88 protein-coding genes, 1 tRNA gene and 1 pseudogene (1 of these 90 running past the window's edge) are annotated in these 115,343 nt (G+C 42.2%); 33 read left to right on the top strand and 57 right to left on the bottom strand.

Going from position 1 to position 115,343, the window contains the following annotated elements; all coding sequences use genetic code 11:
* A protein-coding gene (gene minE / locus H2245_RS08275) for a cell division topological specificity factor MinE (RefSeq protein WP_182406933.1) crosses the window boundary here: on the top strand, window positions 1-85 show its final stretch. Its footprint begins 203 nt before the window's first position; only the last 85 of its 288 coding nucleotides appear in the window; its start codon lies beyond the left edge, outside the window; its stop codon occupies window positions 83-85.
* Window positions 86-200: 115 nt separating this feature from the next.
* On the opposite strand, the gene H2245_RS08270 is transcribed toward minE, so the two are convergent.
* The 7 genes and pseudogenes from H2245_RS08270 to pilG form a co-directional block, all read right to left on the bottom strand.
* Window positions 201-728, bottom strand: coding sequence for a cytochrome b (locus H2245_RS08270; protein ID WP_182406932.1), 528 nt, complete (start codon window positions 726-728; stop codon window positions 201-203).
* A 159-nt stretch (window positions 729-887) separates the two neighbouring features.
* Window positions 888-1,415, bottom strand: a complete 528-nt coding sequence (locus H2245_RS08265) for a hypothetical protein (protein WP_182406931.1) — start codon at window positions 1,413-1,415, stop codon at window positions 888-890.
* 153 nt (window positions 1,416-1,568) lie between these two features.
* Window positions 1,569-8,648: an Hpt domain-containing protein gene (locus H2245_RS08260; protein WP_182406930.1), complete on the bottom strand. Its 7,080-nt coding sequence runs from the start codon at window positions 8,646-8,648 to the stop codon at window positions 1,569-1,571.
* Window positions 8,649-8,848: 200 nt separating this feature from the next.
* A pseudogene (locus H2245_RS08255) lies at window positions 8,849-9,904 on the bottom strand (methyl-accepting chemotaxis protein); the annotation flags it as partial.
* Between the two features lie 549 nt (window positions 9,905-10,453).
* Entirely contained in the window at window positions 10,454-10,984 is a 531-nt protein-coding gene (locus tag H2245_RS08250; RefSeq protein ID WP_182406928.1) for a chemotaxis protein CheW, read from the bottom strand.
* 3 nt (window positions 10,985-10,987) lie between these two features.
* Entirely contained in the window at window positions 10,988-11,350 is a 363-nt protein-coding gene (locus H2245_RS08245; protein WP_182406927.1) for a PleD family two-component system response regulator, read from the bottom strand.
* Window positions 11,351-11,557: 207 nt separating this feature from the next.
* The gene (gene pilG, locus H2245_RS08240; protein WP_182406926.1) at window positions 11,558-11,938 is read right to left on the bottom strand and encodes a twitching motility response regulator PilG; all 381 of its coding nucleotides are present in this window, start codon (window positions 11,936-11,938) and stop codon (window positions 11,558-11,560) included.
* 865 nt (window positions 11,939-12,803) lie between these two features.
* Between pilG and H2245_RS08235 the strand changes: the two genes are divergently transcribed.
* From H2245_RS08235 to H2245_RS08205, 7 genes are all read left to right on the top strand, one after another.
* Entirely contained in the window at window positions 12,804-13,847 is a 1,044-nt protein-coding gene (locus tag H2245_RS08235) for an efflux RND transporter periplasmic adaptor subunit (RefSeq protein WP_259365143.1), read from the top strand.
* A gap of 271 nt (window positions 13,848-14,118) precedes the next feature.
* Window positions 14,119-14,841 (top strand): response regulator transcription factor, encoded by a 723-nt coding sequence (locus H2245_RS08230; protein WP_182406924.1) that lies wholly within the window; start codon window positions 14,119-14,121, stop codon window positions 14,839-14,841.
* Window positions 14,842-15,054: 213 nt separating this feature from the next.
* Window positions 15,055-17,130 carry a sensor histidine kinase gene (locus H2245_RS08225; protein WP_182406923.1) on the top strand — a complete coding sequence of 692 codons (2,076 nt, stop codon included), beginning with the start codon at window positions 15,055-15,057 and terminating at the stop codon, window positions 17,128-17,130.
* Between the two features lie 303 nt (window positions 17,131-17,433).
* Window positions 17,434-18,204 (top strand): methionine ABC transporter ATP-binding protein, encoded by a 771-nt coding sequence (locus H2245_RS08220; RefSeq protein WP_182406922.1) that lies wholly within the window; start codon window positions 17,434-17,436, stop codon window positions 18,202-18,204.
* A gap of 19 nt (window positions 18,205-18,223) precedes the next feature.
* The gene (locus tag H2245_RS08215; protein ID WP_182406921.1) at window positions 18,224-18,910 is read left to right on the top strand and encodes a methionine ABC transporter permease; all 687 of its coding nucleotides are present in this window, start codon (window positions 18,224-18,226) and stop codon (window positions 18,908-18,910) included.
* A gap of 187 nt (window positions 18,911-19,097) precedes the next feature.
* Window positions 19,098-20,072 carry a MetQ/NlpA family ABC transporter substrate-binding protein gene (locus tag H2245_RS08210; RefSeq protein ID WP_182406920.1) on the top strand — a complete coding sequence of 325 codons (975 nt, stop codon included), beginning with the start codon at window positions 19,098-19,100 and terminating at the stop codon, window positions 20,070-20,072.
* Window positions 20,073-20,309: 237 nt separating this feature from the next.
* Entirely contained in the window at window positions 20,310-21,158 is an 849-nt protein-coding gene (locus H2245_RS08205; RefSeq protein WP_182406919.1) for an aldo/keto reductase, read from the top strand.
* Window positions 21,159-21,306: 148 nt separating this feature from the next.
* On the opposite strand, the gene ccmE is transcribed toward H2245_RS08205, so the two are convergent.
* From ccmE to ccmA, 5 genes are all read right to left on the bottom strand, one after another.
* Window positions 21,307-21,822 carry a cytochrome c maturation protein CcmE gene (gene ccmE, locus H2245_RS08200; RefSeq protein ID WP_182406918.1) on the bottom strand — a complete coding sequence of 172 codons (516 nt, stop codon included), beginning with the start codon at window positions 21,820-21,822 and terminating at the stop codon, window positions 21,307-21,309.
* A 220-nt stretch (window positions 21,823-22,042) separates the two neighbouring features.
* Window positions 22,043-22,255 carry a heme exporter protein CcmD gene (ccmD, locus tag H2245_RS08195; protein WP_182406917.1) on the bottom strand — a complete coding sequence of 71 codons (213 nt, stop codon included), beginning with the start codon at window positions 22,253-22,255 and terminating at the stop codon, window positions 22,043-22,045.
* 40 nt (window positions 22,256-22,295) lie between these two features.
* Window positions 22,296-23,084, bottom strand: a complete 789-nt coding sequence (gene ccmC, locus H2245_RS08190; protein WP_182406916.1) for a heme ABC transporter permease CcmC — start codon at window positions 23,082-23,084, stop codon at window positions 22,296-22,298.
* A 245-nt stretch (window positions 23,085-23,329) separates the two neighbouring features.
* Complete coding sequence (locus tag H2245_RS08185; protein WP_404944670.1) at window positions 23,330-24,067, bottom strand: heme exporter protein CcmB; 738 nt, start codon at window positions 24,065-24,067, stop codon at window positions 23,330-23,332.
* 10 nt (window positions 24,068-24,077) lie between these two features.
* Window positions 24,078-24,710, bottom strand: a complete 633-nt coding sequence (gene ccmA, locus H2245_RS08180; protein ID WP_182407106.1) for a heme ABC exporter ATP-binding protein CcmA — start codon at window positions 24,708-24,710, stop codon at window positions 24,078-24,080.
* A 155-nt stretch (window positions 24,711-24,865) separates the two neighbouring features.
* Here ccmA and H2245_RS08175 point away from each other — a divergent pair, with 155 nt between their 5' ends.
* The 3 genes from H2245_RS08175 (at window position 24,866) to H2245_RS08165 (ending at window position 28,046) form a co-directional block, all read left to right on the top strand.
* Window positions 24,866-26,002: a hypothetical protein gene (locus H2245_RS08175; protein ID WP_182406915.1), complete on the top strand. Its 1,137-nt coding sequence runs from the start codon at window positions 24,866-24,868 to the stop codon at window positions 26,000-26,002.
* Window positions 26,003-26,069: 67 nt separating this feature from the next.
* Window positions 26,070-27,023, top strand: a complete 954-nt coding sequence (locus tag H2245_RS08170) for a YbjN domain-containing protein (RefSeq protein ID WP_182406914.1) — start codon at window positions 26,070-26,072, stop codon at window positions 27,021-27,023.
* Window positions 27,024-27,137: 114 nt separating this feature from the next.
* The gene (locus H2245_RS08165; RefSeq protein ID WP_182406913.1) at window positions 27,138-28,046 is read left to right on the top strand and encodes a histone deacetylase; all 909 of its coding nucleotides are present in this window, start codon (window positions 27,138-27,140) and stop codon (window positions 28,044-28,046) included.
* A gap of 56 nt (window positions 28,047-28,102) precedes the next feature.
* On the opposite strand, the gene H2245_RS08160 is transcribed toward H2245_RS08165, so the two are convergent.
* Both H2245_RS08160 and coaBC read right to left on the bottom strand, forming a co-directional pair.
* Window positions 28,103-28,876, bottom strand: coding sequence for a sulfite exporter TauE/SafE family protein (locus tag H2245_RS08160; RefSeq protein ID WP_182406912.1), 774 nt, complete (start codon window positions 28,874-28,876; stop codon window positions 28,103-28,105).
* A gap of 68 nt (window positions 28,877-28,944) precedes the next feature.
* Window positions 28,945-30,318: a bifunctional phosphopantothenoylcysteine decarboxylase/phosphopantothenate--cysteine ligase CoaBC gene (coaBC, locus tag H2245_RS08155; RefSeq protein WP_182406911.1), complete on the bottom strand. Its 1,374-nt coding sequence runs from the start codon at window positions 30,316-30,318 to the stop codon at window positions 28,945-28,947.
* 178 nt (window positions 30,319-30,496) lie between these two features.
* Between coaBC and radC the strand changes: the two genes are divergently transcribed.
* The 3 genes from radC to H2245_RS08140 all read left to right on the top strand — a co-directional run bounded on the left by radC (window position 30,497) and on the right by H2245_RS08140 (window position 36,185).
* Complete coding sequence (radC, locus tag H2245_RS08150) at window positions 30,497-31,180, top strand: DNA repair protein RadC (RefSeq protein ID WP_182406910.1); 684 nt, start codon at window positions 30,497-30,499, stop codon at window positions 31,178-31,180.
* Window positions 31,181-31,515: 335 nt separating this feature from the next.
* Window positions 31,516-34,407 carry an acyl-CoA dehydrogenase gene (locus H2245_RS08145; protein ID WP_182406909.1) on the top strand — a complete coding sequence of 964 codons (2,892 nt, stop codon included), beginning with the start codon at window positions 31,516-31,518 and terminating at the stop codon, window positions 34,405-34,407.
* 404 nt (window positions 34,408-34,811) lie between these two features.
* Complete coding sequence (locus tag H2245_RS08140) at window positions 34,812-36,185, top strand: dicarboxylate/amino acid:cation symporter (RefSeq protein WP_182406908.1); 1,374 nt, start codon at window positions 34,812-34,814, stop codon at window positions 36,183-36,185.
* A 148-nt stretch (window positions 36,186-36,333) separates the two neighbouring features.
* Here H2245_RS08140 and H2245_RS08135 read toward each other — a convergent pair whose 3' ends face one another.
* Window positions 36,334-37,089 carry a TSUP family transporter gene (locus tag H2245_RS08135; protein ID WP_182406907.1) on the bottom strand — a complete coding sequence of 252 codons (756 nt, stop codon included), beginning with the start codon at window positions 37,087-37,089 and terminating at the stop codon, window positions 36,334-36,336.
* Window positions 37,090-37,650: 561 nt separating this feature from the next.
* Here H2245_RS08135 and nhaA point away from each other — a divergent pair.
* Complete coding sequence (gene nhaA, locus H2245_RS08130; RefSeq protein WP_182406906.1) at window positions 37,651-38,850, top strand: Na+/H+ antiporter NhaA; 1,200 nt, start codon at window positions 37,651-37,653, stop codon at window positions 38,848-38,850.
* A 106-nt stretch (window positions 38,851-38,956) separates the two neighbouring features.
* On the top strand, window positions 38,957-40,270 hold the full coding sequence (locus tag H2245_RS08125; RefSeq protein WP_182406905.1) for an oxygenase MpaB family protein: 1,314 nt from the start codon (window positions 38,957-38,959) through the stop codon (window positions 40,268-40,270).
* 89 nt (window positions 40,271-40,359) lie between these two features.
* Here H2245_RS08125 and H2245_RS08120 read toward each other — a convergent pair whose 3' ends face one another.
* Complete coding sequence (locus H2245_RS08120; protein ID WP_182406904.1) at window positions 40,360-41,130, bottom strand: CoA pyrophosphatase; 771 nt, start codon at window positions 41,128-41,130, stop codon at window positions 40,360-40,362.
* A gap of 403 nt (window positions 41,131-41,533) precedes the next feature.
* Here H2245_RS08120 and H2245_RS08115 point away from each other — a divergent pair, with 403 nt between their 5' ends.
* Together H2245_RS08115 and H2245_RS08110 are read left to right on the top strand one after the other, a co-directional pair.
* Window positions 41,534-42,097 (top strand): NUDIX hydrolase, encoded by a 564-nt coding sequence (locus tag H2245_RS08115; protein WP_182406903.1) that lies wholly within the window; start codon window positions 41,534-41,536, stop codon window positions 42,095-42,097.
* Window positions 42,098-42,278: 181 nt separating this feature from the next.
* A complete protein-coding gene (locus tag H2245_RS08110; RefSeq protein WP_182406902.1) occupies window positions 42,279-43,598 on the top strand; it encodes a serine hydrolase in 1,320 nt (439 codons plus the stop codon).
* Window positions 43,599-43,716: 118 nt separating this feature from the next.
* Here the strand turns inward: H2245_RS08110 and H2245_RS08105 are convergent, their stop codons facing one another.
* On the bottom strand, window positions 43,717-46,782 hold the full coding sequence (locus H2245_RS08105) for an insulinase family protein (protein ID WP_182406901.1): 3,066 nt from the start codon (window positions 46,780-46,782) through the stop codon (window positions 43,717-43,719).
* Window positions 46,783-47,138: 356 nt separating this feature from the next.
* Between H2245_RS08105 and H2245_RS08100 the strand changes: the two genes are divergently transcribed.
* Complete coding sequence (locus H2245_RS08100; protein ID WP_182406900.1) at window positions 47,139-47,600, top strand: universal stress protein; 462 nt, start codon at window positions 47,139-47,141, stop codon at window positions 47,598-47,600.
* 148 nt (window positions 47,601-47,748) lie between these two features.
* On the opposite strand, the gene H2245_RS08095 is transcribed toward H2245_RS08100, so the two are convergent.
* Entirely contained in the window at window positions 47,749-48,684 is a 936-nt protein-coding gene (locus tag H2245_RS08095; RefSeq protein WP_182406899.1) for a LysR substrate-binding domain-containing protein, read from the bottom strand.
* 270 nt (window positions 48,685-48,954) lie between these two features.
* Here H2245_RS08095 and H2245_RS08090 point away from each other — a divergent pair, with 270 nt between their 5' ends.
* Window positions 48,955-50,037, top strand: a complete 1,083-nt coding sequence (locus H2245_RS08090; RefSeq protein ID WP_182406898.1) for a YeiH family protein — start codon at window positions 48,955-48,957, stop codon at window positions 50,035-50,037.
* A gap of 251 nt (window positions 50,038-50,288) precedes the next feature.
* Here the strand turns inward: H2245_RS08090 and H2245_RS08085 are convergent, their stop codons facing one another.
* Together H2245_RS08085 and H2245_RS08080 are read right to left on the bottom strand one after the other, a co-directional pair.
* Window positions 50,289-50,498: a cold-shock protein gene (locus H2245_RS08085; RefSeq protein ID WP_062533834.1), complete on the bottom strand. Its 210-nt coding sequence runs from the start codon at window positions 50,496-50,498 to the stop codon at window positions 50,289-50,291.
* A gap of 302 nt (window positions 50,499-50,800) precedes the next feature.
* Complete coding sequence (locus H2245_RS08080) at window positions 50,801-51,223, bottom strand: YbaN family protein (RefSeq protein ID WP_182406897.1); 423 nt, start codon at window positions 51,221-51,223, stop codon at window positions 50,801-50,803.
* 302 nt (window positions 51,224-51,525) lie between these two features.
* Between H2245_RS08080 and H2245_RS08075 the strand changes: the two genes are divergently transcribed.
* On the top strand, window positions 51,526-52,365 hold the full coding sequence (locus tag H2245_RS08075; RefSeq protein ID WP_182406896.1) for a hypothetical protein: 840 nt from the start codon (window positions 51,526-51,528) through the stop codon (window positions 52,363-52,365).
* 98 nt (window positions 52,366-52,463) lie between these two features.
* Here H2245_RS08075 and H2245_RS08070 read toward each other — a convergent pair whose 3' ends face one another.
* The 5 genes from H2245_RS08070 to H2245_RS08050 form a co-directional block, all read right to left on the bottom strand.
* On the bottom strand, window positions 52,464-52,955 hold the full coding sequence (locus tag H2245_RS08070) for a hypothetical protein (protein ID WP_182406895.1): 492 nt from the start codon (window positions 52,953-52,955) through the stop codon (window positions 52,464-52,466).
* Between the two features lie 403 nt (window positions 52,956-53,358).
* The gene (locus H2245_RS08065; protein ID WP_182406894.1) at window positions 53,359-53,769 is read right to left on the bottom strand and encodes a hypothetical protein; all 411 of its coding nucleotides are present in this window, start codon (window positions 53,767-53,769) and stop codon (window positions 53,359-53,361) included.
* A 16-nt stretch (window positions 53,770-53,785) separates the two neighbouring features.
* Window positions 53,786-55,093: a VWA domain-containing protein gene (locus H2245_RS08060; protein ID WP_182406893.1), complete on the bottom strand. Its 1,308-nt coding sequence runs from the start codon at window positions 55,091-55,093 to the stop codon at window positions 53,786-53,788.
* A gap of 8 nt (window positions 55,094-55,101) precedes the next feature.
* Window positions 55,102-57,003: a hypothetical protein gene (locus H2245_RS08055; protein ID WP_182406892.1), complete on the bottom strand. Its 1,902-nt coding sequence runs from the start codon at window positions 57,001-57,003 to the stop codon at window positions 55,102-55,104.
* A 150-nt stretch (window positions 57,004-57,153) separates the two neighbouring features.
* Complete coding sequence (locus H2245_RS08050; RefSeq protein ID WP_182406891.1) at window positions 57,154-60,108, bottom strand: valine--tRNA ligase; 2,955 nt, start codon at window positions 60,106-60,108, stop codon at window positions 57,154-57,156.
* Window positions 60,109-60,398: 290 nt separating this feature from the next.
* On the opposite strand from H2245_RS08050, the gene H2245_RS08045 reads away from it, so the two are divergent.
* Entirely contained in the window at window positions 60,399-61,445 is a 1,047-nt protein-coding gene (locus H2245_RS08045; protein ID WP_310734125.1) for a formate/nitrite transporter family protein, read from the top strand.
* Between the two features lie 51 nt (window positions 61,446-61,496).
* Here H2245_RS08045 and H2245_RS08040 read toward each other — a convergent pair whose 3' ends face one another.
* The 5 genes from H2245_RS08040 to H2245_RS08020 form a co-directional block, all read right to left on the bottom strand.
* Window positions 61,497-61,970: a YbjQ family protein gene (locus tag H2245_RS08040; RefSeq protein ID WP_182406889.1), complete on the bottom strand. Its 474-nt coding sequence runs from the start codon at window positions 61,968-61,970 to the stop codon at window positions 61,497-61,499.
* Between the two features lie 64 nt (window positions 61,971-62,034).
* Window positions 62,035-62,484 carry a YbjQ family protein gene (locus H2245_RS08035; protein ID WP_182406888.1) on the bottom strand — a complete coding sequence of 150 codons (450 nt, stop codon included), beginning with the start codon at window positions 62,482-62,484 and terminating at the stop codon, window positions 62,035-62,037.
* 51 nt (window positions 62,485-62,535) lie between these two features.
* The gene (locus H2245_RS08030) at window positions 62,536-63,093 is read right to left on the bottom strand and encodes a UPF0149 family protein (protein WP_182406887.1); all 558 of its coding nucleotides are present in this window, start codon (window positions 63,091-63,093) and stop codon (window positions 62,536-62,538) included.
* A gap of 213 nt (window positions 63,094-63,306) precedes the next feature.
* The gene (locus H2245_RS08025) at window positions 63,307-63,543 is read right to left on the bottom strand and encodes a PA3496 family putative envelope integrity protein (RefSeq protein WP_182406886.1); all 237 of its coding nucleotides are present in this window, start codon (window positions 63,541-63,543) and stop codon (window positions 63,307-63,309) included.
* A 212-nt stretch (window positions 63,544-63,755) separates the two neighbouring features.
* Window positions 63,756-65,117 (bottom strand): hypothetical protein, encoded by a 1,362-nt coding sequence (locus H2245_RS08020; RefSeq protein ID WP_182406885.1) that lies wholly within the window; start codon window positions 65,115-65,117, stop codon window positions 63,756-63,758.
* Between the two features lie 442 nt (window positions 65,118-65,559).
* Between H2245_RS08020 and serB the strand changes: the two genes are divergently transcribed.
* The 6 genes from serB to hemJ all read left to right on the top strand — a co-directional run bounded on the left by serB (window position 65,560) and on the right by hemJ (window position 71,342).
* A complete protein-coding gene (serB, locus tag H2245_RS08015; protein ID WP_182406884.1) occupies window positions 65,560-66,801 on the top strand; it encodes a phosphoserine phosphatase SerB in 1,242 nt (413 codons plus the stop codon).
* Between the two features lie 197 nt (window positions 66,802-66,998).
* Entirely contained in the window at window positions 66,999-68,003 is a 1,005-nt protein-coding gene (locus tag H2245_RS08010) for a DUF368 domain-containing protein (RefSeq protein ID WP_182406883.1), read from the top strand.
* Between the two features lie 174 nt (window positions 68,004-68,177).
* Window positions 68,178-68,663, top strand: a complete 486-nt coding sequence (locus H2245_RS08005; protein WP_182406882.1) for a hypothetical protein — start codon at window positions 68,178-68,180, stop codon at window positions 68,661-68,663.
* Between the two features lie 257 nt (window positions 68,664-68,920).
* Window positions 68,921-69,427, top strand: coding sequence for a hypothetical protein (locus H2245_RS08000; RefSeq protein WP_182406881.1), 507 nt, complete (start codon window positions 68,921-68,923; stop codon window positions 69,425-69,427).
* Between the two features lie 308 nt (window positions 69,428-69,735).
* Window positions 69,736-70,785 carry a biotin synthase BioB gene (gene bioB, locus H2245_RS07995; RefSeq protein ID WP_182407104.1) on the top strand — a complete coding sequence of 350 codons (1,050 nt, stop codon included), beginning with the start codon at window positions 69,736-69,738 and terminating at the stop codon, window positions 70,783-70,785.
* A gap of 122 nt (window positions 70,786-70,907) precedes the next feature.
* The gene (hemJ, locus tag H2245_RS07990; RefSeq protein ID WP_182406880.1) at window positions 70,908-71,342 is read left to right on the top strand and encodes a protoporphyrinogen oxidase HemJ; all 435 of its coding nucleotides are present in this window, start codon (window positions 70,908-70,910) and stop codon (window positions 71,340-71,342) included.
* Window positions 71,343-71,454: 112 nt separating this feature from the next.
* On the opposite strand, the gene H2245_RS07985 is transcribed toward hemJ, so the two are convergent.
* The 6 genes from H2245_RS07985 to H2245_RS07960 all read right to left on the bottom strand — a co-directional run bounded on the left by H2245_RS07985 (window position 71,455) and on the right by H2245_RS07960 (window position 79,768).
* Entirely contained in the window at window positions 71,455-72,342 is an 888-nt protein-coding gene (locus H2245_RS07985; RefSeq protein WP_259365142.1) for a hypothetical protein, read from the bottom strand.
* A gap of 188 nt (window positions 72,343-72,530) precedes the next feature.
* Window positions 72,531-73,022: a hypothetical protein gene (locus tag H2245_RS07980; protein WP_182406879.1), complete on the bottom strand. Its 492-nt coding sequence runs from the start codon at window positions 73,020-73,022 to the stop codon at window positions 72,531-72,533.
* A gap of 6 nt (window positions 73,023-73,028) precedes the next feature.
* Entirely contained in the window at window positions 73,029-73,745 is a 717-nt protein-coding gene (gene rph / locus H2245_RS07975) for a ribonuclease PH (RefSeq protein WP_182406878.1), read from the bottom strand.
* Window positions 73,746-74,012: 267 nt separating this feature from the next.
* Window positions 74,013-75,851 carry an AMP-binding protein gene (locus H2245_RS07970; RefSeq protein ID WP_404944669.1) on the bottom strand — a complete coding sequence of 613 codons (1,839 nt, stop codon included), beginning with the start codon at window positions 75,849-75,851 and terminating at the stop codon, window positions 74,013-74,015.
* A 271-nt stretch (window positions 75,852-76,122) separates the two neighbouring features.
* On the bottom strand, window positions 76,123-77,856 hold the full coding sequence (locus H2245_RS07965; protein ID WP_182406877.1) for an AMP-binding protein: 1,734 nt from the start codon (window positions 77,854-77,856) through the stop codon (window positions 76,123-76,125).
* A gap of 142 nt (window positions 77,857-77,998) precedes the next feature.
* Entirely contained in the window at window positions 77,999-79,768 is a 1,770-nt protein-coding gene (locus H2245_RS07960) for a von Willebrand factor type A domain-containing protein (protein ID WP_182406876.1), read from the bottom strand.
* Between the two features lie 257 nt (window positions 79,769-80,025).
* Here H2245_RS07960 and parC point away from each other — a divergent pair, with 257 nt between their 5' ends.
* The 3 genes from parC to H2245_RS07945 are packed head-to-tail and all read left to right on the top strand — an operon-like array spanning window position 80,026 to window position 83,886.
* Entirely contained in the window at window positions 80,026-82,335 is a 2,310-nt protein-coding gene (gene parC, locus H2245_RS07955) for a DNA topoisomerase IV subunit A (protein WP_182406875.1), read from the top strand.
* 6 nt (window positions 82,336-82,341) lie between these two features.
* Window positions 82,342-83,004: a hypothetical protein gene (locus H2245_RS07950; RefSeq protein ID WP_182406874.1), complete on the top strand. Its 663-nt coding sequence runs from the start codon at window positions 82,342-82,344 to the stop codon at window positions 83,002-83,004.
* Window positions 83,005-83,061: 57 nt separating this feature from the next.
* Window positions 83,062-83,886, top strand: a complete 825-nt coding sequence (locus tag H2245_RS07945; protein ID WP_182406873.1) for an HAD family hydrolase — start codon at window positions 83,062-83,064, stop codon at window positions 83,884-83,886.
* 94 nt (window positions 83,887-83,980) lie between these two features.
* Here the strand turns inward: H2245_RS07945 and H2245_RS07940 are convergent, their stop codons facing one another.
* The 3 genes from H2245_RS07940 to H2245_RS07930 all read right to left on the bottom strand — a co-directional run bounded on the left by H2245_RS07940 (window position 83,981) and on the right by H2245_RS07930 (window position 87,113).
* Complete coding sequence (locus tag H2245_RS07940; protein ID WP_182406872.1) at window positions 83,981-85,600, bottom strand: AbgT family transporter; 1,620 nt, start codon at window positions 85,598-85,600, stop codon at window positions 83,981-83,983.
* A gap of 269 nt (window positions 85,601-85,869) precedes the next feature.
* The gene (locus tag H2245_RS07935) at window positions 85,870-86,133 is read right to left on the bottom strand and encodes a hypothetical protein (protein WP_182406871.1); all 264 of its coding nucleotides are present in this window, start codon (window positions 86,131-86,133) and stop codon (window positions 85,870-85,872) included.
* 182 nt (window positions 86,134-86,315) lie between these two features.
* Window positions 86,316-87,113: a 3-oxoacyl-ACP reductase gene (locus H2245_RS07930; RefSeq protein ID WP_182406870.1), complete on the bottom strand. Its 798-nt coding sequence runs from the start codon at window positions 87,111-87,113 to the stop codon at window positions 86,316-86,318.
* Window positions 87,114-87,376: 263 nt separating this feature from the next.
* Between H2245_RS07930 and H2245_RS07925 the strand changes: the two genes are divergently transcribed.
* On the top strand, window positions 87,377-88,510 hold the full coding sequence (locus tag H2245_RS07925; protein WP_182406869.1) for a PotD/PotF family extracellular solute-binding protein: 1,134 nt from the start codon (window positions 87,377-87,379) through the stop codon (window positions 88,508-88,510).
* A 117-nt stretch (window positions 88,511-88,627) separates the two neighbouring features.
* Here the strand turns inward: H2245_RS07925 and H2245_RS07920 are convergent, their stop codons facing one another.
* The 9 genes from H2245_RS07920 to H2245_RS07880 all read right to left on the bottom strand — a co-directional run bounded on the left by H2245_RS07920 (window position 88,628) and on the right by H2245_RS07880 (window position 98,780).
* On the bottom strand, window positions 88,628-89,902 hold the full coding sequence (locus tag H2245_RS07920; protein WP_182406868.1) for an FUSC family protein: 1,275 nt from the start codon (window positions 89,900-89,902) through the stop codon (window positions 88,628-88,630).
* 219 nt (window positions 89,903-90,121) lie between these two features.
* Window positions 90,122-91,141 (bottom strand): hypothetical protein, encoded by a 1,020-nt coding sequence (locus tag H2245_RS07915; RefSeq protein WP_259365141.1) that lies wholly within the window; start codon window positions 91,139-91,141, stop codon window positions 90,122-90,124.
* A 117-nt stretch (window positions 91,142-91,258) separates the two neighbouring features.
* Window positions 91,259-92,365, bottom strand: a complete 1,107-nt coding sequence (aroB, locus tag H2245_RS07910) for a 3-dehydroquinate synthase (protein WP_182406867.1) — start codon at window positions 92,363-92,365, stop codon at window positions 91,259-91,261.
* 41 nt (window positions 92,366-92,406) lie between these two features.
* On the bottom strand, window positions 92,407-93,027 hold the full coding sequence (gene aroK / locus H2245_RS07905) for a shikimate kinase AroK (protein WP_182407101.1): 621 nt from the start codon (window positions 93,025-93,027) through the stop codon (window positions 92,407-92,409).
* Window positions 93,028-93,218: 191 nt separating this feature from the next.
* Complete coding sequence (gene pilQ / locus H2245_RS07900; RefSeq protein ID WP_182406866.1) at window positions 93,219-95,744, bottom strand: type IV pilus secretin PilQ; 2,526 nt, start codon at window positions 95,742-95,744, stop codon at window positions 93,219-93,221.
* Window positions 95,745-95,771: 27 nt separating this feature from the next.
* Complete coding sequence (locus H2245_RS07895) at window positions 95,772-96,320, bottom strand: pilus assembly protein PilP (RefSeq protein WP_182406865.1); 549 nt, start codon at window positions 96,318-96,320, stop codon at window positions 95,772-95,774.
* Window positions 96,320-97,051 carry a type 4a pilus biogenesis protein PilO gene (locus tag H2245_RS07890; RefSeq protein ID WP_182406864.1) on the bottom strand — a complete coding sequence of 244 codons (732 nt, stop codon included), beginning with the start codon at window positions 97,049-97,051 and terminating at the stop codon, window positions 96,320-96,322. The genes H2245_RS07895 and H2245_RS07890 overlap by 1 nt, the downstream gene beginning before the upstream one ends.
* Window positions 97,048-97,725, bottom strand: coding sequence for a PilN domain-containing protein (locus H2245_RS07885; RefSeq protein WP_182406863.1), 678 nt, complete (start codon window positions 97,723-97,725; stop codon window positions 97,048-97,050). The genes H2245_RS07890 and H2245_RS07885 overlap by 4 nt, the downstream gene beginning before the upstream one ends.
* Window positions 97,725-98,780: a pilus assembly protein PilM gene (locus H2245_RS07880; RefSeq protein ID WP_182406862.1), complete on the bottom strand. Its 1,056-nt coding sequence runs from the start codon at window positions 98,778-98,780 to the stop codon at window positions 97,725-97,727. Before H2245_RS07880 ends, H2245_RS07885 begins: the two co-directional genes overlap by 1 nt.
* Before the next feature lie 195 nt (window positions 98,781-98,975).
* On the opposite strand from H2245_RS07880, the gene H2245_RS07875 reads away from it, so the two are divergent.
* Complete coding sequence (locus H2245_RS07875) at window positions 98,976-101,657, top strand: penicillin-binding protein 1A (protein ID WP_182406861.1); 2,682 nt, start codon at window positions 98,976-98,978, stop codon at window positions 101,655-101,657.
* A gap of 412 nt (window positions 101,658-102,069) precedes the next feature.
* Here the strand turns inward: H2245_RS07875 and rpoC are convergent, their stop codons facing one another.
* The 9 genes from rpoC to H2245_RS07830 form a co-directional block, all read right to left on the bottom strand.
* Window positions 102,070-106,299: a DNA-directed RNA polymerase subunit beta' gene (rpoC, locus tag H2245_RS07870; RefSeq protein WP_182406860.1), complete on the bottom strand. Its 4,230-nt coding sequence runs from the start codon at window positions 106,297-106,299 to the stop codon at window positions 102,070-102,072.
* Window positions 106,300-106,470: 171 nt separating this feature from the next.
* Window positions 106,471-110,589: a DNA-directed RNA polymerase subunit beta gene (gene rpoB, locus H2245_RS07865; protein ID WP_182406859.1), complete on the bottom strand. Its 4,119-nt coding sequence runs from the start codon at window positions 110,587-110,589 to the stop codon at window positions 106,471-106,473.
* Between the two features lie 563 nt (window positions 110,590-111,152).
* Window positions 111,153-111,524 (bottom strand): 50S ribosomal protein L7/L12, encoded by a 372-nt coding sequence (gene rplL / locus H2245_RS07860; protein WP_182406858.1) that lies wholly within the window; start codon window positions 111,522-111,524, stop codon window positions 111,153-111,155.
* A 126-nt stretch (window positions 111,525-111,650) separates the two neighbouring features.
* Window positions 111,651-112,178, bottom strand: a complete 528-nt coding sequence (gene rplJ, locus H2245_RS07855) for a 50S ribosomal protein L10 (RefSeq protein ID WP_182406857.1) — start codon at window positions 112,176-112,178, stop codon at window positions 111,651-111,653.
* Window positions 112,179-112,633: 455 nt separating this feature from the next.
* Window positions 112,634-113,335 carry a 50S ribosomal protein L1 gene (gene rplA / locus H2245_RS07850; RefSeq protein ID WP_182406856.1) on the bottom strand — a complete coding sequence of 234 codons (702 nt, stop codon included), beginning with the start codon at window positions 113,333-113,335 and terminating at the stop codon, window positions 112,634-112,636.
* The gene (gene rplK, locus H2245_RS07845) at window positions 113,335-113,766 is read right to left on the bottom strand and encodes a 50S ribosomal protein L11 (RefSeq protein ID WP_182406855.1); all 432 of its coding nucleotides are present in this window, start codon (window positions 113,764-113,766) and stop codon (window positions 113,335-113,337) included. The genes rplA and rplK overlap by 1 nt, the downstream gene beginning before the upstream one ends.
* A gap of 78 nt (window positions 113,767-113,844) precedes the next feature.
* Window positions 113,845-114,375: a transcription termination/antitermination protein NusG gene (gene nusG / locus H2245_RS07840; RefSeq protein ID WP_182406854.1), complete on the bottom strand. Its 531-nt coding sequence runs from the start codon at window positions 114,373-114,375 to the stop codon at window positions 113,845-113,847.
* A gap of 128 nt (window positions 114,376-114,503) precedes the next feature.
* The gene (gene secE / locus H2245_RS07835) at window positions 114,504-114,989 is read right to left on the bottom strand and encodes a preprotein translocase subunit SecE (protein WP_182406853.1); all 486 of its coding nucleotides are present in this window, start codon (window positions 114,987-114,989) and stop codon (window positions 114,504-114,506) included.
* Window positions 114,990-115,039: 50 nt separating this feature from the next.
* Window positions 115,040-115,115: transfer RNA gene (locus H2245_RS07830), tRNA-Trp, on the bottom strand.
* Between the last annotated feature and the right edge of the window lie 228 nt (window positions 115,116-115,343).

Here is a 115,343-nt window from a genome sequence, read left to right as displayed (position 1 = left end):
TGATGACGTTAATATTAATCACCGCCATGAAGACACTCTTGATGTGCTAGAAATGAATATTAGCTTACCTGAGCACAAGAAATAAGCTTAAAAAATAAGCGTATTTTCATTGCATGATACGACTAAAAAGCCCTACATATAATATGTAGGGCTTTTTTTGGCTAAAAATTATCTATAACAATCGTAGACTTTAATGACCTCTATTTCATTCGATCAATTAATTTGTCTTTCTTTACCCACTGATGAAAAAATGCAGCACCAATATGAGCAAGAGTAAAGACGATAATCATCGGCCAGAGGATATCGGCATGAACATCATTATAAAAACGCGCAGCAGTACGGTTGGGCGTGACAAATACAGGGATTTCAAATAAACCGAACATATCAACCGGTCTGCCGCCATACACAGACATCAGTAATCCGGCAATCGGCATAGCAATCAATAACGCATATAGGATGAAATGGGTCAACTGCGATACGATAACCTGTATTTTCGGCATTGGTAAAGGGGGCGGCGCTTTAGTAAATAATCGATTAATCACCCGCGCAATCATCCAAAATAAGACACTCATGCCAAAGGCTTTATGTAGACCGATATAGACTTTACTTTCATTATAACCATAAGCCAGCATAAGCAGCCACGTCACTAATAATAAGACGGCACTGACCCAATGAAATATTCTACTACTGGCTGACCACTTTTGAACGTTTTCATGATCTATTTGCATAATTAATCTTCTTAACCGTACCTATTTTGACAGTCTATTGTAGCTTAATATTGTCAATCGGTGCCGTAGCATTAGTTAAATTATTTAACTACCAAGGCAAGTTTTAATAATGCAATGTATTATTATTCATTAATGAGGATAGAAATGAGTCTAGCTGTCTCAATCTACCAGTTGGTGGGCAATTTTGTCTAAATCAGGCACTAAGTAAGGCACGTTATCAATAGTTACGGTTTGGAACAGATAGGAAGATATAACGTCTTCATGAAAACGTGCGCTGCTTAGAGTCTGTTCGTTAGATTCATCTTTGGCAGTATCGGGTTGATGCTCAGATATCTGAGCATATTGTTCTGGCAGCTCCGTATCTTTAACATCAGAGATACGCACTTTAAGTTGCCGTAGCTCACCTACCGTTTGTAGTGCTAACCGATGAACAGTCGTATTCCCTTCAAGCACAATCAGTTTATCTGGTGTTTGCTCATGGGGTAACAGATGAAATACAGCAACTTCTTGCTGCTGCCACATATACGTCCAAATCCGCTCTACATAATCATCGACACTTAATATCAGCTCAGTTGGAATAATCCAATCAGGTTGATTTTCGGCAGGCACGATGGTGATATCAAGTATGCCATTACTAGCGGTTAGCAGGCTAATTGCCTCAAACGTATGTTTGCGGATTTGGTTCATAGCTTATCCATTATAAAGTAAAAACATATAATAAAAGATAATGACTGATATTATCTCTACGTACCTTCTCAATTGAAAGGAACAATGACTTTGTCTCGTTCTTAATGATAATTTCTTAGTTATAACGTCTTAATCATCATTAGGAAATTCTGCCTATCCATCGTGAGTAACTATCGTTTTAATGTCGAGCAGGTTTTTGATATTACTCAGCAGCTCCTTTTCTTGGAAAGGTTTGCCCATATAACCATTGACACCAATCTCAAAGGCGCGCGTGCGGTGCTTCTCACCTGTTCTTGAGGTAATCATAATAATGGGAATATTGCGTAAGCGCTGATTAAAACGCACTTGCATTGCCACCTCGAAGCCATCCATTCTTGGCATTTCAATATCAAGCAAGATAAGATCAGGGGTCAGTTCTTGTAAAATCTCAATGGCATCAATACCGTCTTTAGCAACAACTGCGGTGATACCTTGGCGCTCTAAAAAGCGCGAGGTAACTTTACGAACGGTGACCGAGTCATCAACCACTAATACAATTGGCTGCTGGCGCTGCACGGTATTGCTCAGCCCTTTTACACTTGTGGCTGGATGAGCATCCTTAATAGCTGGTGCGTTACGCAATAAAGCAATCAAGTCAAGTATCATCATCACCGAACCATCACCCATGATGGTTGCTGCCGAAATACCTGCGACATGCGACAGCTGTTTACCCAGCGGCTTTACCACCACTTCAATACGCGATCCGGCAATTTGATCGACTTGTAGTGCTAGTTTTTGTCCGCTACGGTTTTTAATAATAATCACTGGCAAGCTTGAGTTGTTATTAATTACTAATTCATTAAACTTATTGCCGGTTAAAATCTCGTTGAGATAACGAATCCGGTAGTCCATTTCCTCAATACGCATGGTGGTGGCGTCCGACTGATAATAGTCGTACAGCTTTTCTGGGTTAACACGCACGACACGTTCAATTTGCACCAATGGAATAGCATAATAGCGATCTGCTGCTCGCACTACTAACGCATCCGACACGGCAACGGTCAGCGGTACACGCATGGTAAAGCACGACCCTTGGCCTGGATTGGAGGTGACAGAAACCACGCCTCCCAACTGTCGAACTTCGCTAATAACCACGTTCATGCCCACGCCTCGACCTGAGATTTGGGTAATTTTATTGGTCGTGGTCAAGCCGGCGTTAAAAATATACTGCATCACATCAAGATCAGACAAGGTATCATCATTTACATCAATCAAGCCTTGCGCAATCGCCTTCTCACGCACCGCAGCGACGCTAATGCCGCGACCATCGTCGCTTAAATTGATCACCACTTCACTGCCTTCACGCAGCACTTCTAAAGTGATATGTCCGCTACGATCTTTACCCGAATTTAGGCGAATTTGCGGACTCTCTATACCATGATCCACAGCGTTACGCAGCATGTGCTCAAGCGGCGAAGTAATGCGCTCAAGGATGGTTCGATCCATCTCATCATCCGCATTAATAATAGTCAGCTCAACTGATTTATTCAGCTCATTAGCAGTCTGGCGTACAATACGTTCTAAGCGCGGAGTTAAGCGCGCAAACGGTACCATACGTGAATTCATCAGCCCGTCTTGTAGCTCAGTTTGGGTACGTGATAATTGTAAAAGCAGATTTTCACTATCACGGGTTTTTTCAAGTAAGGTACTGTTAATATCAATCAAATCGGAAGCAGATTCAGATAACGACTTTGACAACTGATTTAGGGATGAATATTGATCCATTTCCAGCGGATCAAAACCTTCATTAGCAATCAAGTCGGCATCATCAATTTGCGATAAAATCTGTTGCTCAAGCTCGCTTTCCATCCGGCGCAATTGGTCTGCTAAACGTTGTACCGTTGTGCCCATCTCTTCAATACTTAGGGTTAAGCTACTCATACCCATATCGATACGCGCACGGTTAATGGCTGATTCGCCAGACAGATTAATCATTCGTTCAATCAGATTGCCTGAGATACGTATCATCTCATTGCTGTTGCTAACTTGGTCTTCCTCGGTGAAATTACCAGTCATTGGCGGCATTAGCGCAATATTGTCGACCCCACGTATCAATTCACGTTTGGTTTTTGCAGCAAAAATAGCGCCTAGCTGAGCTTGTAACGATTCAACAGGTACAGATTTTAGGCTGTCAGGGTTTTTGCTAAATTGCTGTAAAGCACTAACTAAGGCACGAGGATTGGGCGGATTAACGTGGTTTTTTAGCACAAATACAGCATCCGCAAGCCAATCATGGCATGCTGTTAACAGCTGCGAAATCATTTTGGTTGCTGGGCGACGTCGCACTGCAAGCTCTTCGTAAACCGTTTCCATCTCATGGGCTAAGTCGGCAATACCATTTGCGGCCACCATACGGGCACCACCTTTAATGGTATGCAAATCGCGCTGCAAAGTCTGTAATGCCACCACATCACTGATGTTATTTAAAAACAGCTGCAAGTACTTATTACTGTTGGTAACCAGTTCATCTGCTTCTTCTAAATACACCTCTAAAATATCAAGATCAGGCATGCCCTCTAGCCACGATTGAGAAATAAGGGTATCTAGGGTATTTCTCTCATCTACCTCTTCTAAAAAAGCGCCAAAGCGATTATCGTTGTTACTGCCATTAGCATTCAGATGGTTTTGTAAGGCTGGTAATATTAAGGTAAGTGTAACGGGAAGCTCAGCGCCCGCTTCTAGTTGTTTTAGCTGTTCTATCAGCTGCTTGGCAAAAAAGGACTCTCTGTACCGTCCTACATAATCAATCTGCAACGATAAAATATCTTGCACCACTTGCATGACCATAAGCCATTGCAAGGTTGGCTGAATACGTGCTTCCACAAAAGCACTATAAAGCGTTTCGGCTTGGTCAGTCAGGTTACCAATACTGGCAATACCTGCCATCCGAGCACCACCTTTAATAGTATGTAGATAGCGCTGCAATACTTTGAGCGTGGCGACATCATGAATATCAGTGCGCCACTTACTGAATGTTTGTGCTATCGCGCTATCAATATCTTGCGCTTCTTCTAAGAAGATTTCTAACAGCTCAATATCTGTCTCTACTTCTTCGAGCTGTAACACATCCGCCTGCCTACTATCAACCGATCTTAAAAGCACAGACGGTGCAGAGTCGATTCGTGTTACGGTCAAACCCTCTGTATGGCTTTCACTAGGTGACACAGAGCTAGCAGCGATATCGCTATCCGTGGGAATTTTTTCGTTAAAAACATCAATAACTTGATGGGCATCTGCCACATCAGAGATCGCTAATGCCTGTAAATCAACAATAACTTGTGCGTTGATTTTTAAGGACATACTGCCTGCTAATGAATCGAATAAACCGAGCAACTGAGCATGTCCAGCAACCAAAAGCGCCTGTATATCTTCATCCTGAGCGCTATGAGGATGAAGATATAAGTAATGATAAGCACTGTCTAACGCACCAAGTATCAAAGAAAACTTAGGCGACTTTTTAGTATGCGCTGCCAAGCGTGCAATTTGATCACGTTGTAAATCAATATACGCCTTTATTTGCGCCTCATCCGAATGACTTAATACTTGCACTAAGGTAACGTCTGCATCTAATAATTCATCAATATCAATGTCAAGTAGCGAGTTAATTCTGATTTGACTGTTGATACCTTTTGGCATACTCTGCAGCTTACCGAGCATAGCTTGTAATGCGCTCAGTTCTTGCTGATTTCTTATATCATTATCGGTATCAAAATCATTGTTATCACTAAAAGGTTTATTTTGCTCGAAAATGCATTGCTCGTATGAGAATAAATAACTTTCTATTAATGCTGTAGATTGAGCCAATGCTTGCAGGTGCTCAGCATTCATCATGATTTCTTGCTGCTGTAACTGCTCAAGACTTTGCTCTATTGCAGCGCTAACATCACTGATAGCAACCAGTGCCTTCGAGCCAGAAGCGGCACGCAAGGTATGAAAAGCACGCACAATCTCATCACTCACCTCAATTTCCAACTGCTCCTTATTATCATTAATAAATTGATTGATAGTCTTTAATAACGTTTTGGCTTCATCGACGAAAATATGACAGAAATATTGTTCTTCTGTGCTGTCGATGTTCAGTACTATCGGTGCCTCAGCAATCATCTCATTTACTGAGTGAAAAATTTGGAGCATATGATCGACAGGCTCATCGTGATTTAGGTCTGTCTCATTATTAAGAGAAGCGGATGCTGCTAACGTTAATGGATGCTGACTTAAACTGCTCTCAATGTCAGATTGCTTTGAATATTGGTGAGACAGCTCTGCATAACTGAACGTATCACCAAGTTGTTGACTATAAGCGCGCGCGCACGCTACCCATAATGGCAGGGCAGACGGATAACTTTTCTTGTTATCAATGCCATCTTTATCTACTGCAAACGTGTGAATTAATTCAGGATAAGTGACTAAGACTTCACTTATTAGCTGAAAAATATCAGCCGAGACTTCAATCGTACCCTCTAATAGCCGATTGAGCATCTCTTCTATTGTCCATGCAAGCTCAGCAGTATAGAGCGCACCAACCATTCGTCCAGAGCCTTTTAAGGTATGAAAACCTCGGCGAATATCAGCTAAATGTGTCAAATCATTTGGGGATTGCTGCCATAGGTCATATAAAGGTGTAATCTCTGCTAATACCTCTCCTGCTTCTTCGATAAATATCTCTTTAATATCAGCATCAGTATCTCGAGTGTCTGCCGGTAAATCCTGCGCCGCCTCTATAAATGGCAACAAAGCGCTTGGGATAGATAAATGAGAACTTACTGAACTTGCACTATTTAAAGAGAATTCTCTTTGATTGCTGTCACCCTGTTCTATTGATTCAACTACGACCTCATTTTCATTATTACTGCTAATCTTATTACTAATACCTTTGTTTGGAATTTTTTTAACAGCATTGCTTTCATCATGTTTTTGCAAGCTTTTTGCTGCCATACTTAGCTTCAAATCCGATAGCGATATACCTTCGAGCAGTGGGCGACTAGAGACTAGATTTTCACATTGTAAAATAATTAAAGTAGGGTCACAACTGGGCGAGCGCTTGGCTGAAAAGTCTACTACCAAGACCGACAGCTGTTGGGTGGTGTTTAATACCAAATGCACCACCTGGTCGGTAACGGACAAGGTATGATTCAGGATATGGTTTAGCAGATTTTCAATTGCCCACGCTACCTCGCTAACACTTATTGCTCCAACCATCCGCCCGGAGCCTTTTAGCAAATGGAAGCCACGACGAACTTCCATCAAAGACGTTAGGTCTTGTGTATCTGCTTCCCATATGGATAAAAAATCTTCTACATCGCCAATAACGTCATCAGCTTCTTCGATAAAGGTGTCACGAAGGTCATCATCTTGCAAAAAGCAATCAGCGAACTGTTGTCGCGGTGCTTTCAATGGAGCGATTTCACCGTTGTCATCGTAACGTATAACTTCATAAGACAAGCGCTGGGTATTCTCAATATCACGCTGATTGTCTTTTTCCAAAACAACGGCAGGATTGACAATCAGCGCTGCTAATAACGACTCTGCATTAATAATATAAGTTTGTACCTGACCCAACAACGACTGATCGATTATGTGTAAGGTGAGATGCTCTAATAATAAATCAATTGCTGATAGACCTTCTGCCAAAGCTTGCGTCAATTGCCAACCCAATTCTTTAAAGGCCTGATCCATTATTTGCTCAAAAATCGCTGCTATCTTATCAATGATGCTCTGAATATCGGGCAGTCCTAATGCTTTAAAAGCGCTACTTAGGTCAATAAAACAACTTGCATTGGGTAATAAGTTCGGGTCTTTTCGCTGTATATACTCCATAAAATGCTGGCGTATAGTAGTAACATCAATACGTAATTGAGATATTCCAATCTTTGAAGGTGTATCTGAATTAGAGGTTATATTTTGAGAAGTAGGCATGGTGCCGCTATGATCAAGAGCCTGCACAGTCTCATAGATATCATTATATAAACTTTGTAATTGCTGTTTAATTTGCAACGGTGCTTGCGAGCCCGTAGTTTCAATAGAAGTAGACAAATCATACGCTGTCAGCTCTTTTATAATCTGACCAACTTTTCCCTCATACTGCGACCAACCGCGAATTTTAAGCTGACGTTGTAGCTGTTGTAGTAGCGTCAATGAATCTTGCGTTTCTTCTAAACCAAAAATAATTGTTTCAATATCAATTAGCAGGCGTGCTAAAAATGAGATAGACGGTTCGTTAACAGATGCATTATTCACCTCAGGAATGTGTATTAATAACTCTTGCGTACTAGGGTCGATAGTGGAAAGACTGCTTAACTGAATATAAATATTATCAATCATGCTATTAATTGCATTGGGCGCCAAGCAATCAGTGGATAAGTCTATAGAACTACAATCCTCATCCAAATTTCGCCCATCTACTACTGTCAGGCTGCCTTGCAGCTTAGCTTTTGCATAGTAGGCTTGGATAATTTGCTCTAAGTTTGTCAATAATGAGGCATAGTGCTCTGGCAATGGCATGTCATTTTGCGCTAAGTTCTGTAGCCATTGCTCAGCGCCATACCATAGCTGCTGTTGTAAAGAGGAATCTATAGCCTGCCATAAGTAATGAGCAACAGTTGCAAGAGGTGCTAATATTGAGGGCTGATTACTATTTGCCTCTAACAACTTGCAGCTTTGATGTCGCCATACCATTAATAAGTGGTGATAGTGACTGGCTTGTAAAGGAAGGATAAAACTGGTCTTTGGGACAGCAATATTAACACTCTTTTTAGAATCAAAAGCATCGTACCCTGTTTGATGAAACGCATCAGTTACTTCTGATTTTTCTGTCAGTACTTTCGCAATATTAGCGGTTAATGCCTCAATAGTTTTTGTGAGTAACGCGCCGCGATAACTACCAGTATGCGCCCCTTGCAACAGCTCATAATATAGTAATTGATGGGAAAACTGCCCCATCAATTGCTCTTGCCTACTCAGCGGTTGATTGGTGGCCGCTACTGCTAGACCGCTCAACTGATTGGCTAATGCTCCTAGACGCGGTAAGTTTGCCATGATTAGAGCACCACTCAACTGGCGATAATGCTCTTGCAACTTGGTAAAAATAGCCTCATCAATGCCTATTTGCCAGCTATCAGCAAACTGGATTAGTTGCTCATTAAATAGCGGTAATAGCCACTCAATCGTCACCATATCATTGGGCTGGTTTTTCATAGGGTTATCCTAACTCATGTATCATCAATTAAGGTGGTGTGGCAAACGGCTAGGCGGGACTAGTAATCAATAATGTTCACATTGAGGGAAACCCATCATTTATCACTATTTTTAGAGCGTATTTACTCGTATCATGTGATAGTGATAACAACAGTATTGATGATACAAGCAATAAAGCAACGTAATATAACCGCTCAATATTACACGACTTGAAAATGACTATGCTCATCATAGTCAGGCTCATCATCTGATAATTTAAAGCCTGAAACCGATTCTTGGAGCGCGTTTGCCATTTCACTAAGCTCGCCAACTGAACGTGCCGTAGCCATCGTCCCTGAAGATGTTTGTGAGGTAATGTCTTGAATGATGTTCATAGTGTCAGAGATATGACCTGCTGAAGCTGCCTGTTGCTGAGCAGCTTCAGAGATATTTTGAATCAAATCAGCAAGGGTGTTAGAAACGCTTTGTACCATTTCAAGAGCTTCACCCGCATCTTTTGCCAAGCGGGCGCCATTCACTACCTCTGATGTGGTCGACTCCATCGATATGACCGCTTCACTGGTATCGGCCTGAATGGTTTTTACCAATGTTTCAATTTGCTTGGTGGCATTGGCAGATCGCTCAGCCAGACGTTGTACTTCGTCCGCTACCACCGCAAAACCTCGTCCTGCTTCCCCCGCCATTGAGGCTTGAATAGCCGCATTTAACGCCAAAATATTGGTCTGATCGGCAATATCATTAATCAAGCTCACAATGTCACCAATCTCTTGTGACGACTCCCCTAAACGCTTGATACGTTTTGAGGTTTCTTGAATCTGATCACGAATCACATTCATGCCTTCAATGGAACGCTGGACAACCTCGGCACCATTATAGGCAATAACAACTGAGCGCTGAGCAACCGTAGCAGATTCAGTAGCGTTATTAGAAACTTGGTCAATAGACACTGCCATCTCATTAATGGCAGCAGATACGCCAGCAATTTCTTGCGCCTGATGTTCAGACGCCTCAGCAAGCTTGACGGCATTGACCTGCGTTTGTTCAGAGGATTGGGAAACGCGATCAGCAGTACTGTTAATGACTAATACCAGTTGGCGCAATTGGTCAATTGCAAAGTTCACTGAATCAGCAATGGCGCCAGTAAAATCTTCTGACACGGTAGCATTGACGGTCAAGTCACCCTCTGCTAAATCTCCAAGCTCATCAAGTAAGCGTAAAATGGCAATTTGGTTACGCTCGTTTTCTTCTTGAATTTGGCGTGCGCGCTCTGACTCTGTCTCTGCTTCTTGACGACGGCGCAAGGTCTCTCTTTCAATCATTGCGCGCTCAGCAGTTCCCCTCTGTTTAAAGAGTTGAGCGAGTGCATACAGCAGTCCAAGCAGTCCCAATAAAAACACTGCTGAGGGCAATACTATCAATTGGCTGAAATCAGCTAAGTGCTTACTTACCTTTGATAATGAGTTAATCAGCCAAATTAAGCTAACTATGCTGGCAAATGCAAACCCACCTAACAACATCTTTTCTTTATGGTTAGCGTCATTAGCAGCTGGCGAACTTTTATGGGCATTATTCGTCAAACTTCTTATCATGTCACTCATCGCACTTATTCCTTCCAAACAGTCGTCTAAGTCGTATCTAGGCTGACTTCTACCAAGACTGATTATTGCTTATCACTAATAACAGTCTTGGTAAAAGCCACTATATTGTCCAAGCTCACCTTAGAGTACGTTCATTATTTTTAATAGATATAAATCCTGTGGGATAGCTCACGCTCAATCCTTGAGACAGTTTTTTAATTCCAATTATTATAAAGATGCATCAATATAGCCAGGATCTTCAGCCAATAAACTGGGTAGAAAAATAAACCAATCTTGGTTATCTTTGACGAACTTACCATGATTATAAGGGGCAAATGGAGAGTTTATATCGATAGACTCAGCACGATATTGCGTAGAGGAAAATTGCTCAATACCTAGCACTTGATCAACCAGTAATCCTAAAAATAGCGACTGATGGTCAATCACAATCACCTTACGCTCCTTAGTCTGGCGCGCTTGGTTTGGTATCTGTAAAAATTTTGCCAAATCGGTGAGTGGCAATAGACGACCGCGTACGTTCGCAATGCCCAATAGCCAAGGCTGTACTAGCGGCATACTGGTATACTCTGGCATCGAGAGTACCTCTGATACCTCTCCTAATGGCGCAATCAAACGCTGACCGCCCACCTCAAACACTACACCGCGCCAACCAATATCTTGACTGCCATGTCGATCGCTCTGCCGAGCTTTGGCCAAATCCGCCAACCTTAAAAGCTCTATAAATCCTCTAGAAGCCACAAATTACTCCATTACGGTGCGAATAACCTGCATCAACTCTGCCTCATTAATGGGCTTGGTAAGATATTCCTTTGCCCCTTGGCGTTTACCCCAAACACGATCTGTTTCTTGATTCTTTGTACTGATAATCACTACTGGGATATGGGCTGTGGCTTGGTTACGGGTAATTTTACGAGTAGCTTGAAAGCCATTCATCTCAGGCATGACCACATCCATCAAAATCACATCCGGCTGATGGCTAATTGCCATCGCACAGCCTTCCTCGCCATTGTTCGCCTCCAATACTTGAAAGTTATTCTTTGCCAGCATGTCACGAAATTTGGCCATCTCGGACGGAGAGTCGTCAATCACCAATACAGTTGCCATAGATATGTCCTTTATTACTTATTTTAGCAATTAAAATGTAAGCTGGCTTACCTCTACAATAATACGTTAGGTGCGCTTGGCTTGATAAGTACTCATCATCGAAATCGTGGCTAGACCTTATAAAAACCATCATTCAGTTATGAGCCATAGTATTTATTAATAACAATACTTATCACCTACACCGAATTTTGACCAATTGGATTTTGACTAAGCGCGATAACGATTGATGGCATCGAACAATTCATCTTTACTAAAGGGCTTAGTTAGATACTCATCAGAGCCAACAATACGTCCGCGTGCCTTATCGAATAAACCGTCTTTAGAAGACAACATAATGACGGGCTTATGGGCATAATTAGCATTATTTTTAATCAAAGCACAAGTTTGATAGCCATCTAAACGAGGCATCATAATATCAACGAAAATAATATCAGGATTATTATCCACAATTTTAGCCAACGCATCGAAGCCATCGATGGCGGTTATCACCTCACATCCTGCCTTTTGTAGCAACATTTCAGCCGTACGGCGAATGGTTTTAGAATCATCAATAATCATGACCTTCAATCCATCAAAAATATTTTCCATTACCCTCATCCTATGAACGACTGTTTATTCTAAATACGATATATTTTAACGTTTGTTTTAGCAAAAATGCAGCAAAAGAATTCATCGTATTTCGCTGCTATTTTTTATTCAACCTATTAATGTATAGCACACCTATTATCTTGCAGGTGTTATTACAAAACTTCCTTATAATACGCTTTATTACAGCTGAAGACATGAGAAATCAACCACTAGTTTTAGCATGAACTATCCGTATTAATAAGCACTAACCAATTATTTATATGAGAGATAACCTCGTAAAAGTGAGCGGAGTTGTTATTCCCTCTTCTAGTAAACAGCTGATATATCTAAAGAAACACTGATTAAATAGACTTAAAATAATGTTAACCATTTAACAATGATTGCAATAAGAATATGTAATACATATATCTCAAGGCTCATAATACATTGTTAATCTCAATAAACATATTGTAATTGATTTGTAATATACTGAAACACTATGTCCGTTTTATCATAAAAAACTGTAATTATCCAGAGGTTTAGCTTGACGGTACAAATAACTTAATTTCTGCAGTTATTATTACTAGTGAGCGTTACAATAGCATTCTTGTACACCTCTGTTGTTTTGCCTATATAATAAATTCTGAATTAAAAAGAGCGACGATTCATCATGTATCTCACGCCTACTACGAATACTAAAAATCTTGCAATAAACATAACACGGTTTATACCTCTTCTCTGGTTGCGAGGTGGCATACTACTGCTTTTACTTATAGCCGGATTATTATCCGCGTGCCAGCCCCCCTCCCCAACAGAATCATTCACTACCACTGAGAATACAAACACAGCTTCTACACCGATTATCATAAGTGATGATAGTGTCACTATGGCACCAGAATACGTCTTAAGTATTAAACCAACGCGCTATCAGCCAAGCTTGGGGTTACAGGGGCATATCGAAGCGATTAAAGGCGCTCAGCTAACAGCAGCACGAGACTTGCAAATACAAAAATTATTGGTGACTGAGGGTCAATGGGTAGAAAAAGGCACGCCCCTATTTATTGTCCAGCGCCAAAAGAGCGATACTACCACCAGTGAGCAGAATACTGACGACCCTATTAATGGTCACGAGACTGACGGTATTGAGAGTGAAGATAATGTTAATAAACGTAAATCCATAACCGCTGATATCTCTGATACTTCAACAAAAAATGACCACGCTCCCTTTTTGGCTAAAACCAGTGCAGCCATCAATGCTAATATCAATACGACGCCAGAGGAAACCACTCCAAACCCTGTTAAAAGTATACCTCCGTTCACTACCGTACGTGCCAGCTTTTCAGGTCGGGTAAGCAGTGTTTATATTGAAAACGGACTACAGGTACAGGCAGGAGAGCCCTTATTACAGATAAATGATGACCGGGATTTACAATTTATTGCCACCTTGCCTATTCAGGCAGAATCGCAATTATCTATCGGTCAAAATGTTAATTTTACCACCGCCAGCTTAACGGATAAATTCACCGGACAAGTTAGCAAACTAATCATTGACCATCAAAACAATAAACTACTGGTCTATGTTCATGTGGTAAAAAATGAAGCCAGTCGAGGAAAACTGCAACCTGAAATGGCTATTAGCGGTCGTGTTGATTATGGGCAAATAGAAGTGGGCACGACTGTTCCTAAGCATAGCATTCACGATGTGGATTTAACTGAATTGCAAAAGCCGCCATACAAACCACTATCACCGCTAACCGCTAACGTTTGGATTATCAAACAAGATCAGCGATTAACACGTCAAGCGGTAGAAGTGATTGAATATGATCCAAGTACAGATCAATATCTGATCGCAGGTGTTCGTAATGACAGTTTGATTTGTTTGGCGGACTTACCTCTTGAGTCTGCTGGCAAAAAAGTGGTGATTTCTTAATGAAGTAGGTTTATATTGCCAGATGCGTTACATTGTGTAGAAATATTAACAAAGGTTATCTTGTGTGGCTGTAGCATCATTAGGCACTATAGATATAATGGATTTTATGAAAAAATAATGTATCTAACAAAGAAACCTCTTATCTTTAACGATCTTATCTTGAAACATACTTATCTTGAAACATAGAATGATGAAGTGAATGACCGGTAATCAAACAATAAAGATAATTAAAATTCTAATTAATTTTCACTTTTAACTAAAGGACATCCCTATGAGTAAGCAAATTTTATTAATCGAAGACGATCCAGATTTGGCTGAATTGATCAGTGATTATTTAACGATGAACTATTATGATGTACATCATGCAGGTCTTGGTCAAGAAGGGCTTGATATTTTAGATACCAAAGAGCGTGATATTGATTTAGTCGTTCTTGATTTAATGTTACCTGATATGGATGGTATGCAAGTCTGCCAAAAAATTCGTGGTAATAAGAATAATATTACCAATAAAGTGCCTATTATCATGCTTACCGCCAAGGGTGATACCACAGATCGTGTGTTAGGACTTGAAATGGGTGCTGATGACTATATGTCAAAGCCGTTTGAGCCACGTGAGTTGCTTGCTCGTATTCGCTCTGTTATTCGTCGTCATGAGCAGCCCAACCAAGCAGACAGTCAGTCAGATAGCTTAACTTTCGGTCGCTTAAGCGTCTTTCCTGACAGTCATGAAGTCACTATTGATGATCAGTCAGTACGCTTAACGACTCATCAGTTCCAGTTATTGCACTACTTTGCTACGCATTCTGGAAAAGTACTTAATCGTGAGCAGCTATGGCAGGCAATGCCAAACGATGACAGCTCAGACAATATTGATCGGGCGATTGATGTGCATATCTCGCGTTTGCGTGCTCTGATTGAAGACAATCCACGTCAGCCAAAACGTATCATTACGGTGCGCGGTGTAGGTTATCAGTTTGCAACCGATCAAGTGTAATATCTCTTTACACTGTTAAATGAGATGCCATAGAGAAAGAATACTGGTCAAATATTAAGAGCTCTTCTCTTTTAATATTTAACCAGTATTCTTTCTTACAAGCGTTGAGCATACAGTTTCTTACATATAAACTTGTAGCTACTTGCTTATAAAAATGACACTCACGCTTCATAATTTATAATCCTTTTCGTCTACGACCCTAGAGACCATGTCATGCAGACTTTCGGTTTTCATTCCGTTTTTGCTAGATTATTTGCCAGCGTAATGCTGGCATTAATTTTGTTTGCCGTGGCTATGGTGCTATTGACCCAACTGGTTCATGACAAAGATGCTGGTATTCGCTCTGAGGTGGTTGCAACACAAATCTTGGGACAAATTGATCCCTTTTTGCAAGAGCTTAATATTTCTGTAAGCAAGAATAATCGCCTTCAATCTCGCTTTATGCTGGCAGTGGTCAAAAAAAGCTTCGATATCTTTGATGAATCCTTGCAAGCAAAAATGGGTTTGTATGACAACGAAGGTCATCTGCTGATGCAGACTGATAACAGTGATTTTCCGTCTGAGCTGCCAGCAATGCCTTCTTTATTCTCGCGCGTTTTTCCCTCTCTTACTGATACCCCACCAACTCAGCAAGCTCAAGTGTATAGCAGCACCGGCTATACGTTGCTTTATGAATCACGCTTGCCACCTAAAAAACCAGCTTTCTCGGCAGCGCTCAATCTATTTACGGGCACCTTATTATTGCTGCTGATTATGGCAGGGGTGCTATGGTGGATTGCGCGTTCTATGACGTGGCGTATCAACCAGATGAGTCGGCAAATGACTCAGCTAGGCGATGGCGACTTTACCGTACGCGTCAATGCTCGTGGTAATGATGAAATTGCCTTGTTAGCGCGCGGTTTTAATCAAGCAGCGCAAAAAATCGAACACTTGATTGACGCTAACAACTTACTGCTTGCTCATGCGTCGCACGAACTGCGTACCCCCATTACCCGAATTCGCCTGCAAATTGAGATGATGGATATGCTTGCAGGGTCAATGCCAGAAGATACCAAAGCTAAGTTTGATAAGCGCGCGCAAGCAATCAATCGCGACCTGTCGGGGCTCAATGATTTAGTCGAAAGCATCTTGCTGGTCAGTCGTTTGGATGCAGGACACGTGCTGCAACAAATTGAACGTATGGATATCTATGATCTGATCAATCAAGAGCGGCAACATTATCCTGAAGCGATTTTACTTGGCGAGCGTCTTGTGATTGAAGGTCAACCATTGATGCTAACCCATATGATTCGCAATCTCTTAAACAATGCTATGTTGCATGGTGAGCCACCAATTACTATTTTGCTTTACGGAGTCGAAAAGAAAACAGATGCCGTCATCATTCCAGATTATTTATTACAAACGACTGTCTGTCGCAGCTTTGCTACAGTGGATAATAATGAATCACTCTTTAAAAATACCAAAGCAAATACCTTTTTTACTAAAAAAACGCAGCCGAGCGATATAGCAGCAACTGATTCATCTGATAATCTAAATAAAGCAAAACCAATCAATACGGTCCCTGCACTACCTGCACCAACCCTTTATAAAAATGGTGAGCTACTGGCTGATAAAGATCAGTCCAGAACCAGTGTGCCTCGAGAAGAAGTTAGTCCTATCGCAGATACAGCAGTATTAAATTATGATCAGCAGAATTCACTAGAATCGCTAAAAGCTGCTTCTGTGCCTTTTGTTAATAGCAACGGTTTAATTAGCAATTATAATAAATTTACTACTGACCTTACCGATAAAATTAAAAAAGGTATCTGGCGGACGGTTTCCGAGCCTAAGCTATTAGAAATTTCTTTATCAGAAGCCAAACTGCTAACCAAAGACCAAAGTGATGCTGCAACTATTAATAAAAAAGAAGATAACGATCAAGCGACTCAACTCTTTTCGGAAAATCAGCCCCCCGTTGCCCAACGTAAAGAAAATTTATTTAAAAAACATCTGAAAAAAGTCAAGCCAGAACCCGTGCGTCCACAACCAAACTATGTAGTGCTGGCAGTAATTGATGAAGGCGGCGGTATTCCCGAGGATAAACGTGAAGAAATATTTAGCCCTTTTGTACGCTTGCAGCAAAAGAAAAAAGGCTCAGGCCTAGGTCTATCTTTAGTCACCCAAATTGTCACGGCGCATCAAGGTCATATCACTACCGATATTATCAATGGTCACACCCGTTTTTTAATCGTGATTCCAGTCAAGCACGACCCACACTACAATTATCGCGACCACAATAGACGCGGATAAGAATCTAGATGATGAAATAAATACTGTTACCCTTTTTCATCCCATCTTTTATTTATACTTATTTTTTAAATTTACCTCTTTTTGATCCCTCTATAAAACTTATTCCCTGATTTTTGCTCTGTGATAGATTTTTTACTTTAGGTCATAAAAAACCTCAGTCACGGATGTGCATATCCAAAACGCTACAAAATATGCTATATTACCGCCCCTTATTATCGTGTTATCGGTTAGCCGCTGTGAATACGGCGCTGAGCTTAACGCATTTTATAACTGTTACCATATTTTTAATATTTTAGGCATTCCATGAGTGACATGATCGTTCTAAATGACGTAACCAAACGCTTTTTAAGCGACAGATCAGTCAAGGGTACGGACGGCAAGCCGCATTGGTTTACTGCCGTTGAGCCAACATCGCTGTCGGTAAAGCAAGGTGAAATCTTTGGCTTAATGGGTTATTCAGGGGCAGGAAAATCCACCTTACTACGACTGATCAATTTACTTGAACGCCCAGATAGTGGTCAAGTAATTATCGATGATGTTGATTTGACTGAGTTATCAGCGAGTGAGTTACGAATTGCACGCCATAATATCGGTATGATTTTTCAGCAATTCAATCTAATGTCTAATCGTACGGTTTTTAATAACGTGGCGTTTAACTTGACCGTATCTGGTTATCCCAGTCGTGATATTCATAAGCGCGTGATGGAATGCCTTGATATTGTAGATTTGACCGATCGCGCCAGCCATTATCCTGCCCAACTATCCGGTGGGCAAAAGCAACGTGTGGGTATCGCTCGCGCCATTGCGCCCAGTCCAAAAGTATTATTGGCTGATGAGCCGACCTCTGCGCTTGACCCTGCGACCACGCGTAGTTTGCTAACGTGCTTACGTGATATCAATGAACAACTTGGCGTGACCATTGTCATTGTTACCCATGAGATGAGCGTGATTCGTAGGCTATGCCACCGCGCTGCATTATTGCACCAAGGGCAGCTATTAGAAGTGGCAGATATCCATGATGGACTGATTCAAGCGACGACCCCGATTGGTAAGAGTTTGATACAAGAAGATTAATGAGGCAGGAGAAAGAGTGATGTTAACTGGTGCTGAATTATCTGCCTCGATAGATAAACTGCTTGTATTACGTAAAGAGATTTGGCAAGCGTTCGTTGATACTTTTGTGATGCTTGGTATTTCTACAACAGTCGCCATTCTCATCGGCGGGCTGTTTGGTGTGTTCTTATTTTTATCCAGCGATCGACAGTTTTTGCAAAATAAAACCTTGTATGGCGTGCTTGGCGGTATTACCAACTTTATGCGCGCCTTCCCATTTGTCATTTTGATGATTGCGATGAGTCCTTTTACTAAAGCCATTGTTGGTACGGGCATTGGTCCTATCGCCGCCTCTTTAGTACTTGCGATTGCAGGTTCGTTTTATTTTGCGCGATTGGTCGAACAAAACCTACGTGAAGTACCTCGCGGCATCATTGAAGCAACTGAGTCGATGGGCGCGCGTCCGTTCACAATTATTAAAGTATTGCTTAATGAAGCACGTTCAGGACTAGTACTTTCGGTGACTATTTTATGTATCAGTTTGCTGTCGTTTTCTGCAGCTGCAGGTATGATTGGTGGCGGTGGTCTTGGCGATTTAGCCATTCGTTATGGTTATTATCGTTATCAAACGGAAGTCATGGTATTTATCGTTATCATGCTGTCAATCATGGTTATCTCCATTCAAGCCTTAGGTAATTGGGTAGCTACACGTTTAGATAAACGCTAAAAACTCTTTTGAATTTAAAGATCGTTTGAGCTTAAAGAGTGCTTGATTTTACCGCTTAAACCCTTTAACTTTGTTATCATTCTAGCAACATTTAATTTAGCAGCATTACGACTTACCATATCAGTCATAATGCTGCTTTTTTAATGGCTATGATAATCTTATTTACATTTATTATTGAGGATGTTTCATGAAATTAACAGATATTAGCCGTCAATTGGCATTGGCATTTGCAGCAGTTGGTGTGTCAAGCTTAGTATTAGTGGGCTGTAATAATTCATCAGCACCAGAAGCGACCGCAGAACCTGTCACTGAAGGTACAGCGACGGAAACCACAGCGACTGGTGATATCGATCCTGATCATACTAAAATCGTTATCGGTACAACCGAAGGTGACTTTGCAGACATGGTTCGTAACCAAGTTAAAAGCTCACTAGAAGCACAAGGCTATGAAGTTGAATTGGTTACTTTTACCGACTATGTACGCCCGAACATCGCTTTGGCTGATGGCGATTTAGACATCAATATCTTCCAGCATAAGCCGTATTTAGATACCTTCAAGAAAGAAAATAATCTTGATTTGGTAGAAGTATTCCAAGTGCCAACGGCACCACTTGGTGTCTATTCAGGCAAAAAAACCAAGCTTGAAGACGCGTTTAAAGGTATGAGCGTGTCTGCGCCAAATGACCCTAGTAACTTTGCCCGCGCCTTGGTGATGATGAATGAGCTTGGGTGGATTACCCTAAAAGATAATATTGACCCACTGACCGCATCAAAATCTGATATTGCTGATAACAGCAAATACGATATCAAAATCGTTGAGTTAGAAGCTGCCCAGCTACCACGCGCACGCGATGAAGTGGACTTTGCTATCATTAATGGTAACTATGCCACCGACTCTGGTATTAAGCTGACTGAAGCGTTATTCCAAGAGCCAAGCTTTGCTTATGTCAACTGGTCAGCAATTAAAACTGCTGATAAAGATAAGAAGTGGGTCAAAGACGTGACCAACGCCTATAACTCTGACGCCTTCAAAAAATATGCGCATGATAGCTTCCCTGGTTATAAATATCCAAAAATTTGGGGAGCTGAGCCAGCTACCGTAACGGCATCGGCAGGTACTGCTAGCGCTGAAGCCACAGTCGTAGAAACTCCTGCTAAATAATTATTATCGTAGAGATTAAGAAAAAAAGTCCATGACTTATAAGTTATGGACTTTTTTTATGGATTATTTTTCATGAAAATCTATCACATTTGACGTTACAGCCTGTGTGTCCTTTGTAGGAAAGCGTCAGCTACCCTTTCCTTCTCTGCGTCTTTTTTTTATAGTGGTAAAGTTGCATAAAAGTTAACGATGCTAAAAATATAAATTTAAGCATAAGTAAACGACAAGGATATTCATATGAGCACGAAAACTTATCATATTCGTACTGCCGGACAAGCCAACATACCTGTATTAGGCCTAGGTACATGGCAATCTACCGGACAAGATTGCATTGATGTCGTCAGTCAAGGGTTGCAGATGGGCTATGAGCACATCGATACGGCTCAAGCTTATAGTAACGAAAAGGAAGTTGGACAAGGTATTAAGCAATCTGGCGTCGCTCGTGATACGTTCTTCTTAACCACGAAGATATTTCCTGATGACTTAAAGTTTCAGCCAGAAAAACTTATCGCTGCTGCCAAACGTTCGTTAGAAAACCTAGATACTGATTATGTTGATTTACTACTCTTGCACTGGCCTGATGACCGCGTACCGTTATCAGAAACAATTCCCGCATTATGCGAATTGCAAAAGCAAGGACTGACCCGCCATATCGGGGTTTCTAACTTTAATATCGCTCACTTAATTGAAGCAGAAAAATACGCTGATGTGCCGATTGTTGTCAATCAGGTTGAGTTTCATCCCTTTATTAAACAAGACACCTTACAAGCTTTTTTAAACAATCATCATATTTTATTAGAAGCCTACTCGCCTCTTGCGCGTGGTGATGTATTCGATAATGAAATCATTCAGAAAATTGCAAACAAGCATGGCATCACTCCTGCGCAAGTGTCATTGGCTTGGGTTTTGTCGGATAAAAACCGCGTGGCAATCCCTAAAACATCTAATCCAAAACATCTCCAAGGTAATTTAGATGCCATGAATGTGCAGTTAAGTGCGGATGAATTGGCACAAATTGCTAGCCTTGCCCGTAGTGATGGGCGCAAGATCGAACATCCTGACTATACGCCCGAATGGGATGACTAAAATCATCTGTTAAAATATTTACCATCATGTAGTAAACATCCACCATAAAAAAAGCCACTATTGAAATTAGTGGCTTTTTTTATGGTGGATAGTGAATTATCAAATGTTGATAATTTAGCGCATAGAAATTACGGTACTAACAATGCACTTATTGCGTAATAACTTGCGAATCCTTAATCGGTTCAGCAGGTTGATATAATTTAGAATCTGGACTTACACCTACTTTCTCCGCACTGGCACGGTTGTTCTCTTTTAGTGATTTAGCTACTTCTGGTGGCATATAGTTTTCATCATGCTTTGCCAATACTTCACCAGCAACGAAAGTTGTGCCTTGCATTTTACCAGTCGCCACAATGCCAGAATTTTCAGCAAATAAGTCCGGCAAAATACCTTGATAGGTCACGGGAACAGTCGATTTAAAATCCGTAATGGCAAACTCAACACTTAATGGATCATTCGGTGCACGTTGCACACTACCGGCAACCACCATACCACCGGCGCGAATACGCTTGTCTTGTGGCGCTTCACCTTTAGCAATCGCTGTAGGGTCAAAATAGTAATCGGTTTGTTGACCAATCGCGTAAATTACTAGCACTACGGCTACAGCTGCTCCGGCCAGCGTAAAAAACACCCACATCAATTTTTTGCGTCGAACTGCATTCATACCACGACCTCATAGATGACTAACTACTGTACACCACAGAAAAAGAGTCTCAAAATGCTCTTTTATACTGTGTGAGACAGGCTGCCTTTAAGATACCTATATAGTAGCATTTTTTGCACAAATCAATAAGCTTTTTGGAGATACATCAAACAGAACGACACATTTATTTGTTAGAAATACGACATTTTTTCTAAGTTAAGCCTTTGATATTGCGATTATTTTATAAATCCATACTTTTGCTGGTCGTCGCATTACGCTGTGCTTGGCGCGCTTGTTGGATAGTTAGCTCCTTGATTAATGCGTGGCGCTGCTTACGACTATACCAGATAAATATCAATATCATTCCGACCGTAATTGCCCAGCACGACCACACGAAAACGCCATGCGTACCCATGGCAATAAACTCAGAGACACTATAGAAATAGGGCTGCATGCGGTTCTCCCAACTGCGCTAAGGTTTTATCGATAAATCGCTATTTACTTTGACCACGAACGTATTCTTTTACCCATGCCTTACCTTGGTCACGATATAAAATAAGCGTATTGGTACGATAGATTGCTAATGTTGCGACCAATAAATAGCCACCAATAATCATTAATAATAACGGCATCCACATATCTGCCGACATTTTCGGAGCTTCGGTCAAGGTAAAAGTTGAGCCTTGATGTAAGGTATTCCACCACTGCACTGAGTACTTAATAATAGGCAAATTGACTGCACCGACGATGGATAAAATAGCTGCTGCTTTACCACGGTTAGCTGTATGCTCAAAAGCAGCAAATAACGCCATCACGCCAGCATATAAAAATGCCAAGATGAGCATCGACGTTAGCCGTGCATCCCAAACCCAATAGGTGCCCCAAGTCGGCTTTGCCCAAATAGACCCTGTGAGCAAGCTTACCACGCACAATAAAAATCCCAATGGGGCAAGCGCTTGTGCCACCAAATTTGCCGTCTTAATTTTCCAAACTAAATAAATTACCCCCAATACGGCAAGAGCAAAGTAAATAGAGATCGCAAGACTAGCAGCTGGCACATGGATAAAGATGATGCGATAGCTATTGCCTTGCAAGTAATCGGGTGGCGCAAACGCCAAACCCCAGATACTACCAATAGCCAAGCAAAGTCCGGCTAAGATAGCCAACCACTTGACCCATGGCGAAAAAATACGAAAAAATTCCTTGGTGCCCACAGTCGTCAAAAAGACTTGCCAAATGCGCTGCCACAGGCTTGGAGAGGAGACATTATTTAGGTTGGGCATGGGGATTAACCTATTGCAAAGCATATCAATGGGGCGGATGGGATATGTGTTCGACTTCCCTATCCACAAATCGGCGAGCGTTCACGTTCAAGCAAACGCTATCGTATAGCATTATAGCAAACTTGCCCACATTCACCATGGGGTTAATGCGCGTATTATGATTGCCAAATGAACGATAAATAAAGGTTAAATGCTTAGATGTAAGAATAGATAACAAAATATATTCATAAGCTTGGCAATTTATATTAATTTAACCACGCCATTTTTAAGGTTTGGGCAATGACCCACGGCATGACCAACACAGAGATAATACTCCCTGCTAATAGTAACGCTAAAATTGGCAACCCGTTTAAACCAGTGGCAAATAAATCAACCGCGCCCGTAGCGAAAATCAATACTGGTAACTGCATCGGTAGCGCAATCAGGGGCACCAATACTGCTCCGTTTTTGAGTGATAACGTCAGACTGCTTGCCACTGCCGATAACATAAGTAACATCGGACTGCCAGCAATGATGGACGCCATCAAAATACCTGTCTCAAACCAGCTCAATTGAAATAACGGCACGGCAAGTAAGCTGAGCAGCGCCACGATACCACTACTAAAAATCCAATGAATTACTAAACGAATCAGTACCCACAATGGTAACGATGCTTTTGCTACCACCAACTGCGCTAACGTCCCATTATCCAGTGCCGGTTTAAACAGACCTTCAACGCCCATCACCAAGGATAACAGCGCGGCAATCCAAACCGCTGCCACGCCCAAACGCTGTAATAATTGCGGCTCACTACCGACAGCTAACGGGAATAAGGTGATGATAACCAAGAACAATACCAAAGGATACAGCCATTGCACCGCTCCTTGTTGCTTGACCTGCCACTCTCGTCGCCATAATTGTCCAAAACTGATGACTTTGGGTATAGTAATATTTGGACTGTTGTTTTGATTATTATTAACTGCTTGCTCTTGGCTATTTGTCATCATTTATCCTTTATACCATATAATCTGACAAATCGAGCACGTGATTAGCAACGCCAACCGGCTGATGACTGGTCATCATAATCGCGCCGCCTGCGTCTGCAAATTCACGTAATCTTACTTCCATACGCCCGACCATATCCACATCAAGCGCAGTAAATGGCTCATCAAGTAACCACAATGGCGTCACCTCAGGCGTCAATAAATACAGCCGAGCCAGCGTAATACGGCGCGTTTGTCCTGCGGATAAATGGCTTGAGCTGATGGTTTCAAACCCTTGTAAACCAACCCACGCAAGCGCCGCATCGATATCAGCTCGACTTGGGGTAATACCATATAAATTGAGCAAAAAAGTTAAATTCTGCGCGACGGTTAGACTGGGGTGAATGCCCAATTGATGCGACACATAGAGCGGCTGAATCGGCAGCGTCTGCGACCCTTGATAATGTACGATGCCAGTCAATATCGGTATTAATCCAGCAAGCTGCATCAGTAGCGTGGTTTTACCCGTACCGTTTGCGCCAATTAAATGGTAAATATCACCTGCTAATAAGGTAAATTCGACCGCTTCGCACAGCGGAATCTCACCACGTTGCACGGTAAGCTCATCACAGGCTAACACCGGCGCTAGTAGAGCTGTTTGCATTGACGCTGATATAGATACGGACGGGATGGTCACGGACACCTCTTATTATTACCAGTTTAATCAGCCAGCTATATTCACCATAAACCACTATTGCGTTCATGGCAAAATACGTTATGCTCACTACCACTTACCAGTATAACAAATTGTTAATTACTATGACCTCAAAACCTATGCCACAGTCAAAAGATATCCAAAACTCTGATACTCATGCAAAATCTAGTGTCGATAATTCGGAAAGCTTAGAAAATTCAGCGCCAAAAAGTAAGTCCGTAGCTGACCGCACGCCTTTGACAGATTTGACTATTGATGGGCTCGTTGAAGCGCAAGTCAGGTTTATGCAGCAATGGCTACGCAGTCAAGCTGAGCCATTAGTCATGGACGCGTGGCAATGGCTTGGCGCGCAGCCGATGCAGCAGTACATTAGCTGCGAGGATCTACAGAATTTGCTTAATGATTGGCTATTAAGTCAGCCAATGAGTGAGTTGATGCGCGCTGATATCCGCGATATTTTGCATACGATTGTTTATCACCCCGTTAATGATGACATGCCATTATCTGAGCTTATCGACGACAGCCAGATCGATACTTTAGCAAATTATATCGGTAGCCACGAGCAGCAGCGCAATATGTTGATTCATAGCCTTATTGGTAACGATACCTTTGCGGATTTATTGACCCAAACGCTATATCACGCGATTAACGACTTTATGGAAACTACCCTTGATAAAGCTGGCGGTGTGGGTAAACTCATGAAGCTTGGGCGCAGCTCGTTTGAAAAAGCCACCAATCGCAATCTTGATGATAAGTTGCAGGCGTATTTGCATCGCAATATTAAAGACTTGACCCGTCGCGCTGAAGCCAATGCGCAAGAGCATCTGTCTAATGAAGAAGTGGCACGCTTACTGATTACCGGTTGGGCGCGTTTGAAAGACGAGCCGGTCAGTCAGCTACAAGCTTACCTCAGTGATGAGCCTGATAATAATAGCATTGACCTCATCGAAGGTAGTGTACAGCAAAGTTATAACCGCCTACGTATATCACCTTATTTGCGCAGTTTGGTCGCCGCGAGCGTCGAGACTTGGTATGCCAATCATCAGTCCGATACCTTTTCTCAATTGGTGGCAGGTTTACATATTGATGAGCAAGCCATTGCCACGCTAAGCACTGCCCTATTACCGCTGGCCCATGATGCCATTGATAGCGTGCCGTTCACTGACCATATTCGCACCATGCTGCAGGCTTTTTATGCTCAGCCTGATATTAAGCAAAACGTAGCAAGTGGCGTCTCTTAGCTGACCGTTATAGTATTATTGAACAGTAGCGATTTACTTATTTTCACTTATTAATAAAAGACCAGTTATGAGTCCTATCAATAAACGTAGCTTATGGCAAAAAATTAAACGGCGCTTGGCTGCCGCATTGTTGCGCGTGGTTGAAGATGACAGCGCAGACAATGATACCAGTAGCCGTTCTAATGTTACTGTATATCCTGTTGCAGCTGAAAATATGAACAATGACATCATTGAAGATGAAAATGTAGAAATTGATAATACTAAAGCTGACAGTATTGAAAATAGTAATGTTGAAAATGCTCATTCTGAAAATACAGATATTGATGACAAGGACGCTGATAATTATGCCAATAGCGATATTAATAGTGACCATTCAAAAGATAAAGATGTGGAAAATAGCGCCTCAGAAAACAGCCGTTTAGAAAAGAATAGCTTAGAAAATCATGATACCAATGATAATTATCATGAAGCACAAGAAGTCGATGCTCCAAATGATATGTCCATTGTCGACTACCTGAAGCAATATTTTTATGATAAGGACTGGCACTACACTTATTATCGCCCTCGGGCATCGGACAGTCAGCAATCGCACCATTTATCATTACAGATGAGGAACAAGCAAGTCGAATGCGGCTATCTATTTAGGGTACAAGAAGCCAATAATCTACTGGCGGTCTATGGCATTTTGCCGTTTTTAATTCCTGAAAGCCATCAAAGCGCGGCAATGCTGCTGATTACCCAAATCAATTATGACATGCTGATAGGTAATCTGGAGATGGATATCAACGATGGCGAAATACGCTATAAAAATGCCATTGATATTGAAGCGGTCGGTATCGACGATCATATTATGGAGCACTTATTGCAAAGTGTGATTGCCATGACCACGGTCACTTATGAGATATTTAGCGACTTGGTCAATACCGCTGACCCGGCAGAAGACATGGCAACGCTGTTAAGTGAGCTGCGCCAGCAAGCCGATTCGCGCCAGTTTTATTTGCCCACCCAGTTTGTACAATAAGCACGTAACTGATATCCGCTTTACCTTGTGATATCTTTTATACGTAATTTTTTATACGCAAGTTTTTTCAACGATCTTTTATGACAGCATCTAACCTATAGACAGTAAATAACCATGCTAAAAATTGCTTATTCTGAGATTTTTCGTTATTCAGTCCCCGAAAAACATCGCTTTCCCATGCAAAAATACACTATGATTCCAGAACGATTATTAGCGGAAGGCACTATCACAAACGATAGCTTTTTTGCGCCAAAAAAATTAAGTGAAGAAGAAGTATTGACCACCCATACTGCCGAATATTGGTATAAGCTAAAAACCCAAACCTTGACTGCCAAAGAAGCACGCCAAATTGGTTTTGAGATGACGCCGACTTTGGTTGAGCGGGGGCGTTATATTGCACACGCGACGTATGAATGTGCGCTCTATGCACAGCAATATGGTGTGGCGATGAATGTCGCAGGCGGTACGCATCATGCCTTTGCCGATCATGGCGAAGGGTTCTGCGTGTTTAATGATGTTTGTGTTGCCAGCAATTTATTACTGGCGCGTGGACAGGCACAGCGAATTTTGGTCGTTGATCTGGATGTGCATCAAGGCAATGGCAATGCCAGTATTATGGCAAACGAGTCACGCGTTTTTATATTTAGTATGCATGGCGCCAAAAACTATCCGTTTCGTAAGCAAATATCCGATCTTGATATTGAGTTGGCAACGGATACAGGTGACGCTGAATACTTACAAATTCTGGCAGATACGTTGCCGCGCTTAATTCAGGAATTTGTGCCCGATATGATTTTTTATCAGTCCGCTGTCGATGTCTTGGCAACGGATGCGCTGGGTAAATTGGCATTGTCGCAAGAAGGCTGCAAAGCGCGCGATGAGTACGTATTACGCCAAGCAAAAGCGGCAAATATACCCGTTGCTATCGTCATGGGCGGTGGCTATTCAGAAGATATTGATGATGTGGTTGAGGCACACTGTAATACTTTTCGCTTGGCGCAACAGATATTTTTTGCGGAATAGTTTTTAACATCACTGAATCTATTGGCATCAATTTTAAGGACTTTTTTATAGGACTATCACAACAACAATGCCGTGATACCTTGCCAGCCAATACGTACCCCCAGAACTGCTAAAATCAATAGAATAAGCTGACGAAAGCGTGCTTGCGGTAAGTAATGATGCACGCGAATGCCGATCAATGTTGCCACAATAGATAGTACGCTGATTAAAGAGATTATTTGCCATTCTGCACGGCTCATCGCCATAATTGGCTCACGTAATATGATAATTTGTGCCAATTTTCCTAAGAAATAGCACATATTACCGACCTTAGCGATGGTGTTTTTCTCGTCACTTGCGGAGAGCAAGTACATCATTAGCATGGCGGACATGGCATTGGTTGCGCCGCCAATAATACCAGCGCTTAGTCCCACAGCGATCAGAACAAACTTAGTATTAGGCAGCTCAATCGCCTTACCCCACAGCGAATTTAAAACATAAAAAGCAATTACCACTGCCAGTAACAATAACAGATACGTACTATTGACCCACAATAATAGCTGAGCGCCAAGCAAACTACCAAGTAAGCTGGTCAACGCTAACAACCAATAATGCCGACTATAATGGCTAATATTCTGCCAAATACTGCGCTCACCACCGATCAGCCAGGTGGTGGCATTAAGTAATAACGAGGGGAAAATAACCAATACAATGGCATAAGGCAATGGGTAAATGCTGGCTAATGCCGTGGTCGCTATTAATGTAAAGCCAATACCGCTAATGCCATGCAGTACTGACGCTCCTATAAATACCGTAACCAGCAATCCCATTTGGATAATGGTGCTATCCATTATTATAAATGCCATTTGGTAAAAGAAAAAATGTACTGCAAAGATTGGTTACCACTATAAAACAAGCATTATTCACCATATTGACGTTGTGTTAAGGTGTCACCGATTATCGCCACTAGTTGCTCAGCAATCTCATTTTTATGGGCTTTATCTAGCGTGACCACCTCTTGCTCATAACGGGTGGCAAAAAAGACTTGCATGGCATTATCATCACTGGCAAAACCAATATCCGTACGTGAAACATCATTACAAGCAATCATATCCAAGTCTTTACTAACAAGTTTGCCACGGGCGTAACGCTGTACTTCTTGCGTTTCCGCAGCAAAGCCAACCACGAACAATTCTGGATGCGCATGGGAAATGGTGGCTAAGATATCAGGATTCTTAACCAAATTAAGGTGCATTGTCTCTTGGGTCTTTTTAATCTTTTGCGGCGCTGCTGCCTCGGTACGATAATCGGCAACGGCAGCAGTTGCGATAAAAATATCTGCGATTAGTGCATTATCATCATCTGATATATTGTCAGCAGGCTCATCGCCACAGTCGCAGTTATCGTGCGCATGGTTGTGGTCATGATGATGGTCATGCTCGTGATGATGATCATGGTCGTGCTCTTCTTCAAACTGCAATGCAGCATGAGTTCCAGACACACATTGTTGCGCGGTAATAAGCATCTCTTCGGCAGATAAAACATCAATGCGCGTGACGCCAAGCGGTGTCGGTAATGCGACTTTACCGCCAGCGATTAAAATCACCTCTGCACCAGCTTCAACACACGCGCGTGCCAAGGCAAAACCCATTTTTCCTGAGGAATGATTGGATAAATAACGTACCGGGTCAATGGCTTCTATCGTTGGACCCGCTGTGATGACCACGGTTTTACCCAACAGCCGCTGCGGAATGGTCTGCTGGGCACAAAACAGACGCAGCTCAGCCAATAGCTGTTCAGGCTCTGGTAAGCGTCCTGCCCCTACATCGCCACACGCTTGCTCGCCACTGGCTGGCATAATGATATGATAGTTCATATCACGCAAGGTCATGACATTCAGATTCACCGCTGGATGTGCCCACATTTGCTGATTCATGGCAGGTGCAACGATGACAGGCGCAGTAGTAGCTAGACATACTGTGGTCAACAAATCATCTGCCATACCCATCGCCAATCTTGCTAACGTATTGGCAGAAGCAGGCGCGATAATGACCAAATCAGCCCATTTGGCAAGTTCAATATGACCCATGCCCGCTTCAGCGTGTTCATCAAGTAGCGAGGTATGTACCTCATTACCCGTTAACGCTTGTAAGGTCAGTGGAGTAATAAAAGCTTGCGCCCCAGCCGTCATAATGACGCGCACTTCGTAGCCCGACTTAATCAGTAAGCGTGCGAATAGAGCAGATTTATAAGCGGCGATACCGCCAGTGATAGCGAGCACAATGTTTTTCATAAGCGTGGCATTATCAACAATAGAAAGTTAAAGGATAAAATGGCGCTTATAGTAACAATTATGCGATAAGTTGGGTAAAATTTTCCGCCCTTATCGATAATTGCTTACGATAATTTTATGTTTATTTTATACAACACTTATCAATATACCATTTCAAAAAAATAATAAAGGAATAGTAATGGCCATTAAAGACTGGCATGAAGACGATCGACCGAGAGAAAAATTATTAAAATTTGGGGCAGCGCATTTATCAGACGCTGAAATATTAGCCATATTTTTACGCACAGGGACACAATCGCAATCCGCGATCGAACTGGCACGGCATCTCATTACTCATTTCGGTAGTCTTGCTGAGTTATTATCCGCGCCCAAAGACGAGGTCCTCGCCTGCCACGGTATTGGTCCTGCTAAATACGCGCAAATATTGGCATCGTTAGAGATGGGCACGCGTTATCTCGACAGCCAGCTAAAAACGGGGCAAGCGCTTGGACGCTCGCAAGTGGTCAAAGATTATATCAGCACCCAATTACGTGGAGAGCACCGTGAGGTTTTTGCGGTAATGTGTTTGGACAATGCACTCAATTTACTCAATTATGAAATACTGTTTACCGGTGGTATCTCGTCTTGCTCAGTTTGTATCAAGCACGTACTGCGTCATGCATTAACGCACTCTGCCAGTCAGTTAATTGTCGCGCACAATCATCCGCACACTGATGCTCAGCCTTCAGCGGCAGACAACCGTTTAACCGATGAGCTGAAAAAAGCCTGCGATTTAATCGATTTATCTCTTATCGACCATATTATTGTTGGGCGCAACGATACCTTATCGTATGCAGAAAACGCGCTTTATCCTTTTGCCTAAAGCGTTACTGGCAACAATTTTACTAAGGACAAATCTAGAGTTATTAGCAATAACTAAAAGATAGAGGCAACGCTAGAGACGACGCTATGGATTACAACAGATACCAGCGTTCACATACGGTAGCGGTTTCATTATTGATAATTACGTCAATATCACTCATATTATTAGCAGGATTTGTGTCTGTATTCTGTATGATGGGTTAAAATGTATTTACTAATGCTTACTCTTCTCTAGGTAAATCCTATTTTTCCTACATTATTAAGCGTTATCATGACAGGTTATGGTTTGTAGCGCTGTTCCTCTTCACTCATTCACTCTTTGCTAAGGAGACAGTCATGACGATTGGCTTATTTATTTTGGCACTATTGGTTCAGTTAGCCGTCGTTTTGGCCATCTTTTTGCAGTCGTTGTCGCGCATAACGGGCAGTATCGTGGCGATTATCACGATAGTGGTCACCGCCTATATCAGTCCATGGTCACTGATTTTGGGTGCGCCTATTGCTCTCCTGTGCTTGATATTATTGATTGCGCCCATTCGTCGTGCACTGATTACCAAGCCAGTTTATAAAGCACTTGGTAAAGCGATGCCAAGCATGAGCGACACCGAACGCGAGGCGCTCGACGCGGGTACCAGCTGGTGGGAAAAAGAGCTGTTCATGGGCAATCCAAACTGGAAAACCTTTGCCAATTATCCTTATCCTGAACTGTCGGACGAAGAACAAAGCTTTATTGATAATGAAGTTGAATACCTCTGCGCGATGTTAGATGAATGGCAAATCCAACATGACGATAAAGAGTTGTCGCCAGAAGCGTGGCAATTTATAAAAGACAATGGCTTTTTGGGGCTGATTATCCCGAAAGAATATGGCGGCTTGGAATTTAGCTCTTATGCGCAAAGCCGAATCATGAGTAAAATTGCCTCACGCTCGCCAACCGCTGCGGTCACTTGTATGGTGCCAAACTCGCTAGGTCCTGGTGAGCTATTAATGCACTACGGGACGGATGCGCAAAAACAGCGCTGGCTACCGGGCTTAGCAAAAGGTGAAGAGATTCCTTGCTTTGGGCTAACAGGTCCGGAAGCTGGTTCTGATGCGGGCGCTATTCCTGATACGGGCGTGGTTTGCTACGGTATTCACGATGGCGAATACACCTTGGGTCTGCGCATGAATTTCTCCAAGCGCTGGATTACTTTGGCACCGATTGCCACTGTCGTTGGATTGGCATTTAAAATGTATGACCCAGAAGGGTTATTGGGGGATATTGATAAAACCGATTATGGCATCACTTGCGCCCTTGTACCGGCAAGCCATGAAGGCGTTATCACTGGACCTCGTCACTATCCAAGTGGCTCACCCTTTATGAATGGTACGGTTGATGGCACTGACGTCTTTATTCCGCTTGATTATATTATTGGCGGTGTTGAAAACGCAGGACGCGGTTGGCGGATGTTGATGGAATGTCTGGGCGTAGGTCGCGGTATTTCCTTACCGGCATTATCAACATCAGCCAGTGAAATGACCTACTTATCAGTTGGCGCATTTGCTAAAGTACGTGAGCAATTTAAAATATCCGTTGGTAAATTTGAAGGGGTGCAAGACGTTACCAGCTATATTGCCAGCCAAACCTATATGTTAGAAGCCTTTCGCCACTTGGTTACCTGCGGTTTAAATCAAGGTGGTACGCCATCGGTGATGACGGCAATGGCAAAATATTATGCTACTGAAACCATGCGTGTGGTAGTCAATCATGGTATGGATGTGGTCGGTGGTCGCGCTATTCAAATGGGACCACGCAACTTTTTAGCCATTCCTTATCATGCTATTCCTGTTTCTATCACGGTTGAGGGCGCTAATATTTTAACGCGCTCGTTGATGATATTTGGGCAAGGGGCAATGCGCTGCCATCCGTATTTATTTGATGAGTTACAACTGCTGCAAAGTGATGATAAAAAAGCAGCTATTAAGCCGTTTGATGTTTTATTCTTTAAACATTTGGGCTATACCTTTAATCGTGGTGCTAAAGCGTTTGTCTCAGGATACATGGGCGGTAGTAATGATGCGCCCCTATTTGCCGACAGCTTTACCCGCCCTTATTACAAACACATCAACCGTCTGAGCACCAGCTTTGCGCTGACGGCTGACATGGCACTGGGCTTACTGGCTGGCGATTTAAAGCGTAAAGAAATGCTATCCGGTCGTCTTGCTGATATTCATGGTCATCTATTTATCGCCACCGCTATTTTGCAATTTTACCAATACGGCAGTAAATCAAAAGCTGAGCAGTTGCATGCGGAAGTGGCATTAAAGCACAGCTTATTTACTATTCAAGAAGCCTTTGTCAGCTTTTTTGATAATTTTCCCAATCGTATGGCGGCAGGCGTGGTCAGCTTTGTGACTTTCCCAAGCGGTCGTATTTTTAAACCTGCGAGCGACGAGCTAAAGCGTCAACTTGGCGATATCTTTATGGATGACTTTAAAGCCAATCCATTCCGCGATTATCTAAAAACCATGGTTTATTATAATACTGAGCCGAATGATGTTACTGGCCGTATGGAAAATGCCTATCAGACGCTATTGGCCGTTGAGCCGTTATGGCAACGGTTTAAAAAAGCAGAACATAAAGGCAGCTTTGAGGGTTTAACTTTTGAAGATTTTGTGGTGGAAGCCAGTCAAAACGGTGACATTAGCGAAGAAGAAGCAGAAGTGCTGATTCATTATAATGCGCTACGTTTTGACTCGTTGTTAACAGATACTTTTGATGAGCATTTAGAACAAGTACAAGAACGCACCAATCCACACAGTTTAGAAAATGCAGTCGATAAATTGACAGACTATGCGCAATTAAAAAAAGACGCTCAAATTAGAAATGGTACATATATCGATAAAGAATCAGCAATAGAAGACAATAAGCTGCCTAATCATCAAAACAGTGCTGATCACTACCAAGATTATCAGCAAGCCGAACCACAAACAGGGGATACTAATCCCAATCATGGTTATGAGCCTGACGGTGATGTAAAAATGGTGAGTGAGCAAAATACCACTCAAGAACGCAGGGGGCAGACTGATTTTAATAAAGCACCTACTAAAGAAGAAGCGCTGTATTATCGTACCCGTGACGCTGAGGTCATTCTAAATAATCGTATGAGTGAAAACCACAGCGATGCTAAATGGCAAGATGGTCTACGCCGTGATAATGTTCACGGAAGTAAAGAGGATAGTGAATAGTAATGACAGTATTTTTTATAAAATAAAGTTCCTGAATAATGCTGCGAAGATAACATCTAGAAGATAATGACTCTTAACAAAACCACAAAAAGGCTGCCGAATCAGGTAGCTTTTTTTATGAATTATTTTCTAGTTTATTTTGCCTAATTATTAGGTTTTATTGCTCATCCTACCTGCCAAAAAGAGCAATATTCAAATATAAAATCTACTGATTCATAAAAAAATATTGCAGTAGCCCTAACTATTATCTTATATTGTGCCGCACAGTCTGTAAGCGGATGACAGACCATACATTTATAGACGTAATAACGCGCAGTTAAAAACATAGTAATGGTACTTATCAGCCTCGCATTGAGATTATAAGCGACCGTCTGCGCTGTTATACGCACACAAAGGATAGGATTATGTGGAAAAATATGGGACTGACCGGCAAGATTATTGTCGCCATGATATTGGGTATCGTCTTAGGTTTGGCCATCAATTATTTTGGTTTAAATGCTGAAGGCAGCTTTATTAATACCTACGTGACCAATGGTTTTTTTGCCATCGTGGGTAAGCTATTTGTTAATTCTCTAAAAATGCTGGTTGTACCTTTGGTATTGATATCCTTGATTTGCGGCGTATGCGGCATTGGTGATATACGGCTCTTGGGTCGAATTGGTGGCAAAACGTTCTTTATCTATATGGTGACTACCGCATTAGCAATTACCACCGCTATTGGGCTTGGTTCACTCTTTGGTATTGGTAAAGGCATGCAAATCGAAACTAAAGCGGTATTCGAAGCAGAGTCAGCACCGCCCCTCATTGATGTTTTCTCTAATATTATCCCGTCTAATCCCATCAGCGCGATGGCAAATGGCGATATGCTGTCGATTATCTTCTTTGCGATGTTAATTGGTATCAGTATTTTGATGGTCGGCAAGCCTGCAAAAGGTTTGGTGCAAAGCTTAGAGCTCATCAATGAAGTCATCTTAAAAATGGTGACCATCATTATGAATCTCGCACCGTACGGTGTGTTTGCGCTCCTGACCAAAGCAATGGCAGAGCTGGGTTTTGATCTTATTTGGTCGTTATTGGGTTACGTTGCCGTATTGGTCGGCGCACTCTTCTTCCACTTCTTTGTAACGATGATGGTGTTACTCAAGCTGACTTCCGGCTTATCAATAAAAACCTTTTTGGCAAAAATGCGTGATGTGCAGATTTTTGCCTTTAGTACCTCAAGCTCTAATGCCACGATTCCCATTACCTTGCGTACCGTGACCGAGCGTATGGGCGTGAATAATTCAGTGGCGTCCTTTACCATTCCATTTGGCGCGACCATCAATATGGATGGCACGGCAATCATGCAAGGCACGGCAACCATTTTTATTGCCAACTTGTATGGGGTCGATTTGGGTATTACAGGCTATCTAACGGTTATCTTGATGTCGGTACTTGCCTCTGTTGGTACGGCAGGTGTACCGGGTGTAGGGCTGATTATGCTCTCGATGGTATTTGCGCAAGTTGGTCTGCCTATCGAAGGTATTGGCTTAATTTTGGGTGTTGACCGTATTCTTGACATGCTCCGTACCGCAGTAAACGTGGGTGGCGATGCCGCCGTGACGGTTATCGTCGCGAAAATGGAAGGCGAGATGGATTTGGCGGTTTACAATGACCCGAATGCTGGCGCAAAAGAGATGTTTGATGGTCATATCGATGCTGATAGCGAGCGTGAATTGTCTGCTGTGTTTAACGATGACTTGCTCGGTAGCGAATATGATGACCATAAACGCGGCTAGATTAACCTGCTAACGACATTCATTTATTGACGCAAATAAAAACCCCAGTTATCAAAGCTGGGGTTTTTTATGGGCGCTCACTATATATATTATGAGTGGGTATGATACTAAGACTATTTTTTATTTTATAAACAATACGAGGATTAAATCAACCCAAAACGTATTTGGTCACCATCGCTAGACAGACCAATACAATCATCGGACGAATCAGTTTGCTACCGCCTTTCATCACCATATGCGAGCCAAAATAAGCGCCTATCGTCTGCCCGACCATCATTGCCAGCCCCACTTTCCACAGTACATTACCGCCCAATATAAAAAATATCAACGAGCCAATATTGGTGGATAAATTCAGTACCTTTGCTGCCCCTGTGGCTTCCACAATACGCCGACCACGCAACGCCACATTACCAAGAGCAAAAAACATCCCCGTGCCCGGTCCCATATAGCCATCATAAAAACCTATTATTGGTGCAGCTACTTTCTGCCACTTGCCTTCACTGATGCGCGGTTTGGTTTCTACTGCACCCAACTTTGGCGCAAATAAAGTATAAATACCAATCGCTGCAATCAAAAACGGAATCAGCTTTTCTAAGAAATCCGGTGGCGATAACTGTACCGCAATCGAGCCGAATATGGAGCCGATAAACGCGGCAATAATAGCCGTCTTGATTTGTTTCGGATAAACAACGCGATTCCTAATCATGGTGATAGACGCCGCTAATGCACCCGATGCCGCTTGCAATTTATTCGTTCCCAACGTTAACACAGGCGGAATATTGGCAAGCAGCATCGCGGGAATGGTCAATAGACCGCCACCACCAGCGATAGCATCAATAAATCCGGCAAGCGCTGCCACCGCCGTCAGCATCAAAATAACTTCTAAAGTAAGCGAGACGTCCATAACCTTAACCTTGTAAAAATAAATGATAAAAAATGACAGTAATGAATGCCGCTACCTGTTCTTTACGACTCTACCCGCTTATTAATTACCGTTTGCCATTTGTCGATATCGCTAATGGAAACTAGCTATAGGTCGATATTGATGATTGGTAATTAGTACTAATTATCAGCACTGATTTTTATGAACCCAGCAAACGAAAGCTGGCTCAGCGCTGGAAACACAATGCTCATGGGCAAAAGCGACATATTATAAGGTTAATTGTATAAAAAAAACCAAAAACGTCGTAAAGTCTGCTAGATTTGTAAGAAAAGTCAGACGATTTAAGTCTACCGTTAGTAATACTGGATAGTGTTTGGTGATGACGATGTAGCACTCGGTTAAGATAATATAGAGTAAAGAAGACGACGTTAATATAACTGGGCATCCAAAACAAAGACCCACTGTCGCCAATCAATACACGACTATAACGTGCTTTAGCAATGATATTGTTTATAGTATAAAAATCGTAAGGCTGAGTGCATCAGCCAGTTAGACAGTATTTATTTAATCAATGAGGATGATATGGCAATAAGAAGACTGAAAGCTTTTTTTGATTTGGAAGCATCAGGCGGGATTGTGCTGGCGCTTGCTGCTATTGCTGCCATGATTATTGCCAATACTTCGCTCAATACTTGGTATGAATCCTTTATTCATGCCCCTATCGCCATCCAAATTGGTGGCTTTGCCATTGCAAAAGACGCCCATCATTGGATTAATGATGGATTAATGGCGGTTTTCTTCTTTTTAGTCGGACTTGAGCTCAAGCGTGAAGTGCTCGTTGGTGAGCTATCCAATCTAAAGCAAATTGTTTTGCCAGCAGGAGCGGCATTAGGCGGTATGATTGCACCTGCTATTGTGTATGTGGCTTTTAACTATCATGAGCCAGAGTTCCTAAAAGGTTGGGCAATTCCAACAGCAACTGATATTGCTTTTGCCCTAGGTATCCTAAGCTTACTTGGCAATCGCGTGCCCAATTCATTAAAAGTCTTTTTGGTTTCTATTGCTATTTTTGATGATATTGGCGCTATTTTAATCATTGCCTTATTTTATACCAGCGACTTATCATTAAGCTCGCTTGCCTTTGCCGGACTGTGTTTGCCGTTTCTATATCTACTCAACCGCCGCAACGTGACCAGCATTACGCCCTATATTCTTATCGGTGTCATCATGTGGATTTTCGTACTGAAATCTGGTATTCATGCGACGCTTGCTGGTGTGGTATTGGCGCTGTTTATCCCGATGTTCGATCGCACTGACCCTGAACATTCACCGCTAGAGGAGTTAGAACACGATTTACAAAATACCGTCTCTTACGGTATTTTACCGCTATTCGCCTTTACCAATGCTGGAATTTCGCTAGAAGGTGCTGGCTTCGCTGAGCTATTCCATTCAGTGCCACTAGGGATTGCCGCTGGACTATTCATCGGTAAGCAAATTGGTGTGATGATTATGTGCTGGGTCATCTTTAAACTGAATATCTCAACCATGCCAAAGGGCATGAACTTTAAGCAAATCTACGGTGCTGCATTATTATGCGGTGTTGGCTTTACCATGAGTTTATTCATCGGTGGCTTAGCATTTGGTGGTGATACCCCACTATTTGATGAGCGTTTGGGTATTATTATGGGTTCTATCGTATCAGCCATTGCTGGTTACTTCATGTTAAAAGTAGTGCTAAAAGACGATGTCAGCGTAAAATCGGTAGATTTAACCCGTCATTAAATTGATGCCATGTGAGAAGTGAAGCTTGAAGGTAGGTCTAAGGTTGATTGATAATCGAGCAATATGTATTGAGAAATCCGAATATTAATAATTATGGATATGAATAATGATGACTATTAATAATCAAATGCCAGATTATCAACGGCACGGACGCACCACTGCCATAGATAACCATAGTGACTTACAAGTATTAAAGCGAATTAAACGTTATCTTTTACCAAAGAACTTTGTCATTTCTCCTGCATTATTAGAGGAAATAGTTTCAGGTTATGATATCGGTGATCCTCTGGCAGATACACTGGCAGCAGACGGCATTCGCTTCTCCAAACCTTTACAACATGCCATCATTGCTGGAAATATAGACCCTAAGCTTGCTGATAACACAGCATTTATGGCGCTAACTGACCAGTTTAGTAATCATCCGGACTGGTTCGACCCCAAGCTTGCGCAAATTGGCGCTATTGCTTATCGTCGTTACCCCTTAATGCTTATTTGGTTACTGCGAAATGTGGCATTGATGACCGGTTATAGTATTCCAGCGCTATCATTACCGCTGATTCAAACTGGGGCGTTAACACACGATGCGCTACCACGCTTGATGCGTACCTATGCTTATATTCTTGCCGTATCTGAGCACCCGCAACAGGATAATTCCTTTCATTCGCAGCGCACGCCTATTACTGAAGTATTAGCCATTGGCTCTGAAGGCTGGCAGCAATCGGTAAAGGTGCGCCAGATTCATACTTTAGTACGCCAAAATCTAATCAAAGGTAAATTATCTTCAGTCCATAATTCACCTGATAGCTCACTTATCGGTAGCACCCATCACAATCTAGACGGCAGCTGGAATACCGACTATTGGGGTATACCGATTAATCAGACCGATATGATTGCCACTCATTTGCAGTTCTCGCTATTGATTATGCGTGGTCTACGCCTGCTTGGTGCACGTATCAGTCACGAGGAAGCAGAAGGTATCTTGCATTTATGGAATCTTGCCAGCTATTGGATGGGTGTTGATTTAGAGCGGTTACCGAAAGATGAAAACGCATGCTGGGAATGGCTCTATACTTATTTATCCATTCAACAGCTTGACTTTAAGATGGGACGACCACTAGCAAAAGCCTTACATGATTTGCCGCGCCAATTGATGGGTGAAGACAATCGACGTGGGCGCTTTGTCGAGATGGTCAATGCCAGCGTAACTCGCACCATAGTTGGCGATGATATTGGCGATGGGTTAGAACTGCCAAAGTCGAAGATTCGCTTTGGTGTTTTGTCCTCAGTACCGATTTTATTTGCTCTTGATACCGCCCGCCAGCACAATCAAATCGTTGCTGCCAAGCTTGAGCAATTTCGTGCCAAACGCCAAGACAATATGAACTGGTGGCTAAAGAAAAATGACGATTACTATAAATAATCATTTATCAGTAATTATTTATCAGTAATTATTTATAAGTAAGCATCGACGACAACCAATGTGCAATCTGCCGAGTTTTTACTTTACAGCTACGTATTTTGGATATGGTAATACCACTCAAGCTGGCGATCAAATCCCGTTTCAAGCAAACTTGCCAGCACGCGCCCTGTTAAGCCCCAGACCGTTTCGCCATCAATCTCCCAACTGGGGGTTAACAGTGTTGAAGTTTGAGCTTGCATGGTATAACGCACTCGATACTCTACCGTCGGTTGAGTAATCAGCGTCTCAAAATCCGCCCAGAAAATACGAGATATCTCACCCTGATCAGGCACCAATACCAAATCTGGGGCAATCAATGCCACGATAGGACGCACGCTCATACCACTTTTAGAGGTTTGAATGGGCAACTGACCGAGTAGCTGCACTTTATTGGGCGGTAGCGCGGTTTCCTCGCACGCCTCACGCAGCGCAGTCACCACGTTATTACCGTCGCCACTTTCATATTTACCGCCTGCACACGATACTTCACCGGCATGACTGTTCATATGTATAGCGCGGCGCGTCAACAGTAATTTCGGACGCGGTTCATCTGTAATGGCCACCAAAATTGAAGCATCAGCAATCGGCGTTTGATACAACATGCTCAAAATACGTAAGCTTTGCGCGCTCATCTCCTGTCTACAGTTCACAGGATATGGCGCTGGTAATAGAACTGATGACGGCACTGATAAAGCTGGCTCTATGCCTAACAGCTCACCCTGCATCCGCTCTGCCAACTGCCTGAGCAGAGGCTGACGAATATCAGCAGGCAAGGCGACTGCCAATTCATCAAAATGTGGCGAACGCGGTAGGAATGCCATTATAATATCCGTCCTTTTTTTAGTCAGTGCTACGTTTGGTAAGTGCTAAATATTATTTATAATAAGGCGCTGATTTATAATAATATCGGTAGAGTTCACGATTATTAGTGCTATTAATAGTTAGTTTCATAACAATACAATAAAGCTTATCTTCTTAAATGACCTCTTAAGCAAAATTTTTCAACACGGGCAACAAGGCTGAGGGTTATTATACATCCTGTAACAGCCACCTCTTAGCGACGATGACTATGCGCTACGAGACAAATTTATGCTATCTTAAGCTAACGTTAAATCCCAGTTAACCTAAGGGTTGAGTACGGTTAAGGTAAAGACCTATAGTGCCATCCGTCTTTACCTGTTATTGTTTAGATTACCTCTTTTTCATTGATAAAAGGCAGCTCATATGCGTTATTGTCTCGAATGCGGTCACGAAGCTGAACGCAAAATTCCCGCCACTGATAATATACCGCGCTTGGTATGCCCCAACTGTCATTATATTCATTATGAAAACCCAAAAATAATTTGCGGCTCATTGGTCGTTCATGAAGGCAGAGTGCTGTTGTGCCGTCGTGCCATTGAACCACAATATGGCTTGTGGACGGTACCAGCGGGCTTTATGGAAAATGGTGAAACCATTGCTGAAGGCGCAGCGCGTGAAAGTTTTGAGGAAGCCGATGCGGTCGTGACCAACCCGCATTTATACTGCATTTATGATTTACCGCATATCGGTCAAATTTATATGATTTATCTCAATGATTTAAAAGATGGTGCGTATGGTATTGGCTCAGAAAGTCTAGATTGTGCCCTATTTGCAGAAGAAGATATTCCATGGGATAAGATTGCCTTTGAGGCGGTACGGCGCACATTGACCAACTTTTTTGCCGATCGTAAACAATTCAATAATCATGCCGACTTTCCGGTTCATCAAGACTATATTGCTAAAGACCAAAGCATTAAGCGTTTTTAAGCAGTACTTATTTAAGCAGTGCTGGCAAGTCAATTGAGATGCTGGGCTTACAAAAGCAAGTAGTAAAAACCGTTGATAAGATTTATTCTAAAATCTCATCAACGGTTTTTTATTGCCTATGTTTTAGCTCAACTTGAGCTTTTCAAACCCATCACTTTTGATTTAATTGCCGAGGATACTAATGCGCACATTACACCAGTCTTTTGCCTTATTACCGCTCACCCTAGCCCTCGGGCTTGCCAGTGTGAGCGGTAATGCTGAAAATACCCCACTAACGGCGCAGGAATCCGATCCGCAAGTTATGGGCTGGATGCAGGGCTTTCCGCCACCAGATGATAAACTCATTGCCCAGCCCCAGTCCAACTTTTTTAGCTTTCCCAAATTGCGCTGGACGGTTTGCCACATTCGCGAGCTGATGCCTACCAGTGAAGTCAGTCGCGGTATCGGCGCGCCTTCTAAGCTTGATTATGCACTTGATAAAAATATCGACGCCATTACTTTTACTCCGACTGGTAGTAAACAGAAAATGACCTGGCGGCAGTCGCTTGATGCAAACTATACTGACGGCATTATGGTCATGCATCACGGTAAGGTGGTTTATGAACGTCAAAATGGCTGTCTTAATGAGCTTGGTAACCATGCTGCCATGTCGATGACCAAATCGCTTACCGGTCTGTTAGCAGAAACCTTAGTAATCGAAGGTAAGTTGAATGATAAAGCCTTAGTCGGTACGATTATTCCTGAGCTAAAAAACAGTGGCTTTGGTGATGCGACTGTCCGCCAAGTGATGGATATGACTACCGCACTGGATTATAGCGAAGATTATGCCGATCCTGAGGCAGACATTTGGAAGTACTCAGAAGCGGCAAGCCCTTTGCCCAAAGCTAAAGACTATACCGGTCCAAATGGTTACTTTGAATACCTACAAACCGTGAAGAAAAAAGGCACACATGGAACGGAGTTTAATTATCGAACCATCAATAGTGATGCACTCGGCTGGATTATCTCGCGTACCACGGGTAAAGCAGTGGATGACCTACTATCAGAGCGTATTTGGCAAAAAATCGGTGCCGAACAAAGCGCCTATATGACTATCGATGGTAAAGGCACACCATTTGCAGGCGGTGGTATAAGTGCTGGTTTACACGACATGGCACGTGTTGGCAGCTTGATGTTAAACAAGGGCGAAATTAATGGACAGCGCTTATTCCCTACTACCGTCGTTGACAGTATCGAAGCAGGCGGCGACAAAAAAGCCTTTGCCACGGCAGGCTATAATCAGCTAAAAAATGGCAGCTATAAGAGTATGTGGTGGCTGTTTAATAACCCTACCCCTATTTATGCCGCGCGCGGTGTTCATGGTCAGACCATCTACGTTGACCCAGCCGCTGATATGGTCATCGTACGGTTTGCCTCTTATCCTGAAGCGGGTAACGGTAAAATTGACCCTACCTCATTACCTGCTTATAGCGCTTTGGCAAATTATTTAATTAAAAAGTAAGCGCTCAAAGATTAATAACAATCATTCATAAAAAATAAAAAACCGCCGTTTCTATTGAAATCGGCGGTTTTTTTATACTAATATTAAGTGGCTATTGGCAACAATTTTGGTTAGACCATTAGCTTTTAATTTTACAAACTTCAAATCCTAATGCTTTAACGGCTTCTTCTTTATCATAAGGTGCAAGTACAGCGCGGACATGTTTTTGCCCTTGCAGATATTGTTTTGCCACACGCTGCAAATCAGCAATAGTTACTGCTAATATTGCTGCGCGCATTTTACGTTGCCACTCAATGCCACGATGATGCAAGTCTGCAAAGCACGCTTTGACCGCCTCACCTGCTGGCGAACCTGGCTTATCCATACCAGATATAATCCCTAAAATAGCCTCTTCTAATTGCTCAGCCGTTTGTGGTTCATTTAGCAGCCATTCAATACTGGCATCAAAATGCGCATAAGTTTCTGCACAATGTGGATCGCGGTAGCTAAAGAATTTAAAGGCGCAAGCATTACCATCATAACCCGCACCGCCACCATAAGCACCGCCGCGCTCACGAATCGCACTATGCAAGTAACCATTACGTAGATAAGGCGCTAATATCATTAAAGCTGCGGTATCAGGATGATCAGAGGCAGGCACGGTATAAGCACTGGCATTATGATATACATTGGTTGCCACCAACCATGCTAAATCCGCAACATCTACTGTTTCTCCATTGTTGGCAGTTTCTGGTGTATTGTCTTCGCCATCTAAGGCAGGATTTATAGTTAAATCTGCAAATTCGCTCGGTACATTACTTTCAATATTGATATCTTTTGTAGCAAGCTTTGCGGCACGACTGTCTTCCCAGCTATTCACGATCAAATCGCGCAAGTGCTCGGTTTGCTCCGCTTCACAAATGATAAGCGCATGCTTAGGTAAGCTAATAATACGTTGATGCAGATTCATAAGACTGGTCGCTAAGTGATCCCACTGGGTATCATCGGTAGCAGCATGAGTTAAGAAATCTTTAAGCGCATTGAGCGCTGGCAGACCGCTACGCACATATTCTAACTGCGACTGGCGGCTCATACCGCGACTGGCGGTTTGCATCGCATAGGCATGCCCAGAACCAGCAAGGTTGGACTGCCACCCAGATTGGCGCTGCTGCAAAATCTCCTTAATACGATCATGCTCAGTAAAGATACTATGCTCCATCACCTCTTTGACCAAATCAATGGCTTCAGGCTTACGATTAAGCGCACGCGTTGCCACCACAAAGTAGCTGCTAATTGACTGGTTACTGTCAATATTGGTGCGCTGGCTGACCCGTGCTGTCACCCCTGACGAATGCGCTGCTTGCTTGGCTTGCAGTTCATAAGCATCCATTGAATCGGTGCCCAACTCTGATAACAAGCTTAAATAAATCGGCAATAGCGGATGATTAATCACGTCATTGGCGGGCAGCTCATTAGAGTTTGTCGCACCAATATCATCAGTTAACGGCACAATAATTTGGTAATAATATAAGCCATTAGTACCTGCTTCATATTCAAATAACGTACTTTCTTTGCCGCTTAACTGGATTTGCTTTTGTGTGCCCTGTTTAAAGCTAATATCCGTCGGTACGTCTTCTAAGCCTACTTTTGGTAGTAAGCTTAAATCATCCGGTGCTGCTTGACGCGCTGCTAAATCTAATGCTTGTTGTTTTAAAATGTCTTTATCATGTGAGGTCATATCCATCGCAATAGTATCTAGGCGCACCTGTTCAGCCGCCGCCAGACGCGCTGATTTTTCACTATCAGGCGTGAGAGTCAAGCGAACACGATGCTGATTATCAAGCAAATGCTGCTTAATTAAATTCGGCAACCACTCTTTATCCTGCACTTGCTCACGCAACCATAATAAATGCTCATCAACTTCCCAAACATCAATCGGATTGCCGTCATGAATCGCGGTACTAAAGCCTTCTAACATGAGATTCAGACCGTAAGGCATACTATCGCCACCAATATGACGCTGATCAATCTCGATTTGATGCAATATCGTTTCAATCGTTTCTTCATCTATCGGTGTACTGGCAACGGTAGCTAGCAAGTCCATAATCCCTTGCTCAACGGCTTCGGCATGTTCAGGATTGGAGCCACGCAGACCGGTATAAAACACCATTTCATAATGGCTGTCATCTAAACCCAATAGCGGACTTGGCGCTTTACCGAGAGGATGGCTGTCAAGATAGGCACGTAATGGCGAGCCTGCATGCTCAACCAATACGCCTTCAAGTAAACGTAATGCTAAGCGCTGCTTAGGATCAATAATCGAAGGCAATAACCATGCGACCACGTGATGGGTTTGATCAGGTCCTACTTCATCAGCGGTGTACGTATCAGTGGCGCTAATCGGTGCGCTCAAACGTTGCTCAGGGCGTGACACATGCTTTTTGCCGACTTCAAATTGAATGAGCGCATCATCATGAATCTTGGCTTGAGTTTCTGCAACTGGAATATTACCAAAGCTCATAATCACACTGTTAGACGGATGATAATGGCTATGATGAAATTCAACCAATTCATTATGAGTCAAGTCAGGAATATCAGCAGGATCACCGCCAGAATTATAGTGATAAGTAGTGGTTGGGAATAAATGATGGGCTACGGCATGATACAGCTGATCAATCTCGCCGCTCATCGCGCCTTTCATCTCATTAAAAACAATACCCTTAAATTGCGGCTTGTCATCGCTATCTAATTCAACACGAATACCCTCTTGGGCAAAATCAAGCGGATGAATATTTGGGAAAAATGACGCATCCAAATAAACAGCTAATAAATTAAAATAGTCATTTTTATTTTGCGTGGCATACGGATACGCTGTCCAATCCGCCGCCGTCATCGCATTCATAAAAGTATTTAATGAACGCTTAATCATTGAAAAGAAAGGATCGCGAACGGGGAACTTTTTCGAGCCACATAAAGCGACGTGTTCTAAGATATGCGCCTCGCCTTTCGAATCCATCGGCTGGGTACGAAAACCTACCAAGAAGGCATTTTCATCACTGGCATGTGCCAAATGATAGTGCATCGCTCCGGTCTGCGTATGCTGACTGATAAGCACATCCATCGACAGCGCCTCAATATGGCGATGCTCAATGAGCGCAAAAGCAGGATGCAAGGTTAAATCAGCAGTAAATGGCGTGTCAGTCATATTTGTCCTTAGTATTTACCCTTAATAGCAGGATAAATAATGGTTAAAAAGTGAAGATTAAAGAGATAATTGTTATAAGTTAATATCGATAATTTAACTAAATTTTTATCGCATTAATTCTTGGGTAATCTTCATATTTAGTGTCACAGTCAAACCAATAAGCAGAACTGTTAAACAGAATTTGCCTGATAACGACTTTAACAATTTTCTTAACGAATATAGATGGGGTGTTTATTGTAAGAAGTCAAGGTGACGTGGGAAAGTTAAGCTAGGTGGCTGGCGTTAACTATAGCACTACTGAACAGTTGTCACGACTGGTGTTATAGTTAAGATTATCTGATAGGAGGAGGATACTCATGACTTACAAACATATTTTATTGGTTACGGACTTATTGTCAGATGCGGATGTCGTTGCAGAAAAAGCCAAACACATCGTTGCAAATCGCCCTGAATCAAGACTTTCAGTACTACATATTGTCAAAGATACCATGGTCGGGTTCGGCTATGAGCTTGTACCCGCCTCTAGCCTATATGATCAGATTGATGATGAGCGCTGTCAAGAAGCCCGTGGACGTTTAGCGCAGTTCTTAGAGCGTAACCAGCTGTATAATGTCAACTCTGAGGTGACCACAGCTATCTCTAATAGTGAAGGTATCATCAACTATTGCGAAAAGCATCACGTTGACTTACTCGTTATCGGTCGTCATGAGCGTCACGGTATTGCGGCATGGCTCAGCGGTGCAACGGCTGATAATATCTTGCCAAATGTACCATGTGACAGCTTAGTCGTCAGACTTGATAAGCCCGTCAATAAATAGACAATGATTTACTTTATTAAATATGGTAAAAATCAAAATAGAGTATCGTCTATTCAATAAAGTGCAATATATTTAATAAGATAGCATTGTTATAAAGTGCAGCGTATCAGACCGATGACGCTGCACTTTTTTATCAGTTATTTATCCTCTAAACCTCAGTAATGATATCGATAAACGTCTGCCAAATTGGACTTTGATGACGCGATTTGTGCCAGATTAACCACCATGTGCGCGCCAAATCTATCCCAGCAACCTTCACCTGAACCAAGTTACCGTTTGCCAATTCAGCATGAATCGCATGTTGTGACAGACAGCCCAAACCAATATCTGCACTAACCATATGCTTAATTGCTTCTGATTGTTGAATCGCCATCACCACATCAGCATCGGGCATATATTGCAATAATTGCTCATCAATGATTTGCCGAGTTCCTGAACCAGTTTCTCTGACTAATAATGGCAGTTTTGCCAGCTGGGTAATACTCAACCGATAGCAGTCATCTATGGCATCATATTCTGCTAAACCATTCAGCCATCTACTGTCGCGCTTTGCAAATACCATCAAAGTATCGGTTCGCCATGCGCGCTGCTCGATTACCTTACTATCGGCTGGACGCGGCATCCCTTCTACCAAAGCAATATCAATATTCAGCTGCTCAACTTCCGTCACCACCTCTTGCGTATTAGCAATATATAAATCTACGTTTGCCTTAGGTTGTATGTCATATAGCTTGGCTAATAATGGTGGCAATACATAGTTACCAATCGTGGTACTCGCGCCAATATGAATCTGTCCTGCTTGGTGCTTATGATAATACTCTAAGCTCAGCGCCTGCCCCAAGATTGCCTGCGCTTGGATATAAATGGGATACGCGTTTGGATGCTGATTTAGCCTGCGTCCCACCCGCTCAAACAAGGGCATTTGTAACCGTGCTTCTAGCTCGGTTAATGCACTACTTACCGCCGATTGTGACAAATGCAGTTCTTCACTGGCGCGACTGGTACTCCCCGTTTGATAAATACTTACAAATACTGCCAGCTGCCGCAGCGTTATCCTTGGTAAGGTTTGCACCGCTTTTCTCATTACTTTGGCTCCTTGCTGTGATTTATTTGCTAAAGCTCTTACATCCTAAATGTGTCCAACATTACATCTTTTAATATTAACCTAAAAAATCGATAGGTTCTATCTTATTAATCTGTTTTTATTATATATAGATTTTATTTATAATATCTACTTATAAGCTTATGCTTATCTGGATTATCAAGTAGTGCTGACCGAAAAATTTAGTTATTAAAGCTCATCTTTAACATCAGCGCCTTACCCATTACCAACGTTCTCATAGGACGCTCAGTTATGAAAGCTTTTACCCAAGCATTTGCCAGTTATATTCCGCGCGGTCGCCACATAGCCGGACTTATCGTTGTGCTGGTCGGTAGCTTATTTTGCTTATGGTTGAATAGTAGTCTACAAGCATGGACCAATGGGCGCATCGTCGGCTTATCATCATTAACTTTAGCGATTTTAATCGGTATGATACTCGGCAATACCGTTTATGGTCATGCCGCTGAACGCTTGGACGCAGGAGTTTGCTTTGCTAAAGGGCAAATTCTGCGTTTAGCCATTATGTTCTATGGTTTTAAATTGACCTTAACCCAAGTGGCAAGCGTTGGTATTCCCGCGGTTATGAGTGATGCGCTGGTACTGACCTCAACCTTTTTCTTAACCTATTGGCTCGGTACACGCTGGCTAAAAGTTGATAAACAAACCACTATATTGATTGGCTCCGGTGCCAGTATTTGCGGTGCCGCCGCTGTTATCGCCGCCGATCCTATCGTCAAAGCCGAAGCGCATAAAGTCACTATCGCAGTGGCAACGGTAGTAGTATTCGGTACGATTGCGATGATACTGTATCCGTTTTTGTATCATCTCGGTTGGTTACAGCCATGGCTTAGCGCGCAAGATTATGGCGTCTATACTGGCTCGACCATTCATGAAGTGGCGCAAGTTGTGGTCGCTGGTAATGCTGTCAGTGCCGATGTAGGCGATACCGCTGTCGTCACTAAAATGATTCGGGTGATGATGCTTGCACCCTTCTTACTGGTATTGTCTTTTGCGCTAACCAAAGGCAGCAGCGAGAATGGCGAAAAGCCTTCGTTTATGAACCGTGTTCAACAAGTTAAAGTCCCATGGTTCGCTTTTATTTTTATTCTTATCGTCGTGCTGCATACCTTGCTTAATATAAGCGCAGGTTTTGAGCAAGCCATGGTGATGGTAGATGATATATTACTGACGATGGCTATGTTCGCCCTTGGTCTTACGACGCACCTAAGCGCTATTAAACAAGCGGGTGTTAGACCTCTAATACTTGGCGCGATTATGTTTGCATGGTTAATCGTTGGTGGCGGCCTGATTAACATTGGCATTAGCTTTATATAAAACGTTGTACTAATTAATACTTCCAACTGAACTAAAAACGCCTACAACTGATTGTAGGCGTTTTGCATTGGGTAATGACTAGGTATATATAGTGATAAGTTATTCAATGTACCCACATCTTCCGCTCTTCAAAATTTAGCTCACTCACTTTTAAAACTAAAATAATAAAACCTTGAACAACAGACATAAAAAAAACGAACCCGATGGTTCGTTTTTTTATTCATCTTGCTCTAATTGTCTATAAAGACAGATTAGATAGCAACGATGTTATGAGCTTGTGGACCTTTTTGACCTTGAGTTACAGTGAACTCAACTTCTTGGCCTTCAGCTAAAGTTTTGAAGCCTGAACCAGTGATTTCGCTGTAATGAGCAAAAACGTCTGCGCCGCTTTCTGGAGCGATAAAACCAAAGCCTTTAGCTTCGTTAAACCACTTAACTGTACCTTTCATAGTATCTGACATATTGATAACCCTAATTTTCTAATTTATTAATGGTCTAGTGACCGGCAACGCTTGCAAATAGCTACTGAACGATAAATATTAAAACGAAGGATTATAACTAATACTACGAGGTAATGATTTGGTGCAGAACTGCTCTTAAGCTTGGGTACATTATAAGGGGGGTCTGACGCTATCGCAAGTCTTATCTAACATTTCTTGTAACAAGCGTTACATATCTTATTTTTTAAGTAAATTGTGCTGCTTTATATAGCCTTAAGCATGCACCTTCTAAAAACTAAGCCATTTTCATTAATCAATGCGGATTAAGCATTTGGGAGACGAAACAGATATATCGCAGCCCCACTACACACAGCTGCTACTAACCATGCTACCCATATCGTATCAGTAGGCAGGCGATAAAATAACATCGTCGTTGATATAGCCATCATGATGGTTGCCAGATACTTAGCGTATAGAGGTACGGCATGACGCTCTTCCCAATCACGGACAAACTTACCAAAATATTTATGATTGATCAGCCAAAAATGAAAACGTCGTGAGCTGCGCGCCCAGCATCCCGCTGCCAATAATATAAAAGGTGCGGTCGGCATCACAGGTAATAATATACCAATAATACCTAGGGCGAAAAACAACCAGCCAGCGCCAAGTAGCATCCAACGTACGGTTGGGCTTTTGGATTGATTGGTCTTGGGTCGATGATAAAAAGCATTTTTTGTTTGAGTCATAAAGGTAGTGTTAATAGCTGTGAGGGATTAAATAGCAATATTTGCTTATACGATGAGGCAATAATGTATTAATAGCTAAAAAGGAACAAGAGGCTTTTTGCATCTTTTATCTTTCTACGTTTTTCAATAGTGTGAATAACTTTAATAAAGAAATACTTATTTTTTAATAGACACATTATTAATATTAAGACATAATTCGACTGTTTTTTAATTGTACGTTTTTGGTAACTATAACTAACAGCTTCGATAACAATTGTAAGTAACCTATAACAATAGTATTTCTATCATTCATAAGGATATTCATGATAAAGCTTTTTATTCCGAAAGTTGCTAAATCAGTTACTCTGCCTTTAGCGCTCGCTGCTATTACTGCATTCAGTGGTTGTGCGACCGTGAATCCTGAGTCACGCTCAGCCTACGATCAAACGCAAAAAACCTTAGCCAATCAAGCAGTTGCTATTATCACTGATGGCTGTATCGTGCGGGTTGAGATGGGTAAAAACGATATTATGTATCAACATTCTGACCTTGCTGCTCTAGCTATGGCACAGACCATCAAAACGCGTCTGACTGAAAAAGGGATAAAAGTTAGCAATACGTCATCGCCCTTTGTCTGCGGTACGTTGACCAAAGAAACGCTGACTAAGATGGATATCTTAATTACGGACAAAGCTAAAGATAAGTTAAATACAGCCTATCCTGTGCTTAGCTCAACCAATAAGTTTGACACCGTCGCCAATCAGGCTTATCTAAATCTATATACTGCACTTGATAAGAAGAAAACTGAAGCAAATAAAGCCAAAACTACCTATACTGCATTGGGATTAGATAATAATAGCTTGAATAGTATCCGTAAGATTGAAGGCACTAACAAAGCTTTTGTATCGATGGTAACAGGTAGTAAACCCTCTATTGGTGCGTCACTGGTATTGGGTACTGCTACAGCAGTCGCCACTGGTGGTGCCTATGTTTCTACGCTACAGAAGGGACAAAACTATGCTATTTATCTAGTAAATCTTGAGACCAACCAAATTGAATGGGTAAAAACAGGTGTCGTCCAAGGTAATGTATTCAAAATGCCTGTCGATAGCAGCTATACTTTGCCAAAAATGCTTGATCCTTTATATGCTGAACAAAAATAAAGCTATTATTTGATAGTTTAGATAAATTAAAAACCGCTCATAGCCTTTGCTATAAGCGGTTTTTATTTCTTAAATCAATTGTGCTCGGTTATTAGGTTTTAAATCAATATCAACGCCAGTATCGTAAATATCAAGAAATAGCCAAAGACGGCCATAATCGCGTACATAGTTTTGATTTCTTTGCCATTAATTTGAATATTGGATAATGTATTACCAAGTTTCAAAATGGAGATGGTATAAAAATAGAATGCTAATAAAAGAAGCACCATACTAATGGTAAATATTGCGATGGAAGAAAGCACGCCAAAAAAGACTACAGTTCCAGGAAACAATGCCTCACCCTTGATAATTAGAACCAAAAGTACGATAGCAACACCGGACGCAGATGCGTGGAAAAATATAATATCGTGCCACGTTGCATCCGTTCTATAAAAACTGGACTCAATATCAAGCCTATCGCTACTTAGTGCTTTTGACATAGAACCTTTATCACGGATTAACCTATGACCTTTTATATTACTCATAGCAATAAGGAAGGTAAAAAACGACAGAGCAACCCAAAAAATGACATACATATTTATCTTTATCATAGTAATTATTCCTAAACCTAGAGAAACTTGATTTAAAAATATCTTGTGTACTACAAGATTCGATATCATATTTTCTGTTTATTTTTCTATTTATATCGTGTCAAAATTTATAAGAATTAATGCTTAGATGTTTATCTTATCAGCCCTATTACTTTTATTTGTAAAAAAGTGCGCTAATAAACGGCTTTATTGTAGCGACGCTAATTTTTACCGCTGCTACTTATGTCGATACTGAGTTTGGTGATTAGGTGTTCATGATTGGGTGTTCATGATTAGTTTATACATCACATTTTATTTTTAGCATAAAAAACCGCTTAAGTTTGAGCTAAAGCGGGTTTTATTATCAAGTTGGACACTGAGATATAAACATTAAGGATCATTTGTAGAATATTAATCACCTTTCCTACTGTGCATCACTGCCCCAATACTTCGCAATCACTTTAGGGAAGCAATAATCTTTTGGCATGACGGTAATGGCGATTGGTACTAATATGGATTTGGTCACGCCGCCGATATTCTCACAAGTCGCATCGGTTGGTACGTCATAATAAATCACGCGCAAGGTGTTCTGCGGACAGAGGTCTGAGCACTGGAATGATTTGACCACTGCAATACCGTGATGATAGCCAATCATCCACTGCTGCGCGCCTTCGGTTGGCGCTGACTCTTTTTGCTCAGCAGCTCGAATAAGATCGGCGTCCGTCATGGTGTCTTCATTGGTCGGCGGTGAAACGAGGACGCAAGTGCTTAGGCTTAACAACAAGGCGCTTAAAGTGAGGGCTTTTACGGTTGATGTTGTTTTTATGGTGAACATGACGGTTACTCCCCATTTATGATGTTATCAATCCAATCTTACGGGCTTCATTCAGCCAGCTTGGGAACTCTTCTAGCATACTCTCATAAAGAAACTCTTCGCTAACATCATTTAAATCATCAAGCTCAAAAAAGCTACAGTTATCAAGCAGTCGCCCTGTCATCTCATCTAAATCTTTTAGAATGCCATAATGATATCCTCCTAAACCGACAAACTGCCAAAATATAGGCAAGTTGGCGGCTTCGGTCATGATTTTACTGATACCGCGCGTATCTCTGACCCCACCATCACTAATAAATAGTACGTATACTGGTACATCAAGCCCATCGTTTTGATAAAACTGCGTCACTGCTTCCATCACGCCAGCTTCATTATTAGTACGTGAACCCAGCTCCCATTTACGCCAGCCGCCCTGCACGCTATCAATAAAGTCTTCATAATTATCCAGTCCAACTGTGCCTAGATACTGTGAATGCTGACCAAACGCCCAGCAATCCAGTGCTTGGTCATCATCAAAGCTGACGGCTAACGGTAACAAGCGATTGACCACTTCTTGCACTCGACCTTCTTTATATTGTCTATTCATTGAACCAGTCGCATCTAATACTAAAGCAACTTTAGCTGTTAATTGCTGTAATTGACGTTTTTCGAGTGAGATGGTAGCTTTTTTGGCAAGGTTTACGAGCTTGGGTGCTTTGTCCAACATGACTTTTTCTAAGGCAACTTTTGAGGTATTTATTTTGGCTGGCTGAGAAACTTGTGAAGAAATGGCTTCGCTTTCACTCTCTTCTACTTCGCCACCAAAATGCTGAACAATGGCTGCTAAGCCACCGTTAAAACCTTGCGCAACATTCGCTAAACGCCAAATACCATTTTTACGATAAATCTGCATCAGCATACTGGCTTGCTGCTGAGCAAAATCTGCGGCTTGATATTCTGCCTGCGCTTTTTGGGTTTGCTGCCAAATGCTAATCTCTAACGATTGAATTTGATTGAGCAGTGTATCAGCCGATAACACAAAAAATAAGCTATCTACTGTGGCTGGTAGTTTGGCTAAGTTGATTTTGAACTCAGCTTGTATGCTTTTAATTGATGACGGCTGCGATTCATAATGCGTAAGCTTTATTTGCTCACATGGCGAGGACATCTGATTATAAAACACCATGTAATCATCATTGATAAGCTTGCCCGCTGCATCTAACGCAAAGCAGCTGATGTCCATCTCTATCGGACTTTGACGAATGAATTTGAGCGTGATTAGTGCTGTATCATCAATACCAAGATTGCTTAACGGTGAGCGTTGTCCGACGGTGAGATGGTTCATGGTGTTCCTTAACGTTGCGTATGTCGTTTGACAGCTATGATTATCTGCCAAATTAATATAGCAAACCAGATATAGAAAAATAAGCTTATGAACTCAATTCCATTTCTATCTTTGATAAATACTCTAAATGGAAGTATATTTACTGCAAATTCATTAAAAAAACTTGATATCGCGTCAAACCATTTCCATGACATAAAATAATCGTGACTCTCAAAATACCATTTACTCCATGAAGCATTGTTGACCCAATCCAATGACACAAAGTACACATGACTTTTAAAATACCACTTATTCCATACAGTTATTACTGTATATACAAAAACCGAGACAATTAAAATGAAAATTGGCCTGAGATAATTCTCACCAAATTCAGAAATAAAGTTGTTAACATTGAAGACCCATCTAGCTCTTCTGGACTCTTCGTAAACCTTATCTTTTTTATATTTCTTAATTTTTACATCTTTATTATTTTCTTTTATCTTTCTAATATATTCAATTTCCTTGACTTTTATGTCATTAAGTTCTTTCTTATAAGCCTTCATTTCCTCAGTAAAGAATTTATTTGCTTCAAGCTTATTACCAACATCATCAAAAGACTGTTTTATTATTCTAAAAGTCTCTCTATCAGTATCTTTCGTATTTATTTCCGTGTTTAAAAAATTAGGTTCTTGCTTCAAATTTGCTTTTGAAAAACTTAAACCTGACTTAAATTTTGTATCCCTAAAATTAGAAAAGTCTTTAAAAGTAGTGTATATAAACTCCGTCTTATTTTCACTTTTTCCATCACCAAATACCACTTGCTCAAAGGCAGCGAATTCCTCAAAAATACTTTTATAGAATCTAGCTTTTACAAATGAACTTTTATATACATCAAATATTCCTTTTACATTTGAATCTTCAAATGTAAAATCATTTATTATGCAATTTTTCAATTCAAATTTTTTATTAAATTTAGTCCCTTCAATTAGCAAGATGTTTATGCTAAATATATCTTTTATATTATCTAACAAATTCATATATTCTTTATTATACTTATCTATATTTTTATTTACTATCTCTTTTTCATAATCTATATTTATAAAGTTAAGTTTGAAATTACTTTCAAACTCACAATTTAATATACTAATCTTATTGAAATAATATCTTTTTCTATAATCTACTAATATCTTCTTACAGTCCTCATCGTTACATTTTTTATCTAAACCTTCCAACATCTCAGATATATTTATGAGAACACTATTAATTTTTATTTTTTTAATAGTTATGTCTTTATTAAAAGTACAATCATGAAATAGGTTATAGCATATATAATTATAATCACCATTATTATTTATGCTTACATTTTTTTCGAATATACATTTAGAATACCTGTATTTATCTTCGGATATATCTAATTTAGGCCCATCTTTGTCAATTTTACTTTTATCACAATATATTAAATCTGCTTCTAATTTCAAAATTTCATTAAAAGTACAGTTAGAGTAGTATTTAAAATACCTATTACTTATCAGTTCACTATTAAATGAGCAGTTAGTAAAGTATACTTTTTTAAACTTATCTACTATATAGCTAAAATTTTCCAAAATATTATCTTCTACTTTAGAGAACTCTATGTTCTCTATGTACAACACACTATTGCTGATAATATTTATTACATCATCTTTATCGTGAAATTTATTAAACCTCAAATCATCCAAAGTAACGAGCTTTAAAACATCAAAATCCTTTTCATTCTCTAAACCATTGAGACATCTTACCTTTTCCAGTAAATAATCGATAAATAGATCGGGGGAATTTATAATATGAAGATCTACGTCTTGATTTTTGACCTCTTCACTGGAAAGGTGTAAGGCACATTTATTAAACTCTTCAGATACCTGATTGTCACAGCGCTCAAAATCACTTTCCATGTATATTTACCTTGATAAATATCAAAATTGAAGATATTAGCACACAAATATTCACTATTTATCAGAAGTAAGAATTAGTTTGAGCACTAACTAGTAGACAATAAAAAACGCCTCCATATTGGAGACATTTTTTAACTGTTAAAGTGTGAGTTACAACGCCTTTAACTCTTCCATCTGTGCCGTCATCGCTGTCAACTGCCCTTCTAACTCAGCCAATTTCGCTTTTTCAGCATCGACTACTTCTACAGGCGCTTTACTGACGAAGCCTTCATTACCTAGCTTACGTGAGATACCTTCGGCTTGACCTTTCAACTTATCATACGACTTACCTAAACGTGCCAGCTCAGCCGTTGGATCAATTAGCCCTTTCATGGGCACAAGGACGCGCAGCTGACCAACCATACTTGATGACGATAATGGCACGTCATCACCTTCTTTCAGAATGGTTAAGCTCTCTACTTTTGCAAGCGCCTTAAACTGATTGGCGATACGCGATAGACGCGCATCTTCCGCTGCCGAGATATTTTGTAGTAGCACAGGCAGACGTACCGCATTGCCCAGCTTCATCTCACCACGGATATTACGCACGCTGGCGATAAGCTCTTGTAGCCATGCCATATCGGCTTCGGTTTGTTCACTGATTTGCGCACTATCGGTTTGTGGATAGGCGGCAATCACGATACTATCGGTGTCTTTACGATTTAATAGCGGCGCGATGGTCTGCCAGATTTGCTCGGTCAGATACGGCATGATTGGATGGCTAAAGCGTAGCGCGGTCTCAAGCACATGCAGCAGCACGTAGCGGATTTGCGCTTTACGCTCGCTTGATACCGAGTCATCATTGAGGCTGGCTTTGGCAAGCTCAACATACCAATCACAGTATTCATTCCAGATAAATTCATAAATATCATGGCTGACCATATCAAGGCGATACTGGTCAAAATGCTGATGGATATTGGTAATGGTCGAGTTGAGGCGACTCATAATCCATTTTTCTGGTAATTCCCACACCTCAGGATTGGCGGTTTGGTCAATCGCTTGGGCATCGCCTTCTTTATCGACACAGTTCATCAGCACAAAGCGGCTGGCGTTCCAGATTTTATTACAGAAGTTACGATAGCCTTCGACCCGTTTTAGATCGAAGTTGATATCGCGACCAGTGCTAGCAAGGGAGGTAAAAGTAAAACGCAGCGCATCCGTACCAAAGGCTGGAATACCTTCTGGGAATTCTTTACGGGTTTGTTTTTCAATTTTTGCCGCGTCTTTCGGGTTCATCATATTGCTGGTGCGTTTTTCTACTAATGCTTCTAGCTCGATACCGTCGATGATATCGATAGGATCTAAGACATTACCTTTCGACTTAGACATTTTTTGTCCATTACCATCACGTACTAAGCCATGCACATAAACGGTCTTAAACGGAACTTGCGGCGTACCATCTTCATTTTTGACAAAGTGCATGGTCATCATGATCATGCGTGCAACCCAAAAGAAAATAATGTCAAAGCCAGTGACCAAAACGCTAGTCGGGTGGAAGGTTTCCATTACGCGCGGATCGGCATTCACATCAGCCCAATCAAGAGTACTAAACGTCCATAGACCCGAGCTAAACCACGTATCAAGGACATCATCGTCTTGGCGTAATTTTACATCAGCAGCGAGATTATATTTGCTGCGCACTTCGACTTCATCACGAGCGACATAGATGTTACCTTCCTCGTCATACCAAGCTGGGATACGATGTCCCCACCACAGCTGACGGCTGATGCACCAGTCTTGAATGCCATTCATCCATGCCATATACATGTTTTTGTATTGCGCAGGAACGAATTCAATTTGACCGTCTTCTACGGCGGCAATCGCAGGCTTAGCTAGCTCTTTAACCGCCACATACCACTGATCGGTTAACCATGGCTCAACGATAGCACCGCCACGCTCAGCACGTGGCGCTTTTAGTGCATAGTCTTCGATTTCTTCCAACCAACCTTGCTCACCAGCTTGCTCCACAAGGAATTTACGCGCAGCAAAACGCTCAAGTCCTGCGTAGTCACTTGGCGTCGTCTCAAGATTTGGTTCGCGCGTTTGCAAGTCTGGATAGACTTCCATCGCTGGTAAAATATGCGCATGAGCATCTAAGATATTAATCAGCGGCAGCTCATGACGACGACCGAGCTCATAGTCATTAAAATCATGCGCCGGAGTAATTTTTACACAGCCTGTACCAAAGTCAATATCGACATAATCATCGGCAAGGATAGGTACGATACGACCCGTAATCGGTAAGGTAATGGTTTTGCCAATCAGATGCGCGTAACGCTCGTCTTTTGGATTAACCGCCACTGCCGTATCACCAAGTAAAGTTTCAGGGCGCGTGGTTGCTACAACTAGGTAATTTTTGCCATCTTGGGTAGTGATATCTTTATCGGTGAAATGATAGCGAAAATGCCACAGGCTACCTTTTTCATCAACGTTTTCGACTTCTAAATCAGATAGCGCGGTTTGGAATTTTGGATCCCAGTTTACCAAACGCTTACCACGATAAATCAAACCATCATCAAACAGACGCACGAATACTTCTTTAACCGCATTGGACAGACCATCATCCATGGTGAAACGCTCACGCGACCAATCGACCGAGCTACCCAAACGGCGAATCTGACGGGTAATATTGTCGCCCGACTCTTCTTTCCATTCCCATACTTTATCAATAAAATCTTCGCGGCTCATATCACGGCGTTTAATACCTTCCGCTTCTAAACGACGCTCAACCACCATTTGCGTTGCAATACCCGCATGATCGGTACCTGGTTGCCATAATGTATTATCACCATCCATACGGTGATAACGGGTTAGCGCATCCATAATGGCATTGTTAAAACCATGCCCCATGTGTAGCGAGCCAGTGACGTTTGGTGGTGGCAGCGCGATAGAAAACGATTCGTCTTTATCAAAGCTCGGCTTAAAATAACCGCTTTCTTCCCAGCCTTGATACATGCCCGCCTCGACTTCCGCAGGATTATAGGCGTTTTCAAGTTGGCTTAAAGCGGCTTGGATGGAGGTGGTTAAATTGGTTTTAGTATTCGTACTGGGATTAGGAGTGCTCATAATGAAAGGGTCTTTTGTTAATAATGAATGTGGTCAAGCAATACTAGAAATAGCAGATAAAATAGTTGGTAGGACGATTTTAACGCAGATGGCAGGATTTTGTTAGATGCTAAGGCAATTTAGAATTTTTGAAAAATGAAAGTAACCAAATAAGCACCTATAAAACCCTTAATCGGCTGAACGCTCAACATAATGAGCCATATTCATACTATAAAATATAAATATGCCATCGAAAAAAATATATTATATTTTTATACAAAAATCATTATCTGATAAATAGCGAGATGACCGTGCCCCAAGATACTGACCGTAAAAGTAATGAGTATAAAAACGCTGACTCTAAAAATAACAATCGTAAAAGCAACGCTCAGGTTGATCATCTAGACGACGAGCGCTCCAGTGATGCAGCGCATACGACTGAGCATACGGAGCACTTAGACGATGATGATTTTTCAGGAAATATTAGCGAGGAAGACAAAGCGTCTATTAAAGAGATTGCTAGTGATGACAATCTTAGCGCGCCCAAAAGCTACGCCAGTATTTTAGTTGAGCAAGTTATCGATGCCAAAGAAACCTTTAATCGCTCACTCGGCTCGTTATTTACCAGTGCCTTTACTGCAGGACTTGAGATTGGTATCAGCTTATTTGTGATTTTATCCGCTTTTGCATTATTAAGCGAAGTAATACCACGCGAATATGCCATGGTACTCGCTTCGCTATTATATCCCCTCGGTTTTATTATCGTGGTCATCGGTCAGTCGCTATTGTTTACTGAGCAAACCTCCCTGTTAAGCTTGCCTGTGCTTAATAAAATCGAACCATTACACAAGTTGCTACGGCTTTGGGGCATTGTCATCGTAGGAAATATCGTCGGCGGTTGTCTATTTGCCGCACTGATGATTGGCTTAGGTATTAATATGCAGTTATTTACCGTTACTGATATTGATGCCTATGCTCAGCATGTTTTAAGTTTTAAATGGTGGGTGATATTCGGTAGTTCAGTATTAGCGGGTTGGATGATGGGCGTTGCTGCGTGGCTTGTGACCTCAGCGCGCGATACGCTTAGCCGTATCGTACTGGTAACCCTGATTACTGGCAGCATTGGCTTTTTGGGCTTACATCATAGTATCGTTGGTAATATTGAGGTATTTTCTGCGTTGATGTATGGCAATACGGTGAGCTTACTTACCTACTTATGGTTTTTAGCGGTAGTTTTGGTTGGCAATACTATAGGTGGGGTGGTATTTGTCGCAGTACTTAAAAACCGGACGTTTTTATTTGATATGGCTAAGGTAAAAGAGGAAGCTGAAACACGCGAAAGAAAGAGAATAAGCTAACGCGGATAAATATACGCCAGCGTTTATGTTAACTTCTTTTTAATTTAAATGTCATTTAGGTTTTTCAGCGGTTATCACCGCAGTGCCGTAAGCAATGGCTTCGACCATACTACCGAGCTGATTGATATTACTGACTTCAAAGCGCAAACCATAAACGTGATTATAGCCCTTAGCTTGGGCTTGCGCGCGCATCCGAACCACTGCTTCGCGGCGGGCACGCTCGAGTAATGTCTCATAAGTAGTGAGATTTTTACCAAAGAAACTTAATACTTTAGCAATTACCATTTTGAAATAATCTTGGGCAATAACCACACTCCCAAGTACCAGCTCGCCTTGACTATCAGCCACAAGTTCTGGTTGATAAAAGCGCTCCGTTGAGACAATAATATGTCTCAATTGGGCTTCTGCAATCGCCAATCTAGCCAGATGCTGGCGCTCATGCCGCGCCCCAAAAAACCAGCCCACTACAAACAAGACCAAAAGCGGTGCATAGTTGATAAGCATTTGGCTAACCGATTGATTCATGACCACTCTCTTATCGTGAAATATCTAAACTTTGCACCACTTTCGCTAACAGTATAAGGCTTATTTAGCCAAAAGGATTAAATCTTGGCAAGTCTTCAGTAGGCGTTTGAGGTGACTGTTCTTGTTGTTGGTTAAAGAGCTCAGTGGGTAGCTGATTTTGAAATGGTGGATGAGGCGTTGAGGGATTTGGTAAGCGCATCACTTTGACCGCTGTGCCATATACGAACAATTCAGCAGCACCTTGAGCGATACTCGATGTAGAAAAGCGTAGCCCAACCACCGCATCTGCACCCAACGCTTCTGCCTTGACAATCATACGGTCGACGGCTTCTTTTCTTGATTCTTCTAACAGTTCTGTATAAGCGGTCAGCTCGCCCCCAACAATATTCTTGATACCAGCAAACAAGTCTTTGCCGACGTGCTTTGAGCGCACCGTACTGCCATAAACCACGTCTAAACGCTCAGTGATTTGATAGTTGGGTAAGTGCTCAAGGTTCGAGAGTTGGATAGCCATGGTGTTCCCTTATGATTGATAGAAAAAGCCGTAAATGACCGCGCTTATCTTCTAGTCATTGGTATGGAACAATAAGAACAGCTCCGTTAAGTTACCTTCGATACTGTTTGCCATTTGCGCCATCTTATCTTGATCTTTACGCATTTGGGCAAGCTCAGGATCTTCATCATCAATACCACTTAGCACAATCATAGGTAAGGTTAATACGGCAACATCTTCTGCAGTTTCTTCATTCTCAAACCAATCACTGGCTTCATCGGCATACATCGAATCAACGAAACCAATTGACCACGCCACAATGTCTGACTCATCAGAAAAATCTATGGCAACTTCTTCATCACCAGCATCTTCGCCAAATGGCAGCTCAATAGGCGTCTCGTTTTTTAGCTCAGCTATAATTGACTGGCGCCAGCGCTGGATGCCGTCGATAACGTTCTCTGGTACGTCTTTCGCATGCCCTTCAAACAGAGCATCTATCCAATTAGGTAGCGGACGACCAATCACGGTTGCCGTTAAAAAACCATGGGTCGCAATACTGTCCAAGATATAGTCTTCATCAGCACTGTCTAAAAAGTCTGCTAATGCGTCTAAGCTTAATTGGTTACTCATGGGGCTATGTCCTTAGGTCAATATAGTATTTATTCATATAGTAGTTATAGAGCTAATAGTCATATAGCAATCATATAGGAATAAAATGATTATAGTGTGAAAATGATACTGATAATTGGGGGTAATAACTGGCGCTGAAAATATAGAAGGTAAAAACGCATACCCTGCGTACTATAAGCTTATACCTAGCTTGCGCTTGTATATCGCTGTTATTTAGAAATCGTCGTCTTCCCAATCATCATCGTCTTCATCAAAATTATCGATGTCGTCTAACTCGTCTTTTAGCTCTTTTGCCAAGCGTTTTTCTTCTAGTAAATTATCGATTAAGCGGCGCTTTTCGAGGCTGCTTAGGCGAGTACGAACGCTGGTTTCTGCCTCTTCAACCATTTTGGCATCATCATCATCAGAAAATTCACCATCAAAATCATCATCGATATCAGTATCACTCATGACCAACTCCTAAACTTGTACAAAAATTAAAATAGTGGGATACATACATGCCTTATAAAGTCTCTGTTCCGCGTTGTCAATCATTTTCATTTTTTCATTCACTTTGGAACGTCTTTACGAGGTGATTATCGCTTGCATTATTTGGTTTAAACCATATTTAATTGTGGCTTGATTACCGCTCAATCGACGCTGTAACCATATTTCTTTTACCTTTAGTTACCGCCCATTAGTACGGCATCACGAACATCAGCAAGACGCTCCATCATGGCAGCGTTACCACCATCAAATACGACGCATTCGCGCTCATAGACGGTGGTTGGGCGCTTGATGTTTTGGACTTGTACATGGTTGCCAATTTGTTTAAGTCCTGCATTAGGCACTAATATCAGCAATTGTTCTTTCCTACCAACTGTTTTAAGCAGCTGTTTCATCGCCAATTCTTGATCGCTTACTCCAGCTTTTGCTGGCAGAGCAAAGCGTGATAGCTCAATATGTTTATCATGAATAATTTTATTGAGCATGAGGTACAGTTTGGCAAGCATGACTCCGGCAAGGGCTACTTTGGCATGACTACTATTTGCTTTGAGCACTGCACAGGCGCCATGCTCATCAAAGACAGGGCTATTGACGGCACTGACGCCAGACAATAGTGGCTGTTTTAATAGCTCCGTTAATGCTTGATTAAACAGCTGGGTGCAAAGCGCTAAATAAGGAATGCGCATCTCAGGCGTTAAGCGCTCAAGCATGCGATACTCATCATGAAACATAATTTGCACGCTGACACTATCAAAAGCCCGAGTAGCCGATAACTTAGCGACGTTTGGCATCACCGCATTATCCTCATCTATCTTATTGTAAGCAGTATCGCTGCTACTGGCACTGCTATTTTTGATAAATGAAGGAACATTTTGTTCATGGGTATGCTGCGTCTGTAAGTAATTATCCATTTCACTATGAACGGCTTGCCCTTCCCCAAAGGTAGTATGACTTAGGCGACCACTGCTGATACTGTCATTATCAGTTCCCGTATTATTTCCAGGGTTACGACGGCGAAAATTGTCAATATCACGACTTAGCGCATTGATCTGCTCTTTAGTGGGACGAGCAATATAACCATAAGCGACCCAAAGTAGCAGATGAAAGATGAGCGAGCCGATAACAAACGGCCACTGCATGGCAATGATTTCGCCTTTGCTAATGTCTTTGAGGGTTAGCGCCACACTACCGATAACCGCATCGCCTTCAGTTGCGATTTGAGTGAGGGTAATCCCTTTTTGCATTGGCGCGTTGCCCACCGGCACTAGCACCTCGCCTTTACCATCTTTAATAACCAAGCTTGCGATGTCCTGCTCACTGGTATAACGATTGGCAATCACGCTTAGGCTTACGCGGTCTTTATTCTCTAAAGATAGGCGCGACTCATCGATCAGCTGGCTGATGGTCTGCTCGCCTTTTTGCTCGCGATTCTTAGTCAATTGTTGGTCGGTGCTAATCACCAGCAGCAGAGTTTGCAAACAAAAACTGACCAAAACAATAATGGCAAACAGCCCTTGCCGCGGCGCTAAATACGTCATGATATCGGAAACTTTTTTGAATAGAGGAAGTTAAAAAACGAGATATGGCTCATTTTCTGGAAAAATAAATCATCAATACGGATCATCTAAATAGGTTTTGTCTGGATAACGTTAACGTTATTCTCGATATTAATCATCAATATTATTATTCATAAAATCGATATCAACACGATTATCCTGCGACACTATAGCATTATCATACGTATTATAAACACGGTTATAAACGTAGTGACTATATTAGAAATACGGACAGAAATAGACGCGCTCATCATACCGCTTTTAGCGGCAGTTTTTTACTTTAATGCTTACCAATTCTGTAATAAAGTTCCATATTTAATCCAAAATGACTCCAAAAAATACTTCACCGCTCATCTATAGGCGAGGCTGAGTAAAACTGTTATTATTCCTAATCTTATCTGAGCATACAAGGGACAATTAAGCTATGCCAAAAAATACGCCGTACTCGTTACCAAAAGACAGCAAAGCATGGCGACAAGCTGTTGATTCTGTAGCCTCCTTAATGCCTGAAGATGTTGATTTACATGATTTTGATGCCTTACAGCCACTACCGGTGTTCGCCTTAATCGTCGTCTTGCCTGCGCATGTCTCTGCTCTCGACATTCATCATTACGTGCAATCATGGGTCGACAAGCAGCCTAATTGGCATCTGGTTACGGTAGCTGAAGATAAGGAAGCAACCTTTGTTGATATAGAAGTTAATACTAGTACAGCAAATATAGGTACTGTAAATATAGATACAACTGAAGCTATTTTAGGTACGAAGACTACCTCTAAACCACCCTTTATTCCTGCACAAGTGTTCCGTTATCTATTGGTGCCTGTAACCGCAACCTTAATGCACCCTGCTAAAAAAACAGCCGCTGCGCATATGATTGATGAACAATTAACCTCAAGTCTACGTCGTGATTTGGCAGCAGATTATAATAATAATCATCCTGACGCCAAAGACGTGGCGGTTGATAGTCAAAGTTTGGTCGATTGTCATATTCTATCCATCGGTCAAATGTTGCGAACCCATAAGATGGTTTGCTTTGATATGGATTCCACCTTGATAGAGCAAGAAGTCATTGTTGAGCTTGGTAAAGTTGCCGGTGTTGGCGAACAAGTTGAAAGCATCACCGAAGCTGCTATGCGCGGCGAGATTGATTTTGATGACTCATTTGCTCAGCGGGTGGCATTATTAAAAGATGTGCCAACCACGGTATTAGATGAAATTTGCGCCCGCTTAACCTTGTCAGTTGGTGCACGCACGACCATCAGTGCCTTTAAAACCTTAGGCTATCATACTGTGCTGGTATCGGGCGGCTTCACTTATTTTGCCCGCTATATTGCAGAACAATTGGGCATTGATGAAGTTCATGCCAATCATTTAGATATTGAAGATGGCATGGTGACTGGTCATGTGCAAACCCCTATTTTGAATGGCGCTAAAAAAGCGGCAATCGTAGCGCAAACGGCTGAACGCTTGGGTCTTAATATGGCAGAAGTAGTCTGCGTTGGTGATGGTGCCAACGACTTGCCAATGATAGCACTGGCTGATTTGGGTGTAGCTTACAAAGCCAAACCTATCGTGCAAGCGCGCGCAGATGCAGCAGTGAATGTCACCGGTCTTGAAGGCGTACTTTATGCGCTTGGATACCCTGCACTTACTCCTACAAAATAAAGCCAGTAACAATAAAGTGAGTTGAATGAACGCCGTTTAATATCATTATTTTTATTGGTTAAAACATCCTGCATACCAAAATTGTGCTAAGAGAAATTTTGCATACTAATAAGCTGAGTGAGCGACTTTATCGCTGATTCAGCTTATTCTTTTTTATTACCTCTCCCTATTATCTTGATTTTTTAAAAGGAATGTCCATGACGGCATCACCAACACCGCGCTCAGATTCGCCGTCGCCGAATCCGCACGTAGAACCTGCTCCTGCACATAAAGTGCACGTACACCATGATAGCCCGAAAGAACTATTAGCGATTTATATCAAAGGTATGACTATGGGCGCAGCCGACATTGTGCCCGGTGTCTCAGGCGGCACTATTGCTCTTATTGCTGGTATTTATGAACGGCTAATTAATGCACTCAGCAGTATTGGTCCTAGCTTGTGGCATATATTTCGCGCTGATGGCGGAATGAAAGGCTTACTTGCTGTTTGGCGACAGGTTGATGCGACCTTTTTATTGTGTTTAGTGGCAGGTATTGCGACCAGTTTAGTCACCCTAGCCGGAGGGATAAAATATCTGCTGGACAATGAGCCATTATTGATTTGGTCATTCTTCTTTGGACTGGTCATCATGACGGTGGTAATTTTACTAACGGAGATTACACGCTGGACAGTTGCACGCGCTGGACTATTTTTGCTGGGGGCGGTCGCGGCAGTGATTATCAGTAGCTTGCCAATACTTAGTACTACGCCAAGCTTGCCTTATTTATTTGTCGCTGGTGCCATTGCCATTTGCGCGATGATATTACCGGGTATTTCTGGCTCCTTTATTTTGCTCTTGATGGGTGCTTATGACACGGTACTTGAGGCAGTACATACTTTTAATTTAACTATCTTGCTGACGTTGATGGCAGGTATGGTGACAGGTTTACTGCTCTTTACGCGTATGCTTAAGTGGCTGTTATCACGCTACTACCAAGCGACTTTAGCGTTATTAACGGGATTTATTGCAGGATCTTTGGTCAAAGTATGGCCGTGGAAAACCGATGCTTTAGGCACACTCACCAGTGACGCTATTAATAATGTCGCACCATGGCAGTATCCTACTGGCGCGCATTGGGGCATGACTTTGGGGTTAATGGTATTAGGCGCAGTTCTAGTATCTCTACTATCATGGTGGGGTCATCGCAGTAATAGTGAGTAACTAGCCAGTTTATACAACCAACCATGACTCACCGTTTTGGGCTTTTATGGGCTTTCATAAACAGTAATAATAAACGTCAGTGACTGTCGCAAGGACACTGTGCGCCTCTTTAGCTTTATTCGTTAAGCTTCCATAATATAAGGATTAAAGTTCACCTTATGAGAAGCGAGATGAATGATGATAGTAGCGATATTGGTGAGTGGTGATATAAGCGCTTTGAGTACCGGCGCGCTGTTTGGTTGTGGTGTGGTCAGCGGTTTTTTATTAGCCTTGACCTTATCGGCACAGCGCTGGTTATGGTGGGTAGTTGGGGCTATTTTATATTGGCTTAGCGTTGATCTGCTGTATCAATGGCTGAGCAGCTGGCTACCGCTGACGAATTGGGAGTGTTATGTGCTGGCAATGGGTCTGTGTTGGCTGCCCTTTGCTCTATGGATTTCGTATCGAATCCTTCGCTATGGTAGCGTGAGCAATATTAAGACCGTTGAAGTTAAAACTTTAAATATTAAAATTATTAGTGTTAAATCTAAAGATATAAACCATAGTAGTATTGCTGATAGTGATATGAAACATAGAGATACTAAACATACTCATAATAGTTATAACTGTATCGAACACAGCCCTGTATATAATGAAGACTTTCAACCGCGCTTTCGTTAAGTAATCTGATTCTTTTATTAAATGCGCCTCCAGTTTTTTATAATTATTATTCTCTTTTTTTATCTAAAAGATAAGCATAGCAAGTTCGACATACTATTATTAACAAGATACTTACCTCATGCTTAATAGTGTCTACACAATTGCTAATGAATCTATAAGCACCATTCCTTTATAATGTAATCATATCACTACATAACTGCGCGTAGAATTGTTATAAAGTACGTTTTATTTTATCCTTTATTTTTAGGAGTTTGTCCATGTTTACTATTCCTGTTCTTGATGTGAAGTCTGATCCCTTAGACGTCTTGCTTGCTGCTATCGGTTACCGTTTGTCCATGCTTGCCAGTAGTGACAATGAAGCATTCAAAGATTTGCTTGCTGATAAAAAAGCGACTATTGAATTTGCCAGCGATGAGTCTGATGTGGCGCGTTACTTTAGCTTTGATAATGGGCAATTTAGTCAACATCGCGGACATGCAGATACGCCGACGTTAACGATTAAATTTAAAGACTCAATGACGGGCGTAAAGTTGTTAACCAAAGGTGACCTTTCTGCCTTTATGACTGCGGTTCAAGATAAAGAGTTGAGCATTGAAGGCGAATATAGCTTGCTCATGTGGTTCAATAAGCTTGCCAAACATATTGTACCTGCAGTACCAGAAGAGCTAAAACCACATATCGAACGTGTAAAGCCTTATGCGTATAAAGCCCAGCAATGTGCAGAACATTGGATTGGTGTTGCTAAATATAAATTGGGTAAATAGATTTTTTGTTATTACCACCAATTAGCAACCTGTAATGCAGGTCTGCTTTTTATATTAAGGTTGCGGTATACTACGGTTACCGCACCTTTTTTTATGATTTTTTTACCTTCAATTTAAGTTAATCTTGAGGGTTTTCTTTTCATTAGTGATGTCTAAATATATTTTTACTTTCTTATTTGCCTAATACTTATTATAAAAGGATTTTCCTCATGGCAGGACTGCTGAGCATTACTGAACCTACCGAGAATATAAACAATAGTATCATTGCTGATAACATCAAAAGCGATAGTGATTTCTTTACCAATACTATGCAAGCGCCAACTGCTCCTATCATTGGTAGCCGCGAACAGATTGCCGAATTGTTTGATTTGCCATTAATGGATTTATTGTTGCAAGCGCAAACCATTCATCGCCAACATTTCAAGGCCAATGAAGTGCAAATCAGCACCTTGTTGTCTATTAAAACAGGTAATTGCCCTGAAGACTGTGGTTATTGCTCACAATCGGGTCATCACCGTGATAAAACTAAACTAGAAGCTGAAAAGCGCATCGACGTTGATAAAGTCATTGCTGCGGCAAAACGTGCTAAAGCCACCGGTTCATCACGGTTCTGTATGGGTGCGGCTTGGAAACATCCGAGCGCGAAAGACATGCCATATGTAGTCGAGCTGATTAAAGAAGTTAAAGAATTAGGGTTAGAGACGTGCATGACCTTAGGTATGCTTAATCCTGATCAAGCAACGCAATTGGCCGATGCGGGATTGGATTATTATAATCACAATCTTGATACATCGCGCCGTTACTATGAGCAAGTGGTCAGCACGCGCAGCTACGATGACAGACTAAATACGCTTGATAATGTGCGTAATTCTGGCATCAATGTGTGTAGTGGTAATATCGTTGGTATGGGTGAAAGCCGTGATGACCGCATTGATTGGGTACATGAACTACTCAAAATGCCAAAAGCGCCTGAGTCTATCCCTGTTAATTTATTGGTTCCTATTGCTGGTACACCGATTGGTGATAAAGTGTTGGCAGAAGGCGGCTTATCTGTTCTTGAGTGGATTCGTACCATTGCGGTAACGCGTATTTGTTGCCCAAGCAGCTATGTGCGTCTGTCGGCTGGACGCGAAAGTTTATCAGATGCTGAGCAATCGCTGGCATTTATGGCAGGTGCTAATTCGTTCTTTTATGGTGATAAGCTACTCACGACAGGCAATGCTAGCCAGTCAGGCGATGATAGGTTGATGCGTGAACTTGGGCTGACCAAGCAATTTGCTGCGCCAAGAGCACCAAAACTATTACCCGTTCTCGATGCCGTTAGTGGTCATGAATCACAAATGGTATTGGCGGATTAATACTAAATCGCGTTTGGGCTTAGCAATATTCTGATTTCAAACAATAATTATTGCTAAGCTTGCTGCGTTTGCTGACTCTCAATTGCATACAATATAGATTAACACGAGCACAAGAGACTTACATGGTAGATTATTTTAACTGGATTAAAGCGGCACATATTATCTCGGTAGTCACTTGGTTTGCGGCAATTTTCTACTTGCCGCGCTTATATGTCTATCATGCCATGAGCAACGATAAAATCAGTCACGAACGCTTTATTATTATGGAGCGTAAGCTGTATCGCGGTATCATGACTCCATCGATGATTGCTACTTGGACTTTTGGGCTTTGGATGGTATTTTTAGGTTGGGATACTTATAAAACCCAAGGCTGGTTACACGTCAAGATTTTCTTGGTTGTACTACTATCTGCCTATCATGGCGCATGCGGTTTTTATCGTAAGAAACTGGTAGATAATCCACAATATAAGTCGCACGTGTTTTGGCGCTGGTTTAATGAAGTACCTGTGTTTGCGTTGGTCATTATCGTCATTTTAGTCGTGGTAAAACCTTTTTAAAATCTGGTTTAAATTTGGTTAAACGCTTAATAAGCAAAAATCCTACATAACTTATCACGGTTATGCAGGATTTTTTATTCCTTTTAATTAGGACAGATACTGAGTTGAGATATTAAGTCGGACGTATAATATGGTACACATGACTTAAGTCATACACTCTATAGCGTGCTGGTTCTTTTCGGCTTTCACCAGCGTAGCTTAATATCAGTGCCTGCTTAGCTGATTCATCGACCCAGCCTACAAATAAGCCGCTGTGCTCGATATCGTTATAGCCATGATTAATATAATACAGCCAATCGCCAACCTGAATCTCGCCACTATTGACGTAAGGACCTTCGGCATAAGCGCCTTTATGAACGGTACTACGGTTCACGCCTGCACGATTAAAGACCGCATTGAGATAATCCCAGCAGCCGCCTTTAATCATGGTGCGCTCATTAAGCGACATAGTTCGCGCCATACTGATGACCTCACGCGCTGCCCTACTGCTTTTATTTTCAGCACGGCTTAATAACGGCAAATGAGCACTATCAACGTTATCATAGCTGCCAGCTATAGAGCCACCTGATAAAAATGCAGGCAATACATTTGGCGCTTGACGTTTTGCCTCTGGATAACGGGAAGAAGTATTCACAGCGGAGATGGGGGTATTCTGTTGTTTATAAGTTTGCGATTTATAAACAGGCGCCTTAGTAATAGGCGCAGAATTGACGTTATTGGTAGAGGGCGTTGGAGAATTCATGCGAACACGCTGAATGGTTGAGTGGGTGCTGACACGAGCAGCAGGTACGGCAAGCTCGGGTTGGGCAGATTTTTGGGTGATAAGCGTGCTCATACTATCGGCATATACCTGACCACTAGTCGTTGCCAAGACTACTAACAACGCCGTGGTTGGTATTTTTTTTAAAATAGGTTGCGCTTGCAGATAACGAGATGGGGCTGAGCATAAATAATGAACAAACGCCAGTTTATGTGAGGCGGTAACCGACAAACAAGACATGACACGCTCCTTTTAGGACAGCAACAATGGCAGCAAGAATAGCCATAACTATAAAATAAATAACCTCTAGTTATAAACTATTTCAGCAGGATACTGCAAGCGCTAAAGAGTAGGAAGAAGGAGATAAATGGGAGAACAAGAAATGAGCAATATTAAAAGTAAAAAGAAATATTGCGTAAAAAGAAGGGTTAGTCGTTACTCATTTTAATAGTGACATGCCGTTTATTTAACGTTTGTCCTTGTAAAATAGCTTTGGTAGCTTGAGCTTCTTTCTCATTATCAAAACCGCTGATATGATATTTACGGATATGATTAACATCCATAATTTGTAGCTGTTCACCCTCTAGCGTGATGATGTCGCCATCAGCGAGATGAATATGAGCGCGTTTGCCTTGATTATCATGTACCAGCTCGTTACAACGTACCCATAATATGCCACTGCTAATCTGACCGCTCATGGCTTTTTTATGGTTCTGCCGCTGCCGATTAAAGATAAAACTACCAATAATCAGCAGAGCAAGCGCACCAATCGACCAGCGTACAGGTAACAAACTCATTGCCAGCGCAACCGCAACCGCGCCTACCAATAACGCAGCACCAAACCAGAACAACCCATTATCTAATACTTGGGGTTGCCCTTGTAAGGTAATCTTTGCACCGTCATCAGTTAGCTTAAGCATACGTTACTACCAGCCTAATACAGTTTTCTGCATGGTAATGAGCTCGGCAATACCTTTTTCCGCAAGGATAAGCATGTCATCGGCTTGGGCGCGAGTGAACGGCTTTTCTTCAGCAGTACCTTGCAACTCGATAAACTCACCCTTTTGGGTCATAACCACGTTTAAATCCGTGTCACAGCTGGCGTCTTCTTCATAGTTTAAATCGAGATAAGCTTTGCCATCTTTCATGCCCACAGAAACCGCAGCAACCAAGCCAATTAAAGGATCTGCTTTTAGTTTTTTAGTTTTTTGAATGCTTTCTAACGCATCAATTAAGGCAATCGCTGCACCAGTCACACTGGCTGTGCGCGTACCGCCATCAGCTTGTAACACATCACAATCAAGATAAATAGTATTTTCGCCAAGCTTACTTAAGTCAATCATGGCACGTAGGCTACGACCGATTAAACGCTGAATTTCTTGGGTACGACCTGATTGCTTACCGCGCGCTGCTTCACGTTGGTTACGAGTATTGGTCGCGCGTGGCAACATACCATATTCAGCGGTAATCCAGCCTTTACCTTTACCTTTTAACCAGCGCGGAACGCCTGACTCAACACTGGCGGTACACAATACTTTGGTATCGCCAAAGCTGACCAACACTGACCCTTCAGCATGCTTGGTATAGTGGCGCTCAAAGGTAATCGAGCGAAGTTGGTCAAGCTCACGGTTGTCAATACGCATAAAAATTCCTAGTACGGTGTTATAAAGGCAGTGGTATAAACAAGTAGTCTACCCATTAAAAAATCAACAATGACTCATTATCAGGCCATCTGGCAGACGTAAATATTGAGATATCCTAACGTGACAACAGCATAATAGCAAGATAAGTGCTTACGATTACACGGTATTTTTGATAAAGACCATCGTTAAAACGAAAAAAAGATAAAGACGTTTCCGCCTTTATCTTTTAGATTTTATGATAATAATTAACAGTGTTATGCCAGAAGATTAATCCAAACCTTCCATCTTACGCAACTCTTTACGCAAAATTTTACCAACGTTCGACTTCGGTAATTCATCAACGAATTGCACGTGGCGTGGACGCTTATAACCGGTCAAATTCTTTTTGCCAAATTCGAGTAATTCTTGTTCGGTCACCTCACCTTTTTTGACCACAAAAATCTTTGGATCTTCACCGCGCTGCTCGTTTGGAATACCAATCGCGCCGCACTCTTTAACCGCAGGGTGCTCGCTCATGATTTCCTCAATCTCATTCGGATACACGTTAAAACCAGATACCAAAATCATGTCTTTTTTACGATCGACAATTTTAATGAATCCTTTGTCGTCCATAATACCAATATCACCGGTTTTCAGATAACCATTTTCCGTGAACGTTTCTGCCGTTTCATCAGGGCGATTTTGATAGCCAATCATCACTTGTGGACCTTTGACGCATATCTCGCCGCGCTCGCTAATAGCCACTTCGTTATCTTCTTCATCAATCAATATGATGTCGGTACTAGACGCTGGAATACCAATTTTTCCGGTGAATTCAGCAATGGTCATTGGATTAAACGCGACTACCGGAGACGTTTCAGATAAGCCGTAACCTTCTACAATCGGTAATCCTGTGATTTTATGCCAGTTTTTCGCGACACTAGGCAATACTGATGTACCACCACCAATCGCTGCTTTTAAGTTAGAGAAATCTAAGGTGGCAAAGCTTTCTTTATTGACCAAGCCATTAAATAACGTATTGACGGCAGGAATAAATGACGGCTTATATTTAGCCATTTCTTTAATCAAACCATCTAAATCACGCGGATTAGGAATCAGCAGTCCTGCATAACCTTGGTACATTCCATACATGCCACAGACCATAAATGAGAACACATGATAGAGTGGTAGCGCGGTCAAAATCACGTCTTCAGCATTGACATCATCCTCAAACGCGCTGTCCATCAAGGCGCTAATTTGTAGCATATTGGCGACTAAATTGCCGTGGCTTAGCATTGCCCCTTTTGCCACGCCAGTCGTACCACCCGTATATTGCAATAACGCCACATCACTTAAGTTCAAATCTGGACGCTTATATTTGCTTGCTGATACGCTATTGAGCGCCTCTTTAAAGCTGGTACTGTCCGGCAAATTATAAGAAGGAATCATTTTTTTAACATGACGGGCGACGAGATTAACCACCAACCCTTTCACTAGTCCGAGCATATCGCCAAGCTTACAGACGATAACGTGCTTAACATGACCTTTATTACTGGTTTCTTGATAAGTTTTGGCAAAATTCTCAACGATAAATAAGGCTTTTACGCCGCTATCGTCAAGCTGATGCGACAATTCACGACTGGTATATAACGGATTAACATTGACTAAAATCATGCCCGCACGAATGACACCAAGAGCAACAATAGGATATTGTAAAATATTAGGCATCATTACGCCCACTTTATCGCCTTTATTCAAACCTAATGATTGTAAATAACTGGCGATTTGCCGACTATATAAGTCTAATTGCTTAAAGCTAATCGACGCGCCCATGCAAATATAGGCAGGTTTTTGCCCATAACGACGAAAGTTACGCTCAAATACTTCTAGTAGTGAGGTATTGTCATCAGGCATATCAATAGTGGCGCTGATGCCGTAACGCTCATAAGCAGCAAGCCATGGGCGATCACTTGGAATATCGGGCATGGTTGGAAAAGCATTTGTCTCTGCCAATGACTGAGCGCGATGCCCTTTTGCTACGTTGCCTTTGTTTGGCTTGTGGGCAGGCGTTTCTTGATTGGCACTATTTTTTTTATTAGAGCTTTGGTTATTGGCAGTATCAGTCATAACTTTTCCTAAATGGTACATTTAAAAACATAGAATAATCTAATGAAGGCGCAAATACAGTGTTGGTTAGTGATTATTTGTGAACCGAACGTCATTACGCACAGTATTCTACGCTAGAAAAGTGCTTCTTAAAAAGAGGGTAAGTACAGCTCTCAACTGTAGATAACGTAAATATACACCGTAACGCCAATAATAAAAAAGGATAAGTTCACACAGTGGCGACCTTATCCTTTTTTCATGAGCACATAAGCGCTTAGTTTTTAACCGCTAACTATTGCTTAGCGTGACGGTCTGCTTCAAGTTTACGCAAATCTTTATGCAAGATTTTACCGACGTTTGATTTTGGCAGCTCATCGATAAATTCAACATAACGTGGGCGCTTATAGCCAGTCAAATGCTCTTTAGCATAGGCGTGTATTTCTTCTTCAGTCAAGCTAGCATCGCGGCGTACCACAAAAATTTTGGGCACTTCACCACTTTTATCATCTTCAACGCCAATGACACCGCACTCTAGAATCTTATGACAACCTGCCATAACCTCTTCGACTTCATTGGGATAGACGTTAAAACCAGACACCAAAATCATGTTCTTTTTACGATCAACGATACTGATATAACCATTCTCATCCATGATACCGATATCACCAGTACGGAAAAACCCATCGCTGGTCATTGATTCTGATGTTGCATCATCACGCTTCCAATAACCTTTCATGACTTGCGGACCACGCACGCCAATTTCACCACGTTCGCCCAATGCGACCTCGTTACCCACATCATCTAAAATAGCAACGTCAGTCGCTGGCATCGGTACGCCAATAGTGCCACTAAAAGTCGCGCTATTAATAGGATTGGCGGTGGCTACTGGAGATGTTTCCGATAATCCGTAGCCTTGGACGATAATATTGCCCGTTATTTGACGCCATTTTTCTGCAGTCGAGCTCACTACCGCCATTCCTCCGCCCATCGTTACGCGCAACTTACTATGATCCAACGCCTTAAACTCTTCATTATTAGCAAGGGCATTAAATAGCGTATTAACAGCAGGGAAAAGTGCAGGTGGATGATTTTTATAAGCTTTTAATAAGCTGTCAATATCACGCGGATTAGGAATCAATAAGCCGACACAGCCACGATATAGACCAAACATCCCACAAAGGGTAAATGAGAAAATATGATACAGCGGTAAAGCCGTCATAATCACTGCCTGCTCGCCACTTTTGTCAAACGCATCAAAGGCACTACCTAAAAAAGTATTGCACTGAATAAGGTTAGCTACCAAGTTTTTATGGGTCAGCATCGCCCCTTTAGCGACGCCTGTTGTGCCGCCTGTATATTGTAAAACAGCCACATCATCAAGGGTAATATTGCTTGGACGCTTATATTGGCTCATCGTGACTGTTTTTAGCGCAGCGTTGAACTTAACGCTACCAGCAATTTTATAATCAGGCACCAGTTTTTTGACATGGCGCACGATCGTATTCACCATAAAGCCTTTCAGCGTGCCCATCAGATCGCCCATACCCGTGATCACCACATGATCCACGATATTACGACCAATATCTTGATACGTTTTGGCAAAGTTCTCCACCAAAATAAGTGCTTTTGCCTCAGAGTCGGTAAGCTGATGCTCAAGCTCTTTGGTAGTGTATAACGGATTCACATTCACTAAGGTCAAGCCAGCACGCAGCACGCCAATAATGGTTACGGGCAACTGCAAAACATTGGGCATCATGACCGCGACTTTATCGCCTTTAACCAATCCCAATGACTGCAAATAAGCCGCCACTTGCCGACTGTATAAATCTACTTCCTGAAAAGTCAATTCAGAACCCATACAAACAAAAGCGGTTTTGTTGCCATTTTTAGCAAAGCTTTGTTCAAAAATATCAATCAGCGAGGTGTTATCCGCAGGCAATTCAATATCATATGTCAGCCCAAGCGCCTCATAAGTTTTTAGCCAAACTTTATCATCACGGCGCGTTAACTGGTCTTGATTATCCATAATCTTGTTTCTCCTCAAAAATGGTGCAATGGGCAGTAAATCTACATTTGTTCTTTAACATACACACTTTACCCAGACTACTCAATATAAAAGATTGGTATGAGCGTTCGTAAATAAATCGCAACGCTCATACTGTTCCTGTTCAAGGCTGCAAGGCATCGGCAAGTTCAGTCAAACCAATAAAACTGCGTCGTAAGCCATTAGGGTCAGTGACTGCTTTTTGATTGAGGCTTTGAGTAGCAAGAGCGCGGCTGTCTTTATATTGCCAGTTATTAATATACGGGCTCTGCTGCAAGCGCTGTCCAAACCCTGCGACGGCTATGGCAAACTGCGTATCAGGATAGGCATTGCTTAATGGCGTGGCTTTATTCAGCGCATTAATGGGCAAATCGACCAGCTGTGAGCTGGTGCTTTGCGTGGCTTTATAGCGTATTTTTAAGAAGCCTAACTCTTGATTGTTAATATTTTTTGCAACCATAGAGTTGCTTTTATTAGGGGCATTGTCTGGATAACGACGCGGGTTAAAACTGCCCATCTGCCCTGTTGGAGTAATCTCAAACAATGCCACGACTGCCTTGCCAGCACCAAGCTCACCGGCATCGACTTTATCATTATTAAAATCTTCTTCGGCGAGCACGCGATTTTCATAACCAATCAAGCGCCACTCTTCCACTTGTGTCGGATTAAATTCAATCTGAACTTTGACATCATGCGCCACGGTATTAAAAGTTGCTGCAAGCTCATCGCTCAATACTTTTTTAGCTTCGGCTAGGCTGTCAATATAACTATAATTGCCATTACCGCTGTCCGCCATTTGTTCCATCATATAATCGTTGAGATTACCGCGACCAAAGCCAATGGTAGACAAGGAAATCCCGCGATTGCGATTGGCTTTTACCAAGTCCAGCATCTCATCAACATCACTAATACCGACATTGAAGTCGCCATCGGTAAGCATCAAAATACGGTTGATACTGCCTTTTTTTAATGACTTACTTGCCTCAGCATAAGCCAGCTTGAGTGCGTCTTCGCCATTGGTACTGCCTTCAGCGCGCAAGCCATTAATCGCGGCTTGAATGGTTGCCGTTTTATCGCCGCGCGTTGCAGGTAAGACAACTTCGGTACTGCCCGAATAGCTGACGATACTAATGGTGTCCTCAGCGCGCAACTGCTTGGCTAATAAGTTTAATGTCGCCTGCGCTAATGGTAACTTGTCTTGTGATTGCATTGAGCCTGAGGTATCAACCAAAAACACCAAATTAGCAGGTGGCAGCGTCATCGCTTTCTGCCCAAATTTCGCAGTATCGATGGCTTTAATACCTACCTTTAGTATTTGATTGTTTTGTCCGGCTTTATCCCAAGGTGACTCGACTATTTCCGTTTCAATAATAAAGGGCGCACGATTCAAACGCCGCGCATTTGCAAAATGATAGGGAAAATAGTTAATCATCTCCTCAACCCGCACCGCATCTTTTGGTGGCAACTGTCCCTCGTTTAGATAGCGACGCACGTTAGCATAGCTGCCGGTATCAGTATCAATGGATAAAGTAGCAACCGGCATATCAGCCGTACGATGAATGGGATTTGTGACATTTTTTTGATAGTTATCGCGCATTTCTGGGGTCATCATTTTTGGTGATGGCATACCTTGTGGGATATAACTGGTGGAGCGCGTCAACATATCGGCGCTGCTGACAACTGTAGGCGCTGCCATCCCTATCACAGGGGCGACCCCTGAGACGACCGTACTTGCAGACTTTTGTGGCATCATATCACGAGTTGGTTCAGCCATGGGTTTACTCACTTGCTGCGAACTACAAGCCGTCAGCCCGATACTGGTCACCGCGCTTATTAATAATGCGCTACCTGCTAACTTGTGAGTATATAAGCGAGATAAAGGGGTCGATAACATAAGCAGCATCCTTGTTATTGCAGTCAGGTCAGTGGCAATTTATTCACCTAGAAACCAATCAAATTATTATCATTATAAAATTAACTATACTTAACTTACTATGTAATATCTATACATAAAACGGTGATTCACCGCGTCACGACTTGTCGTCTATTATGGCAGACACCTTTTTAATTATGGCGATTTCCTTTACGATAGCGCTATCTGAATTCTTTATCGTTCAACCCTATTTATAATTAATAAGCGAAATCACTTTTATGTCTGATGTTATTGATAATACGACTACCGTTACCGTCGCTAGTGAAGCGATGGATACCCGTTCTGTAGCCGAGTTTACTGAGCAAGCTTATTTAAATTATGCCATGTACGTCATTATGGATCGAGCGTTACCTAATATTGCCGATGGTCTAAAACCGGTGCAGCGACGCATTATTTATGCCATGAGCGAGCTGGGGCTTAAGTCTACGGCTAAGCCTAAAAAGTCCGCGCGTACCGTCGGTGACGTGCTCGGTAAATACCATCCGCACGGTGACAGCGCCTGTTATGAAGCCATGGTACTCATGGCGCAGCCGTTCAGTTATCGCTATCCGCTTATCTTCGGACAAGGTAACTGGGGCAGCCCTGATGACCCAAAATCTTTTGCCGCCATGCGTTATACCGAAGCTAAAATGTCCGCGTATGCCAATACCTTGCTCGCAGAACTCGGACAAGGCACGGTTGATTGGCAAGACAATTTCGACGGTACGATGCAGGAGCCGACCACGTTGCCCGCGCGCTTGCCCAATATTTTATTGAATGGCACGACTGGTATTGCTGTTGGTATGGCAACCGACATTCCACCGCATAACCTTAATGAAGTGGTACGTGCCGCTATTCGCTTATTAAAAAATCCTGAGCTATCCGTCAAGCAACTTACCCAATCGATTCCTGCGCCAGATTTGCCCACAAAAGCAGAAATTATCACCAGTAAAAAAGACTTGCAAGCCTTATATGAAACTGGACGTGGTAGCTATAAAATGCGCGCCACTTACCATATCGATGACAAAGAAAAAAACCTCGTCATTATCGATGCGCTACCCTATCAAGTGTCCGGTAATAAAATCCAAGAGCAAATTGCCAAGCTGATGACCGATAAAAAGCTGCCGTGGATTGTTGATATTCATGACGAATCAGATCACGAGAATGCTTGCCGTATCGTGTTGGAGCTGCGTTCAACGCGCGTTGATGTCGAGCGCGTGATGAGTCATTTATTTGCCACCACTGACCTTGAAAGCAATTACCGTGTCAATATGAATATGATTGGGCTAAACGGTAAGCCAAAAGTTAAAAACCTGAAAGATATCTTGGAAGAATGGCTCATTTGCCGTCGTTCCGTGGTCACGCGCCGCTTAGAATATCGCCTTGATAAAATCGATAAACGCTTGCACATTCTTGCTGGCTTATTGATTGCCTATTTACATATCGATGAGGTCATTCGCATTATTCGTGAAGAAGATGAGCCAAAGTTAGCCTTGATGCAAGGCTATGACTTGTCCGATATTCAAGCCAATGCCATCCTAGATATTCGTCTGCGCCAACTGGCAAAACTGGAAGAATTTGAGCTAAAACGCGAACAAGATGAATTGGCAAACGAGCGTGCCATTATCCAAGAATATCTTGATAATCCAGAAAGTTTGACCGGCTTAATCATTGATGAGCTGACTGAAGATATGAAAGCGCATGGTGACAATCGTATGTCGCCACTGGCGGAACGTGAAGACGCACAAGCGTTAAAAGAATCTGACCTTGTCCCAAGCGAGCCTATCACTGCCGTATTATCCAAAGCAGGTTGGATACGCGCCGCAAAAGGTCACGACGTGGACGCGCAAGGCATGAGCTACCGTTCAGGCGACAGCTACCAAGCGCACGCACGCGGTAAATCCAATGAGAAAATCTACGTCTTTGACAGTACGGGTCGCAGCTATAGTGTTGAGGCGCATAATTTGGCATCAGCACGTGGGCAAGGCGATCCGCTCACCAGTGTCTTAAAACCGCCCTCAGGCGCGCACTTTGAGCAGCTACTTGCTGGCGATAATGACCAACGTATTATTCTAGCCAGCTCGCAAGGTTACGGCTTTATCAATACTTTGGGTAATTTGGACAGCAATCAAAAAGCAGGGAAAAACATCATCACCCTAACTGCCGATAGCCGATTGTTACCCATCGCACGTATAGATACTGCCACAGATATGAGCGTCAATAGCACAACTAAAAGTGACGGTATTGACCAAACGCCAGACCATATCGCCGTCGTGACCAATGCAGGCTATTTATTAATCTTTGCCTTAGATGACTTACCTGAACAGGCTCGCGGTAAGGGTAATAAAATGATTACGCTAAAAGATAAGGAAGAAGTCCTTGCCATCACGCCATTAACTCAGCAAGACAGCCTAATCATCACCGCAGGCAAACGTCATGTAACCTTAAAGCCGATGGACTTAGCGAATTATACGTCCAAGCGTGGCAGTCGTGGCAGTCAATTGCCAAGAGGTTTTCAGAATGTGACGAGTGTTGAGGTGGTTGGGTAAAATTATATGACCTTATTAAGTAACGCAAAAAAGGAGTTTAACAATTCTCCTATAATCGTTAGTTGTACTGTTGGTAGCTTTATCATTGCTATTATTATGCTTTCTTTCGCATTAAGAAGCCCAATTATTGTAACTAATACGAGTAGCGTCCAAGGTTTAGAGGTAATCTTTGACGTTAAGAACTTACTTTTTTGTTTAGCATATTATATTTTTATATCTTTAGCTACTTCATCTTTTATTCGATTACTTTACAGACATTATAGTTTTACTGCCGCTTTTCTATCGATAATTACTGCTGTTTTAATAAACTTTTCTACTTATACTGCCATTAATATGTTTCCTCCAATAATGTTAAATACTTTACATCTTGGAGTAGTTTCTAACTTGATATACGGGTCTACGTTAATCATATTTATTGCTGTTTGCGGACAACCAGTTGTTAGAAGTCTTGCAGAAAATGCGCTAGGTATTGAGAAGCCTAACCAGAGAGTAAACATCGAAGATAAGAAAACTAGAACTTCTAGTAACAATGGGGTATCAATAGTTTTTTTATTGATTATACTTTCGATTTGGGGTTCTATGGTTTCATATGGACAAAAATCAGCTATACATTCATTATTACCTGAAGTTTGGCAACCATCAATAAAAGATATTACTGATAAAAACTAATTTAATTTTTTGAAAACATATAGCATATTTGAATTTAAATATTTAAAAAGGACACTCATGCCAACCTCAACCAACAAAACCGAAAAAATTGACACCATCCCCACGCCCAAAATCATATTTTTTGATATCGACGACACGTTAAGCCGAAACGGTGAAATTGCCCCACAAAATAAAGCCACGCTTGAAGCACTGGCGGAGACCGATATTAAACTGGTGATTTCAACTGGACGCTCAAAGCCGATATTGCCCCTCGATATTCTAGCATTGCTTGAAGCGGACGTTTTAGATGCCATTATCTGTATGAATGGGCAATATAGTTTTGATAATGAGCGCGTGATTAGCGACTACCCCTTATCGAGTGAGCAAGCCGCCACAATTTCTGAGCTGTGCAGAAGCAGCGATTTGGTCTATAAATTTGACTCCGCAACCCACGTGGTGTGGTCAGATGAGCACGATTGGCAGACCACGTATCATGATCGAATCAAAAGCTGTAGTATGATTGACCCTGATTATTGTCATTTTAATACCGTATATCAATGTTCCGTATTTTTTGATGAACAAGACCAAAAAATGCAAGATGTAGACTTTGTTAAGCACCGGTTAAAGTTAGTCCACTGGCATCAGATTGTGGGCGATATTTTGCCAATTGATGCCTCAAAAGCGCGCGGCATATTGGATGTATGTGCGCATTTTGGCGTTGATGCAACCGACTGTATGGCATTTGGTGATGGGCTGAATGATTTAGAAATGTTTGATTTGGTCGGCTATGCGGTGGCAATGGGCGATGCTAAAGATGAATTAAAAGAAAGAGCAGATTTTGTCACTGGTACGATTGAAGAACATGGCATCCAAGCGGTGTTGAATCATTTCCATGTTGATTAACCGTCAGCGATAGACTATTTTTTACATTAAAAAAACCCTTGCCAATATCTAGCAAGGGTTTTTTATTATTTAGCATTTACTCGTTGTTATGCAATTATCTTGCCGGATAAAACGTCTCTGAACCCGGACCTACTGGCAGACCCAAGACAAATACCCAAATCCAAAATAAGAACACCCAACCGACCAAAAATGCCATTGAATACGGTAGCATCATTGCCATCAACGTGCCAACGCCCGTGTCTTTTTTATAGCGAATCGCCACTGCCATAATCAAGCCAAAATAGCTCATCATCGGCGTGATGATATTGGTGGTCGAATCGCCAATACGATACGCCGCTTGAATCATCTCAGGCGCATAGCCGGTCAGCATGAGCATCGGTACGAAAATAGGCGCAGTGATTGCCCACTGCGCAGATGCCGAACCTAACATGAGATTGACGACCGCACAAATTAGGATAAAACCAACCAATAAAAACGGTCCCGTTAAGCCGATATCAGTAAGGAATGTTGCTCCTGATACCGCCATAATTGAACCCAAATTTGACCAGTTAAAAAAGGCGGTAAACTGCGCAGCAAAAAAGACCAATACAATATAAATGCTGAGCGAACTCATCGCGTGGCTCATGGCATCAACCACATCTTGGTTGTTTTTCATACTGCCAGTAATTTTGCCATAAATATAACCGGGTATCGCAAAGAATACAAAAATGAATACCACGATGCCATGTAAAAATGGCGAACCCGATACCAGTCCTGTTTCCGCGTGACGTAATATACCGTCAGCCGGTACAATCGTCCATGCCAGCAATAAGCAAAATACCAACATGCTCAGACCTGACCAGATAAGCCCTTTTTTCTCAATGGACGACAAACTCTCGATTTGATTGTCCAGCACCGAAGGGTCATCTGCATCTTTCGGGTTGTATTCACCTAAACTTGGCTCAACGATTTTTTCTGTGACGAAATAACCCAAACCACTGATTAAAAAGGTACTCACTGCCATAAAGTACCAGTTTGCCTCTGCGCCAACGGTGTACGCTGGGTCAATAATACGCGCTGCTTCTTGGGTGATACCAGACAACAATGGATCAACTGTACCCAACAGTAAATTGGCACTATAACCACCAGACACGCCAGCAAAAGCTGCTGCCAATCCTGCCAAAGGATGACGTCCAAGCGAGTGGAAAATCACCGCAGCCAGCGGTATCAATACCACATAACCAAGCTCAGCTGCGGTATTCGACATAATACCGGCAAAGACAATGGTCAAAGTGACCAGCTTTTTGGGGGCGTTCATGACCAAACCGCGCAATGCAGCAGATATCATGCCTGAGCGTTCAGCAATACCCACACCTAAGAGCGCGACCAATACTGTACCTAATGGCACAAAACCGGTAAAGTTGGTGACTAAGTTTTCAACGATGCGCGCTAAGCCTTCGCCGTTTAGTAAATTAACGACATGAATAATGCCGTCTTCGCTGCGTCCGGTTGTCCCTACTGGGCGCGGATCGAGTGCTGATACGCCAAAAAATGACAGTACAGCAGACAGCACTAATAAAAACACCGACATCCAAACGAACAAAATTACCGGATGCGGCAGTAAGTTGCCAAGCCACTCAACGCCTTTTAAAAAACCCTGCATACGCGAACTTTTAGCTTCTACCTCAAAATCATTATTTGGCGGACTGCCCTCTGGTGGATTACTTCCTTGCATAACTCAACATTCCCTTTAATTTTCACAGTATATTTATTTTCTAATCACGATGAACTTTTGGTAACAAACCCGAATATGGGCAGGCAAAAGTTCTTGGATTTAAACATACTTGAGCAATAAAAACAAACATTCTTGATGGGTTGTGGAAACTATTAGTAATGAATGATTGAAAAGCCAAAATATAGATAAAAAAATAGGCTTATAAAATAATAAGCCTAGTAACAATGTAAAGGAAAACAGTGACCATGTTTACGCCTTAATATATCCTATCACTGTCGTCTTGTAGCCAATCCATAGACCCAACTGCCAAGCTTATAAAAGACGAAAGCAATGAGCATAAATACTAGTGCACCAAGCACATAAGCAAGCGCTGTCGGTACACTGGTCAACCAGCCAATGGTAAACGCGACGCCCAAATAGGCTTCTAACGGCCAGCTTAATATTGGCGTATCCATACCCATATTAAGCATCGTGATTAAGCCCGCTATCGCAATAACAGCAGTGATAATGCCAGCAATTTTTCGGTTGTCCATCTCATCTCTCTTATACGCCTTACTCTGGTAACGGCATTTACAGTTATAAATAAAAAAACCATTACATCATCCTTCGACGTACGTAACGGTGTGTTTATGTCATTATTGTGTCGTTATTCGTGGAATCATCAGTGTCAGCACTAACTTTAAGTTAACGCCGGACTAGAATACAGTTATGGCATCTATGGCATGGTCAAACCGCCATCAACCGCAATAGATTGTCCCGTAATCGCCGCACTTAGGTCAGACGCCATAAGCAGTACCGAATTGGCAAAGTCGGCTACCGATGTGGCTTGGCGTAATGGTGTGGTAGTGGCGATATAGTCAAATACTTCTTCAGTCGTTAGACTGCTAGCGTCAGTCGTTTTTAAAAGTCCGCCTGCCAGCAAGTTAACACGAATACCGTATTGTCCAAGCTCAGCCGCTAAGTTGCGCGTCAGACCAATGAGCGCTGATTTTGCGGTAGTATAGTCATAATAAGTGACCACTGGATTATAAACGAGGTTGGTTGAGATATTAATAATCTTGCCCATTTTCTGCGCTTTCATTTGCGGCAATACGGCTTGCACGGTATTGACCGCACCTTGCACAATACCGTCTATTTGCTGAGAAAAATGCGCCCATTTTACGGTCTCAATACTGGTGTAATCGGCACTCGGATTAAACTGATAATTAGGTAAGGCATTATTGACCAAGATATCAATACCTCCAAAACGTTTAATCACTTCCGCTGCCATAGCTTGCATTTGCTCAAATCTCGTCACATCACCTTGATAAGCAAACGCTTGCCCGCCAGCCGCTTTGATATTAGCAACAACTTTGTCAGCCGCGTCTTTACTGTTAAGATAATTAACACAAACGCTCGCGCCTGCGGCTGCCATTTGCGTGGCAATTTGAGCACCCAAACCGCGACTGGCACCGGTCACAATCGCTACTTTGGTTGTTAGTAAGGCAGGAATAGCCAATTCTGTTTTATTCATCGTATTTTATCCTTATTATTAATAATATAACGCGACTTAACAGCGCACTTTTAAAGCCTAGCAAACAAATCAGCGCCAATCATAGCATGGTTATAAGGCAGTCTTACTTCTTCCAAATATTGCTTTTGCCTTGTGTTATCCGCTCCCAATGCATGCCAAACTCTTTACATTTCGACTTACCATGACCATCACCGTATAATGAATAATGCTATAACGCTGTTATGTCTGCATTTTTATCTTTTGCCTAATTGAGGAGAGACATTTTGTCCTATTTAACCCCAGCCATCCGGTGTACTCGCGCCTCTAAACCAATACTGACCAAAGCCTTGTTGTACGCTGCTATTGGTATAATTGGATTGTCACTCACCAGCTGTAGCAAATCCGAAAATGCGTCTGACGTGGGCGCAGCTGCCAGTACGGAAACGTTAAATCTGTATAACTGGTCAGAATATATGCCTCAAGAGATTCTAGATGGCTTTACCAAAGAGACAGGCATTCGGGTCAATTACACCACTTTTGACTCCAATGAAGCGATGTACGCTAAGCTAAAACTGCTTGATGATTCAAGCCAATATGATTTAGCAATTCCATCAACCTATTATGTCGAAAAAATGGCAAAAGAAGGATTACTGCAAGAATTAGATAAATCCAAATTAAGCAATTTTAGTAACCTCGATACCTCATTTACCAATACCAAAGTCGACCCTGAGAATAAATATTCCATTCCCTATATGTGGGGCAGCACCGGACTTGCTATTAATGGTGAAGCGATTGACCCTGCAACGGTCAACAGCTGGAATGATTTGTGGCGTCCTGAATATAAAGGGCAAGTCATGTTGATGAATGATATGCGTGAAGTGTTTGGCATGTCACTATTGACCCTTGGCTATTCAGGTAATAGCAGCAATCCTGACGAAATTAAAGCGGCTTATGAGAAACTCACAACTTTAATGCCCAATGTCAAAACCTTTAATTCTGATGCCTCGCGCATGCCGTATATGGAAGGCGAAACCAATATTGGCATGACTTGGAATGGGGAAGCTATTATCGCCAATAACGAAGGCTTAACCAGCTTGGTCTATAAATACCCAACCGAGGGCGCGATACTGTGGATGGATAACTTTGTCATTCCAAAAAATGCCAAACACGTTGATGCCGCGCATAAATTTATTGACTACTTACTGCGTCCAGAAAATTCTAAAATCGTGAGTGAAGAGATTGGCTACGCCTCGCCTAACTTAGCAGCCCGTAAACTGATGACCGAAGAGGTTCGCAACAATCCCACTATTTATCCGAGCAAAGATATACTGGCAAAAGCTGAATTTCAAGAAGATGTTGGTGATGACGCGCTACAAGTTTATCAGCAATATTGGGATAAACTAAAAACAGGGCGTTAAGGTAAAAACACTCTATATAAACGATACATTTTAAAAAACGCTGATCTTAAATGGTCAGCGTTTTTTATTACCTAAATTTTTATTGTCTAGAATTTTGTAACTTAAATTTTTTATGGTCTATAAATGTAAATCGGTCTCGCCGCCATGCTTTTCAATGCGGTGCTGTTCTCGGCGCTGATAACGTACACCGGATGCAGCAAACCACTGTGGTTTATACAATTGCAATAAATCACTCAGCTGCTGCAATTGAGTTTGCAACGTCTTGGTTAACCAAAAATAGCCCTGCCACTCAAATGGTAAATGGTGCACACTGGGATAATCTGATACGGCAATACGCGTAATCGGGCGAAACAACTCATCATTTGGGCTGCGTAATACTGCTGCCATATGCTGCATCGCTTGAGTCAATTCATGTTGATAATGAAGCAATAAAATATGATTATCATCATCAATTTCAATATTTGCCAAGCGCGGTGCAGCGGTTAATAATAAATCAATCGTGCCAATAATATTACGATGGACGCGCTGAATGGTCTCGATAGTGTCTTTATCAAGACCTGTCTCGCTTGCTGTCGCTGCAATATGCGGACGCACAGCGAGCAAGCGCTTATTAATCTCTTCTAGCGATTTTAATAGTGTCTTGTCGACAGGAGTATCTGCAATAGCATGACTATGTGCAGTATAAACAATCTGCAATTTACCATCATTTTCATAATGAGTCTTAGGCTTGATAACTAAAGTATCAACATCAATATGATGACCAACGCTAGCATATAAAGTGGCACAGGCATCAAGATTGCTTGCCATTAAAAATCGCCACATTAAGGTTGATTTGAGCGGTAAAATTAACGTCGCTGCGACAGCAACGCCTGCACCAAGCAAAATATTAAAGGCGCGATATAGCCCATCTTGAGTAATATTATTGTGGTTCGGGCTAGACACTATCATCAGCATGGTAATACCTGTCAGCAAACCGATATAGCCCAGCTGTTTGACCGCTACATAACCAATAATACCGCTAATAATACCAATCAATAAATAGTACAACCATAACCAGGTGTCAATATCCTGACTTAACCATAAGAATCCCAAGCCAACAACCACGCCAAACACCGTACCCAATACCCGCTCTTTCGCTTTAGTGTAAATCGCACCTTGATACTGCAATAATCCTAATATTACAAAAACGGTAATGGTCGTCCATTCTCCATGCGGCAGATGCGTGAGTCGATTCAGCAGTAACGCTGTTAATACCGCGACTCCCAAACGTATGGCATGCAAAATATCCGCATGCTGATAGCGCGCATACGGCTCAATAATTGGGGCAGTGAATCGTTGCCAACCTCTACTATGTCGCCCACGTTGCCCATATTGCCAAAACGGTCGTTTCACCCAGATACTCTTATTAATCGGTTAAGGTATAAGTTGCATCATACTGCTTAATAGCAGCATACAATATAATTATTCTAAAGCATCGTGCAATGATGTAAACGTAATAATCAGCTGTAATAAACCATAAAAAACCCCGCTCGATGCACATATTGAGCGGGGTTTTTACAAGCAGTAAAGATATACAACTTTAGTAACAGCATTTATAGCTAATAGCAGTCTCTAATTGGTTTTTTCCTGAATCAACTCTTTCATACTATCTTTGCTACCTTTTTCGTTGTTCACATTTTTATTATTCGATGCTGAAGGCTGAGGAGGCGTTGCCACTACTGGTGGCTTTTTATTGTCTTGCTCAGATTTCCTGGATTGTTCATCTTTTTTAGTATTTGATGAATTATCAGTATCAGGGATGACCGTACGCTCTTCATTCACATTAAAAGTTTCTGAGGTATTTGGAGATTGGCGAATGCTATCGACCCTACTACTATTATTAGCGCTTTGATCACGATTACCATTCTCAGACCCCTCTGTATTTCTCTCTCTTTTAGGCGCTTGTGGTTTTGGACGTACAGGCACTTCACGCTGGGTCGGTCTTAGTTTTACCGCTCGGGTACGCTTAGTACTCAAGTCTTTAATGGGCAAAGGACGCTCGTAGTTATCGATAATGCCAACATAACGATTAATCTCTTCTGGCAGCACACGCACATCAGCAGGCAGCCCAAAATCAATTAACTTTGCCGCCCCAACCGCTTCTTGCGGACTGCCCATTAATCCATAAATCAGCATATAGCGCAGTTGCTTGTCTTCATCACGGTAGCGGAAATAGGAGAACTTTTCTCGGTCTTCGCGACCTTCCAGGTAGCTAACAATAACGTCATTTTCACCGACATTCATCACTTGCACCGTCCACTTGCCTTTATTGGCCAGCAGATAACGCTTGTCTTTAAATTCATCCGGATAGTTGCGCAAATCACGTACCGTTTCTTCAAAATTAATCGGCTGCACGTCAGTGTCTAGCTCATGTAATGCTTCAACGGTCAACGGCTGCTTGAGCTCTGTAATCAAAGGCTCAGGTGCGGCAATCGGAGCATTTTCTATGCGAGCACCAACAGCTGGCGTCTGGCTAAACATCCAAACCAGCGCAGTGGCGACACCGAGCAGCAAGGTCATGAGCAACCAAATAAGGGCTTGGCGGCGGTATGACTTGCTCGCGGGACGAGGCGTCGTGCTCGGTGCTGCCATGGGGGTATCCTTGATAAAATAGGGTTAAACGTACTAATAAAAACGGTAAAAACTAATAAAACAGCAATAATTTATGACAAGTTATGAATAATGAGCTATCAACAATAACATCATTAATCAAGCCGGCTGTACCAAGACTTCAGTCAACAGCTGCGCATCAAAATCTGCCGTTAATACTGCGTTACCCAGTGATTTTAACAAAATCAGACGGATTTGTCCTTGTTTCACTTTTTTATCATGTCCCATTAAGCGTAATGCGGTCTCAACGGCAATGGGAGGCGCAATAATAGGCAGTTTTGCTAACGTTAAAATGCGCTTAACACGAGCAACATCTTCAGCACTTAACCAGCCAAGCTTTTCTGATAGCTCAGCTGCTTGTACCATACCTGCTGCGACCGCTTCGCCATGTAGCCAATTACCATAGCCTTCATGGGTTTCAATGACGTGCCCAAAGGTATGCCCGAAGTTTAATATGGCGCGAATACCAGATTCACGTTCATCTTGAGCAACAATATCAGCTTTGTACTGACAACAGCGTTTTACCGCCTCGCCAAGTACTGCCAAATCTAGCGCCAGCATCGCTGCCATATTTTGCTCAAGCCACGCTAAAAAATCCACATCCATAATCAATGCGTATTTGATAACTTCGGCGATTCCTGCTGATAATTCACGCGCCGGCAAGGTCTGTAATGTGGTCATATCTGCTAAGACCATTTGCGGTTGCCAAAAAGCGCCAATCATATTTTTACCTTGCGGATGATTGATGCCCGTTTTGCCACCAACACTGGAGTCGACTTGCGACAATAGCGTGGTCGGAATTTGGATAAAATTTACGCCGCGCATAAAGCTTGCCGCTGCAAAACCGGTCATATCACCCACCACACCGCCACCAAGTGCAATCAAAGTCACATCACGGTTAAAATGCTCAGCCATTAGCGCGTCATAAATCTGATTGATACTGGCTTGATTTTTATACTGCTCACCATCAGCCAATACACAAACTGCAACCTTAAACTGCTCGGCAAGCTCAGCTTGTAGCGGCTGCAAATATAAAGGCGCAATTGTCTCATTGGTCACAATCAACACTTGCTGTCCATGGATATAAGGCACAACTTGTGACGCCATACTGTCACCCGTTAAGTGACCAGATTGGCGAATGACAATGGGATAATCATGGCTTTGCGTCTGTACGGTTAAACCATTAAAAGAGGACGACGTTGCCATTAAAAGCTCCTTAATAGGCAGTAAGCGTATAAGCGTAAATGTTATTTTTCTTCCGTGAATTCGGTATTATCTGGTTCGTCTAGTGACGCATTTATGAATGCATTTGGTAATTCGTCTGGCGCAATCGGTTTTGCTGCTCGTACAAAAGCAGTCAGCTGCTGCAGCAATTGATACACCATATGGCGCGGATACGTATGACCGGTGGGCATAATAATATGCGCCACTTGTCGATAAAGAGGGTCACGAACCCGATATAGGTCGTGTAGGATTTTCCTGGGATTGGGCTGCTGTAATAACGGACGCGACTTGTCTTTAGATGTACGTGCCATCTGTACATCAACAGGCGCATTGAGATAAATAACAATGCCGCGCTCATGTAAAAACTTACGGTTTTCAGCGCTCATCACTGCACCGCCGCCAGTTGCCAGCACAATATTGTTTTCCTGAGTCAGCTCATCTATCGCCCGAGTTTCACGCTCACGAAAGCCCATCTCCCCTTCTTTGGCAAAAATCCAAGGAATATCAGCGCCCGTCTGTGACTCTACATGCCAGTCACTGTCAACAAACTCGCGCCCAAGCTGCTTAGCAAGCAGGCGTCCAATCGTCGTCTTCCCTGCGCCCATTGGTCCAACCAAGAACACCGATGGCAATTCCTCCAACATAACACTCACTCAAATAAATTCCACTATCATACAACGTCATCGATATTCTGGCTAGTAATGACAACGTTTATTCGCAGGAAAATAGACTACCAACGTTATTAAGCACCCATAAATTTTGGGGAATAAAAAAGCAAGCCATTCAGCTTGCTTTTTATAGGGTAATAATAAGACAAAATGAGGATGAAAAATGATTAATTTAAACGACTGATACCATCATTGATTAGTTTTGGAGTCACAAAAATCAGTAATTCTTGTTTATCATTATTGCGCATAGTACGGCGGAACGCTTGTCCGACATAAGGTAAGTCGCCTAAGAACGGCACTTTTTCTACCCCATTACTGGTACGGTTTCTAAAGATACCGCCCAGTACGATGGTTTGACCATCTTCAACAATCACGTTGGTTGAAATTGAATCTTCAGAGATTGCCACCTGACCATTAATAATGGTTGGCGTACCGTTGGTAATATTCAGCTGCAAGCCGATTTTACCGTCTGGAGTAATGTTTGGTGTTGCCTCTAAACTCAATGCCGCTTCTTTAAAGCTGGTAGAGGTTGCACCACTTGCCGCTGCTTCTTGATATGGAATTTGCGTGCCCGATGAGACCTTTGCCGTTTGCTTATCAGTGGTTAAAATCTTTGGCGTCGAGATGACTTCACCCCGATTGTCCGCTTGGAGTGCCGATAATTCAAGATCAAGCATCACATCTGACATACTGAGTAAACCAAAGGCAATACGTCCGGCAGGATTGGCAACGCCCAAATCGACGTTTAAGTTATCCGGACGGCTGATATCGTACTTCGGATAAGTGACCGTTTGCCCATTAATAGTAGTGGACTCAATGGTAAAGTTTTTCAAATCATTAATGGTTTGATTGCTACCGCCGACTAATAAAGAGCGATTGTTTGCCGCACCATTGGATAAAATCCCCCAACGTACACCAATCTCTTTACTAAAGGTATCAGAAGCACTAACAATACGCGCCTCAATCATCACTTGGCGGACAGGAATATCAATTTTACTGATCAGCTTATGAATATTTTCAATACTGCGTGGCACATCTTTAATAATTAAAGTATTGGTACGATCATCGACGGTTACCGTACCGCGATTGGATAGCAGTGTATTATTATCATCAGCACGATTGCTGGTTGTGCCACTTGAATTACTGCCTGAGCCGCCACTGCCTTGCGAGATAAGCGTTAGCACATCCGCCGCTTTGGCATAACTTAAGCGAATATATTCGGTACGTAGTGGCTCATAAGCCTCTACTGCCAACTGCGCTTCAAGCTCTTGCGCTTCTTGAGCAGAAAGCTCAGCAGTCGGTGCGACCAAGATCACGTTACCATTTTCGCGCTTAGCTAGATTTTTACTTTTTAAAATAATATCTAACGCTTGATCCCAAGGCACATTAATCAGGCGCAAGGTGATATTTCCAGCAACGGAGTCACTAGCAACGATATTCATGTCCGTAAACTGCGCTAAGATATCCAGAACTGTACGAATCTCAACATCTTGGAATTCCATCGAGAGCGCTTCACCGGTATAAACTTTTTCTTCTAGGGTTGGCTCACGGAGCAGTTCAGGTTTACGGATACCGATGTTCAGCTGGTTGCCTGATTGAAACGCTTGATACTCATAATCGGCATTCAGATTAATAGTTATGACGCCATTTTGACCTTGATTGCTGGTATCAATACTGTTCACCAAGCCGCTATTCACATTTAGGCGGCGCAGTAAGTTTCTAGGCACTGTGCTGCCCGTCAAACGAACAATGAGCTTATTGCCTTGGCGCTGAACATCTACAGGAATGGCTTCATTTGCCAATGCGATACTGACATTGCCACCACCATCAACGCCTGCAGCAAAATTTAATGCCGTCAAGCCATCATAGCTGTATTGACGACTGACTTGTGATGAGGCAAGCCTTGGATCTAGTAAAGGGTTGACTCGTACCACCATGGTATCGGCTGGAGTAGGTTTTTTGACTGTCGTCGTACCTGTGACGATAGGGGCGACCGCAACGCTATTAGTCTCAATGATGGGAGTGACAATTGCTGTCGTCGTTAAGTTGTCTTTATCCGTGACGTAGATATCGGGCGTAACCACCACATTAGGTACGGTAACGCTATTTTGGCTAGTGACAATTGGGGTAACGATCGGGGTCACAACTGAAGTTACGACTGGCGTTGCTATCGGGGTCACTTGAGGTACAGTAGCAGAGCGAACGATTCTCTTATTGGCCGTCGGGCGGTTTGGCTCCGATAAAGTCAATAATAAATCATTGCCACTGATAGCCGTGGTATAACTGCCCTCTTGTTTTAGCCCAACGATAAGGCGCGTGGTGCTGTCACTATTGAGAGCCGTAATTTCTTTTACCATACCGACATTATAGTCGGTGGCGCGGGTACTCAGACCGTTTTGTACCTTATCAAAATCCAATACCAAACGGCTGGGGTCGGCAAGCTGGTAGGCAGTGGGCAATACAGGCGCGGCTGAAAACCCTAAGCGTAATTGGGTAACAGCGGGAGCGGTTTGAATTACGGACACGTTATTAATGCGCGAGTCTGCGTAGGCATTGCTGCTAATGGCAACCATACTGGCGGCCAGAGCCGGTAATGTAAAGGTAGAAGCAGAGATCGCAAATGTGGCTGAGATGCAATCACGCATCGTCAGTTTTTTCCTAGTATTTGCCATCTTATTCGTGCGTACTGTCATTACTTATTCCTCAAAAATTCTGCCAACTTAGCTAATAGGAGAAACCAGCGACTGCGGTCTTTCAATAAACCCAGCGCGGCTGTCTGGCACAATTTCAATCAAATTAATCTGAGTTGGCGTGATTTCAACGATACGACCATCATTCAAACCAAGATAGTCACCTACTTGCACACTGGCGACTGAACCATCAGGACGTTGTACCAACGCATATTGCTTACCTTCCGGCGATATCACTTGACCACGGAATGTCAACTGCGCAATTTCATACTGCTCAAGCGGGTCTTTAGTACGATTAATGTCCGGACGAACACCCTCAAAAGAAGCTTCAGGTGCTTGGACACTGACCAAACTGGGCGGTAAAAAAGGACTGCGCAAAAGGCTGGCACTATAAACAAAATCTTCTATCAATTTTGCCTGCGGTGGCATCTCAATTGGTTGCGCCGGCTCATTGCGAATATCGTACATTGCCTGCTCTGCTATGCCGATGCGATCATTACAACCGGTCAACCATAATGCAGAAACACTTAGCATCAACACCGCTGGCAGTTTGGTAATTATAAGTGAAGAAATACGCATTAGTTACCCCCTGCGCTATCATCATTGACTGAAGGAGCACCCTCTTCAACAGCCGTACTTTCAGCCGTGATTTCTTTTGAACGATACGTTTTGGCTTGGAGAATTAAATTTAGTTCTGGCAGCTTATCTAATGTTGGCTGCGGATTAGTCACTTCAAAATCATGCATGGTAAAAATACGCGGCAAGGCGGCAAGACCACTGATAAAGCTCCCAAATTGATGATACTCACCCAAGGCAGCAATACGAATGGGCTGTTCAATAAAGAACTCTTGCTCAATCTCCGGCTCAACTGAGATATCCTGAAAGCGAATATTACTGCCAACGCCGGTCATATTGATACCTTCTAACAGCTCTGATACTCGAGTCTCTTTGGGCAGCTGATCGAGCAGAGTGGTGAACTCTGTTTCCATTTGCATTACTTGAGTTTTATAGGCATTAAGATGGCGGGCTTTGGATTCTTTTTCGCGATAAGTGGTCAGTAGGGTTTGTTGTTCACTTTCAGCCGCGGCAATTTCATCCAGCTTACTGCTGATTGGCAGTGCCCAAGATAAAGCAGCTATCAATGCCACAATGAAAAATAGCACGGTCACTTTAACCGACACCGGCCAGCTGCCATAGTTTTCAGTATCTAATGACTCAAAACTACGACGAAACTCATTAAAATTAAAGGATTTTTTAGGCGTTGCTATTTTTTTCTTTTTTAGTAAAATCTTTTTGCGGATAAGTTTCATGACCCTTCTCCAGACTCAGGCGTAGGTGCGGGTAATGCCCCAGCCGCATCGGTCACTGTCTTATCCGTGTCTAGTTGCACTTGAGTGGTGATTTCGAATTGAACATAACTGTCTTCTGGGTACACTGGGCGTGGCTGCTCTCCCGTTGTCACTGTTGTACTCAGTGTCGGCGCTGCCTCATAAGCGGTAATGTTTTGCTGAATATTTCGCACCGCTGAATTACCCATCCACTCACTGTTGTCTAAACTACGAATTAAGCTAGATACCACATTTGGATTATCTGCAAATCCAATCAAAGTGATTAAATCCCCTTCGCGCTTTAAACTAGTTAAATATAAGGCAGGCGGAATGGCATTAGCGATATCATCCCATAACCGTACAGGCACTGGACGACGACCTTGCAAATCCTGAATCACCTGCATGCGTGCTATGATATCTTCACGGCGTTGCTCTAAGGTATCAATTTCTGTTAACGCAGCATCTAATCGACTATTCTCTTGCTCGATAAGGGCATTAGCATCTAGCTGTTCATCGAGCTGATTACTAAAATAACTCCATGTCGCAAATGCTGCTAATAACGCAAGTAAAGTAGTTGCGATTACTATAGCCATGAATTCTTTATTACGGCGTTCACGTTCTTCTTGCCGCCAAGGCAGTAGGTTAATACGAGCCATTAATCAAAGCTCCTTAAAGCCAAACCACAAGCTGCAATTAAGCTTGGGGCATCAATTGCCAACTGCTCATTGTTGATATAAGGATCAATGGTCATATTAATAAACGGATTGGCTACGGTAACCGGCACTCGCAATTTCTGCTGAACCAGCCCTGCAAGACCGGGAATAGAACTACTACCACCGGCAAGCACGACATGATCAATACTGTCATAAGGACTGGATGAAAAATAAAATTGTAATGAGCGGGTAATTTGCTGAATCGCACTTTCCATAAAAGGGATTAATATCTCTGGGTAATAATCATCTGGTAAAGTGTGCTCGCGCTTATTTATAGTTGCTTCTTCAAAAGACAATCCATAACGGTTTTGAATCGCTTCAGTCAGCTGTATACCGCCAAAAAGTTGTTCGCGACTGTAGATAAACTCACCATTTCTAGCAATATACAGCGTCGTTTGATGATGACCAATATCAACCAGCGCAACTAATTCTGGCAGACTGCTTAAGTTATCAACCATCAATCCAAAGGCGCGCTCAACCGCATGCGACTCAATATCCATTACCTTAGTTTTTAGTCCACCAAAGGTCAGTGCATCAACACGCTGATCAACATTCTCTGAGCGTGAAGCGGCAAGTAGAACCTGCACTAGGTTTTCATCTAGTAACGAAGGACCTAAGACCTCAAAATCAAGATTGACGTCTTCTAGAGGATAAGGAATATACTGCTCAGCATCTAAGCGAATTTGAGCCTCACGCTCAACGTCGGTCAATAGCATGTCCATATCAATAATTTTAGTAATCACGGCTGTACCCGAGACTGCAGTAGCAGCATCATAGCCATTAACATGACAACGACGCGCCACTCTAGCAATAGCATCGCCAATCGCTTCTGCATCTACAATCAGTTTATCCACTACTGCCCCTAACGGTAAGCTTTCGATACCATAGGACTTTAAGTGAAACATTCCTTGTTGACGTTGTATATCAACTATTTTTACTGAGGTGGCGCAGATATCTACCCCAACTAAATGTCGACTTCTTGGAGAAAATATCCTCACAACCTCTATCCTTTATATTGATGACATACTGTAGTAACAATTTGCAACATTATATAAATATAATATATTACTCAACACGCTTAATCCCTGATTTAAAAATGTTATATATAGAAATTACACTTTTAGTATCAACTGCTTGTTTTGTTCAAGGTATAATATACCATTTGTTGCAAATTTTAACCGATAAGTCTAATTATGACCAAAAACATTGTTACCGCTCGTCTGGTTCACTTCTTAGTGGGGCTATTTATTGCCTTTTTGGCGTTGGCAGTGATATTAGCTCTTGCTGTACCCATTGGTTTTTATGGCATGGCGATGTATTTATCGCCAACACTTCCTAGTATTCAAGAGATTAAAACAGCAAGTCTAGAGATGCCCTTACAGATTTACAGTAGTGATAATAAGCTAATTGGCCAATATGGCAACCGTTTATCGCTTCCTGTTACCTTTGAGCAAATTCCTGAAGACCTTACTCATGCATTTTTGGCGGCTGAAGACGCCTCTTTCTTCCAGCATAGTGGTATCAGTATTAAAGGTCTTGGTCGTGCCGTAACAGAGGTCGTAACAGAAGACGAAGGGCAAACTGGCGGCTCTACTATCACCATGCAGGTTGCAAAAAACTACTTTTTAAGCTCTGAGCGTACATTAAATCGCAAGCTCACTGAGCTGTTTGTCGCCCGAAAAATGGAAGATGAGCTGAGTAAGAATGAAATTTTAACATTATATGTTAATAAAATTTATTTGGGTGAAGGGGCGTACGGTATTCGCGCTGCCGCTAAAAAATACTACAGTAAATCGCTAGATAGACTGACTATTGCTGAAATGGCAATGCTCGCAGGCTTGCCCAAAGCGCCTTCTAAATATAATCCTGTTGCCAATCCAAGTCGCGCTTTAATACGGCGTAATTGGATTATTGGACGAATGCATGAGTTGGGCTACATCAGTCAAGCTCAGCATGATGCTGCTATTCGCGCGCCTATTGGTCTGAATCTTTATAAAGAAAAGCTTGATGTTAATATGCCCTATTTGGCAGAAATGACGCGCTACGCTTTAGTGAATCGTTATGGTGAGCAAGTTGTTAATGGTGGCTGGCGTGTTAGGTTGACGGTCGATAGCAAAGCTCAGATCGACGCTGAAACTGCGGTGCTAAAAGGTCTGTTAGCGTATGATCATCGTCATGGCTGGCGCGGCGCAGAAGCCAATGATGAACCATTAGAAAAGTTCCGACCTTATGGCAACATGATTCCTGCCAAAGTCACCAAAGTCAGTTCACGCAGCTTTGAAGCGACCATACCGTCTGGTGAAAATGTCACAGTGCAATGGTCAGGCATGAGCTGGGCGCGCAAGCATTTTTCAGCCGACCGTATTGGTAATTACCCGGGTAATGCGGCGCAGATTGTTAGTAAAAATGACATTATACGTTTAGTCAAAACCGAGAACGGCAACTGGAAATTGGCGCAAGTACCCCATGTACAGGGTAGCCTGGTATCCTTAAATCCTGATAATGGCGCAGTTAGAGCCTTAGTCGGTGGCTTTGATTTTAATCATAGTAAATTCAACCGCGCACTTCAAGGATGGCGGCAACCGGGTTCTACCATTAAGCCACTGGTCTATACAGCAGCATTAGAAAAAGGCTATCGACCCGACAGTATTGTTTCTGACCGACCCATTCAAGTAGGCGACTGGAAACCTAAAAACTCCGATGGACGTTTTCTTGGAGACATCTCTTTACGACGTGGTTTGTATTTATCGCGCAACCTGGTCTCCATTCGTCTTCTACAAGCCATTGGTATTTCAGATACCTTGAGTTTACTTGATCAATTTGGTTTGGATAAAGAAAAGCTGCCTACGACCCTATCCTTAGCACTTGGCGCAGGACAAGCAACGCCTTTACAAATGGCAACTGCTTATTCTACTTTTGCTAACGGCGGACATCGCATTCAGCCCTATTTTATTGAACAAATTTACAATTACGATAATAAGCTATTGTTCCAAGCCAATCCTCAGCAAGCCTGTGCGGTATGCTTTAATGAACAAGTAGGCGAGCTTAATAAAAAGCTGCTTGAAGCACAGAGTAAACCCGCTAACGACGATAAAAAATCTAAAGATAAAGATAAAAAAGATAAAATCTCTAGCACAGATAAAGTGAAGCAAGAAGACCAAGATAAAGCCGAATATCTTAAAGCATTAACACTGAGCACTTACAATGCCAGTCCAGCTGCCGATCGCCTACAAGCGCCTGTTGTTCAGTATGTACATGCCACCCAAGCGCCTCGTATTTTAAAACCTCGTGTCGCCTATGAAATGGCAGATATTTTACGTGATGTGGTTCAGCACGGTACAGCGGTAAGGGCACGAGCGTTAGGGCGCAGTGATATTGCCGGTAAAACAGGAACAACCAACGAAGCTAAAGATGCTTGGTTTGCTGGATTTCACCCTACCAATGCTACTATCGTATGGATGGGTTTTGATCAGCCAGAAACTTTAGGTCGCCGTGAATATGGCGGTGTCGCTGCCTTACCAGTTTGGATGGATTTTATGGGTGCGCAACTAAAAGGCGTTCCTCATCAATGGGTATCAATTAATAATCGCTCAAAATCAAAAAAGCAAAAAAACCGTATTATTGAGATGACCGATGATGGTATTGTTACTAGCGAAGAAGACACTGATATGGAAACTGGAGATAGCGTGAAACCGGTTACACCGAAAAAACAGCAGCGTAAGCAGCCAGAACCTGAGTTAGTGTTAGGCGACAACTTTGAAGGTATTGATAATAAACGATTGGCATCGCCTACGCGTAATAAAGACAATAGCAATCAAGGTCAAGTGCCATTAAAAGTAATGCCGACTGACCGTATGCCAGCACTTGCTGAATAAATCGTAAAACACTAATTTTTTAACCTATTTTATGCTATAGAAAATTATTGATGAAGAATCCTGCTCAGTGTTCACTGAACAGGATTTTTTATTGCGTCTTTAACAATTATCCAATCGCTATAAACACCAGAGCAACTGTTAGTTTTCATCATTATCTCTTTTTATCAACGACGTTTCTATAAACTTAACAATTTAATAATCATTAATGATAGCTCGCGTTAAAAAATTACATGCTCTAGACCTTAGTATAAATTAGATTACAATTTAGAGATTCAATTGAATAAAAGAATTAGTCATTAGACTATTTACCGACACTGCCATTACTATCAGGTACGAAAAAGCCAGCAACATGGCTGGCTTTTTAACTAGCATTAAAAATTTCTATAGCAACTTGTCAATAATTTTATTACCCTTATTCAGACGGTGTACTTTGGCTAAGCTCTTGAGCAAATGCCTCATCAAAGCTAGTAAAGTCTTTGCTGTCACTACTTGCAGTCGTCATATCAAATGCTGAGTTGATATCTAAATCCAGTAGTTTCTGTTCCGCTTTTTCTTTACGGGCTTTGTGATAAGCCAGACCAGTACCTGCCGGAATGAGACGTCCTACAACCACGTTTTCTTTCAGACCACGTAATTCATCCACCTTGCCCATCACTGCAGCAGCGGTTAGTACACGTGTGGTTTCTTGGAATGATGCCGCTGAAATAAAGCTTTCAGTTGCCAAGCTGGCTTTGGTGATACCTAACAGCTGACGTTCAAACTGGACTGGGAATTTATCTTCGCCAGTTAGTTTTTCATTCAGTGCTTTGATATCAGCATATTCAACCTGATCGCCTTTAAAGTGGTTTGAATCACCGCTATCGGTAATCTCAACTTTACGCAGCATCTGACGAATGATAACTTCGATGTGCTTATCGTTGATTTTTACGCCCTGCAAGCGATATACGTCTTGAACTTCGTTGACAATATAGTCAGCAAGTGCGGTTTGACCTTTTAGGCGTAAGATATCATGTGGATTTTGTGGACCATCCGCAATAACCTCACCACGTGCTACAGTTTCGTTTTCAAACACGTTGATTTGACGCCATTTTGGAATCAACTCTTCATGAATCTCGCCATCTTCATTGGTAATAATAAAGCGATTCTTACCTTTAGTTTCTTTACCAAAGCTCACGACACCTGTCATCTCAGCCATAATGGCATGATCTTTTGGACGGCGTGCTTCAAATAAGTCGGCTACACGTGGTAGACCACCGGTAATATCTTTGGTACCTGATGATGCTTGTGGTACACGACCTAGAATCGAACCTGCGGCTACTTCTTCACCATCGCCAACGCGAATAATGGTTTCAGCAGGTAAGAAGTAAACCACTTCTTTACCAGCATCAGTATTCAAGATAATGGCAGGACGTAAGTCTTTTGCCGAGCTTGAACGATCTCGTGTGGCAAGAATTTCAAACGAGCTCATACCAGTCGCGTCATCAACTTTCACAGTTGCTGTTAGACCATCAGTGATATCACTAAAGCGGGCTTTACCAGCAAATTCTGTAATAATTGGATGCGTGTGCGGATCCCATTTTGCGATGGTTTGGCCACCTTCAACTTGATCGCCATTTTTCACGAGCACGCTTGAACCATAAGGGACTTTATAGCGCTCACGTTCACGACCAAGATCATCAGTCAATGCAATTTCAGCCGAACGCGATACGATAACCAAGTGACCATCAATGTGTTCAACAGTTTTCATATTTTCAAAATGTGCCTGACCAGCATTACGCACAGAGATGCTATTGTCCACAGACGCCGAGCTTGCTGCCCCACCCACGTGGAAGGTACGCATGGTTAACTGAGTACCTGGCTCACCAATTGACTGAGCTGCCATAACACCAACAGATTCGCCAATATTGACTTTATGACCACGTGCCAAGTCACGACCATAACATTGAGCACATACACCATGTGCTACATTACAGGTAATAACTGAACGCACCCAAATGTCATCGATCGCGTTAGCGTCAAGGGTATCAACCCAATGCTCATCAATCAATGTACCGGCTGGAATCAATACTTTTTCAGCATTGTCGTTATAAGTCACATCGCGTGAGGTTACACGACCAAGTACAAGATCACCAAGCTTCTCAATGATTTCGCCACCTTGAATGTGCGGCGTCATAAGCAAACCAACATCTGTACCACAGTCATCAGTAGTAATCACTAAATCCTGCGCCACATCAACCAAACGACGGGTCAAATAACCTGAGTTAGCGGTTTTCAATGCGGTATCGGCTAGACCTTTACGCGCACCATGCGTTGAAATAAAGTACTGAAGTACGGTCAAACCTTCACGGAAGTTGGCTTTAATCGGGGTCTCAATAATTGAGCCATCCGGTTTAGCCATCAAGCCACGCATACCTGCAAGCTGACGAATCTGCGCCGCACTACCACGAGCACCAGAATCTGACATGATGAAGATAGAGTTGAATGATTTCTGCTCTTCTTCCTCACCTTGCGCATTAATAACTTTATCTGTTGCCAAGTTATCCATCATCGCTTTTGCGACTTTGTCATTGGTACGTGACCAGATATCAACCACTTTATTATAGCGCTCACCAGCCGTCACAAAGCCTTGCTCGAACTGATCTTCAATTTCGCGTACTTCAGCTTCGGCTACTTCGATGATTTGTTTTTTCAATGGCGGAATGACCATGTCATCCAAACCAATTGATACACCAGATAGCGTTGCTTGGGCAAAACCAAGATACATCAATTGGTCAGCAAACATAACGCTGTCTTTCACGCCCATCTTACGATAGCAAGAGTTAATTAGACGCGAGATATTTTTCTTAGTCATCTCTTGGTTGCACTCATCAAACGCCATACCATCAGGCATGATGTTCCAAATCAATAAACGACCAGCGACGGTATCTTTGATACTCGTCTCTTTAGTATGATTGCCTTCGTCATCAATATGCGTTTCAGTCACACGTACTTTAATCTTCGCATTCACATGTAAGTCGTTAGAACCAATTGCACGTAAAGCTTCATTAACGGTGGCAAAAATCATGCCCTCGCCTTTAGCATTCACTGATGAGCGACTGATATAATATAAACCCAACACCACGTCTTGTGACGGTACAATGATCGGCTCACCATTTGCAGGCGATAAAATATTGTTAGTCGACATCATTAGCGCACGTGACTCAAGCTGTGCCTCTAAGGTCAATGGCACGTGTACTGCCATTTGGTCACCGTCAAAGTCGGCGTTAAACGCAGTACATACCAATGGATGCAGCTGAATCGCTTTACCTTCAATAAGTACTGGTTCAAATGCTTGTAGACCCAAACGGTGAAGCGTCGGCGCACGGTTAAGGAGTACTGGATGCTCACGGATAACCATGGCCAGCATATCCCACACTTGTGGCTCTTCACGCTCTACCATTTTTTTGGCAGCTTTAATCGTCGTCGCTAAGCCATGAGACAATAATTTGTTATAAGTAAACGGTTTAAATAACTCAAGTGCCATTTTCTTCGGTAAACCACACTGATGTAGACGTAAGGTTGGACCTACAACGATCACCGAACGACCAGAATAGTCAACACGTTTACCAAGCAAATTCTGACGGAAACGACCTTGTTTACCTTTGATCATATCAGCCAAAGATTTCAATGGACGCTTGTTACTACCAGTAATCGCACGACCGCGACGACCGTTGTCTAACAACGCATCTACTGATTCTTGCAACATACGTTTTTCGTTACGTACGATGATATCAGGAGCGCTTAGCTCAAGCAGACGCTTTAGACGGTTATTACGGTTAATCACCCGGCGATATAAATCGTTTAGATCTGATGTCGCAAAACGACCACCTTCTAGTGGTACGAGCGGACGCAAATCTGGTGGTAATACTGGCAAGATGGTCATTACCATCCATTCAGGTTTATTATTAGAATCGCGGAACGCTTCTAATAATTTAAGACGCTTAGACATTTTCTTAAGCTTCGTCTCAGAACCGGTTTGCGGAATCGCTTCACGCAAATCATCAATTTCGATGTCTAAGTCGATATCTTTTAATAAATCTTGAATCGCCTCTGCGCCCATCTTGGCAACGAACTCATCACCAAATTCTTCCAAGGCTTTAAAATAATCTTCATCATCAAGCAGTTGGTACTTCTCTAAAGAAGTCAGACCCGGCTCGGTAACGATATAGCTTTCAAAATATAAGACGCGTTCGATATCACGAAGCGTCATGTCTAATAATAAACCGATGCGGCTTGGTAATGATTTTAAGAACCAAATATGCGCAACAGGGCTAGCTAGGTCAATATGACCCATACGGTCACGGCGTACTTTAGCTGTGGTGACTTCAACGCCACATTTTTCACAGATAACGCCTTGGAACTTACGACGCTTATATTTGCCACACAGACATTCAAAATCCTTTACTGGACCAAAAATTTTGGCACAAAAAAGACCATCGCGCTCAGGTTTAAAGGTACGGTAGTTAATGGTTTCAGGTTTTTTAACTTCACCATGCGACCATGACTTAATAACGTCAGGCGATGCCAAAGTAATTTGGATACTATCAAACTCATGATTACCATTGCTGGTAGGGCTTTGCATGATATCGAGTAAATCTTTCAAGTTGCTTCTCCGTTATCTCTATAATCCTATAATAGCGTGCTAAGCATGATGCTAGTATAGAAATGAAGGCAATGAATAGGGTTAAGATAAGTCACTAAAAGCAGCAGCAATAGCTACTACTTTTAGGAGGACAACTGCGTCTCATAAAGTTATTAATATATTTTATGAAGTTTAGTTGCTTTGTTTTAACTCAATATTAATACCCAATGATTTGATTTCTTTGGTCAGTACATTAAACGATTCAGGCATGCCTGGATCCATATACTGTTCACCATCGACGATGTTTTTATACATACGGGTACGTCCTTCAACGTCATCCGATTTCACCGTTAACATTTCTTGCAAGGTATAAGTAGCACCGTACGCTTCTAGTGCCCACACTTCCATCTCACCAAAGCGCTGACCACCGAACTGAGCTTTACCACCTAGTGGCTGTTGGGTCACTAGCGAGTACGAACCGGTTGAACGCGCATGCATTTTGTCATCAACCAAATGGTTCAATTTCAGCATATACATGTAACCAACCGTAACTTTACGGTCAAATTTCTGACCTGTACGACCGTCATATAACGTTTGCTGACCATCTCTTGACAAACCTGCAAGCTCAAGCAAGTCTTTCACTTGATGCTCATGGGCACCATCAAATACTGGCGTACCCATTGGCACACCTGCACGCAAGTTATTGGCAAGTGCCATGATGTCATCATCTGATAAGCTATCAAGATCGACTTGTTCGCCACCAACTTTGTTATAAATTTGGTCTAAGAAATCACGTAAATCTTTCATCGCTGCTTGTGCTTTGAGCATGCCGTCAATCTTTTCGCCCAAGCCTTTTGAAGCCATACCTAAATGGGTCTCGAGTACCTGACCGATGTTCATACGCGATGGTACGCCCAGTGGATTTAGGACGATATCAACAGTGTTACCATGTTCATCATACGGCATATCTTCAACGGGCATAATGCGCGATACTACACCCTTGTTACCATGACGACCGGCCATTTTATCACCAGGCTGGATACGACGCTTAACCGCTAGATAAACCTTAACGATTTTTTGCACGCCATGTTGCAAGTCATCGCCAGCAGTCAATTTGCGTTTTTTCTCAGCAAACTTGCTATCAATGTCTTTTTGCTTATCAACCAAATATTCTGCAATCTGGGTCAAGCGTTCAGAGATCTCTTCTTCAACAGGCTGAATATCAAGTAACGTCTCGAGGCTCATCTCTTTCATGTCAGCAGCAGCCATAACCGTACCGGCTTTTAGACCAGAACCACCGCTTACTTTTTGACCATCTAACAAGCTTGCGATACGACCACGAGCCGCTTCTTCAAAGATACGTAGCTCTTCTTTTAAATCTTTACGATAGCTATCAAGCTGTGATTTTTCAATCGCTCTTGCACGCGCATCTTTCTCAACACCATCACGTGTAAAGACTTGTACGTCAATAACCGTACCTTTACTTGATGTTGGAACACGCAGTGAGGTGTCTTTAACATCAGCCGCTTTTTCACCAAAGATAGCCCGCAGTAGTTTCTCTTCTGGCGTCAGTTGCGTCTCACCTTTTGGCGTGACTTTACCAACTAAGATATCACCAGCATCCACTTCTGCACCGATATAAACGATACCAGCTTCATCAAGGCTTGATAATGCTGCTTCGCCAACGTTTGGAATATCGGCAGTGATTTCTTCCGTACCCAATTTGGTGTCACGCGCCACACAAGTTAATTCTTGAATATGGATAGTGGTAAAGCGATCTTCTTTTACGACTTTTTCAGATAACAAAATAGAATCTTCAAAGTTGTAACCGTTCCACGGCATAAAGGCAATACGGATATTCTGACCCAATGCCAACTCACCAAGATCCGTTGAAGGACCATCAGCTAAGATATCGCCTGAAGCAATTTCGTCGCCTTGGTTAACGATAATACGTTGATTGATACAAGTATTTTGGTTAGAACGTGTGTATTTAACTAAGTTATAGATATCAATACCAGCTTCGCCAGCAATCATCTCATCTTCATTCACACGAACCACAACACGTGAGGCATCAACGTCTTCAATCACGCCGCCACGCTTAGCTATCACACAAACACCTGAGTCACGAGCAACGTGACGCTCCATACCTGTACCCACTAACGGCTTATCAGCACGTAGCGTAGGAACTGCCTGACGTTGCATGTTCGAGCCCATCAAGGCACGGTTAGCATCATCATGCTCTAGGAATGGAATCAAACCGGCGGCTACTGATACAACCTGACTTGGCGACACATCCATATGCGTCACTTTTTCTGGTGGCATACGAACAAATTCACCATAGCTACGGACACTGACCATCTCATCAGATAACGCGCCATCGGCGGTCACTGGAGAATCAGCCTGTGCAATAACAGTACCTACTTCTTCAATTGCTGATAGATACTCGATAACATCAGTTACTTTACCATCTACCACACGGCGATACGGCGTTTCTAAGAAGCCAAAGCTGTTGGTTTTAGCAAAGGTCGCTAATGAGTTAATCAAACCAATGTTTGGACCTTCAGGAGTTTCAATCGGACACACACGACCATAATGGGTATCATGTACGTCACGTACTTCAAAGCCTGCACGTTCACGAGTCAGACCACCGGGTCCTAATGCAGATACACGGCGTTTATGCGTGACTTCAGACAATGGATTATTCTGATCCATAAACTGGGACAACTGGCTTGAGCCAAAAAATTCTTTAACCGCAGCCGCAACAGGTTTTGAGTTAATCAAATCTTGTGGCGATAGGTTATCAGATTCTGCTGAGCTTAAACGCTCTTTAACCGCACGTTCAACACGTACTAGACCAACACGGAATTGGTTTTCTGCCATCTCGCCTACTGAGCGAATACGGCGGTTACCCAAATGGTCAATATCATCGACTTCGCCGCGACCGTTACGGATTTCAATTAGCTCTTTTAACACATTGACAATATCAACATTGGTCAATACGCTACGCTCGCGCTGAATATCAGGATCATCAGTGTTATCGAACTCTAAACCTAAGCGGCGGTTAAACTTCATACGACCAACGTTCGATAAATCGTAGCGATCCGCATTAAAGAACATGCTATCGAATAATTTTTCAGCGGTTTCAATCGTTGGTGGCTCACCTGGACGCATCACTTTGTAGATCTCAACTAACGCTTCTTCACGAGTTGAGGTACTATCAGCACGTAGCGTATCAGCAATATAACTGCCTTGATCGATATCATTGGTGAATAGAATACTAAATTCTTTAATCGATTCACTGGCTTCGAATGCACTTAATTTAACCAATAATTCATGGTCAATTAGCGTATTAGCACGAGCGATCACTTCATCATTAACGATGATATCTTCAGCTAAAATACGCTCATATAAGTATTCATCAGGAATCGAGATTTTCGTCATGCCTGCTTCTTCAAGCTGGCGAATACGACGTGCGTTAATACGCTTGCCTTGCTCAACGACAACGGTACCATCTGGTGTAATGATATCAAATTGCGCCATTTCACCGCGCAAACGATCAGCAACTAGATCAATCTCAAATTGCTCTTCGCCTTTATAAACGGCTACTTTTTCAAAGAACAAATCTAAAATCTCGCCAGTACTTAAACCCAACGCACGCAAAATGATAGAAGCAAGTAATTTACGACGACGGTCAATACGCGCGAATACCAAATCTTTAGCATCAAATTCAAAGTCTAACCACGAACCACGGTAAGGAATAATACGCGCGTTATAGAGCACTTTACCACTTGAATGCGACTTACCTTTATCATGATCAAAGAATACACCAGGTGAGCGATGCAACTGAGAAACGATAACTCGCTCAGTACCATTAATAATAAAAGTACCGTTCGCGGTCATCAGTGGCATTTCGCCCATGTAAACGCTTTGCTCACGGATATCTTTAATAGCCGCTTTGCTGTCTTTATCTTTACTATCTTTATCTTTAATAATCAAACGGATTTTAACGCGCATTGGAGCTGCAAACGTCGAACCACGTAAGATACATTCGCGCTCATCAAATTCAGGCGTACCTAAATGATACTCAACGAACTGTAACTCTGCATTGCCAGAGTGACTTTCGATTGGAAAAATAGAAGAATATGCTGCTTGCAGACCAGTATTCTCACGAGCTTTTGGCTTTTTGTGCTCTTGCAAAAATTGCTCATAGGAATCTACTTGAATGGACAATAAATAAGGAATGTCCATTACAGTAGGCAATTCAGCAAAACTTTTGCGAATACGCTTTTTTTCAGTATAAGAATATGCCATCGAGAGTCCTTACAGTAAACGTGGAAACAAATTAAAGCGTAACCAGTTTGCATCAATATTTTGCAAACATGGCAACGTAAACGATAATAAAAAATAGGGTGTCATATTAAGTACGGAATATTTGCTAAATTCAATCTTGTAGCAAGCATTCCGTACTTAACAAGGATAAATTAGCTGACATCAATTATTAATAGCTAATAAAAATGAATGTCGTCGACAATAATTACTGTCTATAAGCTCATTTACTGACAGTAAAACATGTTAAAATATTTATAAGTCATTATTACAACAGCTATCAATTTTAAAATATAGAAAAAAGAGAGTGTCATTAGAAAAGAGAACAGACACAAAAAATCGCCAAATATCTAAGGACATTTAGCTTATCTTAACTGCTCATAAAAACTAGCGTGCGTGCGTGCATATATATCGTGTGTCCTTTTGATGGGTATCCACCGTGTTTTTGCTTACGACTGTTGGCAGACACAAAAGGTCAAGCTACGAATTATAATAAAAAAAAGCTGGTAATGCAAGGCATCACCAGCTTTTTTTGTACAGCATTGAACTTATTTTAGTTCAACAGTTGCACCAGCTTCTTCAAGTTTCTTCTTCAACTCTTCAGCTTCAGCTTTGTTAACGCCTTCTTTGATTGGAGCTGGAGCGCTTTCAACCAAATCTTTCGCTTCTTTTAAGCCAAGACCAGTCGCTTCACGTACAGCTTTGATCACGCCAACTTTTTTCTCGCCAAAGCTAGCTAGAACAACGTCAAACTCGTCTTTTTCTTCAGCAGCAGCAGCAGCAGGGCCGGCGGCAGGTGCAGCAGCAGCAACAGCAGCTGTTACGCCGAATTTTTCTTCCATAGCGCTGATTAATTCAACGATATCCATTACTGACATTTCAGCGATTGCGTTTAACACGTCATCTTTAGATAGTGCCATGAGAACTCTCCGTTATCTGATAAAATTTAATTGATTTTAATATCGCTTGGATTGCTTGCCACATTTTAAAATAGGGATGGCAATATAGTGCAATCGGCGATGTCAAAGTTACGTTAAAACAAGCAATTATGCCGCTTCTTTTGCGTCTTTGATTGCTGCTACCGTGCGAACAAACTTGCCAGGAACTGCGTTCATAGTTTGGACAAGCTTGGTTACTGGTGCATTCATAGTAGCCATTAAGATAGAAAGTGCTTCGTCGCGAGTTGGTAGCTTCGATACGCGCTCTAGCTCTTCTGGACCATAAACAACACCACCAACTGATACCAATTTGGTCTCAAGGGCTTTGTGATCTTTGCTGAAGTCAAAAATGACTCGAGCGGCAGATCCCAAATCTTCCATAGAGAAAGCCAAAAGTAATGGACCAGTCATACGGTCTGACATGCTCTCAAACTTAGTGCCTTCAAACGCGCGTTTTGCTAGGGTATTTTTTACCACTTTTAAAACGACGCCTTTTTCACGGGCTTGTGCACGCAGCTTGGTAAGCTTTGCAACACCAATACCATGATATTCGGCAGCTACTGCTGAGTAAGCATTAGCAGCAACTTCAGACACTTCAGCCACAACTTGTTGTTTTTGCTCTAGCGTTAATGCCATAAGTTGACTCCTTTAATCTTACCAATCCGCTCATAGTTTAAGTTTGCAATACTTTAAGTATGCATAGCTCAAACAACTTGCTAAGACTGACTTGATACGACACGTTATCAGCAGCTTTATAAAATTCAAGCATACTAACAACGACTGATTACGGCACCGTTATCAGAATGACATCAAGTGATAGGTTACCCTATCCGCTCTTATCAACAACTGGGTGGGTCACCGTCTGCGTAGGCCAACTAAGATTTTCATCTGTCGTCGATTAACAACAGCAGCTTGTTAAGGTTAAGAGTAAGCTAACACTTATTCTTTAGCCGTTATAAACCGCTTTTTACCTACGGTCTTAGACAGCGTAGCGTGTGCTACGCTGACCTAATATTTAAAATTGGAGTTTATTTATTATCTAGTCTCAAACTAAAGGATGTGATAATAAATAAGAATTTTTAGTACTAATCTTATTTGTTAAGACGATGCGGTACTGGATCAATAGCAAGACCTGGACCCATAGTGCTAGACAAAGTGATACGTTTGATGTAAACACCTTTAGACGTAGCAGGTTTAGCGCGACGTAGGTCGGCTAATAAAGCTTGGGCATTTTCCATAACTTGTTCAGCGGTAAAACCGACTTGACCAACTGTAGTATGGATGATACCAGCTTTATCAACACGGTACTGTGCTTGACCAGCTTTCGCATTGGCAACAGCTTCAGCAACGTTTGGCGTTACCGTACCGACTTTCGGGTTAGGCATTAGACCACGTGGACCTAAGATAGTACCTAATTGACCAACAACGCGCATGGCGTCAGGAGCAGCAATAACGATATCGAAGTCCATGTTGCCCGCTTTGATTGATTCAGCTAGGTCTTCAAAACCAACGATGTCAGCACCCGCTTCTTTAGCGGCTTCAGCAGCAGCGCCTTGAGCAAATACAGCAACGCGTTTGGTTTTACCAGTACCCGCAGGTAAGTTTGTTGCGCCACGTACGACTTGATCAGATTTACGTGGGTCAACGCCCAAGTTTACTGCGATATCGATAGACTCTTTGAATTTAAGAGGTGGCAAATCGTTTAGGATTTGAACCGCTTCTTCAATTGTGTATTGTTTTTCGTGCTCAATACGGCTATTGATTTCTTTTTGACGTTTGGTTAGCTTAGACATTATACACCCTCCACGGTAATACCCATTGAACGGGCGGTACCAGCAACGGTACGAACAGCAGCATCAAGATCAGATGCTGTTAAGTCTGCATCTTTAGTCTTAACAATGTCTTCAAGTTGTGCACGAGTAACCGTGCCGACTTTAGCGGTATTCGGTGTGCCTGAACCTTTAGCAATGCCAGCAGCTTTACGCAATAAGTACGCAGCTGGTGGAGACTTCATGATGAAGGTGAAAGATTTATCACTGTATACCGTGATCTCAGTTGGGATCGGTAGACCCGGCTCTTGACCTGAGGTTGCAGCGTTAAATTCTTTACAGAAAGCCATGATGTTCACGCCTTTTTGACCCAATGCTGGACCAATCGGTGGTGAAGGATTTGCTTTACCTGCAGGGACTTGCAGTTTGATGTAACCATCAATCTTCTTAGCCATGATTCTCTCCTGAATGGGTCATAACGCTAAGTCAATATGCAGATGCAATTGACTAACAGCTCCCCGGTTTATAATTGTCTAGTCCAGTTTTTCAACTTTACTAAACTCAAGCTCAACCTGAGTTGGTCGATTAAATACATTTACGGTCAATTGTAACTTAGATTTTTCGTAATCCACTTTTTCAACCAACCCTTTAAAGTCAGTAAATGGACCATCAATCACTAATAACTCTTCACCCGGCTCGAATAATGTTTTCGGACGTGGCGTCGCTTCTGTTTGATTTAAGCGATTTAAAATACGGTCAGCTTCTACTGGCGTAATCGGTGCAGGCGCTTCGGCCGTACCACCAATAAAGCCCATAATACGCGGGCATTCATTAACAATGTGCCAAGTATTATCATTCATTTCCATTTGGATCAATACATAGCCTGGAAAGAACTTACGCTCACTTTTACGCTTCTTGCCGTCCTTCATTTCGACGACTTCTTCGGTGGGTACCAATACATCACCAAAAGATTCAGCAAAATCACTACGATTAATGCGCTCGATTAATGAACGTTGCACTTGTTTTTCATATCCTGAAAACGCTTGGACAATATACCAACGCATATCACGCTCCTAATCGTTATAAGTAACATCTAAGTGAATAGACACATGAGTTAATGGGTACAAAAATTACCAGCCGCAAACTAAATTCGCCCATTATATAAATAAGCGAGTAACTTAACTTGTATCTACTAGCCAATAAATAAGCCCACGAACCAATTAAAGAAGTTGTCTAATAACCAGATAAAGAATCCAACAATGGCAATCACAACAATCACTTGCCATGTATATTGAAACGTTTCATCTTTACTTGGCCATGTGACACGGCGCAATTCCACCGCAGCATCTTTCAATAAGGTCTTGAACGCACGACCTTGATGAGTCAGCGCTAAACATACTAATGCAAATACAAAAAGTGCGACAATAATGCTAATCCGTATCCAAACCTCATTGGCAGGTTGCCAATAGCCTGGTAAATACTGATTAACCAATGTCGCACCGATTAACACTATGATTGCTAATAACCATAGCACAATATCTTTTGTTGAACTTGTTTTCGCCACTTCCACAGCAGACGTATTGGTCGCTGATATGTGGTTATTTTTAGTCAGTAACCCACCATTAGCCGCCTTGGCATCAGATAACGTAGTGTCGAGGTTATCTTGATTGTTGCTCATAAAGGACTCGCTTTAGAGATGATGGGATACTACAAAGATATACTAAAAGATGGCAGGCGATGTAGGACTCGAACCTACAACCCTCGGTTTTGGAGACCGATGCTCTACCAATTGAGCCAATCGCCTAGGGGTGTTAAGGCTGCTAATTATACAAGATTTTAATTAGAATGCAAGTTATAAGCACATATTTTATAAGATAAATCTAATAAGTCGATTTTTAATAATGATATTGTAGCGATAAAGGTAGGAAATCTTGAACTATAAACCTGCTTTTATATATTGCTCTATGGTTATCACAGATAAATTATAAGCACTATTTACATTAACATATTTAACTTCCATTCTATCAGGCGA

Origin of the sequence: Psychrobacter sp. GP33 (genome assembly GCF_014119005.1) — a bacterium.
Classification (GTDB): Bacteria; Pseudomonadota; Gammaproteobacteria; order Pseudomonadales; family Moraxellaceae; genus Psychrobacter.
The sequence above is the reverse complement of the archived record's forward strand: the minus strand, read 5'-3'. Positions and strand labels throughout refer to the sequence as shown.

Coding starts and splice junctions, on each gene's coding strand:
- H2245_RS08085 (WP_062533834.1), bottom strand. CDS start 50,498: ATGTCAGATACTATGAAAGGTACAGTTAAGTGGTTTAACGAAGCTAAA.
- H2245_RS07940 (WP_182406872.1), bottom strand. CDS start 85,600: ATGCAAGGAAGTAATCCACCAGAGGGCAGTCCGCCAAATAATGATTTT.
- H2245_RS08005 (WP_182406882.1), top strand. CDS start 68,178: ATGATGATAGTAGCGATATTGGTGAGTGGTGATATAAGCGCTTTGAGT.
- H2245_RS07960 (WP_182406876.1), bottom strand. CDS start 79,768: ATGTTATCGACCCCTTTATCTCGCTTATATACTCACAAGTTAGCAGGT.
- H2245_RS07945 (WP_182406873.1), top strand. CDS start 83,062: ATGCCAACCTCAACCAACAAAACCGAAAAAATTGACACCATCCCCACG.
- H2245_RS08140 (WP_182406908.1), top strand. CDS start 34,812: ATGTGGAAAAATATGGGACTGACCGGCAAGATTATTGTCGCCATGATA.
- H2245_RS08060 (WP_182406893.1), bottom strand. CDS start 55,093: ATGAACCATCTCACCGTCGGACAACGCTCACCGTTAAGCAATCTTGGT.
- ccmC (WP_182406916.1), bottom strand. CDS start 23,084: ATGCCCAACCTAAATAATGTCTCCTCTCCAAGCCTGTGGCAGCGCATT.
- H2245_RS08230 (WP_182406924.1), top strand. CDS start 14,119: ATGAGTAAGCAAATTTTATTAATCGAAGACGATCCAGATTTGGCTGAA.
- H2245_RS08245 (WP_182406927.1), bottom strand. CDS start 11,350: ATGGCAACTGTATTGGTGATTGACGACTCTCCGTCCGAGATGGCCAAA.
- H2245_RS08220 (WP_182406922.1), top strand. CDS start 17,434: ATGAGTGACATGATCGTTCTAAATGACGTAACCAAACGCTTTTTAAGC.
- coaBC (WP_182406911.1), bottom strand. CDS start 30,318: ATGAAAAACATTGTGCTCGCTATCACTGGCGGTATCGCCGCTTATAAA.
- H2245_RS07885 (WP_182406863.1), bottom strand. CDS start 97,725: ATGGCTCGTATTAACCTACTGCCTTGGCGGCAAGAAGAACGTGAACGC.
- pilQ (WP_182406866.1), bottom strand. CDS start 95,744: ATGACAGTACGCACGAATAAGATGGCAAATACTAGGAAAAAACTGACG.
- H2245_RS08080 (WP_182406897.1), bottom strand. CDS start 51,223: ATGACTCAAACAAAAAATGCTTTTTATCATCGACCCAAGACCAATCAA.
- H2245_RS08215 (WP_182406921.1), top strand. CDS start 18,224: ATGTTAACTGGTGCTGAATTATCTGCCTCGATAGATAAACTGCTTGTA.
- H2245_RS08210 (WP_182406920.1), top strand. CDS start 19,098: ATGAAATTAACAGATATTAGCCGTCAATTGGCATTGGCATTTGCAGCA.
- H2245_RS08030 (WP_182406887.1), bottom strand. CDS start 63,093: ATGAGTAACCAATTAAGCTTAGACGCATTAGCAGACTTTTTAGACAGT.
- rplK (WP_182406855.1), bottom strand. CDS start 113,766: ATGGCTAAGAAGATTGATGGTTACATCAAACTGCAAGTCCCTGCAGGT.
- H2245_RS08235 (WP_259365143.1), top strand. CDS start 12,804: ATGGCACCAGAATACGTCTTAAGTATTAAACCAACGCGCTATCAGCCA.
- H2245_RS08065 (WP_182406894.1), bottom strand. CDS start 53,769: ATGTTCACCATAAAAACAACATCAACCGTAAAAGCCCTCACTTTAAGC.
- secE (WP_182406853.1), bottom strand. CDS start 114,989: ATGAGCAACAATCAAGATAACCTCGACACTACGTTATCTGATGCCAAG.
- H2245_RS07980 (WP_182406879.1), bottom strand. CDS start 73,022: ATGCTTAAGCTAACTGATGACGGTGCAAAGATTACCTTACAAGGGCAA.
- H2245_RS07895 (WP_182406865.1), bottom strand. CDS start 96,320: ATGCGTATTTCTTCACTTATAATTACCAAACTGCCAGCGGTGTTGATG.
- bioB (WP_182407104.1), top strand. CDS start 69,736: ATGCAAGCGCCAACTGCTCCTATCATTGGTAGCCGCGAACAGATTGCC.
- radC (WP_182406910.1), top strand. CDS start 30,497: ATGGCCATTAAAGACTGGCATGAAGACGATCGACCGAGAGAAAAATTA.
- H2245_RS08270 (WP_182406932.1), bottom strand. CDS start 728: ATGCAAATAGATCATGAAAACGTTCAAAAGTGGTCAGCCAGTAGTAGA.
- H2245_RS08115 (WP_182406903.1), top strand. CDS start 41,534: ATGCGTTATTGTCTCGAATGCGGTCACGAAGCTGAACGCAAAATTCCC.
- H2245_RS08260 (WP_182406930.1), bottom strand. CDS start 8,648: ATGAAAAACCAGCCCAATGATATGGTGACGATTGAGTGGCTATTACCG.
- H2245_RS08025 (WP_182406886.1), bottom strand. CDS start 63,543: ATGAGTGATACTGATATCGATGATGATTTTGATGGTGAATTTTCTGAT.
- H2245_RS07970 (WP_404944669.1), bottom strand. CDS start 75,851: ATGACTGATACTGCCAATAACCAAAGCTCTAATAAAAAAAATAGTGCC.
- H2245_RS07930 (WP_182406870.1), bottom strand. CDS start 87,113: ATGAATAAAACAGAATTGGCTATTCCTGCCTTACTAACAACCAAAGTA.
- H2245_RS08090 (WP_182406898.1), top strand. CDS start 48,955: ATGAAAGCTTTTACCCAAGCATTTGCCAGTTATATTCCGCGCGGTCGC.
- H2245_RS08070 (WP_182406895.1), bottom strand. CDS start 52,955: ATGATAAAGATAAATATGTATGTCATTTTTTGGGTTGCTCTGTCGTTT.
- H2245_RS08145 (WP_182406909.1), top strand. CDS start 31,516: ATGACGATTGGCTTATTTATTTTGGCACTATTGGTTCAGTTAGCCGTC.
- rplJ (WP_182406857.1), bottom strand. CDS start 112,178: ATGGCATTAACGCTAGAGCAAAAACAACAAGTTGTGGCTGAAGTGTCT.
- ccmD (WP_182406917.1), bottom strand. CDS start 22,255: ATGCAGCCCTATTTCTATAGTGTCTCTGAGTTTATTGCCATGGGTACG.
- parC (WP_182406875.1), top strand. CDS start 80,026: ATGTCTGATGTTATTGATAATACGACTACCGTTACCGTCGCTAGTGAA.
- H2245_RS08165 (WP_182406913.1), top strand. CDS start 27,138: ATGCTAAAAATTGCTTATTCTGAGATTTTTCGTTATTCAGTCCCCGAA.
- rplA (WP_182406856.1), bottom strand. CDS start 113,335: ATGTCTAAGCTAACCAAACGTCAAAAAGAAATCAATAGCCGTATTGAG.
- H2245_RS08055 (WP_182406892.1), bottom strand. CDS start 57,003: ATGGAAAGTGATTTTGAGCGCTGTGACAATCAGGTATCTGAAGAGTTT.
- aroK (WP_182407101.1), bottom strand. CDS start 93,027: ATGTTGGAGGAATTGCCATCGGTGTTCTTGGTTGGACCAATGGGCGCA.
- ccmE (WP_182406918.1), bottom strand. CDS start 21,822: ATGAATGCAGTTCGACGCAAAAAATTGATGTGGGTGTTTTTTACGCTG.
- H2245_RS08175 (WP_182406915.1), top strand. CDS start 24,866: ATGACCTCAAAACCTATGCCACAGTCAAAAGATATCCAAAACTCTGAT.
- H2245_RS08205 (WP_182406919.1), top strand. CDS start 20,310: ATGAGCACGAAAACTTATCATATTCGTACTGCCGGACAAGCCAACATA.
- H2245_RS07965 (WP_182406877.1), bottom strand. CDS start 77,856: ATGGATAATCAAGACCAGTTAACGCGCCGTGATGATAAAGTTTGGCTA.
- H2245_RS07985 (WP_259365142.1), bottom strand. CDS start 72,342: ATGTCTTGTTTGTCGGTTACCGCCTCACATAAACTGGCGTTTGTTCAT.
- H2245_RS08225 (WP_182406923.1), top strand. CDS start 15,055: ATGCAGACTTTCGGTTTTCATTCCGTTTTTGCTAGATTATTTGCCAGC.
- nhaA (WP_182406906.1), top strand. CDS start 37,651: ATGGCAATAAGAAGACTGAAAGCTTTTTTTGATTTGGAAGCATCAGGC.
- H2245_RS08000 (WP_182406881.1), top strand. CDS start 68,921: ATGTTTACTATTCCTGTTCTTGATGTGAAGTCTGATCCCTTAGACGTC.
- ccmA (WP_182407106.1), bottom strand. CDS start 24,710: ATGCAAACAGCTCTACTAGCGCCGGTGTTAGCCTGTGATGAGCTTACC.
- H2245_RS07890 (WP_182406864.1), bottom strand. CDS start 97,051: ATGAAACTTATCCGCAAAAAGATTTTACTAAAAAAGAAAAAAATAGCA.
- pilG (WP_182406926.1), bottom strand. CDS start 11,938: ATGGAAAATATTTTTGATGGATTGAAGGTCATGATTATTGATGATTCT.
- H2245_RS08170 (WP_182406914.1), top strand. CDS start 26,070: ATGAGTCCTATCAATAAACGTAGCTTATGGCAAAAAATTAAACGGCGC.
- H2245_RS07935 (WP_182406871.1), bottom strand. CDS start 86,133: ATGGACAACCGAAAAATTGCTGGCATTATCACTGCTGTTATTGCGATA.
- H2245_RS08075 (WP_182406896.1), top strand. CDS start 51,526: ATGATAAAGCTTTTTATTCCGAAAGTTGCTAAATCAGTTACTCTGCCT.
- H2245_RS08105 (WP_182406901.1), bottom strand. CDS start 46,782: ATGACTGACACGCCATTTACTGCTGATTTAACCTTGCATCCTGCTTTT.
- H2245_RS08010 (WP_182406883.1), top strand. CDS start 66,999: ATGACGGCATCACCAACACCGCGCTCAGATTCGCCGTCGCCGAATCCG.
- H2245_RS07915 (WP_259365141.1), bottom strand. CDS start 91,141: ATGGCAGCACCGAGCACGACGCCTCGTCCCGCGAGCAAGTCATACCGC.
- H2245_RS08265 (WP_182406931.1), bottom strand. CDS start 1,415: ATGAACCAAATCCGCAAACATACGTTTGAGGCAATTAGCCTGCTAACC.
- H2245_RS08185 (WP_404944670.1), bottom strand. CDS start 24,067: ATGACAAATAGCCAAGAGCAAGCAGTTAATAATAATCAAAACAACAGT.
- H2245_RS07950 (WP_182406874.1), top strand. CDS start 82,342: ATGACCTTATTAAGTAACGCAAAAAAGGAGTTTAACAATTCTCCTATA.
- H2245_RS08040 (WP_182406889.1), bottom strand. CDS start 61,970: ATGAATCAATCGGTTAGCCAAATGCTTATCAACTATGCACCGCTTTTG.
- H2245_RS08100 (WP_182406900.1), top strand. CDS start 47,139: ATGACTTACAAACATATTTTATTGGTTACGGACTTATTGTCAGATGCG.
- hemJ (WP_182406880.1), top strand. CDS start 70,908: ATGGTAGATTATTTTAACTGGATTAAAGCGGCACATATTATCTCGGTA.
- H2245_RS07875 (WP_182406861.1), top strand. CDS start 98,976: ATGACCAAAAACATTGTTACCGCTCGTCTGGTTCACTTCTTAGTGGGG.
- serB (WP_182406884.1), top strand. CDS start 65,560: ATGCCAAAAAATACGCCGTACTCGTTACCAAAAGACAGCAAAGCATGG.
- H2245_RS08020 (WP_182406885.1), bottom strand. CDS start 65,117: ATGACGTATTTAGCGCCGCGGCAAGGGCTGTTTGCCATTATTGTTTTG.
- H2245_RS08110 (WP_182406902.1), top strand. CDS start 42,279: ATGCGCACATTACACCAGTCTTTTGCCTTATTACCGCTCACCCTAGCC.
- H2245_RS08160 (WP_182406912.1), bottom strand. CDS start 28,876: ATGGATAGCACCATTATCCAAATGGGATTGCTGGTTACGGTATTTATA.
- aroB (WP_182406867.1), bottom strand. CDS start 92,365: ATGGCAACGTCGTCCTCTTTTAATGGTTTAACCGTACAGACGCAAAGC.
- H2245_RS08135 (WP_182406907.1), bottom strand. CDS start 37,089: ATGGACGTCTCGCTTACTTTAGAAGTTATTTTGATGCTGACGGCGGTG.
- nusG (WP_182406854.1), bottom strand. CDS start 114,375: ATGCGTTGGTATATTGTCCAAGCGTTTTCAGGATATGAAAAACAAGTG.
- rph (WP_182406878.1), bottom strand. CDS start 73,745: ATGCGTATTGACAACCGTGAGCTTGACCAACTTCGCTCGATTACCTTT.
- H2245_RS08095 (WP_182406899.1), bottom strand. CDS start 48,684: ATGAGAAAAGCGGTGCAAACCTTACCAAGGATAACGCTGCGGCAGCTG.
- H2245_RS08125 (WP_182406905.1), top strand. CDS start 38,957: ATGATGACTATTAATAATCAAATGCCAGATTATCAACGGCACGGACGC.
- H2245_RS08120 (WP_182406904.1), bottom strand. CDS start 41,130: ATGGCATTCCTACCGCGTTCGCCACATTTTGATGAATTGGCAGTCGCC.
- rpoB (WP_182406859.1), bottom strand. CDS start 110,589: ATGGCATATTCTTATACTGAAAAAAAGCGTATTCGCAAAAGTTTTGCT.
- rplL (WP_182406858.1), bottom strand. CDS start 111,524: ATGGCACTATCTAAAGATGACGTGTTAAACGCAATCGCTGAAATGTCA.
- H2245_RS08050 (WP_182406891.1), bottom strand. CDS start 60,108: ATGAGCACTCCTAATCCCAGTACGAATACTAAAACCAATTTAACCACC.
- H2245_RS08035 (WP_182406888.1), bottom strand. CDS start 62,484: ATGGCTATCCAACTCTCGAACCTTGAGCACTTACCCAACTATCAAATC.